The sequence below is a fragment of the Kitasatospora sp. NBC_01300 genome (genome assembly GCF_041435235.1).
Classification (GTDB): domain Bacteria; phylum Actinomycetota; class Actinomycetes; order Streptomycetales; family Streptomycetaceae; genus Kitasatospora.
Genome location: NZ_CP108408.1, coordinates 4,158,301 through 4,273,643, shown reverse-complemented (window position 1 = coordinate 4,273,643; position 115,343 = coordinate 4,158,301). Strand labels below are relative to the sequence as shown.

Annotated in this window: 96 protein-coding genes, 4 tRNA genes, 1 other RNA gene and 1 pseudogene (1 of these 102 running past the window's edge); 50 read left to right on the top strand and 52 right to left on the bottom strand. The window is 73.3% G+C overall.

The window, feature by feature from the left end; all coding sequences use genetic code 11:
• The 5 genes from OG556_RS19110 to OG556_RS19090 all read left to right on the top strand — a co-directional run.
• Positions 1-11 carry the 3' portion of an ABC transporter permease gene (locus tag OG556_RS19110; protein ID WP_371518118.1) on the top strand. The gene continues 1,612 nt to the left of window position 1, outside the view, so the window shows 11 of its 1,623 coding nt (coding positions 1,613-1,623); its start codon lies beyond the left edge, outside the window; the stop codon is at positions 9-11.
• Positions 12-229: 218 nt separating this feature from the next.
• A complete protein-coding gene (locus OG556_RS19105; protein ID WP_371518117.1) occupies positions 230-1,492 on the top strand; it encodes a sensor histidine kinase in 1,263 nt (420 codons plus the stop codon).
• Positions 1,489-2,166, top strand: a complete 678-nt coding sequence (locus OG556_RS19100; protein WP_371518116.1) for a response regulator — start codon at positions 1,489-1,491, stop codon at positions 2,164-2,166. The genes OG556_RS19105 and OG556_RS19100 overlap by 4 nt, the downstream gene beginning before the upstream one ends.
• 467 nt (positions 2,167-2,633) lie before the next feature.
• Positions 2,634-3,404, top strand: a complete 771-nt coding sequence (locus OG556_RS19095; RefSeq protein ID WP_371518115.1) for an ArsR/SmtB family transcription factor — start codon at positions 2,634-2,636, stop codon at positions 3,402-3,404.
• A gap of 191 nt (positions 3,405-3,595) precedes the next feature.
• The gene (locus OG556_RS19090; protein ID WP_371518114.1) at positions 3,596-4,561 is read left to right on the top strand and encodes a TauD/TfdA family dioxygenase; all 966 of its coding nucleotides are present in this window, start codon (positions 3,596-3,598) and stop codon (positions 4,559-4,561) included.
• A gap of 66 nt (positions 4,562-4,627) precedes the next feature.
• Here OG556_RS19090 and OG556_RS19085 read toward each other — a convergent pair.
• From OG556_RS19085 to bldG, 12 genes are all read right to left on the bottom strand, one after another.
• Positions 4,628-4,701, bottom strand: a tRNA-Thr gene (locus OG556_RS19085).
• Positions 4,702-4,784: 83 nt separating this feature from the next.
• On the bottom strand, positions 4,785-5,450 hold the full coding sequence (leuE, locus tag OG556_RS19080; protein ID WP_371518113.1) for a leucine efflux protein LeuE: 666 nt from the start codon (positions 5,448-5,450) through the stop codon (positions 4,785-4,787).
• Positions 5,451-5,539: 89 nt separating this feature from the next.
• Positions 5,540-7,192 (bottom strand): alpha/beta hydrolase, encoded by a 1,653-nt coding sequence (locus OG556_RS19075; RefSeq protein ID WP_371518111.1) that lies wholly within the window; start codon positions 7,190-7,192, stop codon positions 5,540-5,542.
• A gap of 140 nt (positions 7,193-7,332) precedes the next feature.
• On the bottom strand, positions 7,333-8,466 hold the full coding sequence (locus tag OG556_RS19070) for a hypothetical protein (RefSeq protein WP_371518109.1): 1,134 nt from the start codon (positions 8,464-8,466) through the stop codon (positions 7,333-7,335).
• Positions 8,467-8,763: 297 nt separating this feature from the next.
• The gene (locus OG556_RS19065) at positions 8,764-9,975 is read right to left on the bottom strand and encodes a DNA polymerase III subunit delta' (RefSeq protein WP_371522754.1); all 1,212 of its coding nucleotides are present in this window, start codon (positions 9,973-9,975) and stop codon (positions 8,764-8,766) included.
• A 239-nt stretch (positions 9,976-10,214) separates the two neighbouring features.
• Complete coding sequence (tmk, locus tag OG556_RS19060; RefSeq protein WP_371518108.1) at positions 10,215-13,721, bottom strand: dTMP kinase; 3,507 nt, start codon at positions 13,719-13,721, stop codon at positions 10,215-10,217.
• A 238-nt stretch (positions 13,722-13,959) separates the two neighbouring features.
• A complete protein-coding gene (topA, locus tag OG556_RS19055; protein ID WP_371518107.1) occupies positions 13,960-16,842 on the bottom strand; it encodes a type I DNA topoisomerase in 2,883 nt (960 codons plus the stop codon).
• 390 nt (positions 16,843-17,232) lie between these two features.
• Positions 17,233-17,691 (bottom strand): DUF3592 domain-containing protein, encoded by a 459-nt coding sequence (locus OG556_RS19050; protein ID WP_371518106.1) that lies wholly within the window; start codon positions 17,689-17,691, stop codon positions 17,233-17,235.
• A gap of 194 nt (positions 17,692-17,885) precedes the next feature.
• The gene (locus tag OG556_RS19045; RefSeq protein ID WP_371518104.1) at positions 17,886-19,418 is read right to left on the bottom strand and encodes a methyltransferase; all 1,533 of its coding nucleotides are present in this window, start codon (positions 19,416-19,418) and stop codon (positions 17,886-17,888) included.
• Positions 19,419-19,565: 147 nt separating this feature from the next.
• Positions 19,566-20,291 carry a hypothetical protein gene (locus tag OG556_RS19040; protein ID WP_371518102.1) on the bottom strand — a complete coding sequence of 242 codons (726 nt, stop codon included), beginning with the start codon at positions 20,289-20,291 and terminating at the stop codon, positions 19,566-19,568.
• 450 nt (positions 20,292-20,741) lie between these two features.
• The gene (locus tag OG556_RS19035; protein ID WP_371518100.1) at positions 20,742-21,161 is read right to left on the bottom strand and encodes an ATP-binding protein; all 420 of its coding nucleotides are present in this window, start codon (positions 21,159-21,161) and stop codon (positions 20,742-20,744) included.
• Between the two features lie 165 nt (positions 21,162-21,326).
• Positions 21,327-21,668 (bottom strand): anti-sigma factor antagonist BldG, encoded by a 342-nt coding sequence (gene bldG / locus OG556_RS19030; protein ID WP_049659132.1) that lies wholly within the window; start codon positions 21,666-21,668, stop codon positions 21,327-21,329.
• 221 nt (positions 21,669-21,889) lie between these two features.
• Here bldG and OG556_RS19025 point away from each other — a divergent pair, with 221 nt between their 5' ends.
• The gene (locus OG556_RS19025) at positions 21,890-24,358 is read left to right on the top strand and encodes a DEAD/DEAH box helicase (RefSeq protein ID WP_371518098.1); all 2,469 of its coding nucleotides are present in this window, start codon (positions 21,890-21,892) and stop codon (positions 24,356-24,358) included.
• Here OG556_RS19025 and OG556_RS19020 read toward each other — a convergent pair.
• The 7 genes from OG556_RS19020 to ssd all read right to left on the bottom strand — a co-directional run bounded on the left by OG556_RS19020 (position 24,353) and on the right by ssd (position 30,259).
• Positions 24,353-24,853: an Rv3654c family TadE-like protein gene (locus OG556_RS19020; protein WP_371518096.1), complete on the bottom strand. Its 501-nt coding sequence runs from the start codon at positions 24,851-24,853 to the stop codon at positions 24,353-24,355. The genes OG556_RS19025 and OG556_RS19020 overlap by 6 nt on opposite strands.
• Positions 24,841-25,218 (bottom strand): TadE family type IV pilus minor pilin, encoded by a 378-nt coding sequence (locus tag OG556_RS19015; protein ID WP_371518095.1) that lies wholly within the window; start codon positions 25,216-25,218, stop codon positions 24,841-24,843. The genes OG556_RS19020 and OG556_RS19015 overlap by 13 nt, the downstream gene beginning before the upstream one ends.
• 217 nt (positions 25,219-25,435) lie before the next feature.
• Positions 25,436-25,708 (bottom strand): DUF4244 domain-containing protein, encoded by a 273-nt coding sequence (locus tag OG556_RS19010; RefSeq protein WP_371518094.1) that lies wholly within the window; start codon positions 25,706-25,708, stop codon positions 25,436-25,438.
• Between the two features lie 92 nt (positions 25,709-25,800).
• On the bottom strand, positions 25,801-26,400 hold the full coding sequence (locus OG556_RS19005; RefSeq protein WP_371518093.1) for a type II secretion system F family protein: 600 nt from the start codon (positions 26,398-26,400) through the stop codon (positions 25,801-25,803).
• A gap of 191 nt (positions 26,401-26,591) precedes the next feature.
• Positions 26,592-27,383 (bottom strand): type II secretion system F family protein, encoded by a 792-nt coding sequence (locus tag OG556_RS19000; RefSeq protein ID WP_371518092.1) that lies wholly within the window; start codon positions 27,381-27,383, stop codon positions 26,592-26,594.
• Positions 27,384-27,785: 402 nt separating this feature from the next.
• The gene (locus OG556_RS18995) at positions 27,786-29,135 is read right to left on the bottom strand and encodes a TadA family conjugal transfer-associated ATPase (RefSeq protein WP_371518091.1); all 1,350 of its coding nucleotides are present in this window, start codon (positions 29,133-29,135) and stop codon (positions 27,786-27,788) included.
• The gene (gene ssd / locus OG556_RS18990) at positions 29,135-30,259 is read right to left on the bottom strand and encodes a septum site-determining protein Ssd (RefSeq protein WP_371518090.1); all 1,125 of its coding nucleotides are present in this window, start codon (positions 30,257-30,259) and stop codon (positions 29,135-29,137) included. The genes OG556_RS18995 and ssd overlap by 1 nt, the downstream gene beginning before the upstream one ends.
• A gap of 727 nt (positions 30,260-30,986) precedes the next feature.
• On the opposite strand from ssd, the gene OG556_RS18985 reads away from it, so the two are divergent.
• Positions 30,987-31,886: an HAD family hydrolase gene (locus OG556_RS18985; RefSeq protein ID WP_371518089.1), complete on the top strand. Its 900-nt coding sequence runs from the start codon at positions 30,987-30,989 to the stop codon at positions 31,884-31,886.
• A 448-nt stretch (positions 31,887-32,334) separates the two neighbouring features.
• On the opposite strand, the gene OG556_RS18980 is transcribed toward OG556_RS18985, so the two are convergent.
• Positions 32,335-33,225, bottom strand: coding sequence for an oxidoreductase (locus OG556_RS18980; RefSeq protein WP_371518088.1), 891 nt, complete (start codon positions 33,223-33,225; stop codon positions 32,335-32,337).
• A 218-nt stretch (positions 33,226-33,443) separates the two neighbouring features.
• Between OG556_RS18980 and OG556_RS18975 the strand changes: the two genes are divergently transcribed.
• The 7 genes from OG556_RS18975 (at position 33,444) to OG556_RS18945 (ending at position 43,517) form a co-directional block, all read left to right on the top strand.
• Positions 33,444-34,445, top strand: coding sequence for an ATP-binding protein (locus tag OG556_RS18975; RefSeq protein WP_371518087.1), 1,002 nt, complete (start codon positions 33,444-33,446; stop codon positions 34,443-34,445).
• 478 nt (positions 34,446-34,923) lie between these two features.
• Positions 34,924-37,365 (top strand): SulP family inorganic anion transporter, encoded by a 2,442-nt coding sequence (locus tag OG556_RS18970; protein ID WP_371518085.1) that lies wholly within the window; start codon positions 34,924-34,926, stop codon positions 37,363-37,365.
• Between the two features lie 242 nt (positions 37,366-37,607).
• Positions 37,608-39,563 (top strand): acetate--CoA ligase, encoded by a 1,956-nt coding sequence (gene acs, locus OG556_RS18965; protein WP_371518084.1) that lies wholly within the window; start codon positions 37,608-37,610, stop codon positions 39,561-39,563.
• A gap of 454 nt (positions 39,564-40,017) precedes the next feature.
• A complete protein-coding gene (nhaA, locus tag OG556_RS18960; RefSeq protein WP_371518082.1) occupies positions 40,018-41,394 on the top strand; it encodes a Na+/H+ antiporter NhaA in 1,377 nt (458 codons plus the stop codon).
• Positions 41,395-41,581: 187 nt separating this feature from the next.
• The gene (locus tag OG556_RS18955; RefSeq protein ID WP_371518080.1) at positions 41,582-42,058 is read left to right on the top strand and encodes a phage holin family protein; all 477 of its coding nucleotides are present in this window, start codon (positions 41,582-41,584) and stop codon (positions 42,056-42,058) included.
• A gap of 85 nt (positions 42,059-42,143) precedes the next feature.
• Complete coding sequence (locus tag OG556_RS18950; protein ID WP_371518078.1) at positions 42,144-43,163, top strand: alpha/beta fold hydrolase; 1,020 nt, start codon at positions 42,144-42,146, stop codon at positions 43,161-43,163.
• A 144-nt stretch (positions 43,164-43,307) separates the two neighbouring features.
• Complete coding sequence (locus OG556_RS18945) at positions 43,308-43,517, top strand: hypothetical protein (protein ID WP_063348672.1); 210 nt, start codon at positions 43,308-43,310, stop codon at positions 43,515-43,517.
• Positions 43,518-43,578: 61 nt separating this feature from the next.
• Here OG556_RS18945 and OG556_RS18940 read toward each other — a convergent pair whose 3' ends face one another.
• The 4 genes from OG556_RS18940 to nth form a co-directional block, all read right to left on the bottom strand.
• A complete protein-coding gene (locus OG556_RS18940) occupies positions 43,579-44,280 on the bottom strand; it encodes a metal-dependent hydrolase (RefSeq protein ID WP_371518075.1) in 702 nt (233 codons plus the stop codon).
• A gap of 150 nt (positions 44,281-44,430) precedes the next feature.
• Positions 44,431-45,615 (bottom strand): MarP family serine protease, encoded by a 1,185-nt coding sequence (locus OG556_RS18935; protein WP_371518073.1) that lies wholly within the window; start codon positions 45,613-45,615, stop codon positions 44,431-44,433.
• Positions 45,616-45,661: 46 nt separating this feature from the next.
• Entirely contained in the window at positions 45,662-46,429 is a 768-nt protein-coding gene (locus OG556_RS18930; protein WP_371518071.1) for a CoA pyrophosphatase, read from the bottom strand.
• Positions 46,426-47,298, bottom strand: coding sequence for an endonuclease III (gene nth, locus OG556_RS18925; RefSeq protein WP_350881979.1), 873 nt, complete (start codon positions 47,296-47,298; stop codon positions 46,426-46,428). Before nth ends, OG556_RS18930 begins: the two co-directional genes overlap by 4 nt.
• 147 nt (positions 47,299-47,445) lie before the next feature.
• Here nth and OG556_RS18920 point away from each other — a divergent pair, with 147 nt between their 5' ends.
• From OG556_RS18920 to OG556_RS18910, 3 genes are all read left to right on the top strand, one after another.
• Complete coding sequence (locus tag OG556_RS18920; protein ID WP_371518069.1) at positions 47,446-48,984, top strand: flavin monoamine oxidase family protein; 1,539 nt, start codon at positions 47,446-47,448, stop codon at positions 48,982-48,984.
• Positions 48,981-50,384 carry a glutamate-cysteine ligase family protein gene (locus OG556_RS18915; protein ID WP_371518067.1) on the top strand — a complete coding sequence of 468 codons (1,404 nt, stop codon included), beginning with the start codon at positions 48,981-48,983 and terminating at the stop codon, positions 50,382-50,384. Before OG556_RS18920 ends, OG556_RS18915 begins: the two co-directional genes overlap by 4 nt.
• Before the next feature lie 146 nt (positions 50,385-50,530).
• The gene (locus OG556_RS18910; RefSeq protein ID WP_371518065.1) at positions 50,531-51,148 is read left to right on the top strand and encodes an RraA family protein; all 618 of its coding nucleotides are present in this window, start codon (positions 50,531-50,533) and stop codon (positions 51,146-51,148) included.
• A 59-nt stretch (positions 51,149-51,207) separates the two neighbouring features.
• On the opposite strand, the gene OG556_RS18905 is transcribed toward OG556_RS18910, so the two are convergent.
• Positions 51,208-52,047 (bottom strand): isocitrate lyase/phosphoenolpyruvate mutase family protein, encoded by an 840-nt coding sequence (locus OG556_RS18905; RefSeq protein ID WP_371518063.1) that lies wholly within the window; start codon positions 52,045-52,047, stop codon positions 51,208-51,210.
• Positions 52,048-52,167: 120 nt separating this feature from the next.
• Between OG556_RS18905 and OG556_RS18900 the strand changes: the two genes are divergently transcribed.
• Together OG556_RS18900 and OG556_RS18895 are read left to right on the top strand one after the other, a co-directional pair.
• Positions 52,168-53,199: an ArsR/SmtB family transcription factor gene (locus tag OG556_RS18900; RefSeq protein WP_371518062.1), complete on the top strand. Its 1,032-nt coding sequence runs from the start codon at positions 52,168-52,170 to the stop codon at positions 53,197-53,199.
• Positions 53,200-53,351: 152 nt separating this feature from the next.
• Positions 53,352-54,026, top strand: coding sequence for a Crp/Fnr family transcriptional regulator (locus OG556_RS18895; protein WP_030240972.1), 675 nt, complete (start codon positions 53,352-53,354; stop codon positions 54,024-54,026).
• A 108-nt stretch (positions 54,027-54,134) separates the two neighbouring features.
• Here the strand turns inward: OG556_RS18895 and OG556_RS18890 are convergent, their stop codons facing one another.
• From OG556_RS18890 to OG556_RS18870, 5 genes are all read right to left on the bottom strand, one after another.
• Complete coding sequence (locus tag OG556_RS18890) at positions 54,135-54,968, bottom strand: MBL fold metallo-hydrolase (RefSeq protein WP_350881968.1); 834 nt, start codon at positions 54,966-54,968, stop codon at positions 54,135-54,137.
• Positions 54,965-55,138: a hypothetical protein gene (locus OG556_RS18885; protein ID WP_371518061.1), complete on the bottom strand. Its 174-nt coding sequence runs from the start codon at positions 55,136-55,138 to the stop codon at positions 54,965-54,967. The genes OG556_RS18890 and OG556_RS18885 overlap by 4 nt, the downstream gene beginning before the upstream one ends.
• A gap of 77 nt (positions 55,139-55,215) precedes the next feature.
• A complete protein-coding gene (locus tag OG556_RS18880; RefSeq protein WP_350881965.1) occupies positions 55,216-56,082 on the bottom strand; it encodes an NUDIX hydrolase in 867 nt (288 codons plus the stop codon).
• 64 nt (positions 56,083-56,146) lie between these two features.
• Positions 56,147-56,614 carry a RidA family protein gene (locus OG556_RS18875; protein ID WP_063348662.1) on the bottom strand — a complete coding sequence of 156 codons (468 nt, stop codon included), beginning with the start codon at positions 56,612-56,614 and terminating at the stop codon, positions 56,147-56,149.
• On the bottom strand, positions 56,611-56,769 hold the full coding sequence (locus OG556_RS18870; protein ID WP_167745864.1) for a DUF4177 domain-containing protein: 159 nt from the start codon (positions 56,767-56,769) through the stop codon (positions 56,611-56,613). The genes OG556_RS18875 and OG556_RS18870 overlap by 4 nt, the downstream gene beginning before the upstream one ends.
• Positions 56,770-56,977: 208 nt before the next feature.
• Here OG556_RS18870 and OG556_RS18865 point away from each other — a divergent pair, with 208 nt between their 5' ends.
• Positions 56,978-58,060 (top strand): ArsA-related P-loop ATPase, encoded by a 1,083-nt coding sequence (locus tag OG556_RS18865; protein ID WP_371518060.1) that lies wholly within the window; start codon positions 56,978-56,980, stop codon positions 58,058-58,060.
• A 143-nt stretch (positions 58,061-58,203) separates the two neighbouring features.
• Positions 58,204-59,322 (top strand): ArsA family ATPase, encoded by a 1,119-nt coding sequence (locus tag OG556_RS18860; RefSeq protein WP_363579928.1) that lies wholly within the window; start codon positions 58,204-58,206, stop codon positions 59,320-59,322.
• A 217-nt stretch (positions 59,323-59,539) separates the two neighbouring features.
• Here OG556_RS18860 and OG556_RS18855 read toward each other — a convergent pair whose 3' ends face one another.
• The gene (locus tag OG556_RS18855) at positions 59,540-59,863 is read right to left on the bottom strand and encodes a WhiB family transcriptional regulator (RefSeq protein ID WP_030240986.1); all 324 of its coding nucleotides are present in this window, start codon (positions 59,861-59,863) and stop codon (positions 59,540-59,542) included.
• Positions 59,864-60,286: 423 nt separating this feature from the next.
• Here OG556_RS18855 and OG556_RS18850 point away from each other — a divergent pair, with 423 nt between their 5' ends.
• On the top strand, positions 60,287-62,716 hold the full coding sequence (locus OG556_RS18850; protein WP_371518059.1) for a transglycosylase domain-containing protein: 2,430 nt from the start codon (positions 60,287-60,289) through the stop codon (positions 62,714-62,716).
• A gap of 135 nt (positions 62,717-62,851) precedes the next feature.
• Here OG556_RS18850 and OG556_RS18845 read toward each other — a convergent pair whose 3' ends face one another.
• The gene (locus OG556_RS18845) at positions 62,852-63,307 is read right to left on the bottom strand and encodes a GatB/YqeY domain-containing protein (protein WP_371518058.1); all 456 of its coding nucleotides are present in this window, start codon (positions 63,305-63,307) and stop codon (positions 62,852-62,854) included.
• Between the two features lie 150 nt (positions 63,308-63,457).
• Here OG556_RS18845 and OG556_RS18840 point away from each other — a divergent pair, with 150 nt between their 5' ends.
• Positions 63,458-64,402, top strand: coding sequence for a metallophosphoesterase (locus tag OG556_RS18840; protein WP_363579697.1), 945 nt, complete (start codon positions 63,458-63,460; stop codon positions 64,400-64,402).
• A gap of 100 nt (positions 64,403-64,502) precedes the next feature.
• Positions 64,503-64,576, top strand: a tRNA-Pro gene (locus OG556_RS18835).
• A 77-nt stretch (positions 64,577-64,653) separates the two neighbouring features.
• On the opposite strand, the pseudogene xerC reads toward OG556_RS18835, so the two are convergent.
• Positions 64,654-65,532, bottom strand: a pseudogene (xerC, locus tag OG556_RS18830) (tyrosine recombinase XerC); the annotation flags it as partial.
• A 1,004-nt stretch (positions 65,533-66,536) separates the two neighbouring features.
• On the opposite strand from xerC, the gene OG556_RS18825 reads away from it, so the two are divergent.
• The 4 genes from OG556_RS18825 to OG556_RS18810 all read left to right on the top strand — a co-directional run bounded on the left by OG556_RS18825 (position 66,537) and on the right by OG556_RS18810 (position 71,806).
• Positions 66,537-67,727 (top strand): DUF262 domain-containing protein, encoded by a 1,191-nt coding sequence (locus tag OG556_RS18825; protein ID WP_371518057.1) that lies wholly within the window; start codon positions 66,537-66,539, stop codon positions 67,725-67,727.
• Positions 67,728-67,738: 11 nt separating this feature from the next.
• Positions 67,739-68,353: a HEPN domain-containing protein gene (locus OG556_RS18820; protein WP_371518056.1), complete on the top strand. Its 615-nt coding sequence runs from the start codon at positions 67,739-67,741 to the stop codon at positions 68,351-68,353.
• A gap of 591 nt (positions 68,354-68,944) precedes the next feature.
• Positions 68,945-70,312: an EVE domain-containing protein gene (locus OG556_RS18815; protein WP_371518055.1), complete on the top strand. Its 1,368-nt coding sequence runs from the start codon at positions 68,945-68,947 to the stop codon at positions 70,310-70,312.
• A gap of 111 nt (positions 70,313-70,423) precedes the next feature.
• Positions 70,424-71,806, top strand: coding sequence for a YDG/SRA domain-containing protein (locus OG556_RS18810; RefSeq protein ID WP_371518054.1), 1,383 nt, complete (start codon positions 70,424-70,426; stop codon positions 71,804-71,806).
• Between the two features lie 56 nt (positions 71,807-71,862).
• On the opposite strand, the gene OG556_RS18805 is transcribed toward OG556_RS18810, so the two are convergent.
• Complete coding sequence (locus OG556_RS18805) at positions 71,863-74,601, bottom strand: AAA family ATPase (RefSeq protein ID WP_371518053.1); 2,739 nt, start codon at positions 74,599-74,601, stop codon at positions 71,863-71,865.
• A gap of 191 nt (positions 74,602-74,792) precedes the next feature.
• On the opposite strand from OG556_RS18805, the gene OG556_RS18800 reads away from it, so the two are divergent.
• The 4 genes from OG556_RS18800 to OG556_RS18785 all read left to right on the top strand — a co-directional run bounded on the left by OG556_RS18800 (position 74,793) and on the right by OG556_RS18785 (position 79,469).
• Positions 74,793-75,170 carry a nuclear transport factor 2 family protein gene (locus tag OG556_RS18800; protein WP_371518052.1) on the top strand — a complete coding sequence of 126 codons (378 nt, stop codon included), beginning with the start codon at positions 74,793-74,795 and terminating at the stop codon, positions 75,168-75,170.
• A 77-nt stretch (positions 75,171-75,247) separates the two neighbouring features.
• Positions 75,248-76,786 (top strand): MFS transporter, encoded by a 1,539-nt coding sequence (locus OG556_RS18795; RefSeq protein ID WP_371518051.1) that lies wholly within the window; start codon positions 75,248-75,250, stop codon positions 76,784-76,786.
• 173 nt (positions 76,787-76,959) lie between these two features.
• Entirely contained in the window at positions 76,960-78,912 is a 1,953-nt protein-coding gene (locus OG556_RS18790) for a prolyl oligopeptidase family serine peptidase (RefSeq protein WP_371518050.1), read from the top strand.
• Positions 78,909-79,469 carry a hypothetical protein gene (locus OG556_RS18785; RefSeq protein ID WP_371518049.1) on the top strand — a complete coding sequence of 187 codons (561 nt, stop codon included), beginning with the start codon at positions 78,909-78,911 and terminating at the stop codon, positions 79,467-79,469. The genes OG556_RS18790 and OG556_RS18785 overlap by 4 nt, the downstream gene beginning before the upstream one ends.
• A gap of 82 nt (positions 79,470-79,551) precedes the next feature.
• On the opposite strand, the gene OG556_RS18780 is transcribed toward OG556_RS18785, so the two are convergent.
• The 10 genes from OG556_RS18780 to ffs form a co-directional block, all read right to left on the bottom strand.
• Positions 79,552-80,343 (bottom strand): SURF1 family protein, encoded by a 792-nt coding sequence (locus OG556_RS18780; protein WP_371518048.1) that lies wholly within the window; start codon positions 80,341-80,343, stop codon positions 79,552-79,554.
• Positions 80,344-80,508: 165 nt separating this feature from the next.
• Positions 80,509-81,696: a hypothetical protein gene (locus OG556_RS18775; protein ID WP_371518047.1), complete on the bottom strand. Its 1,188-nt coding sequence runs from the start codon at positions 81,694-81,696 to the stop codon at positions 80,509-80,511.
• The gene (locus tag OG556_RS18770; RefSeq protein WP_371518046.1) at positions 81,689-82,327 is read right to left on the bottom strand and encodes a SigE family RNA polymerase sigma factor; all 639 of its coding nucleotides are present in this window, start codon (positions 82,325-82,327) and stop codon (positions 81,689-81,691) included. The genes OG556_RS18775 and OG556_RS18770 overlap by 8 nt, the downstream gene beginning before the upstream one ends.
• A gap of 240 nt (positions 82,328-82,567) precedes the next feature.
• Complete coding sequence (locus tag OG556_RS18765; protein ID WP_371518045.1) at positions 82,568-83,647, bottom strand: aspartate-semialdehyde dehydrogenase; 1,080 nt, start codon at positions 83,645-83,647, stop codon at positions 82,568-82,570.
• Positions 83,644-84,924: an aspartate kinase gene (locus OG556_RS18760; RefSeq protein WP_063348651.1), complete on the bottom strand. Its 1,281-nt coding sequence runs from the start codon at positions 84,922-84,924 to the stop codon at positions 83,644-83,646. The genes OG556_RS18765 and OG556_RS18760 overlap by 4 nt, the downstream gene beginning before the upstream one ends.
• A 442-nt stretch (positions 84,925-85,366) precedes the next feature.
• Positions 85,367-86,116 (bottom strand): DUF5063 domain-containing protein, encoded by a 750-nt coding sequence (locus OG556_RS18755; protein WP_363623020.1) that lies wholly within the window; start codon positions 86,114-86,116, stop codon positions 85,367-85,369.
• Positions 86,109-86,708 (bottom strand): recombination mediator RecR, encoded by a 600-nt coding sequence (recR, locus tag OG556_RS18750; protein WP_350876365.1) that lies wholly within the window; start codon positions 86,706-86,708, stop codon positions 86,109-86,111. Before recR ends, OG556_RS18755 begins: the two co-directional genes overlap by 8 nt.
• A gap of 181 nt (positions 86,709-86,889) precedes the next feature.
• Positions 86,890-87,228 carry a YbaB/EbfC family nucleoid-associated protein gene (locus OG556_RS18745; protein ID WP_063348649.1) on the bottom strand — a complete coding sequence of 113 codons (339 nt, stop codon included), beginning with the start codon at positions 87,226-87,228 and terminating at the stop codon, positions 86,890-86,892.
• A gap of 121 nt (positions 87,229-87,349) precedes the next feature.
• Complete coding sequence (locus OG556_RS18740; RefSeq protein WP_371518044.1) at positions 87,350-89,539, bottom strand: DNA polymerase III subunit gamma and tau; 2,190 nt, start codon at positions 89,537-89,539, stop codon at positions 87,350-87,352.
• A gap of 92 nt (positions 89,540-89,631) precedes the next feature.
• Positions 89,632-89,722: signal recognition particle sRNA small type (gene ffs / locus OG556_RS18735), an RNA gene on the bottom strand.
• A gap of 110 nt (positions 89,723-89,832) precedes the next feature.
• On the opposite strand from ffs, the gene OG556_RS18730 reads away from it, so the two are divergent.
• The 4 genes from OG556_RS18730 to OG556_RS18715 all read left to right on the top strand — a co-directional run bounded on the left by OG556_RS18730 (position 89,833) and on the right by OG556_RS18715 (position 94,078).
• Positions 89,833-89,917 (top strand) — tRNA-Ser (locus OG556_RS18730).
• A 301-nt stretch (positions 89,918-90,218) separates the two neighbouring features.
• Positions 90,219-92,684, top strand: coding sequence for a helicase C-terminal domain-containing protein (locus OG556_RS18725; protein WP_371518043.1), 2,466 nt, complete (start codon positions 90,219-90,221; stop codon positions 92,682-92,684).
• 167 nt (positions 92,685-92,851) lie between these two features.
• Entirely contained in the window at positions 92,852-93,343 is a 492-nt protein-coding gene (locus tag OG556_RS18720; protein WP_371518042.1) for a hypothetical protein, read from the top strand.
• Between the two features lie 318 nt (positions 93,344-93,661).
• Positions 93,662-94,078 carry a VOC family protein gene (locus tag OG556_RS18715; RefSeq protein WP_371518041.1) on the top strand — a complete coding sequence of 139 codons (417 nt, stop codon included), beginning with the start codon at positions 93,662-93,664 and terminating at the stop codon, positions 94,076-94,078.
• A 1-nt stretch (position 94,079) separates the two neighbouring features.
• Here OG556_RS18715 and OG556_RS18710 read toward each other — a convergent pair whose 3' ends face one another.
• Positions 94,080-94,787 carry a helix-turn-helix domain-containing protein gene (locus tag OG556_RS18710; RefSeq protein WP_371518040.1) on the bottom strand — a complete coding sequence of 236 codons (708 nt, stop codon included), beginning with the start codon at positions 94,785-94,787 and terminating at the stop codon, positions 94,080-94,082.
• Between the two features lie 205 nt (positions 94,788-94,992).
• On the bottom strand, positions 94,993-96,519 hold the full coding sequence (locus tag OG556_RS18705) for an MFS transporter (RefSeq protein WP_371518039.1): 1,527 nt from the start codon (positions 96,517-96,519) through the stop codon (positions 94,993-94,995).
• A gap of 232 nt (positions 96,520-96,751) precedes the next feature.
• Here OG556_RS18705 and OG556_RS18700 point away from each other — a divergent pair, with 232 nt between their 5' ends.
• Entirely contained in the window at positions 96,752-97,504 is a 753-nt protein-coding gene (locus tag OG556_RS18700; RefSeq protein WP_371518038.1) for a TetR/AcrR family transcriptional regulator, read from the top strand.
• 155 nt (positions 97,505-97,659) lie between these two features.
• Complete coding sequence (locus tag OG556_RS18695; protein ID WP_371518037.1) at positions 97,660-98,346, top strand: ArsR/SmtB family transcription factor; 687 nt, start codon at positions 97,660-97,662, stop codon at positions 98,344-98,346.
• Positions 98,347-98,422: 76 nt separating this feature from the next.
• On the opposite strand, the gene OG556_RS18690 is transcribed toward OG556_RS18695, so the two are convergent.
• Entirely contained in the window at positions 98,423-100,843 is a 2,421-nt protein-coding gene (locus OG556_RS18690; RefSeq protein WP_371518036.1) for a germacradienol/geosmin synthase, read from the bottom strand.
• 345 nt (positions 100,844-101,188) lie between these two features.
• On the opposite strand from OG556_RS18690, the gene OG556_RS18685 reads away from it, so the two are divergent.
• On the top strand, positions 101,189-101,824 hold the full coding sequence (locus OG556_RS18685; RefSeq protein ID WP_371518035.1) for an HhH-GPD-type base excision DNA repair protein: 636 nt from the start codon (positions 101,189-101,191) through the stop codon (positions 101,822-101,824).
• Positions 101,825-101,963: 139 nt separating this feature from the next.
• Here the strand turns inward: OG556_RS18685 and OG556_RS18680 are convergent, their stop codons facing one another.
• Positions 101,964-103,484 (bottom strand): MFS transporter, encoded by a 1,521-nt coding sequence (locus OG556_RS18680; RefSeq protein ID WP_371518034.1) that lies wholly within the window; start codon positions 103,482-103,484, stop codon positions 101,964-101,966.
• A 141-nt stretch (positions 103,485-103,625) separates the two neighbouring features.
• On the opposite strand from OG556_RS18680, the gene OG556_RS18675 reads away from it, so the two are divergent.
• Positions 103,626-104,591, top strand: a complete 966-nt coding sequence (locus OG556_RS18675) for a helix-turn-helix transcriptional regulator (protein ID WP_371518033.1) — start codon at positions 103,626-103,628, stop codon at positions 104,589-104,591.
• 31 nt (positions 104,592-104,622) lie between these two features.
• On the opposite strand, the gene OG556_RS18670 is transcribed toward OG556_RS18675, so the two are convergent.
• Together OG556_RS18670 and OG556_RS18665 are read right to left on the bottom strand one after the other, a co-directional pair.
• Positions 104,623-105,504 (bottom strand): hypothetical protein, encoded by an 882-nt coding sequence (locus OG556_RS18670; protein WP_371518031.1) that lies wholly within the window; start codon positions 105,502-105,504, stop codon positions 104,623-104,625.
• Positions 105,505-105,509: 5 nt separating this feature from the next.
• Entirely contained in the window at positions 105,510-106,028 is a 519-nt protein-coding gene (locus OG556_RS18665; protein ID WP_371518030.1) for a YbhB/YbcL family Raf kinase inhibitor-like protein, read from the bottom strand.
• Positions 106,029-106,228: 200 nt separating this feature from the next.
• Here OG556_RS18665 and OG556_RS18660 point away from each other — a divergent pair, with 200 nt between their 5' ends.
• Positions 106,229-107,395 carry a hypothetical protein gene (locus OG556_RS18660; RefSeq protein WP_371518029.1) on the top strand — a complete coding sequence of 389 codons (1,167 nt, stop codon included), beginning with the start codon at positions 106,229-106,231 and terminating at the stop codon, positions 107,393-107,395.
• Positions 107,396-107,464: 69 nt separating this feature from the next.
• Here OG556_RS18660 and OG556_RS18655 read toward each other — a convergent pair whose 3' ends face one another.
• Positions 107,465-109,030 carry a helicase HerA-like domain-containing protein gene (locus OG556_RS18655; protein WP_371518028.1) on the bottom strand — a complete coding sequence of 522 codons (1,566 nt, stop codon included), beginning with the start codon at positions 109,028-109,030 and terminating at the stop codon, positions 107,465-107,467.
• 202 nt (positions 109,031-109,232) lie between these two features.
• On the opposite strand from OG556_RS18655, the gene OG556_RS18650 reads away from it, so the two are divergent.
• Together OG556_RS18650 and OG556_RS18645 are read left to right on the top strand one after the other, a co-directional pair.
• On the top strand, positions 109,233-109,529 hold the full coding sequence (locus OG556_RS18650) for a type II toxin-antitoxin system VapB family antitoxin (RefSeq protein ID WP_063348635.1): 297 nt from the start codon (positions 109,233-109,235) through the stop codon (positions 109,527-109,529).
• Positions 109,530-109,782: 253 nt separating this feature from the next.
• Positions 109,783-110,463 carry a LytR C-terminal domain-containing protein gene (locus OG556_RS18645; protein ID WP_371522753.1) on the top strand — a complete coding sequence of 227 codons (681 nt, stop codon included), beginning with the start codon at positions 109,783-109,785 and terminating at the stop codon, positions 110,461-110,463.
• Positions 110,464-110,537: 74 nt separating this feature from the next.
• Here OG556_RS18645 and upp read toward each other — a convergent pair whose 3' ends face one another.
• Positions 110,538-111,173, bottom strand: coding sequence for a uracil phosphoribosyltransferase (upp, locus tag OG556_RS18640; RefSeq protein ID WP_371518027.1), 636 nt, complete (start codon positions 111,171-111,173; stop codon positions 110,538-110,540).
• A 165-nt stretch (positions 111,174-111,338) separates the two neighbouring features.
• Here upp and OG556_RS18635 point away from each other — a divergent pair, with 165 nt between their 5' ends.
• From OG556_RS18635 to OG556_RS18605, 7 genes are all read left to right on the top strand, one after another.
• A complete protein-coding gene (locus OG556_RS18635) occupies positions 111,339-111,575 on the top strand; it encodes a hypothetical protein (protein ID WP_063348632.1) in 237 nt (78 codons plus the stop codon).
• Between the two features lie 303 nt (positions 111,576-111,878).
• The gene (locus OG556_RS18630; protein WP_363579757.1) at positions 111,879-112,415 is read left to right on the top strand and encodes a tRNA adenosine deaminase-associated protein; all 537 of its coding nucleotides are present in this window, start codon (positions 111,879-111,881) and stop codon (positions 112,413-112,415) included.
• Positions 112,416-112,478: 63 nt separating this feature from the next.
• Positions 112,479-113,006: a tRNA adenosine(34) deaminase TadA gene (gene tadA / locus OG556_RS18625; protein WP_063348631.1), complete on the top strand. Its 528-nt coding sequence runs from the start codon at positions 112,479-112,481 to the stop codon at positions 113,004-113,006.
• A 93-nt stretch (positions 113,007-113,099) separates the two neighbouring features.
• Positions 113,100-113,186 (top strand) — tRNA-Ser (locus OG556_RS18620).
• Between the two features lie 452 nt (positions 113,187-113,638).
• Entirely contained in the window at positions 113,639-113,803 is a 165-nt protein-coding gene (locus OG556_RS18615) for a hypothetical protein (protein ID WP_167745863.1), read from the top strand.
• A gap of 92 nt (positions 113,804-113,895) precedes the next feature.
• Complete coding sequence (locus OG556_RS18610) at positions 113,896-114,189, top strand: Dabb family protein (RefSeq protein ID WP_063348630.1); 294 nt, start codon at positions 113,896-113,898, stop codon at positions 114,187-114,189.
• A gap of 338 nt (positions 114,190-114,527) precedes the next feature.
• Positions 114,528-115,310, top strand: a complete 783-nt coding sequence (locus OG556_RS18605; protein WP_371522751.1) for an RNA polymerase sigma factor SigF — start codon at positions 114,528-114,530, stop codon at positions 115,308-115,310.
• The last annotated feature ends 33 nt before the right edge of the window (positions 115,311-115,343 follow it).

Genomic DNA, 115,343 nt, shown 5'->3' with positions numbered 1-115,343 from the left:
CCAACCGCTGAACCACCGCCCTCCGGGGCAGGCCCGGCCGGGACCGGCGCCAGGCCCGAGCGGCGCCCGGCACCCCCGTCCGGGCGCCGCTCCGACCGTCCCCGTCCGGCCGACGGCACCGACCGCCCGACCTGCCCGCTCCCCCGCGGCCGCCCGGCCGCCCGCTCCCCGATCGACCCCGATCGACCCCGATCGACCGTCCGACTCCACCGACCCGAAAGGCCGGCCCGTGCGGCTCCCCAGCCTCCGAGACCTCCTCGCCCAACCGGCCCCGGACCAGGCGTCCCCGGCGACACCGGCGACGCCGGTGTCCACCCTGCCGCGCGCCGCCCGGGCCGCCCTGGCGGTCGGGTTCGGCGTGCTGTGGCTGCTGGACCTGGCCATGAGCCTGGACACCGCCGGACCGCTGCTGCCGCTCGCCGGGCTGGTCCCGGCCGCCCTGGTGCTGTTCGGCCCGCGCGGCCGGCCCGGGCTGCGCGCCGGGGCGGCCGCGCTCTGGTCGCTGGCCTGGTCCGCCGTGGGCTTCGTCCGCGGCGGCGGGCAGGACTCCCCCGGGCTGATGGAACTGCTCGCGCTCAGCCTCCTGCTGATCACCACCGCCCGGCACATCCGCGCCCGCGCCGCCGTCCTCGGCACCTGCACCGCCCTGGTGGCCGCCCTGCTGGGGCTGGCCGCACGGGTCTCCCGCAGCACCTCCGGGACGGTGCTGACCGTCGCGCTGCTGGCCGTCGTCGCCGGCGTCGCGATCGCCCTCGGCTGCTACCTGCGCGCGGCCGACACCCGCCGACTCCGGGCCGTGGAACAGGTCCGCCGCGACGAACTGATCGACCTCGCCAACGACCTCAACGACTTCGTCGCCCACCACGTCACCGGCATCATCGTGCTGGCCCAGGCCGGCCGGGCGATCTGGCAGACCGCGCCGCAGGAAGTCGTCCCGATCTTCGACGACATCGAGCAGGCCGGCAGCGAATCCCTGGAGTCGATGCGGCAGTTGGTCGCCATGCTGCGCGAGGGCACCGACCTGGCCGCCGCCTCGCCGCTCTCGGGGCAGGGCATCGCGCACATACCCGTCATGGTGGAGTCCTTCCGCCAGGGCGGCGCCTCGGTGGACCTGCAACTGGACGAGGCCGCGCTCACCGCCCGGCTCGCCCCCGAGATCGTCACCACCGCGCACCGGGTGATCACCGAGGGCCTGAGCAACGTGCGCCGGAACGCCCCGGACGCCACCGGGATCACCGTGCGGATAGGCCTCGGCCCGTCCACCCTGGAGGCCACCGTGCGCAACGGACCGCCACGCGGGGGAACGGTCCGCAAGGGTCTGCGTGTCCCCCACCTCGGACAGCAGGACCTCGGCCTCCTCGGGCTCCAGGAGCGCGTCCGGGCGGTCGGAGGAACGCTCACCGAGCGCCCGGACGATGCGGGAGGATGGGAACTGACGGCCCTGCTCCCCGTGAGGAACACGGACCCCAGCGCTCGGAGGATGCCGGCATGACCATCAAGGTGCTCATCGCGGACGACCAGGACATGGTCCGCACCGGCTTCCGGCTGATCCTCGACAGCCAGCCCGACATCGAGGTGCTCGGCGAGGCCGCCGACGGCGCCACCTGCGTCGAACTCGCCCGCCGGCTGAGGCCCGACGTCTGTCTGGTCGACATCAGCATGCCCCGGCTGAACGGCCTTCAGGTCACCCGGCTGCTGGCCGGCCCCGGGGTGAGCGACCCGCTGCGGGTGGTCGTGGTCACCACCTTCGACCTGGACGAGTACGTCTACGGCGCGCTGCGCGGCGGCGCCCAGGGCTTCCTGCTCAAGGACAGCGGATCGACCCTGCTGATCGAGGCGGTCCGCGCGGTCGCCGCCGGCGACGCGATGGTCTCCCCCGCCGTCACCGTGCGGCTGCTCAAGCGGCTCTCCGCCGCCGGGCCCGGGGCGGCCCAGGCCGCCGCGACGACGTTCTCCCCGACCGTCCTGACCGACCGGGAACTGGACGTGGCACGGCTGGTCGCCCGCGGCCGCACCAACCAGGAGATCGGCGAGGCCCTGGCCATCTCCCTCTCCACCGTCAAGTCCCATCTGGCCAGCGTCCAGACGAAGTTGAAGGTGCGCAACCGGGTCGAGATCGCCGCCTGGGCCTGGGAGGGCGGCACCATGCAGCGGAGTGAGGGATAGGGCCGACACCCAGGGGGAACACCCCCTGTTCGCCGCACCTCCACGGACCCCACCCTTCCTGTCACCGAGTGCGACCCCCCGGCCCGATACCGCGGATCTCCCGAACGGGGGATACCCCGGCGCGCCGGCGAACGGCGATGATAGCCCCCAGTCGAATGAGGGGGAACTTCGGCCGAACGTCCGCATGGCCAAGTTCTCTTCGGGGGAAGGGGAACACATTCGTGAGCCGCATCGTCTTTTCCATGGAGGATCTCGTCCGCGTCCGGGTCGCCGGACCACCGACAGCCGAGGCCGAGGCGGCGTTCGCCTTGGACAACTGGTCGAGGAACTCGGGCGGTTACTTCCGAAGATGGCATCAGGCCGTCACCAACAGCGTCCGGAGCCGAGAAGAGCTCCAGCGTCTGATACACCGCTTCGACCTTTCCGGACGGACGATCTGGGATCTGCTCCGCACTCCGCCGCCACAGGTGGACGATCCGTCCGACCCGTTACCGCGGCTTCCGACACGAACCACCGGTGAGGACCTCTCCTCCGGACCGGACGGCCTGGTCCAGGAGTTCGGCACGATCGCCGTCCTCCCGTACTGGCAGGCCATCCACGCCCGGCTGGTCCGCGACACCGACGCCTACCGGCAGATCATGAGCGCCTCCGGAGTGGAGACGCTGCTCCAGGCCCTGCACCCGCGCGTCCACTGGCGGGCACCGGTCCTGGAGGTTGAGGACGACCGGGACGAGACCATCGAGCTCAACGGCCGCGGCCTGCTCATCACGCCGTCGCTGTTCCTGACCGCGCCCGCCCTGGTCCCGCCGCACGCCACCGTGGTCAAGGCCGAACCGGCCCCGGCCCTGGTCTTCCCGATCCGCCCGGACTCCCGCGGGGACGCCGTGCTCGGCGCCCGCGAGGCCGAGCGGCCGCTCGACTCCGCCCAGGGCGAGGCCCTCGCCAGCCTCGTCGGCAAGACCCGGGCCGCCCTGCTGGAGGCCCTGCTCAACGGCAGCACCAACGGCGAACTCGCCGACCGCGTCGGCGTGTCCAACGCCGCCGTCAGCCAGCACACCTCGGTCCTGCGGGCGGCCGGCCTGATCGCCACCCGTCGCACCCGCAACCTCGTCCTGCACACCGTGACGCCCCTGGGCCGTTCCCTGCTGAACGGCGGCACCCGTCTCCTGGCCCACCCCCCGGGCACGGCGCCGCACCGGAGCGCGCCCCACGGCCGGTCCGTCCTGGCCGGCCGGTAGCCCTCGGCCCACCGCCGGGGCCGCGGCCCCACCGCGGCCCCGGCCCCGCCCTCGCCAGACGTTTTCGGGCCTCTCTTAATCGCCTGTCCCCGGCGGCGGCCACGCGGCGAAGATGACAGCGTTCCCGATCCCCGCCACCACCGCACAGACGAGGTGAAGCCGCCGTGACGAGATCGCGTACGGACCTTGAAGTGTCCTTCCTCGAAGAGAGCGGGACGGTGCAGCCCGTCGCCACCGTTCCCGACCGGGCGGAGCGCGCCGAGTGGCTGCTCGCCCACCGCCCCGAACTACGCCGACTGACCCTGCGCCACGGCTCGCTGAGGCTCGTCGGCGCCGCGGTCGCCACCACCGACGAGCTGGCCGGGGTGGCCGCCGTCCTCGGCGGCGGCGCCCTGGAGTACACCGAGCGCTCCACCCCGCGCTCGCGGGTCGCCGGCAGCGTCTACACCTCCACCGAGTACCCGGCCGACCAGCGCATCCCCCAGCACAACGAGAGCTCCTACTCCTCGCGCTGGCCGGACCACCTCTTCTTCCTCGCCACCCGCACCCCGCACACCGGCGGCCAGACCCCGGTCGCGGACAGCCGCGCCGTCCTCGCCCGACTCCCGGCCGAGCTGGTCGAGAAGTTCTCCGCCCTCGGCGTCCGCTACACCCGCTCCTACCACGACGGCATCGGCCTCTCCTGGCAGGAGGCCTTCCAGACCGAGGACCGCGGGCACATCGAGTCCTACTGCCGCGACAACGGCATCGCCTGGGAGTGGGAGGGCGACCTGCTGCGCACCAGCCAGGTCCGCCCGGCGCTCACCCGGCACCCGGTGACCGGCGAGACCGTCTGGTTCAACCAGGCCCACCTCTTCCACATCGGCTCGCTGCCCGCGCGGACCACCGAGGCCCTCCTCGCCGTCTTCCCCGAGCAGAACCTGCCGCGCAACGCCTACTTCGGCGACGGCAGCCCCATCGACGCCGACACCCTGGCCGAGATCCACGCCGCCTTCGACCGCACCACCCTCGCCCCCGACTGGACACAGGGCGACGTCATGGTCGTCGACAACATCCTCGCCAGCCACGGCCGAGCCCCCTACCAGGGCGACCGCACCGTCCTGGTCACCATGACCTCCGCCACCTGGCCCGACTGGCCCGCCCCCTCCCCCGCCTGACCCCCACCCCACCCCACGCACGCAAAAGCCCCAGGTCACGGCGAGTGAGTCCTGGGGCTTCTACAGAGCCGCCTGCGGGATTCGAACCCGCGACCTACGCATTACGAGTGCGTTGCTCTGGCCAGCTGAGCTAAGGCGGCGCCGTTGTCACGCGTGGTGGCAACGCGGGCCAGTCTACACAGGTTTCGCGGGTGATCCACACCCGGTTGGCGGGGGGTGGGGGTCAGGCGGAGGAGACGGCGAGTTTGGCGGCGAAGCCGGCGAAGAGGACGGCGACGCCGCTGGTGAGGGTGGCGGAGAGGCGACGGCGGCGGCGGAAGGCGGTGGCGAGGGTGGTGCCGGCGAAGATCAGCAGGGAGAGGTAGAGCACGCTGAAGGTCTGCAGGATGCCGCCGAGCAGGCCGAAGGAGAGGGCCGGCTGGCCGTAGGCCGGGTCGACGAACTGGGTGAAGAAGGAGAGCAGGAAGAGGATCGCCTTCGGGTTCAGCAGGCTGATCACCAGGGCGCGGCGGAACGGACGCTCGACGGGTTCGGCGGCCGGTTCGGCGGTGGCGGCGGGGTTGTCGGAGTTGTCGGCGGTCCGGCGTTCGCGCCAGAGCTGGCGGGCGGCGCGGAGCATGCCGTAGCCGATCCAGAGCAGGTAGGCGGCGCCACCGAGCTTGACCACGGCGAAGACGGCCGGGTTGGCCTTGAGGAGGGAGGCGGCGCCCAGCGAGGTGAGGCTGATCAGGGTGAGGTCGCCGACGAAGACGCCGGCGGCGGCCTGGTAGCCGGTCCGGATGCCCTTGCGGGCGGCGACGGACAGCACGTACAGGGAGTTGGGGCCGGGCAGTAGGACGATGACGAGGGCGCCGAGGACGTACGTCGCCAGGTCGTTGACTCCGAGCACGGTGCGCTCCGGGGAGGGGAGAGGATGGGGTCGGGGAGCGCTCATCGTAACGTCGCACCGGCGGTCGGTTGAAGCGGAAACCATCCCGCCTACCGGGTGCAGCGCGCGCCCGGCTCCGGTGCCTCGCCCGCCAGCAGGTAGCGGTTGACCACGCCGTCCACGCAGGCGTCGTGGTGCCCGTACGCGGTGTGGCCGTCCCCGTCGTAGGTGAGCAGGCGTCCGGACTCCAGCTGCCCGGCCAGCGCCTGGGCCCACGCGTACGGGGTGGCCGGGTCGCGGGTGGTACCGACGACGACGATGGGGGCGGCGCCGGCGGCCCGGATGGTGTGCGCCGTGCCGGTGGCCCGGACCGGCCAGTAGGTGCAGGCCAGCGCCATCCACGCCATGTCGCGGCCGAAGTGCGGCGAGGCCTGTTCGAAGTCCGGCACGGCGCGCTGGACGTCCTCCGGCCCGGCGAACGGGGCGGGCAGGTCGAGGCAGTTCACCGCCGTGTTGGCGAACATCAGGTTGGGGTACGAGCCGTCCGCCTCGCGCCCGTAGTAGGAGTCGGAGAGCCTCAGCAGGCTGGTGCCGTCGCCGGCCTTGGCATCGGTGAGCGCGGTGCGCAGCTTGGGCCAGAGGAAGTCGGCGTACATGGCCTGGATGACGCCGGTGGTCGCCTGGGCCCCGGTGAGTCGCCGGCCGTGGTCGGTGCTGGGCAGCGGGTCGGCCTGGACGGTGGCGAGCAGGGCGGTGAGCTGCTCGCCGATCTGCTGTTCGGTGCGGCCGAGCGGGCAGTCCTCGTGCTTGGCGCAGTCCTTGGCGAAGGCGGCCCAGGCGGTCTCGAAGCCGCCGGCCTGGGTGCGGTTGCCGGTGACCGAGTCGAGCGACGGATCCACCGCGCCGTCCAGCACCAGCCGCCCGACCCGGCCGGGGAAGAGCCCGGCGTAGGTGGCGCCGAGGAAGGTGCCGTAGGACTTGCCGACGTAGTTCAGCCGCTCGTCGCCGAGCAGGGCGCGCAGCACGTCCATGTCACGGGCGGCCTCGACGGTGCCGAGGTGGCCGAGCGCCGCCCCGGCGCGCTGGCGGCAGCCCTCGGCGAACTCCTTGTCGGCGGCGATCAACGCGTCGATTCCGTGCTGGTCGCCGGGGGTGAGGTCGACGGCGGTGTAGGCGTCCATCCGGTCGCCGCTCAGGCAGGTGACCGGGTTGCTGCGGCCGACCCCGCGTGGGTCGAGGCCGACCAGGTCGTACCGGGCGCGCACGCCGCTGTCGTACGTCCGCGCGGTGGCCTCCAGGTACTCGACCGCCGAGCCGCCGGGCCCGCCGGGGTTGAGCAGCAGCGAGCCGAGCCGGCCGACCCCGGCCCCCTCCTCGGAGCCCGAACCCGAACCCGGGCCCGCCGGGACGGCGGTGGCGCGGGCCGCCACCAGGGTGAGGTCGCCGTCGCCGGGGCGGTCGTAGTCCAGCGGCACCCGGAAGGCGGTGCACTCGAACCCGCCGTCGCACGGCTGCCAGTCGAGCCGCTGCGCGTAGTACGGGGCCAGCCCGGCCGGGACGGCGGCGGGCAGCGGCTCCAGCGGCGTGACCCCGGGCGCGGCCGGGGTGGACGAATCCGTTGAGCCCTCTGAGCCCGCTGAACCCGAACCCGAGGAACCCGACGAGCTCGTCGCACCAGACGAACCCGACGAACCCGCACCGCACCCGCCCGCCAGCAGCCCGACGGCGAGCGCCGCCGCCAGCACCCGCCCGGTGGCCCTCATCCGACCCCTCGTGATCATCCGAGCCCTCTCGATCGTCACCCGGGGTCGTCGCCCGGCGACCCGAATCGCATTGCACCACAGCACGCCGCCCGGCACCCGCCAAGGGCACCGGGCGACGACGCCCCCTCCGGGGCGGCGGCTCAGGACGCCTTGGCCAGCGCGTCGGCCAGGTACTGCGCCGCCTGCCGGACGAGCCGCATCCGCTCCCGCTCGGGGGTGTAGTCCTGCACGTTGTCGGAGATCTTCACCTCGGCCTTGGCCGCCGGCCCGGCCCCGGCCTGGAGCGCGGCCTGGAGCTTGCGGGCCGCGTCCAGCCCGGCCGTGTCGCCCTTCGCGGCGGCCAGCAGGAGCTTCGCCGCGCTGCCGGCCGGGGCCTCGGCGCCGGCCTGGGTGAGCGCGGCGGCGTCGTAGCGGCCGGACACCGCGGCGGCGGCGCCGTACAGGTCGGGGCGGGACAGCCCGGCGGCGGCCGCGCACGGCGCGCCGCCCTCGACGCCGAGGGTGCCCCAGGAGGCCGGGCCGGGCGCCAGGATGCGGAACGAGGCGGCGATGGCGGCGCGCAGCGTCTCGTCGTCGGCGACGGCGGCCGGCGCGGCGGCGACCAGGTCGCAGGGGTGCGCGGTGCCGTTCGGCGCCTCGGGGGCGACCAGGATGAAGGGGCGGGCGCGGCCGGTCTGCAGGGCCGCGGTGAGGCCCTCGAAGACGTCCGGGACCTCGGCGTCGGCGGTCTTGCGCGGGGTGGCCGCCTGCATCACGACGACCGGGAAGCGCGCGTTCGGCTCCTTGGCGTACTGCGGCGGCAGCCAGACCCGGACGGTGCGCGGCTGCCCGTCCGGGCCGGGCACGGCGGACTGCAGCAGCTCGCCGCCGCCCGGCTGGCCGACACCGTCGAAGTGGCTCACGGCGGCCGCCGGGGCGGCGGAGGCCCCGGCCGGCTCCGCCACGACGGGCGGCACCGGCTGCTGCCGGCCCGCCGGTCCCCCGCCCTGGCCCGTACCCGCCGCGTCGACCACCGGCTCGGCCCGGTCCGATTCCTGGCCCCGGGGGGTCAGGCCGCCGAACGCCCCGAGCGCCGTGAGCAGTGTCAACGCGGTGACGCAGACCCCGCAGATCATCGCTCCGGCCGCCCGCACCAGCATCGGCCAGCGTTCACCGGCCAGTTCGTAGGTCGCGGCGGCGCGCAGGTCGCGCCAGCGCTGGAGCGCGCCGCGGGCCAGCCAGATCCCGCCCAGCGCGGCCATCAGCAGAGGGATGACGAGGAGCGAACGAACCATGGGACGCACCGCCTCGGGAGGAGGGCCGGCGCCGGACGGGACCCGGTGCCGTACGGGGGGCGACGGCCCCGGCACCGGGGCACAGTCGGCCCCCAGCGTGCACAACGGGCGGACGGTCACACGCGGGTGTGCCCGGCGCGTATCGATCATTCACTCGAAGGTGGGACAACGGGACGGCTCCGGGAGGCCTACGCCGGGCCTCCACCGGGCCTCCGCCGCGCGTTCGGGCAGCGCGGCAGCCCGGCCGACAGCGCGGTTCAGCTCAGGCAGCCCGGCAGCGCGGCAGCGCGGTTCGACTCAGCCCGCGCGCAGCGCCACCGTCATCGCCTCGACGGCGAGCAGCGGGTCCACGTTGCGGTCCAGCGCCTTCCGGCAGGCGAGCACCGCCTCGATCCGGCGCAGCGTGCCCTCCGGCGGGCCGTCCTGCGCGACCCGGTTCAGGGCCTGCCGCTGGTCCTCGTTGGCGAGGGTGCCGCTGGAGCCGAGCTGCAGCGCGAGCACGTCCCGGTAGAAGCCGAGCAGGTCGAGCAGCGCGACGCCGAGGGTCTCCCGGCGCGTGCGGGTGGCCCGGCTCTTCTGCCGCTTCTCCAGTTCCTTGACCGCCCCGGCCATGCCGCGCGGCGCCTTGCTGCCCTCGGCGGCGCCGTAGGCGGCCTTCAGGTCGTCGGTCTCCTTGGCGTCCTGGGTCTCGGCGAGCGCCTCGGCGTCGGCCTTGGCGGTGTCGACGAGGCGCTGGGCGGCGGCCAGGCAGCCGCCGATGTCGCCGACCTCCAGCGGGATCCGCAGCACCTCGGCGCGGCGGGTGCGGGCCTGGTCGTCGACGGCGAGGCGGCGCGCGCGGTCGACGTCGCCCTGCCCGGCGAGTGCGGCCAGCCGGGCCGTCTCCGGGTCGACGCCGTCGCGGCGGACCAGCATGTCGGCGACGGCCTCGGCGGCGGGCGTGCGCAGGACGAGCAGGCGGCAGCGCGAACGGATGGTCGGCAGCACGTCCTGGACGGAGGGGGCGCAGAGCAGCCAGACGGTGCGCGGGGAGGGCTCCTCCACGCCCTTGAGCAGCGCGTTCGCGGCGGCCTCGGTGAGCCGGTGGGCGGCATCGACCAGGATCACCGACCAGCGGCCGCCGGTCGGGTAGCTGGAGGCGCGCAGCACGAGCTCGCGCATGTCGCCGACGCCGATGGACAGGCCGTCGGTCCGGACGTACTTGACGTCGGCGTGGCTGCCGGCCAGCACGGTGTGGCAGCCGTCGCAGAACCCGCAGCCGGGCGTACCGCCGAGCGCGAGGTCCGGGCTGGTGCACTGGAGGGCCGCGGCGAACGCGCGCGCGGCGGTGACCTGCCCGGCCCCGGGCGGGCCGGTGAACAGCCAGGCGTGCGTCATCAGGGAGGCGTTCCCGCCCGGCTGCGGGCCGGCTCCGCGGCCGGCCGCGATCGTCGCCCCGGCCGACCGGGCGGCGGCGGTCAGCTGCTCGACCACCCGCTCCTGGCCCACCAGGTCGTCCCAGACGGCCACTGCTGCTCCCAAGCTCAGTACGGCAGCGCTCCCGGCGCCTCTTCCCCGCCGTCGAGCATACGTGTCCGCTCCGACAGCCACGGCGCCCTCCGGGGCGCCCGCCGCCGAAGGGGGCGCCCCCGCCGCCGAAGGCGACGGGCGGCGCCGCCGGGGCTCTCCACCCCGACGACGCCGCCCGTCGTCCGTACCGCTGTCCTGGCCCGCTGTCCTGCCGTCGTCCGTACCGCCGCAGCCCGGGGTCAGCCCCGACGGCCCCAGCGACGGCCCTTGCCCTTGCCGCCGCCCTCGCCGCCCTGGTCGCCCCCGGGGGCGGGCCGGTCCTGGCCGGCACGCGGGTCCTGCGGGGCCGGGCCGCCGTGGTTCCAGCGCGCCCACTCGTCACGCGAGCCGAGCAGGGTGTCGGTGAGGCTCGGCAGGTCGTCCATCGGCGTCTCCTCGGCCCACTCCGGCCGGGGTCGCTCGGCGGTGGCCTGCGACTCGTCGGCGGGCTGCGACTCGTCGCCGACCACCGGCAGCTCGCGGGTGCTGTCCACCGGCTCCTCGCGCCACAGCCCCGGCGGCACCCGGTCCTCGGTACGGCCTGCCCCCGCACGGCCTGCCCCCGCACGGCCCGGCTCCACCCGGCCCGGTGCCGGACGCTCCGGGGCAGGACGCCCCGACACAGGACGCTCCGGCGCCGGACGCCCCGGCTCGATCCGCGGCAGCACAGCGGTCCGGTCCGCCTCCTCCGTGATCTTCGGCAGCACGGCCGTCTCGTCCACGGCGGTCGGCGGCACGACCGGCAGCTGGGCGGTCTCGTCGGCGGCCTCCGCCGCCCGGACGGCCGCCCGGCTGTCCCGCAGCGACAGCTCCCGCGTCGCCTCGTCGGACCCACCGGGCCCGGGAGTGCCCACGGGCCCAGCCCCCGGGACGTCCCGGACGGCCCGCAGCTCGGTGGTCACGGCATCCCCGGGAACCGAACCAGCGGCCGGACCGGCAGCCGAGCCCGAGGCCGACCCGGCCGAACCCGCCAGGCCGGCCGCACCCGCCGCCGCCCGATCCGCCGCAGCCTGCGCAGCCGCAGCCGCGGCCGCGAGCGCGGCGGCCTGCGCCAGCCGGGCCTCCTCGGCCCGCTGCAGCGCCTCCTCCGCCCGGCGGCGCTGCTCCTCGCGCTGGAGTTCGCGCTGCCGCTGGAGCTCAGCCTGGGCGGCCGCCTCGTCGGCGAGACGCTTGCGCTCGGCGGCCTCCGCCGCCAGCCGGGCGTCCTCCTCGGCCTTCCGCTCGGCCTCCTCCTCGGCGCGGCGGCGGGCTTCCTCCTCCGCCCGGCGGCGGGCCTCCTCCTCGGCCTTGCGCCGGGCCTCGGCGGCGGCCCGCTCGGCCTCCTCCTTGGCCAGCCGCTCCTGCTCGGCCTGTTCGGCCCGCAGCTGCGCCAGCACTTCCTGCCGCTTGCGCTCGGCGGCCTCGGCCTCGGCCTTCTTGCGGGCCTCCTCGGCGGCGCGGCGCTCGGCCTCTTCGCGGGCGAGCCGCTCCTGCTCGGCGCGGGCGGCCTTCTCCTGCTCGGAGAGCGGCAGCTCGCGGTCGAGCCGGTGCCGGATCGCGGTGGTGACGAAGCCGGGGGCCTGGCTGCCGTCGACGACCAGGTAGCGCGCCGGGTCGGCGGCCGCGAGGGCGAGGAAGCCGGCCCGGACCCGCTGGTGGAACTCGGTGGGCTCGGACTCCAGCCGGTCGAGCGCCTCGGTGAAGCGCTCCCGGGCCCTGGTCGGGTCGACGTCCAGGACGACGGTCAGGTCGGGCAGCAGCCCGCCGGTCGCCCAGCGGGAGATCCTGGCGACCTCGGTGGCGGCCAGGTCGCGCCCGGCGCCCTGGTAGGCGATGGAGGAGTCCATGTACCGGTCGGTGATCACCACGGCGCCGCGGGCGAGGGCCGGCCGGATGACGTTCTCGACGTGCTCGGCCCGGTCGGCGGCGTAGATCAGCGCCTCGGCGCGGTGCGACAGGCCGGTGTTGCCGACGTCCAGGACGAGGCCGCGCAGCCGCTGGCCGACCGGGCTGCCGCCGGGCTCGCGGGTGAGCACGACCTCGTGCCCCTTGCCGCGGATCCACTCGGCGAGCGCCTGGGCCTGGGTGGACTTGCCGGCGCCGTCGCCGCCCTCCAGGGCGATGAAGAAGCCGGTGCCGGCGCCCTGGCGCGGGGCCGGGCCGACGGCGCCGCGCACCGCGTCGACCAGGTCCCGGCCGAAGGGCGCGGTGCCGCGCCGGTCGTCGGTCCGCAGCAGGACGACGGCGGCGAGGACGAGCGTGAGCAGCCCCGAGGTGGCGACGGCGAGGGCCGCGCCGCCGTGGATGAAGGTGAACGAGCCGGGCTCGACCGTGCCGTACTCGACGTCCCCGTACGCCGCGGCGATCAGCGGGACGACGACCAGCGCGGCGCCGACCACGACCCGCAGCACCGCGTACAGGTGCTCGGTGACCTTCGGCAGCCGGGCCTCCTCGACCTCCTGGCCGAGCAGGGTGCGCCCGGCGGAGACGACGATCCCGGCGGTGAGGCCGGCCAGCACGGTGAGGGCCAGGACGAGGACGAAGTCCAGCACCAGCCCGGCCAGGATCAGCGCCACGCCCTCGGTGAGCAGCGCCAGCGCGAGCAGGCGGCGGCGCGAGAGCGCGGGCAGCGTGGCCCGGGTGAGCCGGGAGCCGAGGGCGGGCGCCGCGGTGGCGGCGAGCACCAGCAGGCCGTAGCCGATCGGCCCGGCCCGGTGCTCGGCGGCGGTGAGCAGCGCGAGCGCGGCGACGCCGGCCATCGAGGCGTACCCGGCGGCGACGGCGAAGGTGAAGTACGGGGCGCTGCCGGTGCGGCCCTTGCTCAGCGCGGGGCCGGGGGTGGCGTCGGTGGGGGCACGCAGGCCCTGCAGCGGCGAGTGCGGGGCGACGGCCACCGGGCCGACGGGCAGCTGCTGGAGGTAGTCGCGGGCGGCCGAGGCGGCGAACAGTCCGGCCGCGCCGAGCGCGGCGAAGGTCAGCTGGTGGGCCCGGAGCCAGTCCGAGCCGAGCGCCGCGCCGATGTTGTTCAGCAGGGTGAGGGCGACCAGGCCGGCGGCCGCGAGCGGCAGGGTGGCCCAGCCGGTGAAGCGGTCGATGCTCCGGACGGTGTCCAGGTGGGCGGCGGCGGGCCGCTGCTCGGCGGCGGGGGCGTACGGATCGGCGGGCGGCAGCAGGCCCGGGACGGCGGCGTCCTTGGCGATCGCCCGGACCCGCTCGGCGGCACCGGTGACGAACACGGTGGCGAGCAGGACGTAGGCGGCGCCGCCCGAGGGCTTCGGGCCGGAGCCCAGCCAGACGGTCCACCAGGGGGCGAGGCCGATCAGCAGGGCGCACAGCGCGTCGGCGCCGAACAGCGTCCAGCGCCGGTCCAGCCGGCCGGCGACCAGCCGGTGCACCGGCCCGAGCAGCGCGACGCCGACCAGCCCGGTGGCCGCCAGCCGGACGGCGAGGACCGCCGTGACGGCGAAGGCGAGGCTGCGCGGCAGGTCGCCGAACCGGCCGCCGAGGGCGACGGCGATCACGGTGAGCGCGAGCAGCACCAGCAGGCCGAGCCGGTCGGCGGTGCCGCCGATCAGCTGGGTGGTCCACAGGCGCCGGTAGGGACGCGTCCGCAGCAGCGCGCGAGCCCGATCGACCGGGGTCCCGGCTGGCGCGACCTCGGGCAGCCCGGACGTGGCGTCGCGGGCGGCCGGGGCGGCGCTGGGGGTGGGCTGCTCCTCGCTCGTCATACGGTCAGCGTAGCGGGCTGGGGTTGACCGGAATGAGATGAACGGGGTTCCGGATCCCGCTCATCACCGGGTTGTGACGTTCCGCGCACACCGTCCGACCGGCCTCGGGCCCGCGTCCCCGGGGTGGGGTCGCGGGCCCGTGAGCACTGGCGGGGCGTTGGCGCAGACGCCGGCGAGGGCGCCGGCAGCGGCACCGACGGAGCCCCTGCCGGAGCATCCGGAGGAGATCCGGAGGAGATCAGCCCTCGTCGGTGGCCGTGGCCTTCCCGACGGCGGTCTTCTTGGCCGCCGTCTTCTTCGCCGCGGTCGCCTTCGTCGCCGTCGCCTTCGTCGCGGTCTTCTTGGCGGCGGTCTTCTTCGCGGCCGCGGTCTTGGTGGCCGTGGTCTTGGTCGCCGTCGCCTTCTTGGCGGTCGCCTTCTTGGCCGGGGCCTTCTTCGCCGTCTTCTTCACCGGCCCGCGCGCCCGCTTCTCGGCGAGCAGCTCGTAGCCGCGCTCCGGCGTGATGGTCTCGACCTCGTCGTCCTTGCGGAGCGTGGCGTTGGTCTCGCCGTCGGTCACGTACGGTCCGAAGCGGCCGTCCTTGACCACGACGGGACGCTCGCTGACCGGGTCGGTGCCCAGCTCCTTGAGCGGCGGGGCGGCGGCGGCCCGGCCGCGCTGCTTGGGCTGGGCGTAGATGGCCAGGGCCTCCTCCAGGGTGACCGTGAACATCTGCTCCTCGCTGGTGAGCGAGCGGGAGTCGGTGCCGCGCTTGAGGTACGGGCCGTAGCGGCCGTTCTGCGCGGTGATCTCCACGCCCTCGGCGTCGGCGCCGACCACGCGCGGCAGCGAGAGCAGCCGCAGCGCGTCCTCCAGGGTGACGGCGTCCAGCGACATCGTCTTCAGCAGCGAGGCGGTGCGCGGCTTGACCGCGTTCTTGCCGGTCTTGGGCGTGCCCTCGGGCAGGATCTCGGTCACGTAGGGGCCGTAGCGGCCGTCCTTGGCGACCAGCATGTTGCCGCTGACCGGGTCCGGGCCGAGTTCGAAGTCGCCGCTGGGCTTGGCCAGCAGTTCCTCGGCCAACTCGACGGTGAGCTCGTCCGGCGGCAGGTCGTCGGGGATGTCGGCGCGCTGGCCGGGCTCGCCCTCGACCTCGGAGGCGCGCTCGACGTACGGGCCGTAGCGGCCGACCCGCAGGGTGATGCCGTCGCTGATCCGGAACGAGCTGATCTCCCGGGCGTCGATCGCGCCGAGGTCGGTGACCAGTTCCTTCAGGCCGCCCAGGTGGTCGCCGTCGCCGTTGCCGGCCTCGGCGGCGCCGCCGGTCGCGTGGCCGTCGCCCTCGCCGAAGTAGAAGCGCTTCAGCCACGGCACGGACTTGGCCTCGCCGGCCGCGATCCGGTCGAGGTCGTCCTCCATCTTGGCGGTGAAGTCGTAGTCGACCAGCCGGCCGAAGTGCTTCTCCAGGAGGTTGACCACGGCGAAGGAGAGGAAGGACGGGACGAGCGCCGTCCCCTTCTTGAACACGTACCGGCGCTGGATGATCGTGTCGATGATCGACGCGTAGGTGGAGGGGCGACCGATCTCCCGGTCCTCCAGCTCCTTGACCAGCGAGGCCTCGGTGTAGCGGGCCGGCGGCTTGGTGGCGTGGCCCTCGGGGGTGAGCTGCTCGGCGGCCAGCGGGTCGCCCTCGACGACCTGCGGCAGCCGGCGCTCGCGGTCGTCCAGCTCGGCGTTCGGGTCGTCCGCGCCCTCGACGTAGGCCTTGAGGAAGCCGTGGAAGGTGATGATCTTGCCGGAGGCGGAGAACTCGACGTCACGGCCGTCCGCGGACGCGCCGCCGACCTTGACGGTCACCGACTGGCCGACCGCGTCCTTCATCTGGGAGGCGACGGTGCGCATCCAGATCAGCTCGTAGAGCCGGAAGTCGTCGCCGGTCAGACCGGTCTCGGCGGGGGTGCGGAAGCGGTCGCCGGAGGGGCGGACGGCCTCGTGCGCCTCCTGCGCGTTCTTGACCTTGCTGGCGTAGGTGCGCGGGGCGTCCGGCAGGTAGTCGGCGCCGTACAGCTGGGTGACCTGCGCGCGGGCGGCGGAGATCGCGGTCTCCGACAGCGTGGTGGAGTCGGTACGCATATAGGTGATGAAGCCGTTCTCGTACAGCTTCTGGGCCACCTGCATGGTCCGCTTGGCGCCGAAGCCCAGCTTGCGGCTGGCCTCCTGCTGGAGCGTGGTGGTGCGGAACGGCGCGTACGGCGAGCGGCGGTAGGGCTTGGACTCGACGCTGCGGACGCTGAACGCGGTCTGCTCCAGGGCGGCGGCCAGCTGCCGGGCGGCCTGCTCGTCCAGGTGCAGCGTGTTGGCGCTGCCGGCCTTCAGCCGGCCGTCCGAGCCGAAGTCGCGGCCGGTGGCGATCCGCTTGCCGTCCACCGAGGAGAGGCGGGCGCCGAGGGTCTCCGGGTTGGCCGCGTCGGCCGGGGTGCGGCCGGTGCCGAAGGTGCCGACCAGGTCCCAGTACGAGGCGGTGCGGAAGGCGATCCGCTCGCGCTCGCGCTCGACCACCAGCCGGGTCGCGACGGACTGCACCCGGCCCGCCGAGAGCTTCGGCATGACCTTCTTCCACAGCACCGGCGAGACCTCGAAGCCGTAGAGGCGGTCGAGGATGCGGCGGGTCTCCTGGGCGTCGACCAGGCGCTGGTTGAGCTCGCGCGGGTTGGCCACCGCCTCCTGGATCGCCGTCTTGGTGATCTCGTGGAAGACCATCCGGTGCACCGGCACCTTGGGCTTGAGCACCTGCTGGAGGTGCCACGCGATGGCCTCGCCCTCGCGGTCCTCATCGGTGGCGAGGAAGAGCTCGTCGGACTCCGCGAGCAGCGACTTCAACTTGCTGACCTGGGACTTCTTGTCCGCGTTGACCACGTAGATGGGGGCGAAGTCGTGGTCGACGTCCACCCCGAGGCGGCGCACCTCGCCGGTGTACTTGTCCGGGACCTCCGCCGCGGTGCTGGGGAGGTCGCGGATGTGCCCGACGCTCGCCTCGACGATGTAGCCGGGGCCCAGGTAGCCCTTGATCGTCTTCGCCTTGGCCGGCGACTCGACAATGACGAGTCGCTGTCCGTGCGCGGTCTCGCTGCTCGGGGACACCTTCGCTCTTCTCTCCCGGTCGTTATGTGGGCTGGTCGGCGCCGGCAGCACGGGCTGCGCTCCGCCCGACCCCTCCACCGTCCCGGGGCTGCCGCTGTACGACGACCCCACCAGCGGAGTGTGACCGTACCCCGGCCACCCTTGTCAAACGGAAGGATCCCGCGTTTTCACTTTGCCGGGTTCACCGACGCCACTCGAACGGTAACCCGATGACGGAGGTTCGCGCCCCGTGGAGGGGGGCTTCGGCGGGTTCCGGAGGATGGAATGACGGATTTCAAAATCTGTCAACGGAATATCGACGGCCCCACGGAAGACCGCGGCGAGGCCTCCGCAGAGCGCCCGCCACCGGTTCCCGGCGAGCCCGACCGGGGTCGGGCGTACGCCCCGGATTCAGCCGTTGACCGCCGCGAGCAGCCCGGCGCCCGCCGCCAGACAACCCATGCCGAGCACGCTCCACAGCAGGTCGGCGACGGCGGCCCGGCGGACCTCCCCGGCCGCCAGCACCACCCGGCTCGGGCGGCGCGGGTCGTAGCAGATCCGCACCGGAGCGCCCGGAGTGAAGCGGTCCGGACGGCGCAGCGGGGTGTGTCCGCGCGGACGGGTGAGCACCAGTTCGGCGATCCGGCCCGCCCCGGCTCCTTCGACCGGGGGCAGGACGGAGAAGGAGAGCAGCGGGGCGCTGTCGAGCTGGCCGTGCGCCTCGTCCTCGGCCACGACCGTGGCCACCGCCGACGCCCCCGAGCGGCGGATCCGGTGGCGCAGGCGCACCTCGGCGGCGCACCAGAGCAGCAGCACGCCACCGAAGAGGGCGAGCACCAGCCCGCCCACCGTCGCCGTCGTCGTGTCCACCCCTGGCCCCCGGCTCCCCAGCTCTGTCCACAGCCTGTGGACAGAGCCTCACAGCAGGGGGCCAACACGCGGCGGCCGACCGGAGACCGCCGGACGAACCGGGGAGTACGGGAAGGTGAACCGGCGCCGACCGCCCCCGCCAGGGGCGCCGCGCCGGGTGTGCCGGGTCAGCCCACCGGGTCAGGTGTGCCGGGTCAGCCCGCCGGGCGGATGAACCCCTGCTCGGTCAGCAGCCGCAACGACTCGGGCACCCGGTCCCGCAGGACCACCCGGTCCTCGCCGAGCAACTGCGCGATGGCGTCCACGATCTCGCCTGCCGACAGCGAACCGTCACAGACCCCAACGAAACCGGCACCCACCGTGTCCACCTTGGTGGCCCGCCGCATGCCCCGGTTGTGACGCAGGATCACGTGCTCCGGGTCCTCCGCGCCCGGCTCGCCGACCTGCTCCTGGACCACCTCGTCGGCCAGCACGTAACGGGTCGCGAGCAGGCCCGCGTCGTCGTGCGAACGCAGGAAGTCCTGCCGGTCGAACCACTCCTCGATGTGCGGGCCCAGCGGCTGCTCCACCGGGTGCGGCCACTCCTCCACCCGGACGGTCGGGCGCTCCGCGCCGCTCGCCCGCAGGGTGATCCAGCCCATGCCGATGCCCTCGACCCGGCCCGCCTCGAAGGCGTCCAGCCACTCGCCGTACCGGGCCTGGTAGTCACCGCCAGGACCACGGTGATCGCCGCCGTCCCGCAGCCACAACTCGGCGTACTGGGCGACGTCCTGGACCTCCCGCTGGACGATCCAGGCGTCCAGCCCGGTGCCCGCCACCCAGCCGGCCAGCCGCTCGTGCCAGTCCTCGCCCTTGACGTGCTGCCAGTTGGCGAGCAACTGGCAGTAGCCGCCCGGCTCCAGATGGTCGGCGGCCGAGCGGACCAGGCTGCGGCACAGGTCGTCGCCGGCCATGCCGCCGTCGCGGTAGGTGAACCGGCCGGCCGGCGAGATCACGAACGGCGGGTTGGAGACGATCAGGTCGAACCGGCGCTCCCCGACCGGCTCGAAGAGGCTGCCGGTGAGCGCCTCCCGCCGCTCGAAACCGGACAGCGCCAGGGTCAGCTCGGAGAAGCGCAGCGCGCGCGGGTTCAGGTCGGTGGCGGTCACCTGCCCGGCGTGCCGGGCCGCGTGCAGCGCCTGCACGCCGGACCCCGAACCGAGGTCCAGCGCGGACCGGACCGGACGTCGCACGGTGATGTTGGCCAGCGTCGTCGACGCGCCGCCGACCCCGAGCACCAGGTCCTTGCGGGCCACCCCGTGCGCGGTCTCGCCGGATCCGATGCCGCCCGCGCCACCCACCGCGCAGCCCAGGTCGGACACCACCCAGGCGTCCGAACTGTCCATCCCGGCCACTTCGTTGGCGTACGGCCGGACGTCCACCGTCGCCCGCACCAGCTCGCCGTCGGAGCGCAGCCAGCCGTCGGCCAGGCAGTCCTCGACCGGCAGCGCGGCCGCGGCCGCCCGGTACGGCACCGGCTGCTGGAGCAGGAACAGCCGGACCAGCGTCTCCAGCGGGCTGCCGCCCCTGGTCGCCCGCAGCGCCGGCACGGCCTCGCTACGGGCCAACGCCGCATAGCCGGTGGGCCCGAGCAGGTCGAGGCAGCCATCGGCGGTGAACGAGGCGGCGAGCAGCGCCTCACGCAACTTGGCGAGGCGGGTCTGGTCGAGAACGGGGCTACTGATCACCCCGCCATTGTCCCCCGCCCCGGACCGGGCGGCCGCCGGGTCCGGGGCGGGTCGGGAGCGGATCGGAGGTGGGGCGGGGGTGGATCGAGGGCGGGGTCGGAACCCTCCGGACCGGCGCCGGAGCGGCCGGCCCGCCGGGCCCCTGGCTCAGCTCGCGCTGGGCACGGGGGTGGTCGGGGTGGTCGGCGGGGCGGCGGGCGGGCTCGCCGGGGTGGTGTCGGTGCCCGCGGAGGGGGTGGTCGACGGGCTCGCGCCGTCCGTCGCGCCGGGCGTGGGCGTCCCGCCGGGCGCCCCGGCGCTCGGGGTGGCGGACGCGCCGCCCGGGGCCGCGGCGGCGGGCTTGCAGCCGTCCTGCTTGGCCATGGCCGCACCGAGGTCGCCGCGCTGCAGCTTGCCCTGCGCCTGCGTGGACAGCGAGGCCAGCTGCTGGATCTGGTCCGAGATGCTGCGCAGGCCGTCCGCGAACTTCGACTGGTCGGTGTTGGTCACGGCGTCCAGCTTCTTCTGGATGTCCTGATAGCCGTCGGCCGCCTTGGTCAACTCGGCGACGGCGTCCTTCTGCAGGTTCTCGCCGTCCTTCACCTTGGGCACCCCGGCCGCGGTGATGGCCGCCGCGATGTCCTGGTTGGTCTTGGCCAGCCGCCCGATGTCCGCCGAGAGCCGCTTCTGCAGCTCGGTCGGGGTCTCGCCGGTCTTCACCTGGGCGGTGTCGGCGAGCGCGGCCTGTGCCTGGACGATCGGGTCCTTGGCCGAGCCGCAGACGTTCGACGCCCAGGACTCCAGCTGCTTGCCGTTGTCGTCGCCGCCGCAGCCGACGGCACCGAACGCGAGCAGCGCGCCGAGGACGGGTGCGGCCAGCAGTCGCTTGTTCACCGGGAGGAGCCTTTCGGTTTCGGTCGTCTTCGGTCGTCGAACCTACACGGCCGATGTCCGCCGCCCGGCGCCCGGTTCCCGGACCTCGCGTTGCCCCCACCGGGTGCCCGGCCCCGCTCGGGCGCGCTCGACGCGGACCTGGCGGTTCGGGCGGATCGGATCGCCGGGCCAGGCCGGGCCGGGCCGCACGACACGCGGCACGCCGACCGGCGTGCCGAAGCAGGCCTCGTCGCCCCAGGTGCTCACCGAGGAACTCATCGGCAGCTCGGCCCGGAGGCCCGGAACGCCTTCCTTGTCACGACGGGTCCGATCACCGGTCGGATCCGGCCGTGCCGGAAGCAACGAACCGCCAGGTTCACCAACGTGTCAACGGGTCCCGGAGGACTGGACCGGCGCTCGGACCACCCATGGACCACCCGGGACACACGAGGCACGCCGGAGGTCGGGCCCTCAGACCGCCACGGACTCGACCGAAACCGGCCAGCTCATCCGGATCAGGCCACCGTCCGTGCCGTTGGTGACCTCCAGGTCCTCGACCAGGCCGGTGATCACCGCGAGGCCGAGGGTGTCCTCGTCCGGGTCCGCCTCCTCGGCGGCGCCGGGGGCCGGGACGGCGGCGGGGCCGGCCTCGTCCTCGACCTCGATGAGGAAACGCTTCTCCTGGTCGGTCAACGCGACCCGGACCGTGCCGCCGATGCCGCCGCGCTGGTGCAGACCGACCGCGCGGGAGCAGGCCTCACCGACCGCGAGCCGTACCTCGTCGAGCACCGACTCGTCGACCCCGGCCCGTCTCGCGACGGCCGCGGCGACCAGCCGGGCCGTTCGCACGTGCTCCGGAAGCGCGCTGAATCGAAGTTCGACGGTTGCCATCTCTCCCCTTCGGGGTGCTCCGACCGGGGCCGACGATGCGGCCCCTGCGGGCCGGCGGAACCGGCCCCGGGACGGCCGGGAAGCACCGGGACCCGCAGGCCCCGGCACCCCGGACGCGTGGAATGAACGGGCCGGCCTCCACAAGCACGGGCCGGCCCGGCCGCGTCAGTCGGTCGCGTTGACCGCGTCGTCCACCGAGGTGTGGATCGGGAAGACCTTGGTCAGGCCGGTGATGCGGAAAATCTTCAGGATGCGCTCCTGGTTGCAGACCAGGCGCAGCGAGCCCTCGTGGGCACGCACCCGCTTCAGACCGCCCACCAGCACACCGAGGCCGGTCGAGTCGAGGAAGTCAACGCCTTCCATGTCGACGACGAGGTGGTACTTGCCGTCGTTGACGAGCTCGACCAGCTGCTCCCGCAGCTTCGGGGCGGTGTACACATCGATCTCGCCGCCAACCTCGACGACCGTACGATCGCCGACTGAACGGGTCGACAGGGACAGGTCCACGGAACCTCCAGCACCTTGCCTTGCTACGTCATGTGCGATCCTCGGCCGGCCGGCCGCCACCGCATGGTCGCGAGCCCGGGCGCACCCAGCCACACGTGGCAAGCCTCGGCGCTGCGACCCACGGCCATCCGGCCGTCACGGCCACATTCAACCACCTGCGACCATGCCCGCACGATGGCTTACGACGATTCTCCGTCACGCCGGTGACACACTGGGTCCTCATGCCGCCCCGACACAGCCTGCCCGAGGCACTGCTCACGACCCTGTCCACCAGCCGGGGGCGGTCCGACCGGCTCACCCATACGGAGCACCTTCCCGCCCGACCTGCGCGTTATGCGCCGTGGCCCGAGTCGATCCGGCCCGAGATCGTGGACGCCGCGCTCGCCGTCGGTGTGGAGCAGCCCTGGGCGCACCAGGCAGAAGCGATGAAACTGGCCAAAAGCGGTCAGACTGTGGTGATCGCCACAGGCACCGCCTCGGGCAAGTCGCTCGGCTACCTGGCCCCGGTCCTCAGCGACCTGCTGGACGGCACCGAGGCCCGCAACGGCCGCGGCGCCACCGCGCTCTACCTCGCCCCGACCAAGGCGCTCGCCGCCGACCAGCGCCGACGGGCCGCCGAACTCGCCCCGCCCCGGGTCCGGCCCGCCCTCTACGACGGCGACACCCCGCCCGAGGAACGCGAGTGGGTCCGCCAGTACGCCTCGTACGTGCTCACCAACCCGGACATGCTGCACCGCGGCATCCTGCCCGCCCACGCCCGCTGGGCCTCCTTCCTCAAGGTGCTGCGCTACGTCGTCGTCGACGAGTGCCACAGCTACCGGGGCGTGTTCGGCTCGCACGTCGCCCAGGTGCTCCGGCGGCTGCGCCGCGTCTGCGCCCGATACGGTTCGTCACCCACCTTCCTGCTCGCCTCCGCCACCACCGCCGACCCGGCCGCCACCGCCGAGCGCCTGACCGGCCTGCCCGCCCGGGCGGTCACCGAGGACGCCTCGCCGCGCGGACCGATGGTCTTCGGCCTCTGGGAGCCGCCGCTGACCGAGAACGTCGGCGAACACGGCGCGCCCGTCCGCCGCACGGCCACCGCCGAGGCCGCGCACCTGCTGACCGACCTGGTCGAGCGCCAGACCCGCACCGTCGTCTTCGTCCGCTCCCGCCGGGCCGCCGAACTCGTCGCCCTCCAGACCCAGGACCAGCTGGGCCGACCGCTCGCCGACCGGGTGGCCGCCTACCGCGGCGGCTACCTCGCCGACGAACGCCGGGCCCTGGAACGCGCGCTGCACACCGGCCGACTGCTCGGACTCGCCTCCACCTCCGCCCTCGAACTCGGCGTCGACGTCTCCGGCCTCGACGCCGTCCTGATGGCCGGCTACCCCGGCACCCGGGCCTCGCTCTGGCAGCAGGCCGGGCGGGCGGGCCGCGAGGCCCAGGGCGCGCTGGCCGTCCTGATCGCCCGGGACGACCCGCTGGACACCTACCTGGTGCACCACCCCGAGGCGCTGTTCGCGGCGCCCGTCGAAGCCACCGTGCTCGACCCGGACAACCCCCACGTACTCGCGCCGCACCTGTGCGCGGCAGCCGCCGAACTCCCGCTCACCGACGCCGACCTGGAGCTGTTCGGCCCCTCCACCGCACCGCTGCTGCCCGTCCTGGAACGGCGCGGCCTGCTGCGACGGCGCAGCGACGGCTCCTGGTACTGGACCCGCCGCGAACGCGCGGCCGACGCCGTCGACCTGCGCGGCAGCGGCGGCAGCCCGGTCCAGATCGTCGAGGCCGACACCGGCCGCCTGCTCGGCACGGTGGACGCCGCGGCCGCCCACACCACCGTCCACACCGGGGCCGTCCACCTGCACCAGGGCCGCACCTTCCTGGTCCGGGAACTCGACCTGGAGAACTCGGTCGCCCTGGTCGATCCGGCCGACCCGCCGTACACCACGGCCGCCCGCGACATCACCTCCATCTCCGTGCTCGACACCGACACCACCGTCGCCTGGGGCGAGGGCCGGCTCAGCTTCGGTTCGGTGGAGGTGGTCAACCAGGTGGTCGGCTACCTCCGGAAGCGGATCTCCACCGGGGAGATCATGGGCGAGAGCAAGCTCGACCTGCCGCCCCGCACGCTGCGCACCCGCGCGGTCTGGTGGTCCGTCACCGAGGACCAGCTGCTGGACGCGAACCTTCCGCTCGACCAGCTGCCCGGCGCCGCCCACGCCGCCGAACACGCCTCGATCGGCCTGCTGCCGCTGTTCGCCACCTGCGACCGCTGGGACATCGGCGGGGTCTCCGTCCCGCTGCACCCCGACACCGAACTGCCCACCGTGTTCGTCTACGACGGCCACCCGGGCGGGGCCGGCTTCGCCGAACGCGGCTTCCAGCGAGCCGTCGAGTGGCTGACGGCCACGCGCGAGGCGATCGCCTCCTGCGAGTGCGAGCGCGGCTGCCCGTCCTGCGTCCAGTCGCCCAAGTGCGGCAACGGGAACGAACCGCTGGACAAGGCCGCCGCCGTCCAACTGCTGGACGTCCTGCTGGCCGGCGCCCCCCGGACGGCGGGCTCCGGGGCGGCAGGCTCCGGGGCGGCAGGCCCCTCAGCAGGCCCCTCAGTGGACTCCTCAGCGAGCTCCGAAGCGGACCACGAGACGAACTCCGGGGCGAAGCCCGAGCCGAGCGCGGACGGTGGGCCGCCGACCGGCTCATGAGCCCGCCGCCGACCCGCCGGTCGGCCCGCCGGGGCCGTCCTCGGCGGCGGTGACCGCGGCCCGCACCGGCCCCGCCCGCGCCCTCGCCCGCGCCGGGCCGAGCGGCAGACGCGCCGGCAGCCCACCGACCGTCACCTCGGCCACCACCTCGACGGCGTCCCCCGCCCGGTCCACCGTGCAGGACACCAGGCCGGCGCCCTGCGCGACGGCGATCCCCTCGGCCCGCCCGCACCCGCCGTCCGGGTCCAGCAGCAGCCGGTCCGCGGCCGCGAGCGCCGCCAGGTCGGCGGCCGACTCGGCCCGGTGCCGCGCGGCGACCACCGCTCCGACCGCGATCGTCCCGGCGAAGACCGCCGTGCCGAGCATCGCCAGGGCGAGCAGCCAGACCGTCGCCGAACCGGCGTCCGGCCCGCGCCCGCCGACGGCGGCCGCCCGGGCGGTACGCGCCCTCGCCCACCGCCGCGCCCCCGGCCGCACCCCGGTCAGGCCGGCCATGAACCACCACCTCCCGCGGTTCCCGTACCTCCCGTGACCCCCACGAGGGTGTCCTCCCGCGCCGCCACCGCGGTCGCGCCCAGCCGCACCGCGAGCAACCCGCCGAGCCGGCCCGGCGCCCCGCACGACGCGTCCACCTCCACCCGCACCACCTCCGCCGCCATCGCCACCCGCACCTGAGCCCCCGGCGGCGCGGCCGCGCGGGCGAGTTCGGCGGCGTCCGCCTCCCCGCGTGCGGCCGCCCTGGCCCCGACCCGGGCCGCGTCCACACAGCGGATCTGCGCGGCCGCCGCCAGCACGCCCCAGATCAACATCGCCGCGAGCAGGACGAGTGCCGGCAGGGCCACCGCGGTCTCCGCCGTCACGAAGCCCGCATCGCCGCGCCGGCCCGGCCGCAGCGACCACGCCCGCCCGCCGCCACGCGCCGCCGCCGGGCGGGGGCGGTGCGCGGCGGCGCCGGGGTGCGTGCACCGAATAGCGGCGGAGGGGCAGGACGCGGTGGGGGCCGCCGGGCGGCCCCCGGCAACGCGACGAGACGCGTCCCCCAACGCCGCCGCACAGGCGGGAGTTCGCGGACGGTCGCTAGGTCGCATGAAGCGCCCGTTCCAGTGAATCGGTCAGCGCCCCCATGATGGTCGCGCTGGTCACCACCTTGTACAGCCCGGCCGCGAGGGCACACGCGGCCAAGGTCCCGACGGCGTATTCCGCCGTGGTCATCCCGGCGTCCGACCGGCCCCGGCTCCGGGCCATCCCGCGCATCCGGCGGGCCACCCAGCGGCTCCTGCGCCGCCACACCCCAGGCGCTTGCCGGGGCGCGAGCCCGCTACCGGGCCTCGTTGCGATCACTGCGGTCATGAACCTCTCCTGTCTCCGAGATACGAAATACCGATGCCGCCGACGCCGCTGCCCACGGCTCCGCCGCCGATCCGCTCGGCACGGCCCCTCGTTCACCCGCCCTGGGCGAAGCGGCTGGTGAGGCCGATGACGACCGGCACCACGCCGATCAGCACGAAGGCCGGGAGGAAGCAGAGCCCGAGCGGAGCGGTGGCGAGCACCCCCGCCCGGCGGACCCGGACGTGGGCCGCCCGGGCTGCCGCCGTCCGCCGCCCCTGCGCGAGCCCGATCAAGGGCCCGGCCGCCGGAGCCCCGCCGAGGCTCGTCCGGACCAGGCAGCGCGCCAGCGGGGCCAGCGACGGGTGCTGCTCGCCCAGACGGCTCCAGCACAGTTCCGGCGGTGCGCCCAGGGCCAGTTCGGCGCCGATGGCGACCAGCCGGGGCCCCATTGGTGCCCCCACACTCCGGCCGACCGCCGACACCGCTGCCGAGGGTGAGGCCGCCGAACCGAGGCAGGCCGCCAACAGCTCGGCACTCAGCGGGAGTTGCCTGGTCAGCAGCTCCTCCTCCAGGGCCGCCCGCCGCTCCGTCGGGGACCGCACCCGGGCCGACCACCGGTGCACACCCGCCGCCAGCAACGCCCCGACGACCACCCCGACGGCGCCGCCGAGCAGCATCGCCGCGCCGGCCCCGGCGCCCACCGCCAGGGCCACGGGCCGCCAACGCCCGCCGACACCACCGCCACCGCCACCAGAAGCCGACGCCTCTGCCCCCACCCCCGCCCCCGGCGACACCCGCGCCAACACCCGGCCGAACGCCTGCCGTTGTCGCACCCACCCGCGCACCAGCACCGCGCCAGCCACCACCACCGGACCCCCGACGATCACCCACCCGACTCCCCGGATCACCCCGACACCACCTCCGCCCGTGTCCGCACCCGCGCCCGTACCCGTGAGAGCCCGCAACTCCCGCCGCCACCAGTGCCCCGCACCCCGCCAGCCCGCCGGGGCGTCTCCAAGGCACCCTGAGCACCCTGAGCCGCCGCCCGGACGATGCGCGCCGTCCAGAGCACGCCCAGACCCTCCAGCGCCGCCCCCGCAGCGAGGCACCCCAGCCCGGCGGGCGTGTGCAGCAGGACGCCCACCGGCCGGGCCCCGAGCGCCGCCCCCAGCAGCAGCCCGGCGGCCGGCAGGGCGGCCAGGACGGCGATCGTGGTCCGCGGCCCCGCCAGTTCCCCGGCGATCTCCTCCGCCAGCGCCCGCTCGCCGCGCAGCGCCTCCGCCACCCGGTCCAGCGCGACGGCCAGCCCCGACCCGCCGTCGGACGCGACCTGCCAGCAGGCCGCGATCGCCGAAGCCCCGTTCCCGCCCGGCAGTTCGGCGAGCAGGTGCAGCGCGGCGGGCACATCCCCGCCGTACCGGCCCGCCGCGAGCCGCGCCACCGGCTCCTCGCCGAGCCTGCGCAGCCCGTCCGGGTCGGCCGCGAGGCGGGCCGTGACCAGGTGCAACGCCTGCTCCGGCGTCGCCCCGCTGCGCAACTCCCCTGCCAGCCCTGCGCAGAGCTCCACCACGGCTGCCGCCCGCCGCCCGGCCTCCACCGCCGCGCGCCGCCGCAGCCGCCACCGCCGCAGCGGCAGTACGGCCAGCCCGGCGGCGAGCACCGGCAGCGGCGAGGACGTCGCCTGCGCGGCGGCCAACCCCACAGGCAAGAGCAGCAGTTCGGGCACCCGCCAGTCGGACGGTCGCAGCCGAGCACGTCCCGCGGTCGCCGTCGGCGGGCCCGGCACGGGAACAGGCGGGGGCCCGCTGCCGGCCAGCACCAGCCTGTACCGCCGCCCGCCCGGCAGCTGCTCCTGCACCGCACGCCACGCGGCGACGGCCAGAAGGCACAGCACCAATACCCAACAGAAAGAACTCTGATCATCCATCACGTCAGGACTCTCCCGGTCGCCGGTCTTTCCTGTTCCACACCCCGAGCAGCGTCAGGGCGCCCGCCGCACACCCGCCCAGCAGCAGGACGAACGCGAGTTCCACCGCCCATGCACCCGCCCCCGCACCCGCCAACCCGGCCGCTCCCACCAACCCGGCCACCGCCGCCGTCACGTCGACCCCGCCGCGAGCGACACCCCGCGCACCGCCAGCAGCCCGACCAGTCGCTCCCAGCCCGCCCCGGGGACCAGACCGCCCGCCACCGGGAACTCCACCGCCGGGGTGGTGACGGCCAGCCCGTCAGGGCCGGCGGCCAGCGTGTGGATCTCCGCCACCCGGCGGCGCCCCGAGCCCGGCTCCCTCACCAGGTGCACCACCAGGTCGAGCGCGGCCCGGAGTTGACTGTGCAGCGCGGGCCGGTCGAGCCCGGCGAGCGAGCCCAGCGCCTCCAGCCGGACCGGCACGTCCGCCGCCGTGTTGGCGTGCACCGTGCCGCAGCCGCCTTCGTGCCCGGTGTTCAGCGCGGCCAGCAGGTCCGACACCTCGGCCCCGCGGACCTCTCCGATCACCAGCCGGTCCGGGCGCATCCGCAGCGCCTGCCGGACGAGGTCCCGCAGCGTGAGCTCACCCAGCCCCTCCTGGTTGGGCGGTCTGCTCTGCAACCGGACCACGTGCGGATGGGCCGGCCGCAGTTCGGCGGAGTCCTCCGCGATGACGATCCGCTCCTCCGGCCCGACCAGGCCGAGCAGGGCCGCGAGCAGCGTGGTCTTGCCCGTGCCCGTCCCGCCGGACACCAGCAGCGACAGCCTGGCCCGCAGGATGCCGGCCAGCAGGCCGGCGCCCTCCGGCGGCAGCGCCCCGCCCGCCACCAGTTCGTCGAGCGTGAACGGCTGGGGCCGGCAGACCCGCAGCGAGATGTGCGTGCAGCCGGCCGCGATCGGCGGCAGCACGGCGTGCAGGCGGGTGCCGTCCGGCAGCCGGGCGTCCACCCAGGGCCGCGCGTCGTCCAGCCGCCGCCCGGCCGCGGTGGCCAGCCGGTGGGCCAGCCGCCGTACCGCCTCGGCGTCGGCGAACCGGATTCCGGTGGCCCGGTGCAGACCGCCGCCACGGTCGACCCACACCTCGTCCGGACCGTTCACCAGGACGTCCGTGACATCGGGCGCCGCCAACAGCCGCTCCAGCGGGCCCGCACCCACCAGTTCGGCGCGCAACGAGCGCACGGTGTCCAGGACTTCGTCCCCGCCGAGCGGCGGCCGGGTGGCCCGCAGCACCGCCGCGACCGACCCCGCCGTCGGAGCGGCACCCGACTCGGCCAGCCGCAGCCGGACCGCGTCCACCAGCTCCGCCGTCCGCTCCTCCCGGGCGGTGCGCCCGTACGGGCAGGGGTGGCGCGGTGCTTCGGGCGGGCCGCCGGGCGGCGGCACGCTCCTGAGCGGCCGGTGCTCCCCCGCACTCTCGCCCCGGCTCTTCGGACCGCCCCCCGCCCGCACGGTGGGGCCTGTTCTGCGCAGACGGACCATCAGTACACACCTCCTCCGACCGCCGGCACCGGCGGCAGCGCCTCGTCCAGGAAGGTCTCGCAGAAGCGCGCGAGCGGGCCGCCGTCCCGGATTCCGGGCGGGACGCCCTTCTCGACGTCCTCCGCCAGGCCGGGTTCCGGCTCCAACTCCCCCGCGAGCTCCAGCCGCAGTCCGCGGGCGATCCGGTGGGCCGGGAGTCCGGAGGTGCGCGGCGACCGCACCACCGCCCGGACGTCCCCGAGCCGCATCCGGGCGGCCGCCGAGACCCGGTCCGCGGCGGCCACCGCGCGCAGTTCGGCCGGCACCACCAGCAGCGCCAGGTCGGACTGCTCCAGCGCCTGCCCGGCGGCCGCGTCGAGATGGCGCGGCACGTCGACGACGACCAGCCCGCCGCGCCGCCGCGAGGCGGCCAGCACGCTGCGCATGGCCTCCGGCGGCACGGTCAGGGTGTCGCCGCGGTCCCAGGACAGGCAGGAGAGCGCGGAGAGCCGTTTGAGCACCGGTAGTGCCCTGGCCAGTTCGGCCCCGCTGACCCGCCCGCGCGAGCCGGCCAGATCGGGCCAGCGCAGCCCGCGGGCCGCCTCGCCACCGAGCAGGATGTCGAGGCCGCCGCCCAGCGGATCTCCGTCGATGAGCATCGTCCGCCGCCCCGCTCGCGCGGCCGTGACCGCGAGGGCGCAGGCCAGGGTCGAGGCCCCGGCCCCGCCCCGGCCGCCGAGTACGGCGACGGTGAGCGCCGGGGAGCCGGCGCCCTCGGCCGCGTCGGCGATCCGGTCGAGCAGCCAGGCCTCGGCGTCGGGGAGGAACAGCACGTGCTCGGCGCCGAGTTGGACGGCTCTGACCCACACCCCGGCGTCGTCGAGATCCAGCCCGAGCAGCAGCACCCCGCCGCGCCGGCCGAGCCCGGCGCACCGAGCGGCCTGGTCGTCCCCGATGAGCACCAGTGAGGCGCCCTCCCAGAGCTCGCGCGGCGGTGGTGCGCCCCGGATCAGCCTCGGTTCGGTGCCGGCGGCCGCGCAGAGCCGCAGCAGGTGCTCGGCCAGGCCCTCGTCCTCGGTGACGACGAGCGGGCCGCTGGCCCCGGGCCCTTCGGTGGTGGCGTGGTCGGCGATCGGCGTCGACATGGCGGGCTCCCCTCTGCGCCGACGGCCGCCAGGGGCGGTCCGGGGCGCGCGTCGGACGGTTCCGGCGAACGGCCGCCCGGCAGACCTCGTGGGAGAGAGGGAGGTGAGATCCGCCCGGCGACCGCCGCCGACCATCACGGTGGGGGGAGATCGGGATTCCGTCATCCACGATGCGAATACCTGTGGATAACTCGTGGGCTGTGGAGGAAAACGTTCACCCGGGCGAGGGATTAATCGTCAAAGAATTGACGATCGGGGATCACGGAGGTGAACCGGAAGCCCCTCGCACCCTCGCCGGCCACCCGACGGACCCTCCCGGCCGCCCCCTCGGACACCCCGCCGCAGCAGCCCTGCCCACCGATCGGAACCAGCCGAGGGGCCACGGGCAGCCATGAGCAAACAGCGACACAGAGTGACGAAAGGTGGTCAGTGGACCAGGGGGTCGACACCCCCCGTACACCGTCGGCGGGGCGGTCGCGGCGCTCGCCGCGAGGGGCCTTCAGGGCCTAAAAATGGCCCCGGACGTGCGACGACCCCCGCCGGGGGGGAGAGCGGGGGTCGTCTATCCACAGCCCGACTCGGGGGGGAGGAGCCGGACCGGGTTAGCACGGTCGCGAACGATCCGTGACTTCCATGGTGTACCCGAGCGGCCAGAAACACAAACCCGCACGCCCACGGGTACACCGAATGGCGGCCTGTTTTGCGGCTCCCTCTATCCTCGGTTCCCGTGGACACCACCGAGAACGCCGACGACCACGCCGACGAGTCCCCGGGCGAGGCCACCGGGCCCGCGCAGACCCGCTCACCCGTTCGCCCCGGGCCGGGCGGGCCGCGCACGGCGGCCTTCTTCGACCTGGACAAGACCATCATCGCCAAGTCGAGCGCGCTGGCCTTCAGCCGCCCGTTCTACCAGGGCGGTCTGATCAACCGTCGGGCCGTACTGCGCAGCGCGTACGCCCAGTTCGTCTTCCTGGTCGGCGGCGCGGACCACGACCAGATGGAGAAGATGCGCGAGTACCTCTCCTCGCTCACCCGGGGCTGGAACGTCCAGCAGGTCCGCGAGATCGTCGCGGAGACGCTGCACAACCTGATCGACCCGATCATCTACGACGAGGCCGCCTCACTGATCGAGCAGCACCACGCGGCCGGTCGGGACGTGGTGATCGTCAGCAGTTCGGGCTCCGAGGTGGTCGAGCCGATCGGCACGCTACTCGGCGCGGACCACGTGATCGCCACCCGGCTCAAGGTCGAGGACGGCTGCTACACCGGCGAGATCGAGTACTACGCCTACGCCGAGAACAAGGCCGCCGCCATCCGGGAGTTGGCCGAGTCCGAGGGCTACGACCTGGCCGCGTCCTACGCCTACAGCGACTCCTCCACCGACCTTCCGCTGCTGGAGGCCGTCGGCCACCCGTCGGCGGTCAACCCCGACCGCGCGCTGCGGAAGGAGGCGCAGGCCCGGGAGTGGCCGGTGCTGGTATTCGACCGGCCGGTGGAACTGCGGCGGCGGCTCCCGGAGTTCTCCGCGCCGAGCGGCTCGGTGCTGACGGCCGTGGCGATCGGGACGGCGGCCGTGACCGCCGGGGTCATCTGGTACCTGGCCCACCGGCGCCGCCCGAAGGCCTGAACCGCCCGCCGCAGGCCCCACAACGCGGGCGACCCGAGGGCCACCCCCCGCGGGCCCCGCAACGCAGGCAAATCAGACAATCAGCACAGAGTTCACTTTTCGGGTTCCCCTTTCGCCCGAAACGCGATACAAATGAAGCACGGCCCGCGAGACCCGGTCAGGACCCGAAGAGGTCAAACCGACAACGCAGTTAAGGCCCCACGGACCGCGTGTACAGGTAACCGAGCACCCACATGCAGCCGACCCGCTGTCGGGCCGCTGGACCAGACGAACGGGCAGGATCCCCGTCTGATCAGCACTTCCGGTGCATGCATGGTCACCCGGTATCTGCACCAGCGGCGGCACCAGGCAGGATCAGGTGCCGCCGCATCTTCGTGTCGGAAGCGCCGGATGTGCCGGAAGCGCCGGAAGCGCCCGTGCCCCCGCCGCGCCCGCGACCCCCGCCCGCTCAGACCATCCCGCGCTGCATCGCCTCGCAGACCGCCGTGCTCTCCCGCACCCCGAGCCGCAGCGCCCGCCCGCAGTGCGCGATCCAGGCCGCCATCCCCTCGGACGTGCCCGCCAGGTAGCCGGCCAGGGCCCGCCGGTAGGCGTCGGTGCCGAGTTCCGCCAGCCCGACCTCGGCCGGGCAGATCGACTTCGGGTCGAGCCCCTCGGCGAGCAGCACGATCCGCTGGGCGGCCCGCGCGATCACGCCGTTGTGCGCAGCGAACGGCCGCAGCGCGAGCAGTTCGCCGTGTACCACGGAGGCGACCACCAGGGCCGGCGTCCCCACGCCCTGGCCCTCGGCGCGCGCCACCAGCAGCCGGGAGAGCTGGTCGAGCCGGGCCGCGACCTCCTCGGCCCCCGGGGCGGGCGGCAGCACGGGCAGCGGCTCGTCCACCTGGACGACCTCGACGCTCTCCACCGGCTCGAGCCGCAGCGGGAACAGCTCCTCGGCGCCTTCGCCCGCGCGGCGGGGCCGCCCGGCGGACGGCTCGCCGTCGCCGACGGCGAGCAGGTGCAGCCGGGCCAGCACCTGGAGCGGCGAGTGCCGCCAGATGCTGAGCAGCTGGCCGGCCTCGGCGGCGATCCGCAGGGCCGCGCCGACCGTCCGGGCCTCGGGGTCGGCGCTGAAGTCGCTGCGGCGCCGGACCTCCTCCAGCGGCCAGTCGGCCCCGGCCAGCGCCGCCGACGCGCGGGCTCCGCGCAGCGCGGACTCGGAGGTGACCTCGGCCGCGCGGCGGCGCATCACCCGGTGGCCGTAGAGCCGGTCGACGGCCTTGCGGACCTCGGCCACGGCGTCGGGCACCCCGGGGAGCTGGGCCAGCGGGGCGAGGGGATCTGTTCCAGTGCTCACCTACCCGAGAGTAATGAACAGCCGCCCCCTCCCGGAACAGCAACCCCGGATCACCCGTTAGAGGCAATCCTCACTTCCCTCCGCCGAGGAGGCCCAAACCCCGGCTAGCATGGCCACTATCGGAGACGATAACTATTTCCACTTAGGGCGCCTCGGCATGCGCGGCCCCTGAGCAGGTGGCCCCGAGCGCGGGCCCAGAGCGAGAGCCGGAGTCCCAGATGAAGATCGCCTTCGTCGGCAAGGGCGGCAGCGGGAAGACCACGCTGTCCGCACTGTTCATCCGCCATCTGGCCGCCGCGGGCCGGCCGGTCATCGCCGTCGACGCCGACATCAACCAACACCTGGGCCCGGCACTTGGCCTGACGGACACCCAGGCCGCGGATCTGCCCTCGCTCGGCGCGCACCTGCCGGAGATCAAGGAGTACCTGCGCGGCAGCAACCCGCTGATCCGCTCGGCCGACGAGATGATCAAGACCACGCCGCCCGGCCGGGGTTCGCGCCTGCTGCGGATCGTCGAGGAGAACCCGGTCTACGCCGCCTGCGCCCGCCCGATCGCCCTGGACGAGGGCTCGGTCCGGCTGCTGGCGACCGGCGCCTTCACCGAGGAGGACCTCGGGGTGGCCTGCTACCACTCCAAGGTCGGCGCGGTGGAACTGCTGCTCAACCACCTGCTGGACGGCCCCGACGAGTACCTGGTCACCGACATGACGGCGGGCTCGGACTCCTTCGCCTCCGGCCTGTTCACCCGCTTCGACCTGACCTTCCTGGTGGCCGAGCCGACCCGCAAGGGCGTCTCCGTCTACCGCCAGTACAAGGACTACGCCCGCGACTTCGGCGTCCGGCTGCGGGTGATCGGCAACAAGGTGCAGGGCCCGGACGACCTGGCGTTCCTGCGCCGGGAGGTCGGCGACGACCTGCTCACCACCTTCGGGCACTCGGACTGGGTGCGCCGTCTGGAGCAGGGCGCCGAGCCTCCGCTGAAGTCGCTGGAGCCGGCCAACCGGGCCGTCCTGGAGGAGCTGCGGGCCGAGGCCGAGGCCGCGTACGGGCAGCGGGACGTGCGCCGCTACACCGAGCAGGCCGTGCTCTTCCACGTGCGCAACGCGGAGAGTTGGGCCAACGCCAAGGTCGGCGTCGACCTCGCGACCCAGGTGGACGAGGCCTTCGTACTGGGCGGGGTCGGCGGCGAGCGGCCCGCCCCGGCGGGTGCGCGCGCCTGACGCCGCTCCGCCCGAACGGGCCGTGGCCCTCCCCCCTTCCCCGGGGAGGGCCACGGCCCGTTCCGCACGTCCGGACCACCCGGCGCCACCGAACGCCCGGCCGCCCCGCCCCCCGCTCCGTCCCCGTCCCCGTCCCCGGCAGCAGATTCCCAACGATTCGAACACCACCCAATGGGGTGAATCGGGGGGTTTTCCCCTTCCCTCCCGGAATGACGCTGTGCAAAGCTTTCATTACCCTCGGTTTACCGAGTCTTGATGGTCCGTCCCGACGGCCCTCGGCGAGACGTCCCGCACCTCGCCCAGGTCCCTGGCGGGCCCTGATGGTCGAGGTCCGGCCGGTGACACCCGCACTCCCCGCCGCGCCCACGCCATCCCGCCACACCGTCGCGACCCACGACAGCCGATCCGCCCCGGAGCCCCACCCCGGACTCACCGCCGGACCTGACTGCGTTCGTTCCCCCGGACAGACGGGAAGACAATGACCCTCGACATCTCCAGCGCCCCCATCGCCTCCGACACCACCGACCACGCGCCACCGGGCCCCGGCACCAAGGCCCGCTGGGCCCAGGACCTCTCGGCCTCCCTGGTGGTCTTCCTGATCGCCGTGCCGTTCTCCCTCGGCATCGCGCTCGCCACCGGCGCCCCGCTCACCGCCGGCCTCGCCGCCGCGGCCGTCGGGGGCATCGTCGTCGGACTGTTCGGCGGCACCCCGCTCCAGGTCAGCGGCCCCTCCGCCGCGCTGACCGTGATCACCGCCGGGCTGATCGTCCAGTACGGGTGGCGGGCCACCTGCGCCATCACCCTGGCCGCCGGGCTGCTCCAACTCCTGCTCGGCGTGCGCCGGGTGGCCCGGACCGCGCTCGCCGTCTCGCCCGCCATCGTGCACGGCATGCTGGCCGGGGTCGGGCTCACCATCGCCATCGCGCAGCTGCACGTCGTCCTCGGCGGCTCCCCGCAGAGCTCCGTGATCGCCAACCTCCTCGCGCTGCCGGGCCAGTTGGCCGGGCCGCACCCGCCCGCGCTGCTGGCCGGATCGGTGACCATCGCCGTCCTGCTGGGCTGGCCCCGACTCGGCCGGCTCCCCGGCCGCGCGGGCGAGTTCGGCGCCAGGCTGGCCAAGGTGCCGGGCCCGCTGGCCGCCGTCGCCACCGCGACCGCGCTCGCCCTGGCCCTGGACCTGCGGCTCGCCCACATCGGGCTGCCCGCCTGGCAACCGCACTCCCTCGTGCCCGCGCTGCCGCACGGCCCGCTGGCCGGAGTGCTGGCCGCCGTCCTGACCGTCACCGCCGTCGCCAGCGTGGAGTCGCTGCTGTCCGCCGTCGCGATCGACCGGATGTCCCGCCGCACCGGCGACCTCGACCGCGAACTGCGCGGCCAAGGCCTGGCCAACATCGTCAGCGGGCTGGTCGGCGGGCTGCCCGTCGCCGGCGGCGCCGTCCGCAGCACCGCCAACGTGCGGGCCGGCGGCCAGACCAGGTGGTCCTCGGTGCTGCACGGCGTCTGGGTGCTCGCCGCCGCACTGGCGCTGACCGGAGGGCTGCGCCGGATCCCGCTGGCCGCGCTGGCCGCGCTGGTGCTGGTGGTCGGGCTGCAGATGGTGAGCTTCGCGCACATCCGCAACGTGCACCGGCACCGCGAGTTCCCGGTCTACCTGACCACCGTGCTCGCCGTGGTGGCGCTCGGCGTGCTGTGGGGCGTCGCGCTGGGCGCCGGCACCGCCGTGCTGCTCGCGCTCTACCGGCTGACCCGCGCCCACGTGGACGTGCTGGCCGGCCCGGCCGGCGCGGTCACCGTCCAGACGCACGGGCCGCTCACCTTCACCGCCGTGCCCCGGCTGAGCCGGGCGCTGGCCGGGATCCCCTCCGGCGCCGAGGTCACCGTGGTCCACGACGGCTCCTTCCTGGACCACGCCGCGTACGAGACGCTGCACAGTTGGCGGACGGGCCACCAGGCCGCGGGCGGCCGGGTCTCGATGGTGACGCGCCGCAGGGACGACGAGGTGCTCGACCCCGACGGCACCGTCCGGGCGGGCAGTTCACCCGGTCCGCACCGCTGCCGGGCCTGGACGCCCTGGGTCGGCCACCACTGCATCGAGCAGCAGGAGGACCCGCACGGCCGACTGCTGGACGGCGTCCGGGTGTTCCAGCAGCACACCGCCCCGCTGATCCGGCCCGAACTCGCCCGGCTGGCCCGGGAGGGGCAGACGCCCTCCCAGCTCTTCCTGACCTGCGCGGACTCCCGGATGGTCACCAGCATGATCACCAACAGCGGCCCGGGGGACCTGTTCACCGTCCGCAACGTCGGCAATCTGGTGCCGGCCCCGTACGAGCCCGGCGCGGCCGACGACTCGGTGGCGGCCGCGGTGCAGTACGCGGTCGAGGTGCTGGAGGTCGGCTCGATCACGGTCTGCGGCCACTCCGGCTGCGGCGCGATGAAGGCCCTGCTGGACGGCGTGCACGAGCGCCCCGGGCCGCCCACCCCACTGGCCCGCTGGCTGCGCAACGGCCGCGGCTCGCTGGATCGGCTCCGCCGGGTCCCCGCAGGGTTCGACGCGCGGCCGGTGGTGGACCTGGTGGAGCAGCTCTGCATCACCAACGTGGTCCAGCAGTTGGACCAGCTGCTGGCCAACCCGGCCGTGGAGCGCCGGGTGGAGGCGGGCACCCTGCGACTGGTCGGGATGTACTTCGACTTCGCGACCGCCCAGGCGTACGTGCTCGACCGGGCCGCGGGGACGTTCAGTCCGATCGAGGCGCACACCGAGGCGCGCAGCGGGACGGCAGCGGCCGGAACCACGCCCGGCCGGGCCGCGCCGGAGGCGCCGCCGACCGGGCCTCCGGCGGGCGACACGCCCGAACGGGTGAATGAGGATGGCCGGGTTCCCGCCGACGGCACCGAGGACGGCCCCTGGCTAGCCGCCTGAGAGCCGGGCCCGTGTCCCCGCCGGGCGGGCCGGGGCGCGGGCCCTCCGGCCGTCGTACGGCACACCGCCCAAAAGCGGTGCGCCGTACGATGGTCCGTTCGACTGCCGGTCAAAGGTCTACACCAATTACCCGGAGGCTCTTGTCAAGTGCCCCATTCGCCTGGTGAGCTGTGCGCTGGGACACACGGGACAATCCCCACGCACGGGATCGTCTCCGATCATGACTCGATGAGGAGTGCGCGTTGAGCAACGAGAGCCTGGCCAACCTGCTCAAGGAGGAGCGTCGATTCGCCCCGCCGGCAGAGCTCGCCGCCGCCGCCAACGTCACCGCGGCCGCGTACGCGCAGGCCTCCGAGGACCGCCTGGGCTTCTGGGCCGAGCAGGCCCGCCGCCTCAGCTGGGCCGTCGAGCCGACCGAGACCCTGGACTGGTCCAACCCGCCCTTCGCCAAGTGGTTCGCCGACGGCAAGCTCAACGTGGCCTACAACTGCGTCGACCGCCACGTCGAGGCGGGCCTCGGCGACCGGGTCGCGATCCACTTCGAGGGCGAGCCCGGCGACAGCCGCTCGATCACCTACGCCCAGCTCAAGGACGAGGTCTCGCAGGCCGCCAACGCGCTGCTGGAGCTCGGAGTCCGCAAGGGCGACCGGGTCGCGGTCTACCTGCCGATGATCGCCGAGGCGGTCGTCGCGATGCTCGCCTGTGCCCGGATCGGCGCCACCCACTCGGTGGTCTTCGGCGGCTTCTCCGCCGACGCCGTCGCCTCCCGCATCGAGGACGCCCAGGCCAAGCTCGTCATCACCGCCGACGGCGGCTACCGCCGCGGCAAGCCGTCCGCGCTCAAGCCGGCCATCGACGAGGCGCTCACCAAGGTCGACGGCGTCGAGCACGTCCTGGTGATCCGCCGCACCGGGCAGGACATCTCCTGGACCGAGGGCCGTGACGTCTGGTGGCACGAGATCACCGCGCGCCAGTCCACCGAGCACGCCCCCGAGGCGCACGACGCCGAGCACCCGCTGTTCATCCTCTACACCTCGGGCACCACCGGTAAGCCCAAGGGCATCCTGCACACCTCGGGCGGCTACCTCACCCAGGCCAGCTACACCCACCACGCGGTCTTCGACCTCAAGCCGGAGACCGACGTCTACTGGTGCACCGCCGACATCGGCTGGGTCACCGGACACTCGTACATCGTCTACGGCCCGCTCTCCAACGGCGCCACCCAGGTCATCTACGAGGGCACCCCGGACACCCCGCACCAGGGCCGGTTCTGGGAGATCGTCCAGAAGTATGGCGTGACGATCCTCTACACCGCGCCGACCGCGATCCGCACCTTCATGAAGTGGGGCGACGACATCCCCGCGAAGTTCGACCTGTCCTCGCTGCGGGTGCTGGGCAGCGTCGGCGAGCCGATCAACCCCGAGGCCTGGATCTGGTACCGCGAGCACATCGGCGCCGGCAAGACCCCGATCGTGGACACCTGGTGGCAGACCGAGACCGGCGCCATGATGATCAGCCCGCTGCCGGGTGTCACCGAGACCAAGCCGGGTTCGGCCCAGCGCGCCCTGCCGGGCATCGCGGCCACCGTGGTCGACGACGAGGCCAACGAGGTCCCGAACGGCTCCGGCGGCTACCTGGTGCTCACCGAGCCGTGGCCGTCCATGCTGCGCACCATCTGGGGCGACGACCAGCGCTACATCGACACCTACTGGTCGCGCTTCGCGGGCCGCTACTTCGCCGGTGACGGCGCCAAGAAGGACGAGGACGGCGACATCTGGCTGCTCGGCCGGGTCGACGACGTCATGCTCGTCTCGGGCCACAACATCTCCACCACCGAGGTCGAGTCGGCCCTGGTCGGCCACCCGTCGGTGGCCGAGTCCGCCGTGGTCGGCGCCGCGGACGCCACCACCGGCCAGGCCATCGTCGCCTTCGTGATCCTGCGCGGCGGCGCCACCGAGAGCCCGGAGCTGGTCGAGGAGCTGCGCGCGCACGTCGGCCGCACGCTCGGCCCGATCGCCAAGCCGAAGCAGGTCAAGGTGGTCGGCGAGCTGCCGAAGACCCGCTCCGGCAAGATCATGCGCCGTCTGCTGCGCGACATCGCCGAGGGCCGCGAGGTCGGTGACACCACCACCCTCGCCGACAGCACGGTGATGAGCCAGATCCAGGCCCAGCTGCCGCCGGCGGGTGGCAACGGCTGAGCCGACCGACACGGTGAAACGTGCCCCGGGCGGTGGTCACCGCCCGGGGCACAGCCATGCCGCGAGTCCGAAGCCCGCTTCCGGTCGGCCGCCGGGGTGTGTCGGCGGGCCGCCCCGCCTGGGTGCGCCGCCTGGGTGCGCCGGCGGGGCGGCCGGGGCCGGGCGGCGCCTGCGACCGACGCCAAGGACGACAGGGCCGCGTTCACCCGTCTGCGAGCGGCCTAGGCCATTCGGGTACCGTGCCACTGCTCCTCCGGAGTGCAGAACCAACCCGCAGGGCTTAAGTCCTTGAATAGGACAATCCGGATGTCACCCGAACGATCCCCTAGACTGTTAACGACGCATCAAGATCCCTGAACGGGAATCCGAGCGTCACAGGGCGCGCCGGGAAGTCTGGTCGGCAACTGCACCACACGTGCATCCGTTGCCGCTCCCAGCCCCTCAGGAGGTCCACGTGACCGACCAGCCGCCCGTCCAAGAGCCGACGACCCGCCGCCGGCAGCTGCTCGGCCGGCTGTCCCTGCCCGAGCGTACGTTCATCACCGACGCCCTGCGCACCGAGACGGTCGGCGGCGTGCTGCTGCTGCTCGCCGCCGTGGTCGCACTGGTCTGGGCCAACGTCTGGCCGCACGCGTACGAGAGCGTCCTCGACTACACCGTCGGGCCGTCCGCCCCGCTGCACCTCGACCTCACCCTCGGCAACTGGGCCAAGGACGGCCTGCTGACGATCTTCTTCTTCGTGGCCGGGATCGAGCTCAAGCGCGAGTTCGTCGCGGGCGAGCTGCGCACCCCGAGCGCCGCGGTGCTCCCGGTGGTGGCCGCCGTCTGCGGGGTCGCGCTGCCGGCGATCCTGTTCGCCCTCGTCAACTCGGGCAGCGGCGGTCACCCCAGTGGTTGGGCCATCCCGACCGCCACCGACATCGCCTTCGCGCTCGGCGTGCTGGCCGTGGTCGGCAGCCACCTGCCGTCCGCCCTGCGCGCCTTCCTGCTCACCCTCGCCGTGGTGGACGACCTGATCGCGATCCTGATCATCGCGGTCTTCTACAGCTCCGGCATCAAGTTCTGGGCGCTCGGCCTGGCCTTCGCCGGCCTGGTGCTGTTCTGGTTCCTGCACCGGCGCGGGGTGCACGGCTGGTACCTGTTCGTACCGCTGGCCGTCGTGAACTGGGCGCTGATGCACGAGAGCGGCATCCACGCCACGGTCGCGGGCGTCGCGATGGGCCTGATGCTGCGCTGCCACCGGGAGGGCGACGAGCAGCACTCCCCCGGCGAGCACATCGAGCACCTGGTCCGTCCGATCTCGGCCGGTCTGGCCGTCCCGGTGTTCGCGCTGTTCGCCGCCGGGGTGACGATCTCCGGCCCGACGCTGCGCGAGGTGTTCACCCAGGCCACGCCGCTCGGCATCGTGATCGGCCTGCTGGTCGGCAAGACGGTGGGCATATTCGGCGGCACCTGGCTGGCCGCCCGGTTCACCCGGGCCGAGCTGAACCCGAAGCTCAAGTGGGCCGACATGTTCGCGGTCTCGGTGCTCGCGGGCATCGGCTTCACCGTCTCGCTGCTGATCAGCGAACTGGCGTTCCGCGACGACCTGGCCCTCGCCGACCTCTCCAAGACGGCCGTCCTGGTCGGCTCGCTGCTCTGCGCGACGGTGGCCACCGTGCTGCTCAAGCTCCGCAACCGGCACTACCGCGCGCTGTGCGAGGAGGAGGACCGGGACGTGGACGGCGACGGCGTCCCGGACGTCTACCAGGAGGACGACCCGGCCTGGCGGGCCCGGGCCGCCGAGCTCGCCCCGCGACCCGACGGCGAGGGGCCGCAGACGCCCCGCTGAGGCCCGCCGGCGGCCCGGCAGCGCCCGGACACGTCCCCCCGGCGGGGCCCCGGAGTGGTGTGCGACTGACCGGTAGGGGCATGATTCTGAGCTGTCGACAGTCCACTGACGCCTCCGGGCCCCTCCGGCCCCCCGAACCGCACCACGCGGCGGCGTCACGCCGCACAGCCGCAGAGGAGAACCGCTGATGCCCGCAGGAACCGCAGACCCGTCCAGCAACGGCCGGGCGCCCTACGAGGGCGAGCGTTCGGTGGGGCAGCTGTTCGCGGCGGCCACCGCCGACCTGTCCGCACTGGTCCACGACGAGATCGCGCTCGCCAAGGCCGAGATCCGGGCGGACGTCAAGCGCGGCGTCTCCGGGGGCGTCTCGCTGGGCGTCGCCGCCGTGGTGGCGCTGGCCGCCGTCCCGATGCTGAGCGCCGCGGCGGCCTTCGGCATCCACGCGCTGGGCCTGTCGCTCGGCTGGTCGTTCCTCATCGTGGCCGGCGCCTACCTGCTGCTCGCGGTGCTGCTCGGGCTGATGGCCTGGCGCTCGTTCAAGCGGATCGAGAAGCCGCACCGCACCATCGAGGGCGCCCAGAAGACCGCCGACGTGCTGAAGAACGCCCGGCCGCGCCCGGCCACCAAGGAGGAGATCGACCGGGCCCTGGGCCGCATCCCGTAACGGTCCTTCCGGGGGCGGTGCACAGCCGCCCGCCCGGAGCGAGTACCGGGCGCCGTCCGGCGCACGGATGTGACACGCTCTCGGTATGCCGCTTGACCAGAAGCCCGTGCCCGCGCAGCCGTCCGCCGACTCCGGACCCGACCTGGCACCCGGGGGGGAGCCCGCCGAGGAGACCCCCGGCACCGCCCCCGACGGCGGCGCCGAGGCCTGGAGCGTCCGGCAGAGCGGCCCGTGGACGCACCGCGACCTCGCGGCCAACGGCGCCCGGTTCCACATCGCCGAGCTGGGCTCGGGCCCGCTGGTGCTGCTGGTGCACGGCTGGCCCGAGTACTGGTGGGCCTGGCGCCACCAGCTGACCGCGCTCGCCGAGGCCGGCTACCGGGCGGTGGCGCTCGACCTGCGGGGCATCGGCGGCAGCGACCGCACCCCGCGCGGGTACGACCCGGGCAACCTCGCCCTGGACATCACCGGGGTGATCCGCTCGCTCGGCGAACGCCGGGCGCACCTGGTCGGGCACGCCGCCGGCGGCACGCTGGCCTGGGTGGCGGCGGTGATGCGCCCGTCGGTGATCCAGAGCCTCACCGTGGTCTCCGCCGCGCACCCCCGGGACCTGCGCCGGGCCCTGCTGACCGACCGCCGCCAGGCGGCCGCCTTCGAGCACGTGCTGGGCTTCCAGCGACCGTGGATACCGGAACGCCGTCTGGTGGCCGACGACGCCGCGCTGGTCGGCCGCTACCTGGACGCCTGGGCCGGTCCGAACCGGCTGGACGAGGAGGCGGTGCACGCGTACCGGCAGGCCATCCAGATCCCCAGCACGGCGCACTGCTCGATCGAGCCGTACCGCTGGCTGCTGCGCTCGATGGCGCGCCCGGACGGCATCCAGTTCGCCCGGCGGATGAAGAAGCCGATCACGGCGCCGACCCTGCACGTCCAGGGCGCGGCGGACCCGGTGCTGCTGTCGCACACCGCGCTGGGCGGCGGCGAGTACGTGGCGGCGCCGTACCGCTGGCGGCTGATGCCGGGGGTCGGGCACTTCCCGCACGAGGAGGCCCCGGAGCAGTTCACCGCGGAGCTGCTGGACTGGGTCGGCCGTCACAAGGAGTGACGGCGCAGGAGCGGCGAAGGGGCCGGGCGGGAAGGGCCCTTGGTCCCAACTCCCTTGATCTGACGCACATATGACAACCGCATAGGCCAATTTCGACGTGTGCCCGGCGGTTACCCCCACCGGCCCAGGGGCATCCATTCCGGTATGACCTGGATGCCCGATCGCGGCGGCGCCCCGCGCGCCCGACGCCACAACAGCTCCCAACGCTCCGCCCACCGCCCCGACTGGGCGGACGACCTCGGCTACGACGGCCCCGACCGCCGTCCACGCCCGGCGCAGCGGCAGCTCGGCATCCCCCGCATCCTCGGCCGGCGCGCCCGCTGGGTCGGCGCACGGCTGCGGCGCGAGACCTGAGGCCTCGCGCCGCGTCATCGGGCCGGTCCGGCGGGCCGGCCCCGGCCGCCGGTTCGGCCGGTCAGTTCACGAGTGTCGGCGACACCGCGGTGAACCAGAGCAGGACGAAGGTCGCCACCGACATGATCGGCACCAGCACCTTGGTCTCGACGTTGTTGCCGCTGCGCTTGATCAGCACCACCTCGTAGCGCTCCTTGTGCGGCCAGAGCAGCGGCGCGCCCTTCTTGGTCAGGCAGTCGCCCAGCAGGTGCGCCAGGGTGCCCAGCGCCACCGCGTACGGCAGCCAGCCCGGCGAGTTAGGCATCCAGGTGTTCATCCCGAAGGTGCCGAGCGCGGACAGCCCGATGATGGTGATCCAGCTCTCCGGGCCGTCCCCCGGCGGGCAGAGCCGCAGCGCCCGGATCGCGAGCGCGATCAGGAAGAACGTCAGCACCAGGGTGAAGTTGCGGCCCAGGTAGGTGACGCCCGCCCAGGTGCCGGCGCCCATCAGCGCGACGAACAGCAGCGAGTGGGTGGCGTGCCGGTGCCCGCCGGAGGCCCAGGCCACGAAACGGCAGAGCGCCTTGGAGATCGGCCCCAGGAAGTTGGCGATCGAGCCGTCGTGGTGGTCGAGGTCCGGCAGCAGGGCCGCCCCCGCGCACAGCACCGTGCCCATCAGTATGTCCGCCGGCTGCAGCGTGGTGTGCAGCAGCAGCGGGGGCAGGAACGGTGCGGAGGCGGCGTACAGCATCGCCCCACTGACCGCGTGCGAGTGACCCATCATCGGACTACCACGACCTCCCGTAAGACTCACTCCGGGACGGCGCCCGGTTGAGCCGAACGGGTGAGCGCGGCAGAGGCTACCAGGGCGGACTGACGGTGCGACGGATATCGGATCGTCGGATCCGGCGCGTCGGACCGCCCCGGGGCCCGGTCAGAGCGCGCAGCCCTGGGTGTCCACCCGGGCGCTCGCGCTGCCGCCCTTCTCCGCGTCCTCCCGCACCTCGGCCGCGGTCAGCACGTACCCGGTGTCGGCGCTGTCCAGCGACTTGGCGAACACCACGCCGTAGACCTGGCCGTCCGGGGTGAGCAGCGGGCCGCCGCTGTTGCCCTGGCGGACCAGCGAGCGGACCGAGTAGACGTCGCGGACCACCTGGCCGCGGTGGTAGATGTCCGGGCCGTTGGCCTGGATCCGGCCGCGGATACGGGCCGGCTGGACGTTGAAGGCGCCGTTCTCCGGGAAGCCCGCCACGATCGCGCTGTCGTTGGTCCTCGCCTCGCCCGCGAACGACAACGGGGGCGCGTTCAGCTTGGGGACGTCCAGGACGGCGATGTCGCGCTGCCAGTCGTAGCGGACCACCGTCGCGTCGTACAGCTGACCGACCCCGCCGATCTGCACGGTCGGCTCGTCGACCCCGCCGACCACGTGGGCGTTGGTCATCACCCGGTGCGGGGCGAAGACGAAACCGCTGCCCTCCAGGGTCTTGCTGCAGGAGGTGGCGGTGCCGACCACCTTGACCAGGCTCTGCTTGGCCCGCGCCACCGCCGGGCTGCCGGCCAGCGCCGGGTCGGGGGTGTCGACCTGGGTGATCGGCTCGTGCTCGAAGGGGTTGAAGACCTGCGGGAAGCCATTGCGGGCCAGCACCTTGGAGAAGTCCGAGAACCAGTTCGGCGCGTCGTCGGGCAGCGCGTTCTGCACGCCGCCGAGGATCGCCGAGGAACGGACCTGCTTGGACACCGTCGGCAGCGACGCCCCGGCCAGCGCCGAGCCGATCAGCCAGGCCACCAGCAGCATCGAGACCACGTTCACGGCCGCGCCGCCGGTCGCGTCCAGCACCCGCGCCGGACGGCGGCCGATGTGGCCCCGGAGCTTCCAGCCGAAGTGCGCGGTGACCGCCTGGCCGATCGCGGCGCACACGATCACCACCACCACGGCCACCACCGAGGCCGTGGTGCCCGGGCTGAGGTGGTCGAGCAGCAGCGGCAGCAGTTGGACGGCCAGCAGGCCGCCGCCCAGGAAGCCGACCAGGGACAGGACACCCACGACGAAGCCCTGCCGGTAGCCCGACACGGCGAATGCCACGGCAGCGGCGATCAGCAGCACATCCAGGACGTTCACCCGGACACCCTCCCACGGCCCGCGGCCCGGCCGTGCAGACGGCCCCTCACGTGGGACCGGCGTCGCCGCCGGGCAGCGCCCGGGAGTGGTCGAGATCGCCCTGCACCAGGGCCAGCGCCTCGTCCGAGAGGTCGACGATCCGGGACGGGTCCCAGGGCAGCTCCAGCCCGCCGTGGTGCAGCACCCGGTCGATCACCCCGGCCGTGAACCCCCAGACCAGCCGCCCGGCCACCGCGAAGGCCGGCCCCACGTGCCCGGACGGGTGGCGCAGCCGCACCCGGTTCGCCGGGTCGGCCAGATCGGCGACCGGCACCCGGAACACCGCACCGGTCTCGCCCTGGTCCACCGGCCGCACCGGCGACTCCTCGCGCCACCAGCCCAGCACCGGCGTCACCACGAACCGGCTGACCGGGATGTACAGCGCCGGCAGCACCGCGAACACCTGCACCCCGGCCGGGTCCAGCCCGGTCTCCTCCCAGGCCTCGCGCAGCGCCGCCGCGACCGGGCCCGGGCCGTCCGGATCACCGTCCTCCGGATCCAGCGCGCCGCCCGGGAAGGACGGCTGCCCGGCGTGCGAGCGCAGCGAACGGGCCCGCTCGATCAGCAGCAGGTCCGGCCCGTCCGGGCCCTCGCCGAACAGCATCAGCACCGCCGCCGCCCGGCCGCCCTCCACCGGCGGCAGGAAGCGGCTCAGCTGCTCCGGCAGCACCCGCTCGGCCGCCTCCCGCACCGGCTCCAGCCAGGCCGGCAGGCCGTCCGCCTCGACCACCCGCACCGCCGACGGCTCCGGCGCCCGCCGTGCCTCGCGGGTCACTCGCCCACCGCCAGGTCCGCGATCCGCCCCTGGTGCTCGGCGGCGTCGGCCCGGGCGGCGGCCTCCCCCGGGAAGTCCCCCGGCGGCCTCAGCCGCTGCCCGGGCTGCCCGCCCAGCTCGTACTTGAGCAGCTTGCGCGCCTTCTCCGGGTCGGTCTCGCCCTCCCCGTACGACGGGCAGAGCGGCGCGACCGGGCAGGCGCCGCAGGCGGGCTTGCGGGAGTGGCAGATCCGGCGGCCGTGGAAGACCACCCGGTGCGACAGCATCGTCCACTCCGACTTCGGGAAGATCTCGGCGACGGCCGCCTCGACCTTCACCGGGTCCTCCTCGGCCGTCCAGCCGAACCGCCGGGCCAGCCGCCCGAAATGCGTGTCCACGGTGATCCCGGGCACCCCGAAGGCGTTGCCGAGGACCACGTTGGCGGTCTTGCGGCCCACGCCCGGCAGCGTCACCAGGTCGTCCAGGCGGCCCGGGACCTCGCCGCCGAAGTCGTCGCGCAGGGCGATCGAGAGGCCGATCAGCGACTTCGCCTTGTTCCGGAAGAACCCGGTCGGGCGGATGACCTCCTCCAGCTCCTCCGGGTTCGCGGCCGCCATGTCCTCCGGCGTCGGGTACTTCGCGAACAGCGCCGGCGTCGTCTGGTTCACCCGCAGGTCCGTCGTCTGCGCCGACAGCACGGTCGCCACCAGCAGCTGGAACGGGTTCTCGAAGTCCAACTCCGGATGCGCGTACGGGTACAGCTCCGTCAACTCGCGGTTGATCCGCCGCGCCCGCCGCACCATCGCCAGGTGCGACTCCGGCTTCCCCGGCTTCACCCCCGGCACGGCCTTCGCCTTCGGTGCCGCCGCCCGGACCTTGCTCTCTGCCATGCACGAAGGCTACGCCGAACGGCCGACGGCGGGCAGCGGATCACCGGAGCCCGCGGGAGCCGCGGACCCGCCTTCGGATGGGCGCGGTCTGGTGGCTCGCGACGGCGGGCTGCCCCAGGCTGAGTGCTACGACGACGCGAGGTGCCCATGTTCGACGAGAGCTTCGCCTTTCCCAGCAGCCTGCTGCGCCCGGTGACCGGCGCCACCGGACGCGTCGCGGTGATCGGGGCCGGGGTGGCGGGCCTCGTCGCCGCCTACGAGCTCCAGCGCCGGGGCTTCGGCATCGTCCTGTACGAGCGGTCCAACCAACCCGGCGGACGGGTGCGCACGCACCGCTTCTGGGACGGCACGCACGCCGACCTGGGCGCCATGCGCATCCCCGGGAACCACCACTGCGTCCTCCACTACGTGTCCCAGTTCGGCCTGCGGACCAGGCCGTTCGTCAACTTCAACCCGGACGCCTACTACCACCTGCGCGGCCGTCGCGCCCGCGTCCAGGCGGTGCACGCGCTGCACCCGGCGTACGCGCTGCGCGCCGCCGAGAAGCAGGACCCGGTACGGATCCTGGACCGGCTGCTGACGGCCGCCTGGGAGACGCTCACCCCCGACCAGCGCCGGCGGGTGCTGGACGGCCACTGGGACGACCCGGCGCTCGACCGGCTCGTCTCGGTATCGCTGTGGCAGTACGTCCACGAGCACCTGTCGCAGGACGCCTGGGACCTCCTCGGCCACGCCAGCGGCCTGGTCCACTACGAGCAGTCCTCCCTGCTGGAGGTCCTCGTCGACTACTTCGGCCTGTTCCACGCGGGCCAGGTGGAACTGGTCGACGGCACCGACCGCCTGGTGCACGCGTTCGTGCGCCGGCTGCGGCCGAGGACCCTCCAGCTCTCCACCCAGATCGACGAACTCTCGCTGACCCGCCGGGGCGTCCGGGTGCACGGGCGGCGCCTCGGCGGCACGATCACCGAGGACGTCGACTTCGTCGTCTGCTGCGTCCCCGTCCCCGCCCTCGACCAGATCAGCTTCCGGCCCGGCCTGCCCCACCACCAGCGCCACGCGATCCGCGGCATCAGCTACGCCAGCAGCACGAAGACGCTCGTCCACACCAAGCGGCGCGGCTGGGAACTGGACGACCGGATCTTCGGCGGCGGCAGCTTCACCGACATGCCGATCCAGCAGTGCTGGTACCCGTCGGACAACGCCCGGCCCGTCGACGGCCGGACCAACGGGAGCACCGTCGACAGACGGCGCTGGGCCGCCCGGGACCCGCAGCGCTCCCACGAGCCCGCGGTGCTCGTCGGCGCCTACCTGTGGGGGGCCAACGCCCGCCGCCTCACCACCCTGCCGCCGGCCGACCGCGACCTGCTGGTCCTGAAGTGCCTGGAACGGCTGCACCCCGGCATCCTCCGCGACGCGGACGACATCGTGCACTGGAACTGGGACGACCAGGTCGGCATGGGCGGCGGCGCCTTCGCCCACCTCGCGCCCGGCGAGCACACCCGGTACCTGACCGGGCTCGGCGCCCCGCACCCGACCGACGACCCCAGGATCTTCTTCGCCGGGGAGCACCTGTCCGGAGCGCACGCCTGGATGCAGGGCTCCGCCCAGTCGGCCCTGGCCGTGGTCGGCCGACTGATCGACCGGGGACGGCACGCCGACGACACCGCCCGGCTGCGGGCCGGGTGAACGCGGCACCGGCGCCCCGGCGCCGAACCGGCGAGGAGAGCGGCGGCCCGGCGACGGGAGCGGCGCTGCACCGCGACGACCTCGGACCGCTGCTCGCCCCGGCGGCGGCCGCGACCGAGCGGATCGGGCTGGAGATCGAGAACGGCATCGTCGACCCGGAGACCGGGCGGGCCGCCCCCTACGAGGGGAAGAACGGCGTCCGGGCCGTCCTGGAGGCCGTCCTCGCCGAATGGGGCGGCACGGACCTGCGCGACAACGGCCGACTGACCGGCGTGGGCCTGGCGGACACCGCCCAGATCACGCTCGAACACGGCGGCCAGGTCGAGTACTCCTCCGCCCCGGCCGCCGACCTGGCCACGGCCGTGGACGACATGCGGGCCACGATGGAGCGCCTCGCGGAACTCGTCGGACGCTTCGGCCTGGCCCTCCTGCCCGGCGGCAACCTCCCCTTCGACCGGCTCGACACCGTCTCCTGGGTGCCGATGCTCCGCGGCGCCGTCATGCGCGACTTCTTCGACCGGATCGGCGAGGCCGGCAGCGGGGCCCCGAAGATCATGTCGATGTCGCTGTCCACCCAGGTGCACCTGGACTACCTGTCCGACGAGGACTTCACCCAGAAGCTGCGGATGCTGACCGCCGCGTCCCCGGTGGTCGCCGCACTCCTCGTCAACTCGCCGCTGCAGGGCGGCCGGTCGAACGGGCTGCTCTCGCACAGGTCGCAGAACTGGCTGCGGATGGACCCGCGCCGCTGTGGCGTCCTGCCGCCCGCGCTGCGGCCCGACGTGAACGCCGACGACGTCATCGACTGGGCGCTGGGGATCCCGATGATCTACTACCGCGGCCCGGACGGACGGTACCGGCTCGCCCCCGACCGGCCGTTCGCCGAGATCCTGCGGCAGGGCTTCGACGACGGCAGCATGCCGACCTTCGACCACTGGGTCTCCCACATGTCGCAGATCTGGACGGACGTCAGGGTCCGCCGGACCCTGGAACTTCGGGCCGGGGACGGCCCGCCGTACCCGCACATCCCGGCCGTACCGGCGCTGTGGGCGGGGCTCGCCTACCACCCCCCGTCGCGGACGGCGGCCTGGGAACTGCTGCGCCACCACGGCGTGGCGGAGCACCGCGCGGCGAAGGCCAGGCTCCCCGCCGACGGCCTGGACACCCTGCTCGGCGGCGAGCGGGTCCGCGAACTCGCGGCGGAACTCGTCCGGCTCGCCCGGGCGGGCCTGCGGGCCCGGGTCCGCGCCGGCCTGGAACAGCCGAAGGTGCTGGACTACCTCGACCCGCTCGACGAGGTGCTGCGCACCGGGCAGACCTTCGCGGAGCAGTGCACGGCCCGCTGGGACACCGACCTCCGCCGCGACCCCCGCCGCTACGTCGCGGCCTTCCGCGTCTGACGCCCCGCGCCCGACACGGCCGCCCGGCACGGCCACTCGGGCGCGGTGGAGTCCTTCGGCCGAAGGGCCTTCCTCGCCCGAACCGTCGCGGGTTAGCGTGACCGGCGGCGGCCGGCCGCCGCCCGCCCACCGAAGGACGAGGAAGCATGGACCAGGACTTCAAGGACATCCCCACCACCACCCTGGCCGACGTGCTCGGGCGCGCCCAGGTCATGGACATCGGCATCCGTCCGCTGTGGGCGGGGGCGCCGCGGGTGGCCGGCCCGGCGTTCACCGTGCAGTGCCCGCCCGGCGACAACCTGATGCTGCACGCGGCGATCCACCGGGCCGAGCCGGGCACCGTGATCGTCGTCGAGTCGGGCGACCTGGACTACGCGCTGGCCGGCGGCAACGTGTGCGCCGTCGCGCAGCGCCGGGGCATCGTGGCCTTCGTGGCCGACGGCCTGATCCGGGATCTGGGCGAGGTGCGGGAGCTGGGCTTCCCGGTCTTCGCCCGCGGCGTGATCCCGGTCCCGGGGGCCAAGCGGGAGCTCGGCACGCACGGCGCCCGGGTGCGCTGCGGCGGCGTGCTGGTGGCGGCCGGTGACATCGTGGTGGCCGACGAGGAGGGGGTCGTGGTGGTGCCCGCCGACCGACGTGCCGAGGCCCTGGAGGCGGCCCGCGCCAAGCTGGCCAAGGAGGCCGCCGAGACGCTGGACGACTGGGAGGCGGCGCACCGCGCCCGGATCGAGAAGACGCTCGGCGAGCTGGGCTTCACCGGCTGAACCCCTGCCCGGCGGACCCGACGGACCCGGCGAGCCCGGCGAGCCCGGCGAGCCCGCGGTCAGCCCCGGTACAGCCCGTTCAGCTCGCCGTAGCCGAGCGCGCCGTCCAGCTCCGCCAGCGTCCCGGCGCCGAGCAGTTCGGCGGCCGCACGGCGCGCCGCGGTGTACGCGAGCTGGGCGAGCCCGGTGCCGACGCTGACCCGGCGCACCCCCGTGGCGGCGAGTTCAGGGACGGTCGGCCCGCCCGCGACGGCCATGGCGTTCACCGGCAGCGGGGAGCGCTCGCACAGCCCGGCGAGGGCGTCGAGGTCCAGCAGCCCGGGGACGAACAGGCCGTCGGCGCCCGCCTCGGCGTAGGCCTCGGCCCGGGCCAAGACGTCGTCGAGGCCGCCCAGCCCGAACAGGAGGACGTCGGTGCGGGCGTTGACCACCAGCTCGGGCAGCCCGGCCGCGGCCGCCGCCGTCCGGGCCGCCCGCAGCCGGTCGGCCTGCTCGGCCACCGGGAACAGCGGGCCGCCGACGGCCGTCGAGTCCTCCAGGTTGACGCCGACGGCACCGGCCCCGACCAGCGCCGCCACGGTCGCGGCCACGTCGGCGGGCGTCGGCCCGTAGCCGCCCTCGGCGTCGACGGTGACGGGCACGTCCACGGCCGCGACGATCCGGCGGGCCGCCTCGACGGCCTGCGCCCGGTCCAGTCGGTGGCCGTCGCCGTGGCCGAGCGACCAGGAGACGCCGCCGCTGGTGGTGGCGATCGCCGGGGCGCCGGCCGAGGCGATGACGGCGGCGCTGCCCGCGTCCCAGGCGTTGGGCAGGACGAGCGGGCCGTCCACGACGAGCTCCCGCAGCCGCAGCGCCCGCTCGCGCTGCGTGGGGGTGGGGGCCTGAGGGGGAGTGGACATGCGGGGTCACCGTTCTTCCGTGCCATCGGGTGCTGCCTCGGTTCCCCCGCATCGTGCGGCCCGGCCCGGGCGGGCCACCACTGATTAAGCTGGGGCCGAATCTTCTGGGAGGGGCCCGGCATGCGGACGGCACTGCACTTCTCCGCGAACGACCTGGCGCTGACCCGTTTCGCCCTCTCCCCCATGCAGGAGGTGGTGACCAGCCTCCGCGCCCTCGCCCACTCCCCCGTCCCCGCGCTGCACCGCCGCTGGGCCGACCAGGTCCGCGACCGGCTGGCCGCCACCGGACTCGACCGCGGCCGGCTGGCCGTCATGGTCCCGGCCGTCGGCCACCTGCCCGACTTCCTCAACCCCGCACCGGCGGGCTTCTCCCCCGCCCTCGCCGACGAACTGGCCGCGATCGCCGCCACCGGCACCGGGCAGGTCCGCGCCGACCTCGACGTCCTCGCCGCCGAGGCCGGCGGCCGCCTGCCGCCCGTCCTGGAGCCGCTGTACCGCGACCCGGCGGCGCAGCTGCCCCGGCTCACCGCCGAGATCGAGGCGTACTGGCAGCTCGCGCTCGCCCCGTACTGGGCCCGGATCCGCGCCCTGCTGGAGGCGGACGTGTTCCACCGCTCCCGGCAGGCCGCCGAGCACGGCACCGCGCGGATGCTGGACGACCTGCACGAGACGGTCCGCTGGGACGGCGCGGCGCTGCGCCTGGAGCGGCGGCACTGCGCGGTCGCCCGGCTGAGCGCCGGGGCCGGGCTGCTGCTCCTGCCGTCCGCCTTCGCCTGGCCGCGGGTGCTGACCCGGGTGCTGCCGCCGGACCCGCCGCAGCTGAGCTACCCGGCGCGCGGCGCGGCCACCCTGTGGGAGCCGCGCCCGAACCGGCGCCCGGACGCGCTGGCCGCCGTCCTGGGCCGGTCCCGGGCCCGGTTGCTGGCCGAGTTGGACTCCCCGGCCTCGACCACCGAGCTGGCCCGCCGCACCGGGCTGTCCGCCGCCGGCGTATCGCAGCACCTGACCGCCCTGCGCGCGGCGGGTCTGACCAGCGCCCACCGGGCCGGTCACAGCGTCCTCTACGCCCGTACGGCGGTGGGCGATTCACTGTTCGAACCGTCCGATGAAGCGTTCGACCCGGTGCCGCCCCCGCGACGCCCCGCCCGGTGACCCGCCGGTACGAATGGCCCCGCACCGCACACCTCGGCACACCCCCTCCTCATATGATCGGAGCGACATGCGCCATGCTTGGTGATGCAGAGCACGGTACGGAACTTGCGCCGGACGGCCCACCCGCCGAACGGCCGAGAAGGAGGAAGCACGTGGACGACGTTCTGCGGCGCGCCGCACTCTTCGCGGCACTCGACGACGAACAGGCCGGCGAGCTGCGCGCTTCCATGACCGAGGTGACCCTCGCCCGTGGTGAGTCGCTGTTCCACGAGGGCGACCCGGGCGACCGGCTGTACGTCGTCGCCGAGGGCAAGGTCAAGCTGCACCGCGCCTCGCCGGACGGACGCGAGAACATGCTCGCCGTCCTCGGCCCCAGCGAGATGATCGGCGAGCTGTCGCTGTTCGACCCGGGCCCGCGCACCGCGACCGCCAGCGCGCTGACCGAGGTCAAGCTGCTCGGCCTGGGCCACGGCGACCTGCAGCCCTGGCTGCACGCCCGCCCCGAGGTCTCCATCGCGCTGCTGCGGGCCATCGCCCGCCGCCTGCGCCGGACCAACGACGTGATGTCCGACCTGGTCTTCTCCGACGTGCCCGGCCGCGTCGCCAAGGCCCTGCTGGACCTCTCCCGCCGCTTCGGCGTGCAGTCCGAGGAGGGCATCCACGTCGCCCACGACCTCACCCAGGAGGAGCTGGCCCAGCTGGTCGGCGCCTCCCGCGAAACGGTCAACAAGGCGCTCGCCGACTTCGCCGGCCGCGGCTGGCTGAAGCTGGAGGCGCGCGCGGTGGTGCTGATGGACGTCGAGCGGCTGTCGCGCCGCTCGCGCTGACCTCGGCGCGCACGTCTTCACGCCTTCGCGTCTTCACGACGTAACCGCCGAAGGGCCCGTCCGAGCGGACGGGCCCTTCGGCATTCCGCTGCCCGCCGCGCGACGGGATCAGTCGAGGCCCGGGATCAGCCCGTGCTCCTCCAGGTACTCCAGCTGCGCCCGGACCGAGAGCTCGGCGGCCGGCCACAGCGCCCGGTCGACGTCGGCGTAGACCCGGGCCACCACCTCGTCCGCGGTCCGGCAGCCGGCCTCGACCGCGGTCTCCACCTGGGCGAGCCGGTTGGCCCGGTGGGCGAGGTAGTAGTCGACGGCGCCGAGCGCGTCCGCGAGCGCCGGACCGTGGCCGGGCAGCACCGTCCGCACGCCGTGCGCGGAGGCCATCGTGTGCAGGTGGCGCAGCGAGTCCAGGTAGTCGCCGAGCCGGCCGTCGGGGTGGGCGACCATCGTGGTGCCGCGGCCGAGGACGGTGTCACCGGTGAGGATCGCGCCGTCGGCGGGCAGGTGGAAGGTCAGCGAGTCCGAGGTGTGGCCGGGGGTGGCGACCACCCGCAGGTCGAGGCCGCCGACGTCCAGCCGCTGGCCGTTGACCAGGCCCTCGGAGCCCAGCCGGTGCGCCGGGTCCAGCGCGCGCACCTCGGTGCCGGTGAGTTCGGCGAAGCGGGCCGCACCCTCGGAGTGGTCGGCGTGGCCGTGGGTGAGCAGGGTCAGCGCGACGCGTTTGCCCTGCTGTTCCGCGAGGTCGACCACCCGGCGCAGGTGGCCCTCGTGCAGCGGGCCGGGGTCGACCACCACCGCGAGGTCCGAGCCGGGCTCGGAGAGCAGCCAGGTGTTGGTGCCGTCCAGCGTCATCGGCGACGGGTTGGGCGCCAGCACGCACAGCGCCCGGGCCGTGGCCTCGCCGTCGATGGTGGCGGCCGGGTCGCCCGGCAGGAGCCCGCTCACCGGTTGTCCCCGCGGGGCCGGTGCAGGGCCCTGAGCGGCAGGGCCCGGACGAGCGGCCGCTGGGCCGTCTCGACGAACGGGACCAGGCTCTCGCAGGCCGGGGTACGGGGGATCAGGCGGCGGGCGGGCAGCTCGGGTGCCGTCCGGCGAGCCACGGCGTTGTGGGTCATCGGGCGTCGGTCCTCTCTGGTTTCGAGTCTGTTCGGCATCGTCGGCGACAGCGCCGACGAGGGCGGCGCCGGCACGGTCAGGCGTCCTCGGGGAAGTCCCCGTCGATGGTCAGTTCGTCGTACCCGGGCCAGCGGACCGTCATCCGGTCGCCCCGGACCTCGGCCCGGCCCAGCACCGGCTCCAGCGACCGCCCGGCGGCCGCGTCCAGCGCCTCCGCGGCGGTGCGCACCGGCGCCAGCTCGCGCAGCACCGTCACGGTCGGCGGCAGCATCCCGAACCGGCCCTCCTGGTAGCCGAGAACGGCCTCGGCGGGCGTCAGCCAGGCCACCCGGTCGGCCTCGCCGACCTCCAGGGCCGCGCTCTGCCCGGCCGGCAGCGCCGCGACGAAGAACCAGGTGTCGTAGCGGCGCTCCTCGAACTCCGGGGTGACCCAGCGGGCCCAGCCGCCCAGCAGGTCGCTGCGCAGCACCAGAGCGTGGTCGCGGAGGAACTCGGCGAAGGACAGCTCGTGCGCCTCCAGCGCCGCCCGCTCGGCGCTCCAGTCGCGCGGCGCGGCGACGCTGTCCGCGTCCGGGCCGGCCAGCAGCACGCCGGCTTCCTCGAAGGTCTCGCGGACGGCCGCGCAGACCACCGCCCGCGCCGTCCGGGCGTCCACCCCGAGCCGCCGCGCCCACTCCTCGGGCGCCGGTCCGGCCCAGCCCGTCTCCACCTCGGCGTCGCGCGGATCCACCCCGCCGCCCGGGTAGGCGTACATGCCGGCCGCGAAGGCCATCGAGGTGCGCCGGCGCAGCAGGTACGCCTGCGGCCCGGCGGCCGCGTCGCGCAGCAGCACGACCGTCGCGGCGAGCCTGGGCACCGGCGGGGTCAGCACGCCGGAGTCGACCGCCCGGATCCGGGCGGGCCAACCGGGCGGCATCGGGAGCGTCGTCGCTCGATGGTCCATGCCCGGATGCTAAGCGTACGAAGGCGGGGTTGGACAGGCCCAACCCCGCCTTTCGCGATCACGCTCAGCTGTTCTTGACGCGCACCTGGAGCTCGACCTCGACCGGGGCGTCCAGCGGCAGCACCGCGACGCCGACCGCACTGCGGGCGTGCACCCCGGCCTCGCCCAGCACCTTGCCGAGCAGTTCGCTGGCACCGTTGATCACGCCCGGCTGACCGGTGAAGTCGGGGGCGGAGGCGACGAAGCCGACCACCTTCACGACCCGCTCGATCTGGTCCAGGTCACCGATCACCGACTTGATCGCGGCCAGCGCGTTCAGCGCACAGGTCTGCGCGAGCTCCTTGGCCTCCTCCGGGGAGACCTCGGCGCCGACCTTGCCGGTGCTCGGCAGCTTGCCGCCGACGACCGGCAGCTGGCCGGAGGTGAACACGAACTCGCCCGAGCGCAGGGCCGGCACGTACGCGGCGACCGGAGCGGCCACCGGCGGCAGGGTCAGCCCCAGGTCGGCGAGCTTGGCCTCGACCTTGCTCATGCGTTCTTCTCCCGCTTGAAGTAGGCCACCAGCTGCTCCGGGTTCGGGCCCGGCACGACCTGGACGAGCTCCCAGCCGTCCGAGCCGAAGTTGTCCAGGATCTGCTTGGTGGCGTGCACGAGCAGAGGCGCCGTCATGTATTCCCACTTGGTCATGGCCAGACTCTAGACGAGCGGCCACCGCGATCGGCGCCGCCCACGGACCGGCGTGTGAGGTGGCCCACAAAGGGGGCATGATTCAGGCCCGGCCCCCCTGGTGCTCCGGGCATCCGGCGCGCTCCCTGGTTACCCTCGCGAGAGGGCACCGGTAGTTCGGGCCGGCCGACGGAGCGGCCCCGGCCCACGAGACGGACGGAGACGGAGCGTGGCACGCACCCCCGGCCAGGCGGCCCGGCGCGACCCCGACTGGGAGGGCGTCCGGCTGCACGTGGTCAGCGGCAAGGGCGGCACCGGGAAGACCACGCTGGCCGCCGCGCTGGCGCTGGCGCTCGCCGCCGACGGCAGCCGGGTGCTGCTGATCGAGGTCGAGGGGCGCCAGGGCATCGCCGAACTGTTCGGCATCGCCGCCCTCCCGTACGAGGAGCGCCGGATCGCCGCGGTCTCCCGCGCCCAGCTGGGCCTGCCCCCCGACGACGGGGGCGGGGGCGGCGGCGGCGAGGTGCTCGCGCTGGCCATCGACCCCGAACAGGCGCTGCTCGAGTACCTGGAGATGTTCTACAAGCTCGGCCGGGCCGGCAAGGCGCTGCAGAAGGTCGGCTTCGTCGACTTCGCGACCACCATCGCGCCCGGCGTCCGGGACGTCCTGCTCACCGGCAAGGCCTGCGAGGCGGCCCGGCGCAAGGGCCCGGACGGTCGCCGCCGCTACGACGCGGTCGTGATGGACGCGCCGCCGACCGGGCGGCTCACCCGGTTCCTGAACGTGAACGCCGAGGTCGCCGGGCTGGCCCGGATCGGGCCGATACACACCCAGGCGCAGGCCGTGATGCGGGTGCTGAAGTCGCCGGAGACCGCGGTGCACCTGGTCACCCTGCTGGAGGAGATGCCGGTGCAGGAGACGGTCGACGGCTTCGCCGAGCTGCGCGAGGCCAGGCTCCCGGTGGGCGGGGTGATGGTCAACATGGTCCGGCCGCCGGTGCTGGACGCCGCGGCGGTGGCCGCGGTCGACGGGGACCACCGCGAGGAGGTCGCCCTGGCCCTCGGCGAGGCCGGGCTCGGCGGGCGCTCGCGCAAGCCGGAGACGGTCCGGGCGGCGGTGGAGCCGCTGCTCGACCCGCTGCTGGAGCAGGCCAGGGAGCACGCCGAGCGGGTCGAGCTGGAGCGCGAGCAGCGCGCCGACCTGCAGCAGCTGCGGCTCCCCACGTACGAACTGCCACTGCTGGGCGAGGGCGTGGACCTCGGCGGGCTGTACCGGCTGGCGGGCGAACTGAAGCGGCAGGGGGCGGCGTGACCACCAACGGAACCAGCGGAACCAGCGGGAACGGCGGGGCCGGCCGGGCCCACGGCGGCGGCAGCAGCGGCGTCGGCAACGGCGGGGTCGGCAACGGCGGCAGCGGTGTCCGGGCCGCCGGCAGCCGGCTCGCCGTCGACGGGCTGATCGACGACCCGAGGACCAGGATCATCGTCTGCTGCGGCTCCGGCGGCGTCGGCAAGACCACCACCGCCGCGGCGATCGGCCTGCGGGCCGCCGAACGCGGCCGCAAGGTCGTCGTTCTGACCATCGACCCGGCCCGCCGGCTCGCCCAGTCGATGGGCCTCACCGAGCTGGACAACACCCCCCGGGTCGTCAAGGGGGTCACCGGCAACGGCGAGCTGCAGGCCATGATGCTCGACATGAAGCGGACCTTCGACGAGGTCGTGCTCGCCCACGCCGAGCCCGAACGGGCCAAGGCGATCATGGAGAACCCGTTCTACCAGTCCCTGTCGGCCGGCTTCGCGGGCACGCAGGAGTACATGGCGATGGAGAAGCTCGGGCAGCTGCGCGACGCCGAGGAATGGGACCTGATCGTCGTCGACACCCCGCCGTCCCGCTCCGCGCTGGACTTCCTGGACGCGCCCAACCGGCTCGGCTCCTTCCTCGACGGCCGGGTGATCCGGATCCTGACCGCCCCGGCCAAGGTCGGCGGCCGCAGTGCGATGAGGTTCCTCAACGCCGGCATGGGCCTGATCACCGGCACCCTGGGCAAGATCTTCGGCGCCCAGCTGCTCACCGACGTGCAGACCTTCGTCAGCGCGATGGACTCGATGTTCGGCGGCTTCCGCGAGCGCGCCGACCGCACGTACCAGCTGCTCAAGGCGCCGGGCACGGCGTTCCTGGTGGTGGCCGCGCCGGAGCGGGACGCGCTGCGCGAGGCGGCGTACTTCGTCGACCGGCTCGCCGCGGACCGGATGCCGCTGGCCGGTCTGGTGCTCAACCGGGTGCACGGCTCGGGCGCGCCGCAGCTCACCGCGGAACGGGCGCTGGCGGCCGCCGAGGCACTGGAGGAGAACGGCTCGGAGCACGCCTCGCCCGAGGCCGAACTGCTCGCGGCCGGGCTGCTGAGGCTGCACGCCGAACGGATGCAGATCATGGGGCGGGAGCGCCGCACCCGCGACCGCTTCGTCTCCGTGTACCCGGACGTGCCGATCGTGGAGGTCGCCGCGCTGCCGGGCGACGTGCACGACCTGGACGGGCTGCGCGCCATCGGGGACCGGCTCAGCGGCACCGCGTAGGCACCGGCCCGGCCCGGGCGCCCGGCACCGGTGCGCCCGGCGCGAACGTCGTCGGCACTGATGTCCTCGGCGTGAACGTCCTCAGCCCGAACGTCCTCGGCGCGAACGCCCTCGACGCGGGTGCGCCGGACACGGGTGCGCTGGGCACCGATGTCCTCAGCCCGATGGCCCCCCGGCACCGGTCTGCCACGGCGCGGGTCCGCCCGCGCCGGTGTGCTCAGCCCGCCTGGGCGTAGTCCGTCAGTATCACGCCGGTCGCGAGGGACTCCTCGTACTCGGTGCGGGCCGTCTCCAGCAGTCTCCGCCACGAGATGACCGTCGGGCGGCGGCGCAGCAGCGCCCGGCGCTCGCGCTCCGTCATCCCGCCCCAGACCCCGAACTCGACCCGGTTGTCCAGTGCGTCCGCCAGGCACTCCGTGCGGACGGGGCAACCGCTGCACACCGCCTTGGCGCGATTCTGCGCCGCCCCCTGGACGAACAACTCGTCCGGATCACTCGTGCGGCAGGCGGCCTGCGCACTCCAGTCGTCAACCCAGCCCATCCCGGCGCCGTCCTCTCCCGTATCGAGGCTCCCCCACGGCGGCAACGGCATATTCACCGTTGCCAGTTGAGGACGTTACGGAAGAACGACAGCGAGCAACAGCCCCTCCGGGCTCAATCTCGCATGACCCGATTGGACTATGGGTACCGGTCAGCTCACTCGTTGGAGTGATCGCAGGTCGCAAGCCTTGTCAATCGCGGCGCGGCAACTCTCGCCACGCGTGTCATCACGGAGCGCTACCGTTCACACGGGTACAGCAGGCCACAGCTGCCTCAAAAACCCTCTAATATCGGGCAATTCGGGCAAGTCTCTGCACTCACAAGAGTGAATGGTGTTGACGCACCGAAGCTGTCGCAAGCTTGTGACAAGCGTAGGGGAACACCTGCCCCTATGGGCGGGATTCCGGGACGTAGGGTTCTCCTCATGGCACCGAAGCGCCCCCAGGCATCCCAGCCCCCAGGCAACACCGGAGCTCCGCGCGACAAGCGCCGCGAGTCGCCGCTCGACATCGCGGGACACGGAGTGAAGTTCCTGGGCGTCAGCGTGCTCTCCGGAGTCCTGCTGGCAGGCCTCGCCCTGCCCGCCGTCGGCGCCATCGGGCTGACCGCCAAGGACACGGCGGAGAGCTTCTCCAACATCTCCGACGACTTCAAGACCCCGCCGCTCACCCAGGCGACGCAGATCTTCGACGCCAAGGGCGGCCTGATCGCCAAGGTGTACGAGCGCGACCGCACCGTCCTCACCGCCGACCAGATGTCACCGTTCATGCGGCACGCCCAGGTCGACATCGAGGACGCCCGCTTCTACGAGCACGGCGCCGTCGACCTCAAGGGCGTGCTCCGCGCCATCGGCAAGAACGCCGAGAGCGGCACCACCTCGCAGGGCGCCTCGACGCTGACCCAGCAGTACGTGAAGAACGTCAACGTCGAGAAGGCCGGCGACGACCAGGCCGCGGTGCTGGAGGCTCAGCGCAAGACCCTGGGTCGCAAGATCCAGGAGCTCAAGGTCGCGATCAAGCTGGAGGAGGACCTGTCGAAGGACCAGATCCTCACCAACTACCTCAACATCACCTTCTACGGCCACCAGGCCTACGGCATCGAAGCCGCCTCCCAGCGCTACTTCAGCAAGAGCAACAAGGACCTGACCGTCGCCGAGGCCGCCACCCTGGCCGGCATGGTGCAGAACCCGTCGTCCTACGACCCGGTGCGCTACCCGGACAACACGGTCAAGCGCCGCAACGTCGTGATCGACAAGATGCTCGAGAACAAGCACATCACCGCGGACCAGGCCAAGGAGGCCAAGGCCGCCCCGCTGGGCCTGAAGTTCAAGGACCCGCAGAACGGCTGCATCACCGCCCAGGCCGGCATGGGCTTCTTCTGCGACTACGTGCGCCACGTGGTCAAGCAGGACCCGGCGTTCGGCAAGAGCGCCGCCGACCGCAAGAAGCTGTGGGACACCGGCGGCCTGAACATCTACACCACGCTGGACCCGGACAAGCAGGCCGCCGCCCAGAACGCCGTCACCAAGAAGGTCAACGTGACGGACACGGTCTCGGCCGCCGCGACCATGATGGAGCCCGGCACCGGCAAGATCCTGGCCATGGCCCAGACCCGCCCGTACGGCCTGGACCCGAACAAGAACCAGACCGTCGTCAACCTCAACGTCGACTCCGCGATGGGCGGCGGCAACGGCTTCCAGACCGGTTCGACGTTCAAGCCGATCCTCGCCGCGGCGGCCCTGGAGTCGGGCCTGTCGCCCACCCAGCCGTTCCCCTCCGAGAACAAGATCGACTACCCGCAGATGACCACCTGCACGGGCACCTGGAGGAACACCGACAAGCCCAAGGCCACGGTGAAGAACGAGTCGGCCGGCGAGGTCGGCCCGTACGAGCTCAAGCAGGCCATGGCCCTCTCGGTCAACACCTACTTCGTGCAGATGGAGCAGCAGGTCGGCCTCTGCGCGATGAAGCAGATGGCCAACAAGCTGGGCATCACCCAGTCCGCCAAGGGCGACGCCTTCCAGGAGGTCCCCTCGATGGTCCTCGGCACCCTGGAGCTCAGCCCGCTGACCATGTCGAACGTCTACGCGACCTTCGCGGCCCGCGGCAAGTACTGCACCCCGATCGCGATCAACAAGATCAGCACGGTCGACGGCAAGGACGTCAAGGTCCCGCAGACCACCTGCAGCCAGGCCTTCTCCGAGCAGACCGCGGACGCCCTCAACACCGTCCTGCTCAACGTGACCGAGAAGGGCACCGCGGCCGCGCTCAAGCTCGACGACGGCCGGCAGATCGCCGGTAAGACCGGTACCACCGACGAGAAGAAGGCCGCCTGGTTCAGCGGCTACACCCCGTCGCTGGCCACCTCCGTCTGGCTCGGCGGCCCCGCCGGCGGCGTCAAGATGAAGAACATCAACATCGGCGGCAAGCACTTCGACGAGGTGTTCGGCGCCGACGGCCCCGGTCCGATCTGGCAGCTCGCGATGAACCAGGCCCTCAAGGGCTCGTCCCCCGAGCAGATCCAGACCATCAACATCCCGGACCCGGCACCCAAGACCGACCCCAACGCCAACCAGACCGGTGGGGCCACCCCGCCGGCCGACCCCAACGCCAACCAGCAGCCCGGCGGCAACCCGCCGCCCCAGGGCGGGAACCCCGGTGGCAACCCGGGCGGGAACCCCGGCGGCGGCAACCCGGGCGGGGGAAACCCCGGCGGTAACCCGGGCGGCGGCAGCAACAACGCCGGCGGGATGATCGGCGGCGGGTTCACCTTCCCGCCGGGCGTCATCGGCGGGAACAACGGTGGCAACGGCGGAAACGGCAACGGCGGCAAGCACGGCGGCAACAACGGCTGACCGGCCCCCGGCCCGGGCACGACACGATGAAGGGGCGCCCTCCGAGATCACTCTCGGAGGGCGCCCCTTCGGGCTTGGCGGACGGTGCCGTGCGGGCCGCGGCCGGCCGGCGCCCTTCGGGCCTGGCGGCGGGGCTTAGCCCGTCAGCGCCGCCTTCACCGCGGCGGCCACCCGGCCGCCCTCCGCCAGGCCGTCCACCTTCGGCTTCACCAGCTTCATCACGGCGCCCATCGCCTGCGGACCGGCCGCCCCGCTCTCGGCGACGGCGGCCGCCACGATCGCGGTCAGCTCCTCGTCGGAGAGCTGCTTGGGCAGGTACCCCGCCAGCACCTCGCCCTCCTCGCGCTCCCGGGCCGCCTGCTCCACCCGGCCGGCGGTGTCGAACGCCTCCGCCGCCTCCCGGCGCTTCTTCGCCTCGCGGCCGATCACCTTCAGCACCTCGTCATCGGACAGCTCGCGCTTCGCCTTGCCCGCCACCTCCTCGCTGGTGACAGCGGCCAGCGTGAGCCGGATGGTGGACGAGCGCAGCTCGTCCCGGTCCCTGATCGCAGCCGTGAGGTCCTCGTGCAGCTTCGCCTTGAGCGTCGTCATGGCCCCGAGTCTCCCACCTGCGACGTTCGGTCGCTTGCCATTAACCGGCCCGGCCGTGCCGAAGACCGCCCCGGAGCGGAGCAGTCCCCCGTATCCGCGCACGGCCACCGGACGTTCACCGGCTGATCCACCGTCTGAGAGCATGGAGCGATGCGACCGCTGTACTCCGTTCCCCTCGGCTTCGCCGCCGCCGGCGCCGCCTGCCTCGCCTACTCCGTCGGGTACGAGGTCCGTTCCTTCCGGCTCCGCCGGGTCGAGGTCCCCGTCCTGCCCCACGGCGCCCGGCCCATCCGGGTACTGCAGGTCTCCGACATCCACATGGTGAGCGGGCAGGGCAAGAAGCAGCGCTGGCTGCAGAGCCTCGCCGGCCTGCGCCCCGACCTCGTGGTCAACACCGGCGACAACCTCTCCGACCCCCTCGGGGTCCCCGCCGCCCTGGACGCGCTCGGGCCCCTCATGGACTTCCCCGGCGTCTACGTCTTCGGCTCCAACGACTACTACGGCCCGGCCCGCAAGAACCCGGCCCGCTACCTCCAGGCGATGCGCAGCGGCGCCCACGGCCTCAACAACGCCGACGGCACCGGCCGCCGCGGCATCACCGGCGCCGTCCACAACCCGTGGGAGAAGCTCCGCGACGGCTTCGACGCGGCCGGCTGGCTCGACCTCACCAACACCCGCGGCCGGCTCACCATCGGCGGCCTCGACCTCGAATTCACCGGCCTCGACGACCCGCACATCCGCCGCGACCGCTACAGCGAGGTCGCCGGCGGCCCCTCCCCCGACGCCGACCTCTCCCTCGCCGTCGTCCACGCCCCCTACCTGCGCGTCCTCGACGCCTTCACCGCCGACCGCTACCCGCTGATCCTGGCCGGCCACACCCACGGCGGCCAGCTCTGCATCCCCTTCTACGGCGCCCTGGTCACCAACTGCGACCTCGACGCCCGACGGGTCAAGGGCCTCTCCACCCACCAGGCCGGCGGCCGCCGCTCCTACCTCCACGTCTCCGCCGGCTGCGGCACCAACCGCTACACCCCCGTCCGCTTCGCCTGCCCCCCCGAGGCCACCCTCCTCACCCTCACCCCGGCCCCCCGCTGACCTGCACCGGACGCCCGCCAAGAACCGGATTTCGTGTCTCGGCGAGCGTCCGGTAGAGTTCTACTCGTTGCGAAGGAGACGGAGCAACAAACCGCAGGACCGGGGTGTGGCGCAGCTTGGTAGCGCGCTTCGTTCGGGACGAAGAGGCCGTGGGTTCAAATCCCGCCACCCCGACCCAGTAGTTGCAGGTAAGGGCCCTGCCGGAGAAATCCGGTAGGGCCCTTCCTCGTTCTGCGCTACTAACTGAGTGACTAAGCCTCAGCGCCTTGCTTGAAGATGTCGTCCATGACCGTCGCACCGGTCTGGATCACCGGGCGGATCTGCTTCCGGTAGACCTCCTCCGTGACCGACGTACTGGAGCGCCCGACCAATCGGGAGATCTCCTCCAGGGGCACCCCACTGTCCGAGAGCAGGGACACGAAGCTGTGGCGTAGCTCACGCGGCGTCCACTCGGCGGCGTTCACTCCCTCGGCCTTGGTGATGGCGGCGCGGAAGGCTCGGCGGACGTGGGAGGGGTCCAGCTCTGTGCCCACCGCGGAGTGGAAGACGAGGTCGTTCTCCTCCCACTTGTCACCGGCGGCGAGGCGATCCCAGCCCTGATCGACCCAGTGGTCCCAGAGCGCTTCAACGCACCGAGCAGGGAGCGCGAGCGTCCTCCGAGACTTGCGGGTCTTGGTGTCGCCGCCGGCCCGAACCGACCGCCATACGGCGATGTGCGGCGGGACCGGTGGGGCCGCCTCCGGCTGGCCCTTCAGGAACACGTGGTCCCAGGTCAGCGCCCGCAGTTCCTCTGTCCGAGCACCTGTGAGCAGGGAGACCACGACGTAGGCGTACATGGAGGTCTTCTCGGCCGCCTTCAGGACCGCCTCGGCCTGGGCGAAGGTCAGCGCCTTCGATGGCCGGCCTGGCTGACCGGTGGGGACTGAGCACAGCTCGACCACGTTGCACTTCACCTTGTCCCGGGCCATGGCGCGCTTGACGGCCCGGTTCAGGCAGGAGTGGAGGCCCTGCAGCGTGCGCGTGCTCAGGGTCTTGGCCTTGCCGGCCAACCACCGGTCGACGTCCTCTGCGCTCAGGTCACGCAGCTTGCGGGCGCCGAGTGCCGGGACCACGTGCGTCCGGCTGAAAATGGTCGGGTCTTCACGGTCTCTTCCTCTCGACCCGCCGGCGCCGCGGTGATTCCTTTGAGTGGTTGGTGCTCGCAGACTCGGCCGTCGGGCTCAGCCTGCCCGACGGAATTGACGCGATCTCGGATCACCGAGTGTCGGCGGTCACTGACCGGCAACGAACCGACATTGCACGAGAGTTGGAGCACCTTCCCGAAACCGAGAAGCGGACGGCTCTGGCCTACACCCGGAGACAGCTCATGAACACCGCGGCTGGCTACTGGGTCGCTGCCACCGACGCTGGTGCTGCCGAACAGAGCCTGACCGGGGAGGTCCCGTTGCCCAGCGTCCGAGCCGCCGCAGTTCTGACAGATGGTGCATCCCGGGCCGTTGACGACTTTGGGGTCATGGGCTGGCCCGACCTCATGAGCCGGCTGGAGACGAGTGGCCCACGCGGGGTCATCGACCACACGCGGGAGCTCGAACGCTCAGATCCACAAAGGCGACGCTGGCCCCGCTCGAAGTGCCACGACGATGCCACGGTGGTACTCATGCAGCGCGAGCCGGAAGGCTTGCTGGGCGAGCAATAAGTGATCCTCAAAGCGTGAGCGCCAGTTCTGTGCAAGCCCATGCGGGTGGCGTGTGGGATGGGGGTAGGTAGCTGGAGGGAGGGTGTGAGGGGGTGGGGTCAGAAGATGACTGTTACGAGTTTCGCTACTGGCTCAAGGGCGCGCACAGCGCGCCAGCGCGCGACCCTGCCGCACGCCGCCGCTCCTGTCTTGCGCCCCGCTTCGACGGCGGCCCGCCGCGCACGTCGAGCGTGCGGCCGGGAGGGGTGCCGAGATTAGAGCCCGTCGTGGCTGGGGTCGGGCGGCTCCACGGTTTTACCCACCTGCCAAAACCGCTCCACCGCCCGCGTGTTGTGAGCACCCCGGAGCAAACCGATGCCCACCTTGATCAACCCGCGTCTCCCGGACAAGTCGACCTGTGATCCCCTACCCTGGTCATCCACGATCTTGGAGGCGGACGTGACCAGCCAGTACGCAGAGGGAATGCTCCCCGTCGATCCGGAATCAGGCGAGAGCGAAGAAGACGTAATAGAACGCCTGACTGCCGCGCGAGCCAGCGTGTCGGCCACTGACTGGACGATCGAAACAATCGTGGCACAGATGCGAAAGGGCAGGATTGACCTAAACCCTGCATTCCAGCGCCGCGCAGCATGGACCAACCCGACAAAGAGTCGATTTGTCGAATCGGCAATTCTGTCATACCCGATCCCGCAGATCGTCCTCGCGGAAAAAACCGATCGCGCCGGCCACTACTTCGTAATTGATGGAAAGCAGAGGCTCCTCGCCCTTCGCCAGTTCTACTCCGGCCAGGGGCAAGAAATTGATGCCGATTTTGAGCCATTCAAGATCACTGGCACATCAATCCTTGGCAGTGTTCGGGGATTCGACATCAAGAGACTTGAAGATGAACGATCCGACCTGTTTGACGCCTTCGAGAATCACACCATCCGCACGGTAACAATCAAGGGATGGGAGTCCGAAGACTTCCTCTATACGCTATTCTTGCGGCTAAACACGGGAAGCGTTCCACTCTCACCCCAGGAATTGCGCCAAGCTTTGGTTCCGGGAGCCTTCGTCAATTTCGTCGACGAGCAGTCTGGCATCAGTCCCGGCCTTCAGCACCTTCTTGGGAATAAGGGCCCAGACAGGAGGATGATCGATGCCGAAATGCTCGTTCGCTACTTCGGATTCCAGAATGAGTTCGTCCCCTATAAGGGAAACCTGAAGGATTTTCTGGACAAGACCTGCATCTATCTCAACAAGAACTGGTCATCGAAGTCTGAGCTGATCAGGGGGCAACTGTCCGAGATGGAGCGCGCTATCGACGCGGCCCGACAAATCTTCAGCGACTCAGGGGCTTGTCACAAGTGGTCTGGGGTCCGCTGGGAGCGCTCGCTGAACCGCGCGGTGTTCGACGTGCAGATCCACGCCCTCGCAGACGAGCGCGTCAGGGACGCTGCACTGGGCCGAAAGCACGAGGTCTTGAAGGCGTTCAAGGATGTCTGCGTCGAAAATGACAAGTTCATTGCGGCCATCACAAGCACGACGAAGAGCATTGACGCCACCAGTAGTCGCTTTGAAATCTGGGCAAATGCGCTCGGAGGAGTGCTAGGGGTGCCAATTCCTCGGCCTACCTGCCTCAACAGCTAGGGGGCTCGGCTGTGGACCTCCTCGACGAACTGAAGAACGATATAGCCGAGCTGAAGTCTTCATTACTGCCCGATGATGTCCTTCAGGTCAAGGCTCCCGACGACCTAACTCGCCGCCAAGAGCTACTGATCTCCTCCTTCGTAATTCTCTCACATGCGCACATTGAAGAGTTTATCGAGAACCTCTTCCTTGAATATGTCGAGAATCGAGAAAAAGAGATCACGGACGCGACCGTGCCTCACTGCTTCGTCAAACTGGCACTACACTTCTCTCCGGACTTGATCGGTCAAGGCGCTGGAAATAAGTTCCCGACACGCCAAATCTGCGCGACCGCCAAGAATCTATACATCTCAAAGGTGATTAATACAAATCACGGACTCAAGGAATCCAATGTAGGCGCCCTCGCCAAGCCGCTCGGAGTCCACGGAGAAAAGCTTTCAAATACGTGCGAGCAGCTCTTTGTCACATTGAATACACTTGGCGGCAAACGGGGCCGCATGGCTCACACTTCATCTCGAAATCAATCTGCTAGCGAAACCGCCTATGCTAGTCAAGCTATCGTTTGGGTCGACGATGTCATCAACCTAGCGCATCAACTCAACAACTATCTGCGCTCTGGAAATTAAGCTCCGGCAGTAGCACATCGAGCTGCGCTGCGCCCTGACGCCCCTGCCAGCGGCCGAACCGAGTGTCTTACTGCGCTACAACGGGTGCGCACCTTGGCGGACGGCCACGGACGGTAGGGAACCGTTCTGGCAGGTCAGCGGCGCTACCCGCCGAGGTCAGGCGGGTGCCCAGGTTGCTTCGGGGCGAAGAGGCCGTGGGTTCAAATCCCACCACCCCGACCCAGTACAGAGGGCCCATCGGAGAAATTCGGTGGGCCCTCTGGCGTTGTGCGTGACTAACTGAGTGACCGAGCCTCACGATCTTCCGCGAACAGATCACCCCTGGCCGTCGCACCGGTCTGGACCACCGGGTGGATCTCCTTCCGACGGGCCTACCTCGTGACGGTCGCGCTGATCGGGCAGTACGTGGCGGCGAGTTTCGAGCTGCGGCGGGACGCCGGCTTTGGAACGGGCACGGGGTCCGTCGCAGGTCACGCAGGGGGCGGACAGCAGCTCTTGTAGAGCAAGGATCCTCCCGGACCCATCCGTAGGATCATCTGCCCCGCGTGACTACGCTGTGGCTCTACGACAGTGGGGGGAAGGGCGAGTGCCATGACAGCGTGGATTCTGGTGTGCAACCCAGCGAGGTTCCGTATCGACGACCTGCGGGCAGACAACGGCGAGTTGGACTCCTGGACAGTCCGGCGCTACCTCAACGAGATGCAAGAGGGCGATCCGTTTGCACTGTGGGTGAGCGGTCCAGGCGGCGGTGTCGTGGCGCTTGGCGAGCTCACAGGTGAGCCGCGCTGGAGTGGCGACGAGAGGGCGGACCATCAGTACTGGGTAGAGCCGCCCGGCGCCCGGGATGCCGTGCCGTTGAAGGTTGAGAAGTGGCTGGAATCCCCAATCCCGCGAGCTTGGTTCATCGACAATGAAGTCTTCGCTGGTGCCGGAATCCTGTCCCAGCCGTTCGCCGGAAATCCCCACCGTCTCACGAACGAGCAGTGGAACGCGCTGACCACCAGGGCCGAGCAAGCCGTAGCCTCTGGGCTGGACAGCGAGATTCCGACAGGCGATGGCTGGCACCTCCAGCCGGGCGATCAGATCCGCCGAGTCGAACTCCACGACCGCTACGGGGGCAGCCGTCAAGGAGGAATTAGTCCGTCATCGCAGTCCAAGAACGTTCTGTTCTTCACGGACGCCAGCACGGGCGAACAGCACGGCTATGACGACGTCTGGGAGTCTGACGACCATTTCCGCTACACCGGCGAGGGGCAGAACGGCGATCAGGTCTTCGCCAAAGGCAACAAGGCCATCCGGGACCACCTCCGGGACGGTCGGCACCTTCGCCTCTTCATCGGCAGCCGGGGCATCGTCCGCTACGCGGGTGAGTGGATCCTCGATCCCAACGAGCCCTACTCATGGGGCAGCGCCAAGTCCACGAACGGCGGACCGAAGCGGAAAGTGATCCATTTCCACCTGATTCGACTGGGGGCCGCGGTAACCGCCCCAGGCGTACCAGTGGGCAGTGCTTACCGCGTTGAAGACGAGACCACCGTTCCAGCGCCGGCTGCCCCGAGCGCCCCGGACCCGGCGCTGGTGGGGCGAAATCTCAACATGCATCGGCAACTTCAGAACGCGCTCGCCAAAGAGGTGCAGGCCCGTGGCATGAAGCCACTGTCGCCGACTCCGGCCGACCCCGCCTTTGATATCGCTTGGCACGACGGGGACACCCTGACGGTGATCGAGGTGAAGTCCTTGCGACCCGAGAACGAGTCTCATCAACTGCGCACCGGAATAGGGCAGTTGCTTGACTATGTGGACCAGCTCAGTGCGCGAGCCCCGCGGGTTCGTGGAGTCCTGTGGTTGGAGCGGACGCCGCTGGAAGAACGCTGGTTGGGCATCTGTGAACGCGCCGGGGTGGTGCTTGCGTGGCCGGGGGCAGACGCCAAGGTCTGGGAGCAACCGCAGGCCCTCTGACCGTGGCCAGCCGTGCTCCAAGTTGCGGAACCGTCCTGGGTCCGCGTGCGTTTCGCGATACGAAGTTCGCCTGGTGGACCAGTTGGGGGCTCAATGTCGAAGACTAGTCAGGTGGATGCTCTCTGCGCGGCCGCGGCTGCCTTGCGCGTCGATCGGTCGTCTGGGGTGCCTACCAGACACCAGCCGATCACCTTGCTGTGGGCCATCGGGCGAGCGGCAGCGAACCAGCCGCGAATGGTGCGCTGGACGAAGGCGCGGGCTGAGCTGAAGCCGTTGCTTGAGGAGTTCGGGCGCACTGGGGCGGACCCCTCGCCGGAGTATCCGTTCGTGGCCTTGAGCCGGTCCGGTCTGTGGGAGCTCCGCGGGTACGAAGGCGAGGTTCCGGCAGCCCACGGGTCGGGACTCCAGCGATGGCTCGATGACCACGAGCCACTGGGCGGGCTGGAGCACGACTTCTACGAGCTGATGGCGACTGCCCCTACGGCTCGCAAACGCGTGGTCGACACCCTGATGAGTCAATTCTTCGATACAGAGAAGAGCGCAGACTTGTTGAAAAATGTCCGACTCGGCATCCCCGATTTTGACGGATACGGGGCCGTACCGGGGATCGAGGTGGGCCGCGTCTTCGCGAACCGGCAGGCACTGCATGACGTCGCCGTGCACCGGCCGCTCCAGGCAGGCATCTGCGGCACCGCGGACGGCGGAGCAGAGTCCATCGTATTGTCCGGCGGCTACGAGGATGACGAAGACCACGATGACGTCATCATCTACACCGGACAGGGTGGGCGTGACAACAACACCGGTCGGCAGGTACGCGACCAGACTCTTACTCGCGGAAATGCCGCTCTTGTGACCAGCCAAACAACTGGCATTCCGGTACGAGTGGTCAAAGGCGATACAGATACTGGTTACCGTTACGACGGGCTCTTCCGGGTTGAAGCCTTCTGGCATGCCGCTGGTCAATCCGAATTTCTGGTCTGGCGCTACCGGCTGGCAAGGATCTCCTCGGACGAAACGGTCACTCAGGATCCGGCAGGTATGGCACCGGAAGGTCGGAAGAGTACGACACGCGTGGAGACCACCTTTCAGCGGATCATCCGTAGTACCAAAGTGGCGAACTACGTTAAGCGCGTCCACGGCTTCACCTGCCAGGTGTGCGGCACGCGACTTGCCACGCCCACGGGCGCCTACGCAGAGGCTGCGCATATTCGGGCCCTGGGCAAGCCACACAACGGGCCTGACCTTGCCGGCAACATCCTGTGCTTGTGCCCCAACCACCACACGCTGTTCGACTTCGGCATGCTGTCCATCGCGGATGACCTGACAATTACCGACCGTGCCACGGGTGCCCGCCTAGGGAGGCTGCGTGAGGTTCGTGGTCATCGGATCGATCAAGGGCACCTGGCCTATCACCGAGAGCACCACTCCGAGAGGTGGAAACACGGGCAGGACGATGGAGCCGGCGACGAAGGTGCGGGCGACGTCGGGGAATAAGGCCCAGGGCCCTGCCGGAGGTGTTCGGGAGGGCCCTTTGGTGTGGGTGGGGGGTGTCAGAGGGCGGTGGGGAGGTCGGCGCGGGAGGTGATGTGGAGTTTGGGGTAGGCCTTGTAGAGGTGGTGGGCGATGGTGCGGGGGCTGAGGAAGAGTTGGGCGGCGATCTCGCGGTTGGTGAGGCCTTGGGCGGCCAGGCGGGCGATCTGGAGTTCCTGGGGGGTGAGGGGGGAGTCGGGGGTGCCGGTGGGGCTGGTGGTGGGGGCCGGGGTGCCGGTGGCGGTGAGTTCGGTGCGGGCGCGGGCGGCCCAGGGGTGGGCGGCGAGGCGTTCGAAGGTTTCGAGGGCGGCGCGCAGGTGGGGGCGGGCGTCGGTGCGGCGGCGGGAGCGGCGCAGCCATTCGCCGTAGAGGAGGGCGGTGCGGGCCTGCTCGAAGGGGCGGTGGGTGCCTTCGTGGAGGTCGAGGGCGGCGCGGTAGGCGGATTCGGCGAGCTCGTCGGGGCCGAGCAGGGCCTGGCAGCGGAGCCGGAGCGCTTCGGTCCAGGGGCGGTCGGCGGCGGCGCTCCAGCGGGCGAAGCGTTCGTAGGGTTCGGCGGAGCGTTCGGGGGTGCCGTACCGGACGGCGGCTTCGACCAGGTCGGGGACGGCCCGGGTGGCGCTGACGTGGTACCGGTGGGGGCCGGTGGTGAGGGTGAGCAGGCGGTCGGCGGCCTCGCCGGCGCGGCCGTGGCCGAGGTCGAGCAGGGCGAGTGCCCAGTGGGCCCAGGGGCGGCCGGCGGCGGGGGCGGCGGTCTGCGGGCCGGTGGTGGCGAGGGATTCGGCGGTGAGCCGGGTGCAGCGGTCGGTGTCACCGTCGAGGGCGGCCAGGTAGGCGAGGAGCGCGGTGAGTTGGCTGGTCCACTGGTGCTGGCCGGTGTCGCGGGCGAGGGCGAGGGCTTCGGTGGCGGTGACTTCGGCGTCGCGGTGGCGGCCGTGGAAGAGTTCGGCCTCGGCGAGGAAGAACTGGAGGGTGGGCATCACACCGATGGTGCCCTTGGCGCGGGCTTCGGCGACGAGTTCGCCGGCGAGTTCGGCGGTCTCGTCGTCGCGGCCGAGGATGAGGGTGGCGCCGCAGAGTTGGACGAGGTCGACGGGGGTTTCGGCGCCGGCCTTGCGGGCTGCCGCGGCGGTGTCGCGAGCGGTGGGCGGCTGTGGTGCGGGTCGGCCGAGGGCGGGGAGTACGGCGGCGGGCAGGTGGCGGGCGAGCGGGGCGAGCGGGTCGTCGTCGGCGAGCGGTAGCGCGGCCAGCCGGTCGAGGACGGCGATCACCGGTTCCTCGCCCGCGTACCAGGCGGTGTGGAAGGCCTGGAACAGCATCCGGGCGGCGTGCGGCGCCTCGATGGCGGTGCCGGCGGCGTCGAGCAGCAGCCGGTAGGCCGTCGGGTAGGAGCCGCGCCAGAAGTGCGCGGTGGCCCGGACCTGGTCGAGCAGGGCGTGTGCCAGGGGGTTGTCGGTGCGGGCCCCGGCCTCGTCGGCGAGCGTCTCGGCCTGCGCCAACTTCCCTTCTTCGGTGGCGGCTTCGGCGGCCAGGACGAGGCGGCGGGTGGCGGCGTCGCGGTCCGGGGTGAGCCGGGCGGCGCGCTCGTACGCGGCGGCGGCACCGCCGTGGGCGCCGCGGGCCTCGGCGCGGACGGCGGTGCGTTCCAGCGCGTCGGCAAGGGCGGCGTCGGGGGCGGTGGCGGCGTGGGCGCGGTGCCAGGTGCGGCGGTCGCCGTCCGGCAGTGCTCCGGCGATGGCCTGGTGAACCGCCAGTCGCTGGTGGTGCGGGGCGCGTTGCAGGATGGCGGCGCGCAGGAGCGGGTGGCGGAAGGCGATCCGGCGGTCGGGGGTGACGCTCGCCAGGCCCGATTCCTCGGCGGGGCCGAGGTGTTCGGCGGGGACGCCGAGGGCGGCCGCGGCGGGCAGGACGACGTCGAGTTCGCCGGTCTCCTCGGCGGCGGCGACCAGCAGGAGGGTCTGGGTGGCCGGGGGCAGGCCGGTGACCTGGCCGTGGAAGGCGATCAGCAGCCGGCTGGTGAGCGGCAGGCCGCCGGGTGCGGGCGGCGGCGAGCCCGGGGTGTTCGCCTGCGTTCCGGTGTCGATGGGGAGTTCGGTGAGGGCGAGCGGGTTGCCGGCCGCCTCGACGAGCAGCCGCTCGCGGACGGCGGCGGGCAGGCCGGGGCCGGCCCGGTGGTCCAGGAGCCGGGCGGCGTCGGGCTCGGGCAGGCCGGTCAGCCGGAGCTCGGGGAAGCCCGTGGTCGGGAGTTCCGGTGCGCCGCCGCCGGTGCGCGCGGCGAACAGCAGGGCGACTCCTTCGGCCTGGAGCCGGCGGGCGGCCAGCAGCAGGGCGTCGAGGGAGGCGTCGTCCAGCCACTGCGCGTCGTCGAGGACGCACAACAGGGGCCGTTCGGTGGCGAGTTCGGCGAGCAGTCCGAGGGTGGCGAGCCCGACCAGCAGCCGTTCGACCGGGGCGCTCTCCTCGGCGAGTCCGAACGCCGCTTCCAGGGCGCGCCGTTGCGGCCCGGGCAGGGTGTGCAGCCGGTCGAGGCCGGGTGTGAGCAACAGGCTCAGTCCGGCGAAGGGCAGTTCGGCCTCGTACTCGACGCCCGCCGCCCGGATCACCCGGAACGCCTCGCCCGCCCGCCCGACGGCGTGGTCCAGCAGCGCGGTCTTGCCGATCCCGGGCTCGCCCCGAAGCAGCAGCACCCCGCTGCGGCCCTCGCGTGCCGCGTCCAACAGCCCCGCCACGACGGACTGTTCGTCTTCCCTCCCGTACAGCATGGCCCCGACCCTACCGAGGCCCTCCGGGTCGCAGGTACGGGCGGGCCCGCCGAGCACACCTACGTACCCCCGCCGGGAGCTACGTACCCCCATGCCGATACGTGACTGATTCGCCCGCGCCGGCCCGTCCCTACCTTTGTGAGCAGCGGGAACGAGCCGCTCAACCACCCACCGGGACACGGGAGAAGACCATGACCGAGATCACCGCCACCGCCCTCCAGCAGCTCGCCGAGCGCTACCTCGCGGTCTGGAACGAGACCGACCCGGGCGCCCGCCGCAAGCTGATCGACGAGGTGTGGGCCGTGGACGGCCGGTACACCGACCCGCTGGCCGCCGTCGCCGGCCGGGACGCGATCGACGCGCTGATCGGCGCGGCCCAGGCCCAGTTCCCCGGGCTGGAGTTCACCCTCGGCCCGGTGGACGCGCACCACGACATCGCCCGGTTCACCTGGAACCTCGGGCCGGCCGGCGCCGAGCCGGTGGTGATCGGCTTCGACGTCCTGGTGGCCTCGCCGGACGGGCGGATCGGCTCGGTGTACGGCTTCCTGGACCGCGTCCCGGGCGCCTGACGGCAGGCCGGACGGGTCGGGGGCGACCCCCACCGCCCCCGACCCACGCCCCCCAACCCCACTGAGGAGAAGCCGAGATGAGCTCCGCCCTGACCGCCCGCCCATCGACCGCGACCGGCGATGCGTCCGACAACACGCCCGGCAAGGCGACCGGCACCGCGCCCGGCAATGTGCCCGGCACCGCGAGCACCGCCGCGAGCACCACGGCGTCCGGGGCCGAGGCGGCGACCGGCGCCCCGCGCGGCCTGCTGGCGGTCGTCCTGACCGCCACCTTCATGACCGCCCTCGACTTCTTCGTCGTCAACGTCGCCGTCCCCTCCGTCCAGGCCGACCTGGGCGCCGGACCGGCCGCCGTCCAGTGGGTGATCGCCGGATTCAGCCTGGCCCTCGCGGCCGGCCTGGTCACCGCCGGCCGGCTCGGCGACCGGTACGGCCGGCGCCGGGTGTTCGGGCTCGGCCTGGCCCTGTTCACCCTCGCCTCCGCGGGCTGCGGCCTCGCCCCCACCGCCGCCGCGCTGGTCGGTGCCCGGGTGGTGCAGGGCCTGGCGGCGGCGCTGATGGGCCCGCAGGTGCTGGCGATCCTGCGGACGGCGTTCAGCGGCGCGGCGCAGGCGCGGGCCTTCGCCCGGTACGGGCTGACCATGGGCGTCGGCGCGGTGTTCGGCCAGTTGATCGGTGGGCTGCTGATCCGGGCGGACCTCTTCGGCCTCGGCTGGCGCAGCTGTTTCCTGATCAACCTGCCGATCGGCCTGGCCGCCCTGGCCCTGGTCCGCCGCTGCCTGCCGGAGTCGCGCGCCCCGCAACGGCCGGGCCTGGACCCGGTGGGCGTGCTGCTGGTCACCACCGCGCTGACCGCCCTGGTGCTGCCGCTGATCCAGGGCCCCGCGCAGGGCTGGCCGCTGTGGACCTGGCTCTGCCTGGGCGGCGCGGTCGCCCTGCTGGCCGGCTTCGTGGCGCATCAGCACCGCACCCGGACCCGCGCCACCGCCCATGACTCCGGCTCCGCCGCCCCGCTGGTCGACACCCGGCTGTTCCGGACCAGGGCCTTCGGCGCCGGTCTGCTCGCCCAGCTCGCCTTCTGGCTCGGCCAGGCGTCCTTCTTCCTGGTGCTCGCCCTGTACCTCCAGCTGGGCCGCGGCCTGGACGCGCTCGGCGCCGGGCTGGTGTTCACGGCGATCGGCCTCGGCTACCTGCTCACCTCCAACGCCACCCACCGCGTCGCCGCCCGGCTCGGCGGGGCCCGGACGATCGCCGTCGGCGGGCTGCTGATGGCCGTCGGGCTGGGCCTGCTCGCCCTCGCGGTGTACGGCGCGCCGGGCGGGAGCGTGTGGTGGCTGACGCCGGGGCTGTTCGTGGACGGCCTGGGGATGGGCCTGGTGATCGCCCCGGTGACCTCCGTGGTGCTGGCCGGGGTCGAGCCCCAGCTGGTCGGGTCGGCCGCCGGGGTGCTGGCCACCGTGCAGCAGGTCGGCGGGGCGCTGGGCATCGCGCTGATCGGCCTGCTCTACTACGGCGGGGGCGACCCGGCGGCCGCGTTCGGCCGCAGCGTGACGGCGCTGGCGGCGCTGGAGCTGGTGCTGGTGGGCCTGGTCCGGCTGCTGCCGCGGAAGGGCTAGCGGGACCGACCGGGCGCGCACGGGCGGACGGCCCCGCCCGAGCGGACGGGATCCCAGGAACGGGTGGGAGGGACGGGGCGGGTGGGGCGGGCGGGTGAGCTGCGGCCACCCGCCCGCCCCGTTCCGTCCCCCGCCCGTTCCGTTCTGTCCCCCCGATCGGGTTGGATGGTCGGATGAGCGAGGAGAAGAGCGCCGTACCGGCGTGGGAGCAGCGGTTCAGGGCAGCACGGGTGTCACTCCCCGACTGGGCCGAGGACGCCCCCGACCGGGCGCTGTACGTGTCCAACGCGACCGGCACCTACGAGGTCTACGCCTGGGACCGGGTCACCGGCACCCACCGGCAGGTCACCGACCGGCCGAACGGCACCACCGACGCCGAGCTGTCCCCCGACGGCGCCTGGGTGTGGTGGTTCGACGACCACGACGGCGACGAGTTCGGCGTCTGGCGCCGCCAGCCCTTCGCCGGCGGGCCCGCGGACCGCAGCGCCGGCACCCCCGACGAGGAGGCCGTGCCCGGCCTCGCCCCCTCCTACTCGGCCGGCCTGGCGCTCGGCCGCGACGGCACGGTGGTCGTCGGACGTTCCACCGACGAGGACGGCACCACCCTGCACCTGCGCCGCCCCGGAGCGGCCGAGGCCGTCGAGATCTACCGGCACGCGGAGTACGGCGGCGTCGGCGACCTCAGCTACGACGGCACGCTGCTCGCCATCGACCACACCGAGCACGGCGACGCGATGCACTCCGCGATCCGGATCGTCCGCCTCTCGGACGGCGCGAGCGGCACGCCGAGCAAGCCCGCCGAAACCGCCGAAACCGTTGAAACCGTCGAAACCGTCGAAACCGTCGCCGAACTCGACGAGGTGACCGGCCGGGACGAGCCGCGCGGCGTCGCCTGCCTCGGCTTCGCCCCGGTCGACGGCGACACCCGGCTGCTGGTGGCCCACCAGCGCACCGGCCGCTGGGAGCCGATGATCTGGGACGTCGCCACCGGCGCCGAGACCGCGCTGCCGCTGCGCGACGAGCAGGGGCGCGAGCTGCCCGGCGACGTCTCCGCGCAGTGGTGCCCCGGCGCCGAGGCGCTGCTCGTCGAGCACGAGTACGAGGCGCGCAGCGAGCTGTTCTCGTACACGCTCGCCGACGGTCGGCTGACCCGGCTGGACACCCCGCGCGGCACCGTCGGCGGCGCCACCGCCCGCCCGGACGGCACCGTCGAGTACCTGTGGTCCTCCGCCGCCGAGCCCTCCGCCGTCCGCTCCACCGCCGGGACGGTCGTGCTGCGGGCGCCCGGCGCGGTGCCGCCCGGCTCCGTCCCGGTCGAGGACGTCTGGGTGGACGGGCCCGGCGGGCGGGTGCACGCCCTGGTGCAGCGTCCGGCCGGGGCGGGCGAGGGCCCCTTCCCGACCGTGTTCGAGATCCACGGCGGCCCCACCCACCACGACAGCGACTCCTTCGCCGCCGGCCCGGCCGCCTGGCTGGACCACGGCTTCGCGGTGGTCCGGGTCAACTACCGCGGCTCCACCGGCTACGGCCAGGCCTGGACGGACGCCCTGCACGAGCGGGTCGGCCTGATCGAGTTGGAGGACATCGCGGCCGTCCGGGAGTGGGCGGTCGCCAGCGGCCTCGCCGACCCGCGCCGGCTGGTGCTCACCGGCGGCAGCTGGGGCGGCTACCTGACCCTGCTGGGCATCGGCGTCCAGCCGGACAGCTGGACGCTGGGCGTCGCCGCCGTGCCCGTCGCGGACTACCACACCGCGTACGCCGACGAGATGGAGGCGCTCAAGTCGCTGGACCGCACCCTCTTCGGGGGCACCCCGGAGGAGGTCCCGGAGCGCTTCACCGCCTCCTCGCCGCTCAGCTACGTCGAGCAGGTGCGGGTGCCGGTCTACATCAGCGCCGGGGTCAACGACCCGCGCTGCCCGATCCGGCAGATCGAGAACTACGTCGGACGGCTGGAGCAGCTGGGCAAGCCGCACGAGGTCTACCGGTACGACGCCGGGCACGGGTCGCTGGTGGTGGAGGAGCGGATCAAGCAGCTGCGGCTGGAGATCGACTTCGTCCGGCGGCACCTCCCCGCGGCGTCGGAGGCCGAGGCCGGAACCGGGGCCGGCGACGGGGAGACGGTGTGAGGCGTCTGCTGACGCTCGCGGGAGTCGCGGTGGCCGGAGCCCTGGTGCTCACCGGCTGCTCGGGCGGGCACGGCGCCGAGGCCGCCTGCCCGCCCCCGGTCGGCCCCACGCCGACCACGGCCGCGCCAACCGCACCGGCCGCACCGGCCGCACCGGCCGCCACCGCGACCCGCGTGAACGCGCCGGGGCCGAACGCGGCAGGGCCGGGGCCCGCCGTCACCCGGGCGGCGTACGCGCCTGCGGCGGGCGAGGACGCGGTCCAGCTCGCCAAGGGATCCAGCGGGTCGAAGGGCTCGTCCGGTTCGAAGGGCTCGGGGTCGAAGGGCTCCGGTTCCAAGGGGACGAAGACCGGGCGCACCGTGCACCACCACATCGACCGCTACGACTCGAACGACGACGTGAGCGGCGGCCACGGCCGGTGCCACGACGAGCCGGCGTTCACCGGGTCGCCGACGCCGGTGCCGTCCTCCCCGGCGGCGCCCGGGAAGCCGACGACCGCACCGGTCGTCCCGGCCCTGCCGTCCGCTCCGCCCGCCCCCGGCAAGCCGACCCGCTGAGGCAGGCCGGCCGAGCAGGGGCCGGCCGAGCAGGCGCGGGCCGAGCAGGTGCGGGCCGAGCAGGTGCGCCGAACCGCGGAGGTCAGTCCAGGACCGGGTCCAGTCCGAGGGCCCGGTCCTGCTCCGCCTCCCCCTCGCGGCGCACCAGGCGGAACCACATGAAGATGACGAAGCCCCCGAAGACGAACCACTCCAGGGTGTAGCCGAGGTTCTGGAACGCCCGCAGGGTGAGCCCGTCGCCGCCCTGCGGCTGGACCGTCGGCACCGGGGTCAGCCCGGCCGGCACCGCGTCGGCGGCCACCCAGCCGTCGTACCAGCCGTCGTACGCGAGCGCGTTGAGCAGCGCCGCCCGGTTGACGGTGCCGAGCTGACCGGCCGGCAGACCGCCCGCCACGGCGCCGTTGCTGCCACTGGACTCACCGGCCTGCAGCCGCCCGGTGACGGTCACCTGGCCGGAAGGCGGCGGCGCGGCCGCGGACGCGCCCTCGGCGGGCGCGCCGGGCGCCCAGCCGCGGACCACGGCGGCGAACCGGCCGTCGGCGGTGCGCAGCGGGGTGAGCACGTAGTAGCCCTGCTTGCCGTCGACCACCCGGTTCGGGACGAGGAGCTGGTGCTCCGCGTCGTAGCTGCCGGTCACGGTGACGGGCTTGCCGACGGTCTCGGTGGTCACCTGCGGGGTGGCCTGGTTGAGCAGGTCGTCGATCGGCCGCACATCACTCGAAGCGGTGACGGTCTGCTTGGTCTCCTGGTGCGACGAGAACCGGTCCTCGAACCGGCCGAGCTGCCAGGAGCCCAGCCAGACGCACACCGCAACGGCCGCGACGGCCAGCGCGGTGCCGCCGAGCCAGCGCGGAGTCAGGAGGAACCGGTACACACCCCCACGGTAACCACTCCTCACACCCGTCCCGGCCGCAGGGGTCCGCCATCGGCCGTGCCGGACCGGCTGGTCGCCCGCCCGAACCGGCCCGTCCGACCCTGCCCGACCCCGACCGACCGCGAACCACCAACCCGCCGGACCGCCGCCGGACCGCGAGGCCCGTCAGCCCGCCGGGGGCGTGTCCGACGGCTGCGGCGCCGGTGCGCCCACCCCCTGGACGCCACCGCGGTAGAGGGTGCCGGAGCAGGCCACGGGGAAGGTGGCGGCGGCAACGGCAGGGCTGCCGGGGGCGGGGGTGTAGGCGATGGTGGCGGTGGCCGGCGCGGTGGTGGGCTTGCCGGTCGGGGTGGCGGTGGGGCTGGGGGCGTTGGTGGGCCCGGCGCTGGGGGACGAGCTGGCCTGGGGGTTGGCACTGGGGACCGCCGAGGCGTCCGAGGCCGCCGGGGCGGCATCGGTGGCGGCGGCGGGTGCCTGGGAGGCCCCGGCGGCCTGGTTGGCGCCGCCCTGGCTGGTGGGCCCGGTGGTGGCGGTGCTGCCGCCGGAGGTGGAGCAGGTCCGGTCGGGGATCCAGTCGAACGACACCCGGTAGCCGGCCTGCGGGGCGAGGACGGGGGGCTCCGCCTCCATCCCGGGCAGGTCGCCGGCCGGGTCGCCGACGGCGTGGTCGGCGGTGCGCACGCGGCTGCGGTCGGTCCCGCTCACCGCCGTGACGGCGACGGCGCCGGGGCCGCCCAGCCGGCAGCTGCGGCCGGAGACGTTGTACACGGTGAACGAGCCGTGGATCCGTCCGTCGGCGTCGGCCGGGCCGACCTGTGCGCCGCCCTGGCCGAGGTCGGCCCGGGTGCAGAGCGGGGTGATCGGGCTGTCGCCGGTGCTGGCGGCGGGGGCGGGCGGGGCGGTGGTGCCGTCGGCGCGGGTGGTGCTGGCGCCGGGGCTGGGTGAGGCGGTGGGGGTGCCGGAGGGTGACGCGGTGTCGCCGGTGCCGCTGGGGCCGGGCCGCGAGGGCGTGCCGGTGCCGGGGGTGCCGCCGGTCCTGGTGCCGGTCGGTGCGGCGGGGGCCTGGCTGCTGGCGTCGGCCGAGCCGGGGCCGCCGGACAGGCCGAGGTGCTCCCCGTCGTGCAGGGCGGGCAGGGCGACGGCGACGGCGAGGGCGAGGGCGGCGGCGCCGGTCCAGGCTCCGCGCCGGGCGGCCCGGCGGCGGGGTACGGCGTACCGGATCCGCGGCAGGCCGCCGGGTTCGGGCTGGATGCCGGCGACGGCGCTGCGCATCAGGTCGCGGACGCTTCGTTCCTCGGCGGAGAGCCCGTCGCCCTCACCGTCCGAGGGCCACCGCCCGGCGCCGTCAGCCATGCCCGGCCGCCATCTGGGTGCGCAGGGCGGCGAGTCCGCGCGAGCCGTAGGCCTTCACCGACCCGAGCGAGATGCCGAGGGTCTCGGCGACCTGCGCCTCCGTCATGTCCACGAAGTAACGCAGCACCAGAACCTCCCGCTGACGGCGTTGCAGACCACGCAGCGCGGCCTTCAACTGGTCGCGCTCCAGCGCATCGTAAGCGCCTTCTTCTGCACTGGCCATGTCAGGCATGGGCTTGGGCAGCAGGCGCAGGCCGAGGATCCGTCGGCGCAGCGTCGAGCGGGACAGGTTGACGACGGTCTGCCGCAGGTAGGCCAGGGTCTTCTCGGGCTCGCGGACCCGGCGCCGGGCGGCGTGCACCCGGATGAACGCCTCCTGGACGACGTCCTCGCAGGTCGAGAGGTCGTCCAGGAGCAGCGCGGCGAGCCGCAGCAGGGAGCCGTAGTGGGCCTGGTAGGTCTCGGTGAGCAGGTCCTCGCTGGTACCCGCGTCGGTACCGGCACCGGAGCCCGCCGCACCGGGTGCGACCGCGGTCATCTGGTCGTCTTCCGGCCTACTCGCCGGCCACGGGGCGCGCGAGGGGAAGGCCACCACGGCTCTCGCCGGGATGCCCGCCCCTGCTCCCACCATCACGTTCGCCACGCCCGTTGGACACTCGATCCCCTGTCATGGTTGCCCAGCCCGGGGGCCATTCTTCCGCATCGGCGGAAGAGGCCTCCAGGGGATTCCATCGGGATTCCGGACAGATTGTGTCGAGGAGCGGACACGTCCTCCCCGGATCGGCGGCCGGGCGGGCCCGGGAGCGGGCGGCCCCGGGCCTTCCCGGGTCTCTTCCCGGGCCTCCCGCCAGGCCTCTTCCTGCGCCTTCCCCTACGCCGCTCCCGGCGCGCCTTCCTGCGTCACCGTCAGCTCACCCGCCACCAGCTCCGCGATCTGCAGCAGGTTGAGCGCCGCGCCCTTGCGCAGGTTGTCGCCGCAGAGGAAGAGGTCGAGCGCGGCCGGCTCGTCGAGGGCCCGGCGCACCCGCCCGACCCAGACCGGGTCCGTCCCGACCACGTCGTTCGGCGTGGGGAACTCGCCGGCCGCCGGATCGTCGTAGAGCACGACCCCGGGGGCGTCGCGGAGGATCTGCTGCGCGTGCTCCTGGGTGACCTCGCGCTCGAAGACCGCGTGCACGGCCAGCGCGTGGGTGCGGACGACCGGGATGCGGACGCAGGTCGCGGAGACCTTGAGGGCGGGCAGGCCGAGGATCTTGCGGGCCTCGGCACGGATGCCGACCTCCTCGGAGGACCAGCCGCCGTCCACCAGGGAGCCGGTCCAGGGCACCGCGTTGAGCGCGAGCGGGGCGGCGAACGGCCCGTGGTCGGCGATCACCGCGCGCAGGTCGCCGGCCTGCCGGCCGACCTCGGTGCCGGCCACCAGGGCGGTCTGCTCGCGCAGCGCCGCCTCGCCGATCCGGCCCTCGCCGGAGGCGGCCTGGTAGGAGGCGACGACGAGTTGGGCGAGCCCGTACTCGGCGTGCAGGGCGCCGACGGCCGCGATCATCGCGAGGGTGGTGCTGGCGGGGCTGGCGACGATGCCGCGGGTGCGCAGCCGCAGCGCGGCCGCGTTGACCTCGGGGACGACCAGCGGAACGTCCTCGGCGGTGCGGAAGGCGGCGGAGTCGTCGACCACCACGACGCCCTTGGCGGCCGCGATCGGCGCCCACTGGGCGGAGACCTCGTCGGGGACGGCGAACACGGCGACGTCGATCCCCTCGAAGGCCTCCTCGGCCAGCGGGACGACCTCGACCGGCACCCCGCGCACGACCGGCTTGCGGCCGGCCGAACGCGGGGAGGCGACGAGTCGGATCTCGCCCCAGACGTCCTGGCGTAGGGAGAGCAGGCCGAGCAGCACCTCGCCGACCGCGCCGGTGGCGCCGACGACGGCGAGGTTCGGCCGCCGGGTCATCGCCCGGTGCCTCCGTAGACGACGGCCTCGTCCGTCTCGCTGTCCAGTCCGAAGGCGCTGTGCACGGCGCGGACGGCCTCCGGCACGTCCTCGGCGCGGGTGACGACCGAGATGCGGATCTCCGAGGTGGAGATCAGCTCGATGTTGACGCCCGCGGCGGACAGCGCCTCGAAGAAGGCCGCCGTGACGCCCGGGTTGGAGCGCATGCCCGCGCCGACCAGGGAGATCTTGCCGATCGCGTCGTCGTAGCGCAGCGACTCGTAGCCGATGCCCTCCTTGACCCGGCCGAGCGCGTCGATGGCCTTCTGGCCCTCCGCCTTGGGCAGGGTGAAGGAGATGTCGGTCAGCCCGGTCGACGCGGCGGAGACGTTCTGCACCACCATGTCGATGTTGACCTCGGCGTCCGCGATGGCGCGGAAGATGCGGGCCGCCTCGCCCGGCTTGTCGGGCACGCCGACGACCGTGACCTTGGCCTCGGACGTGTCGTGGGCGACTCCGGAGATGATGGCCTGCTCCATCTCGCCCCCTTCGGGCTTGTGCGGGTTCTCGTTGCTGACGATCGTCCCGGGAAGACCCGAGAAGGACGAGCGTACGTGAATCGGGATGTTGTAGCGCCGGGCGTACTCCACGCAGCGGTCGAGCAGCACCTTGGAACCGGACGACGCCAGCTCCAGCATGTCCTCGTACGCGATCCAGTCGATCTTGCGGGCCTTCGCCACCACGCGCGGGTCGGCGGTGAACACGCCGTCCACGTCGGTGTAGATCTCGCAGACCTCGGCCTTGAGCGCGGCGGCGAGGGCGACGGCGGTGGTGTCCGAGCCGCCGCGGCCCAGCGTGGTGATGTCCTTGCTGGTCTGCGACACGCCCTGGAAGCCGGCCACGATCGCGATGTTGCCCTCGTCCAGGGCGGTGCGGATGCGACCAGGCGTCACGTCGATGATGCGCGCCTTGTTGTGGACGGAGTCGGTGATGACGCCGGCCTGGCTGCCCGTGAAGGACTGCGCCTCGTGCCCCAGCGATTTGATCGCCATGGCCAGCAGCGCCATGGAGATGCGCTCTCCAGCGGTCAGCAGCATGTCGAACTCACGGCCGGCAGGAAGCGGTGACACCTGCTCCGCGAGTTCGATGAGCTCGTCCGTCGTGTCGCCCATTGCGGACACCACGACGACGACCTCATGGCCGGCCTTCTTGGCGTCAACGATTCGGCGGGCAACGCGCTTGATGCCTTCGGCATCCGCAACGGATGAGCCGCCGTACTTCTGCACGACAAGGCCCACGTGCGCTCCTCGACTTGTGTCGTCTTCCGGGGGCACCAGGCCCCCGCACCCCCGGGGAAAAGGGGCTGTGCGGTCGGCGCCAGTCTACCGAGCAGGGGTGACACAACCGGCGCTTTCCATATGATGAGACGCCCGTTTCAGCAGGTGGTCGGCGGAACGGTCGGTACCACCGGCAGGTCTGCGGGCAATTCGCCACCGCCCCGAAGAATCGGCGGATCAACGGACGGTGATCCGGCGGGATTTCTTTTCCGCGCGAAATGCTGAGGCATTCGTCACAATCAGCCGACGACCGGCCGATGCCGGGGCGATGCCCGGTCGACGACCACCGGGGGCGCACCGAAAAACGGCGCGCGCCGGGGCGGCGTTCGGGCGTGCCGGAATCGCGCGGACGTACCGGAATCGCACAGGCGTGCCGGAACGGCACGGGCGCCGGAGGGCGGTACTACCGCCCGAGACCCAGCTCCGCCGCCATCAGGTCACCGGCCTGCTGCTCCAGCTGCTCGTCGGTGAGCCCGTCGTCGTCGGTGTCGGCGCCGTCCGGCACCGCGCCGATCGGACTGTCCAGCCGGACGTGCGCGATCAGCGACTGCAGCGCCCGCAGCACCGCCGTGCAGGTCGTGCCCCAGTTGGAGAGGTACGAGAACTGCCACCACCACAGCGCCTCGCTGACCCGGCCCTCGCGGTAGTGGGTCAGCCCGTGCTGCAGCTCGCCGACCACGCCGGCCAGGTCGTCCGAGATCCGGAAGGCGTTCGGCTTCTCCGGCGGGCCGTACGGGTCGAAGACCTCGTGGTAGACGTCGATCGGCGCGAGCAGCTCGGCCAGCCGCTCGCGCAGCTGCTCGCCGTCCGGCTCCGGCCCGGCGTCGGGCTCGAAGCGGTCCTCCGGGACGACGTCCTCGATGGCGCCCAGCCGGCCACCGGCCAGCAGCAGCTGCGAGACCTCCAGGAGCAGCAGCGAGACCGCGCTGCCCGGCTCGTCGCCCTTGGCGACCTCGGTGACGGCGAGCACGAAGCTCTCCACCGAGTCGGCGATCTGCACGGCGAAGTCGTCCGGCTCCGAACCGTGCGCGTGGATGTGCGGGGTGTGGCTCTGCGGCTCCCCGTGCGGCTGTCCGGGGGCCGGCTGGTGGGCCTGCCCGTGGGACGGCTGGTGGGGCGTGTGGGGCTGCTGGTCGAGCGTCCGGTCAGACATCGAGAAGTCGTCTCCCTTCGAAGGCGCGACCGAGGGTGACCTCGTCCGCGTACTCCAGATCCCCGCCGACGGGCAGGCCGCTCGCCAGCCGGGTCACCTTCAGGCCCATCGGCTTGCAGAGCCGGGCCAGATAGGTGGCGGTCGCCTCCCCCTCCAGGTTGGGGTCGGTGGCCAGGATCAGCTCGGTGACCGTGCCGTCCGCGAGGCGCGCCAGCAGCTCGCGGATCCGCAGGTCGTCCGGGCCGACGCCCTCGATGGGGCTGATCGCGCCGCCCAGCACGTGGTAGCGGCCGCGGAACTCGCGGGTGCGCTCGATGGCGACGACGTCCTTGGACTCCTCGACCACGCAGATGACGCCGAGGTCGCGGCGCGGGTCCAGGCAGACCCGGCACTGCTCGGCTTCCGCGACGTTGCCGCAGACCGCGCAGAACCGGACCTTGTCCTTGACCTCCAGCAGCGCGTGCGCGAGGCGGCGCACGTCGGTCGGGTCGGACTGCAGGATGTGGAAGGCGATCCGCTGGGCGCTCTTGGGCCCGACGCCGGGCAGCCTGCCCAGTTCGTCGATCAGGTCCTGAACCACGCCCTCGTACAACGTCGCGCCTTCCCTCGGATGGTCGGTGGTGCTCCGGTGCCATCATCCAACGAATCGGGCGCCGGACACACCGCCCGACGCCCGACTCCCACATAAATCACATGGGTCCGTTGTCTGAACTTCAGAACTTCAGGACCTCAGACCTGTCTGGTCGGAGCCCCCGTCCGGAAGCTCCCCCAGGTCAGAACGGCAGACCGGGGATGCCCCCGCCCAGGCCCTGGGTCAGCGGGCCCATGCGCTCGGCCTGCATCTTCTGCGCCGACTGGTTGGCGTCCCGCACGGCCGCCAGGACCAGGTCGGCCAGGGTCTCGGTGTCCTCCGGGTCGACGGCCGCCGGGGCGATGGTCAGCGCCACCAGCTCGCCGGCACCGGTCACCGTGGCCTCGACCAGGCCACCGCCCGCCGAACCGCTCACCTTCGTCTCCGCCAGCTCCTGCTGCGCCTGCGCGAGATCCTGCTGCATCTTCTGCGCCTGCTTCAGCAGCTGCTGCATGTTGGGCTGGCCACCACCGGGGAACACGGCTCACTCCTCGCTTCGTGCTTGCTGTCCTGCGTCGCCGTCCTGCCTGCGGTCGCGTCCGCTTGCAGTCCCGCTCGCGTCGTCACGGCCGAGCCTACGTGCTGCCGGGGCGGGCCGTCGCTCAGTTGCCGCGGTGGTGGATCTCCTCCAGAACCGTCGCGCCCAGCTCCCGGATGATCAGCTCCTGACCGGAGAACGCCTCCTCGTTGAGGTCCGGGTCGTCCTCCTCCGGGATGTCGTCCTCCGGCGCCACCGCGCGCACCGGACGGGCCGGCGGCGCGGCCACCGGCGGCGGGGCCTGGACCGGCGCGGGCGCCGGGGCGGCCTGCACCTGCGGGGACGGCTGCGACCGGACCGGCGCGGGCACCGGAGCCGGAGCCGACACCGGCGGCGCGGCGGCCGCCGGACGGGCCGGGGCCCCCCAGCCGCCACCGCTCGGAGCGGCGCCGCCCAGGCCACCGCCGCCGATGGCCGTACCGCCGCCGAGGGAACCGCCCCCGGACGGGTCGACGATGCACTCGATCCGCCAGTCCACACCCAGCGCGTCGGTCAGCGCCTGGCGCAGCACGTCGTCGCTGTTGCTGCCGACGAAGCTGTCCCGGGCGCCCGCGTTGATGAAGGACACCTGGAGCACGCTGCCGTCGAACCCGGCCACCTGGCCGTTCTGGCTGAGCAGGATCCAGGTGAAGCGGCGGCGGTTCTTCACCGCCTCCAGGATCTGCGGCCACAGCTGCCGGACCTGCGCCGCGCCCTGCTGCGCGGCGGCCGACGCCGGCTCGGCGGGCTGCCCGGCCGGGGCGGGCGCGGGCGCCGCGGGGGCGGGGGCAGGGGCGGGGGCGGACACCGGGGCCGGGGCGGCCTCGACGGCCTCGGCGGCCTGGGCCTGCGGCTGCGGCTGCGGCGCGGGGGCCGCGGCCGGGGCTCCGCCCGCCGGCGGGAAGCTGCGCGGGATCGGCCAGGCACCCGGCGCGGGGGCTGCGGGTGCGGCGGGGGCTGCCGGTGCGGGGGCAGCCGCAGGAGCCGCCACGACCGGCGCGGCCTGCACCGGCGCGGCCTGCACCGGGGCGGCCTCCGCCACCGGCGCAGGCGCGGCCATGGGCGCCGCCACCGGCACCCCAGCCGCCATCGGCATCGGCGCGGCGAACCCGCCCGCCGCCGCCCGGCGCTCCAGCTTGTCCAGCCGCGCCTGCAACGACAGCTCGTCGCTGTACGCGCCCGGCAGCATCACCCGGGCGCAGATCAGCTCCAGCTGCAGCCTCGGCGCCGCGTTGCCGCGCATCTCGGTCAGCCCGGTGTTGACGATGTCCGCCGCCCGGCTCAGCTCCGCCGAGCCGAACGCGTCCGCCTGCGCCTGCATGATCGCGACCCGGTCCGCCGGGGCGTCGATCAGCCCCTTCTCCCCCGCCTCCGGCACGGTGGCCAGGATCACCAGGTCGCGCAGCCGCTCCAGCAGGTCGGCGACGAAGCGGCGCGGGTCGTGCCCGCCCTCGACCACCCGGTCGATCACCTGGAACACCGTCGCCCCGTCGTGCGCGCCGAAGGCGTCCACCACCTCGTCCAGCAGCGCCGAGTCGGTGTACCCGAGCAGCGAGGTCGCCATCTGGTACGTCACACCGCCCTCGGCGGCGCCGGCCAGCAGCTGGTCCATGACCGACATCGAGTCACGCACCGACCCGGCCCCGGCCCGGACCACCAGCGGGAACACCGAGTCCTCGACCTGGATGCCCTCCCGGCCGCAGACCTCCGCCAGGTAGTCGCGCAGCGTGCCCGGCGGGACCAGCCGGAACGGGTAGTGGTGCGTCCGGGACCGGATCGTCCCGATCACCTTCTCCGGCTCCGTGGTCGCGAAGATGAACTTGAGGTGCTCCGGAGGCTCCTCGACCACCTTGAGCAGCGCGTTGAACCCGGCCGAGGTCACCATGTGCGCCTCGTCCAGGATGAAGATCTTGTAGCGGCTGTGGACCGGCGCGAAGAACGCCCGCTCCCGCAGCTCGCGCGCGTCGTCCACACCACCGTGCGAGGCCGCGTCGATCTCGATCACGTCGATCGAGCCGGGCCCGCCGGTCGCGAGGTCGCGACAGGACTGGCACTCCCCGCAGGGCGTCGGCGTCGGCCCCTGTTCACAGTTCAGACAGCGGGCCAGGATGCGCGCACTCGTCGTCTTCCCGCAGCCGCGCGGCCCGCTGAACAGGTACGCGTGGTTGACCCTGTTGTTACGCAGGGCCTGCTGGAGCGGAGCGGTCACGTGCTCCTGCCCGATGACCTCCGCGAAGGTCTCGGGGCGGTAGCGGCGGTACAGGGCTAGGGACACACCCCCGACGATATCGGGACGCACCGACAAACGCGTCGCCCCTCGCCTCGCCGCCGTCCCCCACCGCCCCCCGGCGAACCGCCCGGGAACGCAAAGACCCCCCGTGCACCCGCCAGAGCCCTCTTACCCTTGCTGCCTTCCGGCCCTGGGGGGGTTCAGAGAGATGACGCCACACGAGGGGCTGACCCCCACACTACCGGATCCGAGCCCCGACGATCCACAGGCAACCCCACCCTCCGGCCTACGGGATCGCTGGTCGCGAGCACCCCCGAACATGTACTAAGCTCTCCCACGGAGGATTCGCCTAGAGGCCTAGGGCGCACGCTTGGAAAGCGTGTTGGGGGCAACCCCTCACGAGTTCGAATCTCGTATCCTCCGCCGGCAGAAGGCCCGGACCGTTTCAACGGTCCGGGCCTTCGTCGTTTCGCGATGCGGGACACTGCCGGGCGGACTCCGCGCGCTGGGCGGTTCGACCGCTACATGACTTCGAGTTATGAGACTTCACTCTTCGCGCACGAGGTGGCGGGGCGGCGTGGTCGCCGCCGCCGTGGTGGTGTCGACGACGCCACCGACTTCCTGGACGTCCTCCGCTGACCGCAACGGGCGGCGACGGCCGGAAGGGGCTTCCGCCTGTCCGTGATGCGCCATTCTTGAGTTCCCCGGCCTGCGCCGGGACTGGATGGTGTTTCTCCCAGTCGGTGAGGTGGTCTCCATCAGCAAGGCAATCGGGTCGACCCTGGCCGCGTGGTTGCACGGGCTCGACATCCCGGCGCTGGAGCGGGTCCTGGCGGCGCGCCCGGACGCGGCGTCGGCTCCGGAGCCGCGGTCGGTCGGTGAACTGGCGGACCGCCTTCAGCGGCCGGCATCGGTGGCGCTGGCGCTGCCCCGGCTCGTGCTGCCGCACCTCCAGGTGGCCGAGGCGCTGGCCGCGCTCACACCGACCTCGCGGGACGCCTTGGCCGGCCTCCTGGACGCGACGGACGGGGAGCGTGCTCGCGGCCTGGAGGCGGCTCTGGAGGCGCTGGCCGATCGCGCGCTGGTGTGGCCGGACGGCGCCGGGCTGCTGCGCGTGGCGGCGCCGCTGCGGCAGGCGTGGAACACGCCGCTGGGTTTGGGCCCGCGGCTGGCGCAGTTGCTGGCGGACACCACCTCGGACGAACTGGGCCGCATGTTGGCAGCACTCGGCATCAAGCCTGCCGGCAACAGCAAGCAGAAGCGGCTGGCGGCGCTGATCGACCATCACAGCGACCCGGCCCGGGTCGCCGCGCTGTTGGCCGGGGCACCCGCGGCCACCCGGAAACTCCTTGAACGGCAGGCGAGTCGGGCACCGGAGCAGCCTGGATTCCTCATGTTCGGGACTCCTCGGTCCGATTCCGCGCCGGGCGAACGATGGGCGCTGGAACGGGGGCTGCTGATCCGTGGCCGCCACTGGTACGGCCAGGCCCGGATGCCCGCCGAGGTGGCACTCACGCTGCGCGGCCCCGGCTGGCACGCCCCCTTCACACCCGCTCCGCCCGCCGTGCGGTCGGTCCCCGTGACCGCTGCGAGGATCGAACGGGAAGCGGCGGCGGCCGCACCGGCTTTCGCCGCCCACGCCGCCTCCGTCCTGCGGGTGTGCGCCGCCACTCCCCCGGCCCGGCTGAAGGCCGGCGGGATCGGTGCCCGCGAACTGTCCCGGATCGGCAAGGCGGCGAAGTGCGACGAGATCGTGGTGCGCCTCGCGTTGGAGACGGCGGCCGCAGCCGGGTTGTTGGCCCGGGACGGTGATCGGGTCGCGGCGACCGCGGCCTACGACGCCTGGTCCGAGGAGGAACCGGCCGACCAACTCGCCGTGCTCCTCCGGGCCTGGTGGACACTCCCGCTGACCCCCGGCGGGAGCCGCGACGAGGACGGGAAGGCGCTGCCGGCCCTCGCAGGGCCGCCGCCTTGCGAGGGCTGCGTCCAGGCCCGGCACGGACTGCTCACCGCCGCGTCCCGGCTCCCGGCGGGCGAGGGCGCGGCGGACCCGGCGGACCTGGGGCCGCTGATCGGGTGGCACCGCCCGCTCGTCGACGAACTCCCCCAGGACGCGGCCCCGTTCGCCACTCTGATCCGCGAATCGGAACTGCTCGGCGTGCTCGCCCTCGGGGCTCTGTCCCCGATCGGGGCCGCCCTGCTCGCCGATGACGTCCGGGCGCTGGAGGACACCTGTCGACACCTGCTGCCCGCCGCCACCGGGACCGCCCGCTTCGGCAGCGATCTCACGGCCGTGGTCGCCGGAACGCCGTCGGCGGCCCTCGTCACCCTGCTGGATTCCGTCGCGGACCGGGAGACGGCCGGTACGGCGTCCGTATGGCGGTTCGGCCCGGGCAGCGTGCGGCGCGCCCTCGACGCGGGCTCCACCCCGGACGCGATCACGGCCGAACTGGCCGCCTTCGCCGTCGGGCCGCTTCCGCAGCCGCTCTCCTACCTGATCCACGACACCGCACGCAGCCACGGCCGGGTGCGCGTCGTCTCCGCCGCCTGTGTGATCCACGGTGCAGAGCCCGCCCTCCTGGCCGAACTGGCCGCCCACCGCACGCTCAGCCGACTCGGCCTGCGGCAACTGGCGCCGACCGTGCTGATCAGCCGGACCCCGCCGGAGCAGACGCTCGCGGCGCTGCGGTCCGCGGGCTACGCCCCCGTTGCCGAGGCCCCCGACGGGTCCGTCCGCATCGAGCGGGCCCAGCGTCCCCGCGCGGCGAACCCGGTCCCGCCCCCGCGCCCGCCCGGCGGCCGGTCCCGGCCACTACGGACGCAGGACCGGGCAGCCGGGGCCGGGACGGCCGCCGACCTGGGCGCCCTCGCCGCCCGGCTGCGGGCCGTCGCGCAGGGCGCCCCGGAGCCCGGCCCAGGGGACGACGACCGCCCCTACGGCAGCGGCACCGAGGAGGTCATCGCCGGACACGCGCGCAAGCTGTCCTTCGCCGATGTCCGCCAGCTCGCCCACGCCGTCGACGACGGCCGGGCGGTCACCATCGAGTACGTCGCCACCTCGGGCAACGCGACCGTCCGCACCCTCAGCCGGCTCGCACTGGACGCCCCCTACCTCAACGCCTGGTGCCATCTGCGGGACGACGAGCGCGTCTTCACCCTCTCCCGCATCCACGGGGTGATGCCCGCGTAGCCCGGGGCGGGGGCGGCCCACGCGCGGCCCACGCGTGCGGGCCGCGAGAGAGACTAACCAGGCTTTAGTCTCGGAATTAGTCCAGGTTAATACCTGGACACCCGGACATGCGGCATGCAAGTATCTGTCCTGCCGCCAGACAGGCGACACGTCGGAGGGGAAGAAACATGACGCAGGACAACCAGCAGTTCATCTCGGTGCCGGTGCCGGCTCAGTACGTCACGCAGGTGTACGCGTTCCTCGCGGAGCTCTCGGGGGCCGCTGCGGGGGCCGCGGTGGCGGCGTCGGCCGAGGGGGGGCCGCAGGAGGACGGCGAGTGGCCGTTCGTCGAGTGGACCGTGCAGGATCTGCGGCGGCTGACGGCCGACCCGCTGGACTCGGTGCAGGCGGTGACCGGGGTGCTCGACATCCTGGCGAAGCAGCCCGGCGAGCGGGTGAGTTACACGTCCCTGGTCGAGGCGCTCGACGTGGACCGGAAGCGGCTGCGCGGCGTGCTGTCCGCGTTCACCCGGGTCGTACACAAGCACTACGGCCGGCGGAACTGGCCGATGAGCTGGGTGGAGGCACTCAGTGACGGGGCCGAGTTCAAGTCGGAGTTCTTCTACACGGTGAGCGAGACCACCGCCAACCGGTGGCGGGCGGTCCGCGCCGAGGGCTGACGGCGTCCAGGGCTGACGGCGCGCAGCCGGTTCGGGTTCGAGGCGGACACCGCGGTCAGGCCGCGGTGTCCAGCCGCCGGCGCCGGTCCTCGTCGAGCACCAGGTCCAGGGCGGCCAACTGGGCCTGCGCCACCGGCCGCTGGCACTTCTCGGCCAGCGGCCGGTCGGGCCGGCAGTACGCGCCGCCAAGCAGTGGGGAGTACGCCAGCAGCAGCTCCGGCCGCCGCGCGACGTACGACAGCGGACGCCCGGGGCGGGCCGCGCCGGGCGTCCGATTCGTTCAAGACGGGGCGTCCGGGCCCGCCTACCGTGACGGTCATGAACAGCACACCAGCACCGCAGTTCGCCGTCGTGGGCCTCGCCGTCTCGGACCTGGCCGCCTCGATCGCCTTCTACCGGCGGCTCGGACTCGTGTTCCCCGACGGGGCCGAGCAGGAGCCGCACGTCGAGGCCGTGCTGCCGGGCGGGCTGCGCCTGGCGCTCGACCCCGAGTCCACCATCCGCTCGTTCCACCCGGACTGGCGTCCGCCGACGGGCGGCGGCCGGACGGCACTGGCGTTCCGGTGCGCCGACCCCGCCCAGGTGGACGCGGTCTACGAGGACCTGGTCGGCGCCGGGCACCACGGCGAGCTGAAGCCGTGGGACGCCTTCTGGGGCCAGCGGTACGCCGTGGTGCACGACCCGGACGGCAACGGCGTCGACCTGTTCGCGCCACTGCCGGGCGCTGCGGACTGAGTCAACGCGGCAGCAGGGCGGTCGCCGACACTCCCGCCAACTCCCGTACGTCACGCGCCAGATGGGCCTGGTCGGCGTAGCCCGTCCGGGCCGCCGTCTCGGCGAGGGGCACGCCGGAGCGGGCCAGTGCGAGGGCGCGCTGCAGGCGGAGGATCCGGGCCAGGGTCTTGGGGCCGTAACCGAAGGCGGTCAGTGAGCGGCGGTGCAGTTGCCGCGCGCCGAGGCCGACCGAGTCGGCGGTCGCCGCGACCGAACGGCCGGCCGCCAGGGCATCGGCGACCGCCCGGACGAGCGGGTCCACCGGCCGCGCGTCGACCGCCAGGCGCAGCACCAACTCCTCCAGGGCCACGGCCGGGTCGGCCGCCGCGTCGATGCGCCCGGTACGGCGGCGCACCTCGGCGCCGGGCCGGAGGTCTGCCAGGTCGACCCGCCGGTCGCGCAGTTCGTACGCGGGCACGCCCAGCAGGGCGGGGGCGGCGCCGGGCGGGAGGCGGACGCCCGCCCACGGGCCGCGCAGCCCCGGTCCGAGCTGGAAGGCGCGGGTGTCCGGCCCGGCGACGAGGAGCCGGCCCTCGGTCCAGAGCAGGTCCATGCAGCCGTCGGGCAGGACGAGCCCGGCCGCGCCGCCGCCCGTGCTCCCGACGGCCCGGCGCCTCCACACGACCGCTCCCGGCAGCCTCGACGCCCGCTCCGCGTACTCGGGGGACATGGGGCCCAGGCTACGCGCCGCCGCCGGTGTGTCGCCGGGGGCCTGCGACACACCAGCGGCACGCCCACGGCACGCCCACGGCACGCCGCCGGCCCCGACCGCGCGAGGCGGGCGGGGCCGAGGCGGGGCCGGGCCAGGCAGGGCAAGCCGGGCCAGGCAAGCAGGGCAGGGCAGGGCAGGGCAGGGCAGAGCAGACCGAGCAGGCTCAGCCCACCCGCTGGACGACCCCCGCCTCCGCCGCGCCCTCGACCGGGCCCGCCGCCGCCGGGGCGGCCTTCCGGCCGTCCCGCATCAGCACCAGGGTCAGCCCCGCGGCCGCCAGGACGGAGATCCCGCCCGCCGTGAAGGTGACGGAGGCCGCGGTGTTGAACGCGTCCCGCGCAGCGGCGGCCAGTCCGCCGTCCCCGGTGCTCGCGGCGAGGGCGAGCGCGTCCGTGATCGCGTGCTTCCCGGCGGCGGGCGCGTCGGCGGGCATCGAACCGGTGAAGGTGCTGGACAGGACGGCGCCGAGGATGGCCACGCCCAGCGCGGAACCGGACTGCTGGATGGTGTCGTTGAGCGCGGAGCCGACGCCGGCGTGCTCGCCGGGGATCGCACCCATCAGCGCGTTGGACGCGGCCGGCATCGCGAGGCCGGAGCCGGCGCCCAGCACCAGCATGGCCAGGGCGACCTTGGCGAAGCCGTCGCCGACCGAGAGCGTGGCCAGCAGCCCGAACCCGGCCGCGATGACCAGCATTCCGACCGAGGTCGTCACCCGCGGGGCGGCCTTCTTGCTGAGCACGGCGCCGAGGGCATTGAACACCAGCGAGGCGACGGCCAGCGGGAGGAACGCCAGGCCGGTGTCGGTGGGCGAGAACTTCAGCACGAACTGCAGGTACTGGGTGAGGACCAGCATCAGGCCGCCGGTGGCGAAGGTCAGCAGGACGAGCGAGAAGCTGGCCCCGGTGAACACCCGGTTGCGGAACAGCTTGAGCGGGACCATCGGCGAGTCGGTCCGGATCTGGCGGACGACGAACCCGGTCAGCGCGAGCACCCCGACGACGAGCGGGCCGAGCGTGCCGGGGCTGGTGATGCCGTCCCGGGGCAGCACGGTGATCGACCAGACCAGCGCGGTCATCCCGGTCATCGAGAGCACCATGCCGGGCAGGTCGGGCCGGCGCCACGGCCCCTTCGACTCCGGCATCAGCACGACCGCCGCGATGACGGCGACCACCGTGACCGGCACGTTGAGCAGGAAGACCGCGCCCCACCAGAAGTGCGCGATCAGCGCGCCGCCGAGCACCGGCCCGCCGACCATGCCGGTCATGGCCACCGCGCTCCACACGGCGATCGCCTTGGGCCGTTCCTCGGCGTCGAAGACGGTGATCAGGATGGAGAGCGTGCTCGGCATGACCAGGGCTCCGCCCACGCCCATCAGCACGCGTCCGGCGATGAGCTGGCCGGGGCTGTCGGCGACGGCGGCGACCAGGGAGGCGGCGCCGAACACCACCAGCCCGATGATCATCACCTTCCGCCGGCCGAACCGGTCGGAGAGGCTGCCCGAGGTGAGCAGCAGCCCGGCGAAGACCAGGATGTACGAGTCGATGATCCACTGGATGTCCTGGGCCCCGGCCCCGAGGTCCGCCGCGATCTGCGGGATGGACACCGTGAGCACCATGTTGTCGACCACCAGCACCAGGCTGCTGAGACAGAGCACGACCAGGATGAGCCAGCGGCGCGGCTGACGGTCCACCGCGGTCCCCCTTCGAAGTGAGCGCGCCGGCCGCAGCCGGACGAAAGTCCTCGCGGGCGCACCGCGGTCCGTCCCCACGGCCGCGGCGCGCCACGCTCCGCACACCGTGCGGACACCGCACACTGTACGGAGGCCGCACGGTGTTCGCAACGCCGTACGGTGTGCGGCGCGGCTTATGCTGAACGGAGCAGCCGAGCCGAGCACAGGCGGGCGAGACCGAGAGGAGGGCCGGATGCCGGCCAGGTCGAAGGACGCGCCCGGGACACCGTGGAGCCGCCCCGAGCGCCCCCGGCGCGAGCAGCCGGCGCTCAGCCGGACCCAGATCGTCGCGGAGGCCCTGGCCATCCTGGACAGCGACGGCATCGAAGCCCTGAGCATGCGCAAGCTCGGCGCCCGCCTCAACGCCGGCGCCACCTCGATGTACACCCACGTCGCCAACAAGGACGAACTGCTCGCCCTGATCGTCGACGAGGTGTTCGGCAAGGTCCTGATCCCGTCGGTCGCCGACACGGACCCGACGGACTGGCGCATCGCCCTCGCCGAGTGCGCGGACAGCGTCCGCGAGACCGTCCTGCGCCACCCGTGGATGGTGTCGGTGCTCGGCGACCTCGGCCTCGTCTACTTCGGGCCCAACTGGATGCGCCTCTCCGAGGCCCTGCTCACCTTCCTGGAAGCAGCCGGCTTCACCGCGACGGAGGCCAACGACGCGATGGGGGTCCTGCTCGGCTACGTCATCGGGACGGCCAGCGTGGAGTCCGCCTGGCTGAGCACACTGGCCCGGCACGGCCGGAACGAGCAGGGCTGGATGGACGAATTCCTGCCCGCCGTCATCGAGGCCACCCGGGACTTCCCGCGCCTGCACCGCCTCTACACCACCGATGTCGACGAGGCGACCGAGGGATCCCGCGACAGCGGCTTCGCCAACGGCGTCCGACTGATCCTGGACGGTATCGAGGCCAACCAGCGGGCTCGACACGCCAGTTGACGGGGCATCACTTCCAGCTCGACGCCCGGACCCCGGCGCAACCCGACCCCGGACCAAGCGCGCCAACCGCGCCGCCGGCCGCCTCGCCGACCGCGCCACCGACCGCCGCCGACGGTTCGGCCCGCGCCGAACCGTGCCGGCGCGACCATGGAGGTATGTCGCTCGCCGCCTTCGCCGCCCTGCTCGCCGACCCGACCCGCGCCGCGTTCTGCACCGCACTGCTCGACGGCCGCGCCTGGACGGCCGGCGAGCTGGCCCGACACGCGGGCGTCGCGCCGTCCACGGCCAGCGAGCACCTGTCGCGGCTGATCGCGGGCGGGCTGCTGGCCGAGGAACGGCAAGGGCGACACCGGTACGTCCGGCTGGCCACCCCGGAGGTCGCCGCCCTGATCGAGGACCTCGCCGCCTTCGCCGGCCAGGGCGACCGGCCCGCCCCGCACGGCCTGCGCGAGGCCACCCGGCAGAGCGCCGAGGCCCGCGCCCGCACCTGCTACGACCACCTGGCCGGCCGGCTCGGCGTGGCCGTCGCGGACGCGCTGCTCGCCCGCGGCCTGCTCACCGACGACGCCGGGCTCGCCGTCACCGGGCGCGGCCGGGCCTGGCTGGCCGCGCAGGCGATCGAGCTGCCCGAGCGGGCGGGCCGCCGGGGCGGGCGGCCGGTGGTGCGCAGCTGCCTGGACTGGACGGAGCGCCGCAGCCACCTCGGCGGGGCGTTGGGCGCGGCGCTCTGCCGGACGGCGCTGGAGCGCTCCTGGGTGGAGCGGATCGGCTCCGGCCGGGCCCTGCGGATCACCCCGGACGGCGGCCGCGCACTGCGCGAGCTGCTCGGCGTCGAGCTCTGAGCACTCCGCCCACCGGCCGGCCCACCCGTCCACCGGTCCGCCCAGCAGTCCACCCGTCCACCGGCCGGCCCACCGGTCAGCCCAGGGCCGCCACCCCGCCGCCGGCCGGAGCCGCGCCGGCCAGCGGCGGGCGCAGCGAGGCCGTGCCCAGCCCGGTCGGGCCGACCGGCACGGCGGCAGGCCTGGAGGCGGGCACGGCGGCGGGACCGGGCAGGTCCCCGACCGCCGCCCCCGCCCTGAGCACCCGCTCCGCGCCGAAGTGCCGCACCAGGTCCTCCTCGCGGTACCGGCGGCAGCCCCGGTGCCAGACCAGGATGCCCGCGAGCCAGTTCTCCAGCTCCTCCACGTACCCGTCCAGCAGCTCCCGCGCCTCCGTCTCCAGCGCGAAGTCGTCGTACAGGACGGGGAGTTCCTTCGCCGCGACGTGCTGGAACTGGTCCAGCCGGGAGTGCATCAGGTCGTCGACGATCCGGACCGCCGACGGGTAGTCGCAGTTGAAGAAGTTCTGCACCACCAGGACGGCGTTGTGCACCTCGCCCTCGTACTCGACCTCCTTCTGGTACGAGAACAGGTCGTTCAGCATGCACGCGTAGTCCGCGGCCGAGTTCTCCAGCGAGCGCATCGAGCCGTGCTCGTGCACCCCGGGCGGCACGGCCTTCCCGTGGGCGAGCCGGCACAGGCTCATGGTGAGGTCGGAGCCGAAGGTGGCGCGGCGCATCTCCAGGTAGTCCACCGGGTCCGGAATCCGGTTCTGCACCTGGTTGTTGAGCTCCCAGATCCAGCTCGCGGTCATGTCCTCGACGGTCTGGCGGAACTTCCGCCGGGCGTCCGCCGCCATCGGGCCGGCGGTGCGCTCCCAGATGTCGGCGAGGCCGCGTTCCAGGGCGTTGGCGGGCTCGGGCGCGGGGCTGCCGTCCACCGGCATGAACAGCGGGAGCCGCTCGTTGGCGAGCCTGGCGCCCGCCAGGTCGCGGGTGCGTCCGAAGACCACCGGGTAGTAGTCGTCGGCCCAGGTTCCCCAGGCCAACCAGGCCGAGGAGATGTCGAGTTGGTCGGCGGTGGCGTTCGGGTGGATGCCGGCCGCGCAGAGCGGGAGGTCGTAGTCCCGCATGGACGCGGCGTCCCAGATGCCGGATCCGGGGATGCCGGGCTGCTCCGCCAGCAGGCCCATCCGCTCGGCCCACTCGATCACCCGCTCCCGCGCGCCGTCCAGGTGCGGGTTCAGCGTGGCCTCGAACGGCAGCTTGAACTCGGGCAGTCGGGACGGTCCGACGGGCTGGTACGGCACGTGGCCATGCGACCGGGCCCGTCGGACGGCCGGTCCGACGCCGCCCGGGCCGGCCTGGCCCGCCGCAGGTCCACCGCCGCCCATCGCCGTGCTGCGCAGGATGTCCAGCGCCGAGGTGCCCACCCCGGCGATCGCGAACGGGTCCCACCAGTTTCCGGTGCCGGGCAGCGCGCCGCCCGTTCCCGCCGCGACGCGGCCGCCCGAACCGGCCGCCGCACCACCGCCGTTCATGTACCGGCTGGAACGCATGTGCCACTCGTGGCCGCCGGACTGCCAGTCCTGGAGGCCCTTGACGTACGCCAGCACCCGGGCGCGGCCCTCGGGGGCGAGCCCGGTCTCGGCGAACAGCACGGGCAGTTCGGTGAACACGGTGTTCTCGAACTGCTGGAGCCGCGAGGTGAGCAGGTCGTTGACCGCCTCGGCGGCCTCCTGGGTGGAGCACTCCAGGAACTTCTCCAGCACCAGGATGCCGTTGCTCAGCTCACCCTCGTCCTCCACCTCGCGCTGGTAGGAGAAGATGTCGTTGCGCAGGTGCACGCCGTCCGAGAAGGCGTCCATCAGCACCCGGAGCGCACGCGAGCCGGAGACCTCCTTCGGGACCTCGGCGCCGGCCGCGTACTCGACCAGTTGGGCGGACCAGGGCGCACCGCCCACCTTGCGGCGCATCTCGATGTACTCGACCGGGTTGGAGATCCGGCCGGCGTTGATGTTGGCGAGCTCCCAGAGCGACTCGTTGAGCAGGTTGCGGGTGCTCTCGGCGAAGCGGATCCGCCAGTCCTCGCCCATCACCGGCACGGTGCGCCGCCACAGGTCGGCCAGGCCCGCCTCGACCGGGTTCTCCGGCTCCGGCATCGGGGTGGCCGGGTCGGCCGGCATGAACAGCGGCAGCCGGTCGAGGTGCGCCTTGCCGGCCTCGCGGTCGTTGGTGCGCTTGAACATGTCGAGGAAGTGGTCGTCGAAGAAGAAGACCCACACGTACCAGTCGGTGACCAGCGAGAGCGCCTCGGCGGAGGCGTCGGGGTGGGTGTAGGCGCAGAGCAGGCCGTAGTCATGGGCGTCCAGGTCGGCCTGGTCCCAGATGCCGGAGCCCTCCAGCATGCCCATCTCCCGTGCCCAGACGGAGGAATGGGCCCGGGCCTCGTCCAGGTGGGGGTTGAGGCGTGCCGGGTGCGGCACGTAGAAGGACGGCAGTTCGAACGGCTGGGTCACGGCGGGCGAGCCTTTCTGGACGCGTCGATTGCACCAAGAATGGCCCGTCGGCGGGTAGCAGCACCGGCGCAACAGAAACAGTCATACAAAATGACCTACCTCCCTCCAACCCGCCTACGCCGCCCGCCTCCTCGCCACCCGACATGGGCAAAAAGTATTCCGCGGGCTCTCCCGACCGCCGGATCGGGTGTCCCAGGCGGTCGCTCCGCCAACGAACAAGCCAGCCACGCCAAGGCCCTGGAACTCCAAGACTTCCCCTGCTACGGGCGTGTTGACCGCCTCCGCCCCCACCCCGTCCACCAGACTGGGCGCCGACCCGACGTCAACTCCGAGGAGGGCAAGCCCATGAACGTCACCGTCCGGCTCGCACAGCAGCCCGAGGCCGACGAACTGCTCGGACGGAGTGCGCTGGCCGCGCTCGTCGGCATGCTGCTCGACCAACAGGTGCCGATGGAATGGGCGTTCACCGGTCCGCTGACCATCGCCCAGCGGCTCGGACGCAACGACCTGGACGCCCGGGAGATCGCCGTGTACAACCCGGAGGAGTTCGTCGCCCTGCTGTCCGCGAAGCCCGCCGTGCACCGCTACCCGGCCGCGATGGCCAAACGGGTCCAGCAGCTCTGCCAGTTCCTGGTGGCGCAGTACGACGCCGACGCCGCCGCACTCTGGAAGGACACCCGCACCGGCAAGGAGCTGCTCAGCCGCCTCAACGCCCTGCCCGGCTTCGGCAAGCAGAAGTCGCAGATCTTCCTGGCCCTGCTCGGCAAGCAGTACGGCGTGCGCCCGGAGGGCTGGCGCGAGGCGGCCGGCGTGTACGGCGAGGAGGGCGCGCACCGCTCGGTCGCCGACATCACCGGGCCCGAATCCCTCGACCTGGTCCGGGAGTTCAAGCAGGAGATGAAGCGCGCCGCGAAGGAGGCCAAGTCCGCGGCGAAGACCACGACCCGGACGACGGCGGTGAGCACGGCCGGGGCGCGCTGAAATTCCGATCGCCCGGCCGGCCCCGCCGGGAGCCGCTGCCGAGCCGCCGAGGAGTCCACCTCCGTACGGTCCATGGCCCTCCCAGGATGCGCCGAGGGCCCCGGTCGCACCGCGCGACCGGGGCCCTCAGCAGTGCCCGTCAGGCCAGGACGGGCTCCCGCTCGTCCGTCGGATCCGCCTCACCCGCCGTCGCCGGCGCGTCCACCGCGCCCGCCGCAGCCGCGTCGGCCGGCGCGACCGCCTTGCGCCGCGGCAGCGCGAACATCAGCAGGAAGACCACCAGCAGCGCCCCCGCGACCCACCACATCGCGTGGACGAACGCCCCGCCGAACGCGGTGCCCATCGCCTCCGGCGCGACCACGTCGTCCATCGCCCCGAAGAAGGCCACCGACACCAGCGCGAGCCCCAGCGCGTTCCCCATCTGCTGGACGGTGTTGATCAGCCCCGACGCCGAACCGGCGTGCGCGCGCGGCACCTCCGCCAGGATCGCGTCGGTGATCGGCGCGACGATCAGGCCCATCCCCAGGCCCATCACCACCAGCGGCAGCGCCATCTGCCAGGGCGCGATCGCCGTCCCGTACCGGTCCGCCTCCCAGATGTACGTCAGCACGCCCGCCGCCATCACCAGCGCGCCGGTCTGGAGCACCCGGCGCCCGAAGCGGGGCACCAGCTTCTGCACGGACAGCCCGGCCGCCGCCGAGACGGCGAGCGAGAACGGGATGCCGGTGGAACCGGCCTTGAGCGGGCTCCAGCCGAGGCCCAGCTGCATGTACAGCGTCCAGACCAGGAAGAAGATCCCGCAGACCACGCCGAAGGCCAGCTGCACGCCGATGCCGGCCGCGAAGCTCTTCACCCGGAACAGCGACAGCTCGACCAGCGGCGAGCCGTCCCGCCGCGTCTTGGCCTTCTCGTACGCCACGAACAGCGCGAACACCACCAGGCTGCCGGCCATCGACAGGTAGCCCCAGAGCGGCCAGCCGGCCTCCCGCCCGTGCGTCAGCGGGTAGATCAGCATCAGCAGGCCGACGCTCGCCAGCGCCACCCCGACCAGGTCCAGCTTGAGCGCCCGCTCGGCCTTCGACTCGTCGATGAAGCGGCGCCCGAGCAGCAGCCCGGCGATGCCGACCGGCAGGTTGATCAGGAAGATCGGGCGCCAGGCCAGGCCGAACAGGTCCCACTCGGTGAGCAGCGCGCCGATCAGCGGCCCGGAGACGGCGCCCAGCCCGACCACCGCGCCGAACATGCCGAACACCTTGCCGCGCTCCTCCGCCGGGAAGGTCGCATGGATGATCGACAGCACCTGCGGCACCATCATGGCCGCCGTACCGCCCTGGAGCACCCGCATCCCGACCAGCATCTCGGGGCCGGAGGCCAGGCCGCACAGCGCCGACGCCACGGTGAACCCGCCGATGCCGATCAGGAACAGCCGCTTGCGGCCGTAGATGTCACCCAGCCGGCCGCCGGTGATCAGCCCGATCGCGAAGGCCAGCGCGTAGCCGCCGGTGACCCACTGGATGGCGCTGAAGGAGGCGCCGGTGTCCTCCTGGATGCTGGGGATGGCGATGTTGACGATGGTGACGTCCACCAGGTCCATGAAGGAGGCGACCATCACGATCGCCAGCGCGATCCACCTCCGTCGGTCCGCGTCCGCGGTCTTCATTCGGTACTCCTCATTCGTCCTGCTCGTCCTGCTCGCACTGCTCGTCCTGCTCGCACTGCTCGTCCTGCTCGTCGGCACGTCCGCGAGGGTACGGGGCATATAGGTCAGATCCTGTCCCAGTTGTCCGGCATCCTGGACGGCATGACGGACACCCCCGCACGGCTGCTGAACCTGCTGTCCCTGCTGCAGACACCGCGCGAGTGGCCCGGCAGCGAACTCGCCGAACGGCTCGGCGTCAGCCCCCGGACGATCCGGCGCGACATCGACCGGCTGCGCGACCTCGGCTACCCGGTGCAGGCCACCATGGGCGCGGTCGGCGGCTACCGGCTGGTCGCGGGGACGGCGATGCCTCCGCTGCTGCTGGACGACGAGGAGGCCGTCGCCATCGCGGTCGGGCTGCGGGCGGCCGCCGGGCACGCGGTGGTCGGCATAGAGGAGGCCTCGGTCCGTGCCCTCGCCAAACTGCTCCAGGTGCTGCCGGGCCGCCTGCGGCACCGGGTGGGCGCGCTCAACACCGCCACCATGCCGCTGCTCACCGGCGACGGCCCGACCGTCGACCCGGACGACCTCACCGTGCTCGCCGGCGCCGTCACCAACCGGGAACGGCTGCGCTTCGCCTACCGGGCCGGCGACGGCGCCGAGACCAGGCGCAACGTCGAACCCGAGCGGCTGGTCTCGGCCGGCCGCCGCTGGTACCTGGTCGGCTACGACCTGGACCGGGACGACTGGCGGCTCTTCCGCGTCGACCGGCTCAGCGAACCCCGCGCCACCGGCGCCCACTTCACCCCGCGCCCGCTCCCGGCCGAGGACGCCGCCGCGTACGTGGCGGGCAAGCTGCGCCGCCAGTCACCGGCCCGCGCCGTGGTCGCCACCGTGCACGCCCCGGCCGCGGACGTCCGGCGGCACTTCGCCCGGGGGGACTCCGAGATCGAGCCGATCGACGAGCACCGCTGCCGGCTGCGCTCCCGCACGGACTCCCTGGAGTGGACGGCGGTGCGGCTGCTGACGCTGGACTGCGAGTTCGAGGTGCACGAGCCGCCGGAGCTGATCACCCACCTGCGCACCCTGGCCGCCCGCGCCGACCGGGCCACCCGCGCGGGCGGCTAGGGACCGTCCGGCAGGATCCGCCGGGCAGTCCCTAGGCCTCGATCCGGTACCAGCAGTCCCCCGCCCGGAACCACAGCACGCCGTCCCGGCCGTGCGCCCGCACCCGGTCGAGCGCGCCGGGCACGCTCAGCTGCCGGCGCCGGGTCTGCTTCCACTCCTTGCCGATCAGCTGGTACCAGGTCAACTCGCCGCCGCTGGACAGGAAGACGCCCTGCCCGCCGCGGACCGCGAAGCCGACCGGCAGCCGGACCGGGCACGGCAGGGTGGTCGACCGCCGGTCGACCGCGTCGATCCGGGTGAGGTGGCTGACCGACGGGCTCGGGTACCAGGCCAGCCAGGCGCTCCGGCCGTCGGTCGCGCCGGCCAGGCCCTCCAGCGGGTAGGACGGCAGCTTGTCCGGGCTCCACACCACCCGGCCGTGGGTGTCGGCGGCCCGCAGCCCGGCGGCCGCCATCGGGTGGTCGCCGTAGATGCCCTCGTCCCCGTAGGCCATCCAGATCCGGCCGTCCCGGTCGGTCACCAGCACCCGGACGTCGTCACCGAGGGCGAGCTCCCGTTCGAGCGCCCCGTCCGCGCCGTACACGGCCGTGTTGGGCAGCCATTCCTCCCCGTCCTGATCGGCCCGGTACCCGGCCAGCAGCATCCGGCCGCCCGGCAGCAGCCCGAGGTGGTCGGGCGGGCAGGGGACGCCGGACAGCGGCACGCGCCACTCCCCCCGCGGGGAGACCACGACCACCTCGCCGTCGAACGGCAGCCGGACCGGCGGCCAGGATCCGGCCGGCGCCAGGCGCTGCTCCGGCACCACCAGGACGGCCAGTTCCCCGGCCGGCCCGACCGTCCAGGCCACGGCCCTGCGACCGGCCGACCGGTCCTCCCCGGGCAGCCGCCAGACCTCGACCGGATCGTGGCCCATCGTGCTCAGACCCCGTACTCGGCGGTGAGCAGCGCCCGCCCCAGCGTGTGGAAGGTCAGGTGGAAGCCGATCTGGGCCGCCGGGGTGTCGGCGGAGACGTCCAGCTTCTCGACGTCCAGGGCGTGCACCGCGAACACGTACCGGTGCGGGGCGCCGGGCGGCGGGGCGGCGCCGTCGTACTGGTGGCCGGGGAAGTCGTTGCGGCCGTGGAAGGAGGCCGCGCCGGGCAGGTCGTCGTCCGAGGAGCCGGCGCCGCGCGGCAGTTCGACCGTGTCGGCGGGCAGGCCGAGGGCGAGCCAGTGCCACCAGCCGGAGCCGGTGGGCGCGTCCGGGTCGTAGCAGGTGACGGCGATGCTCCGGGTGCCCTCGGGCAGGCCCGACCAGGCCAGCTGCGGCGACAGGTTGCCGCCGGCGTGGCTGAACTCCCCGGCCAGTGTGCCGCCGTCGGTGACGTCCTGGCTGGTCAGCGGGAAGGACGGCACCTGCGGCAGGAAGTCGTACGGCAGCGGCGGGCGAACGCTCATGGGGTGGTCACCTCTCAACGGGCCGTGGACGGCCTCGGGCTGAAGGACGCTGAAGGACACGGCTCACTGTAATAGGGGTGCCCGTCCGGTCCGGCGGAACCTCGTTCGGGCCCGGGCCGCTCGAATTGCCAGGTATAGACCAATCCGGCGCCTGCGACTAGCGTGGACAGCGCCCCTGCCCCCAGCTCCGGAGCCGCACCGTGGAGTCGTCCGTCCTCGCCTTCGCCACCGACCTGCTCGACGAGGGCGCCGACACCTTCTTCGGCAACCTCACCGACCGCGCCGGGGTCGGCGGCGTCACCCTCGCCTCCGTCTACCACGAGGCCCGAGACGTCTTCCCGCACAACCCCCACCGGGTGATCCGCTACCTGGAGCCCGGCGCGGCCTACTTCCGCCCCGATCCGGCCCGCTGGCAGGGCCGTCGGCTGGCGCCCGTCCCGTCCACCGCGATCGGCGACCGCGACCCCTTCGCCGAGGCCGCCGCCGAGACCCGCCGCCGGGGGCTGAAGCTGCACGCCTGGACGGTGTTCTGCCACAACGACCGGCTCGGCTTCGCCCACCCGGACTGCGCCCCGGCCAACGCCTTCGGCGACCGCCACCTCACCGAGCTCTGCCCGGCCCACCCGGAGGTCCGGGAGTACGCGCGGACCCTGGTCACCGAGCTGGCCCGGTACGGCGTGGACGCGATCCGGGCCGAGTCCCTGCACTTCCACGGGCTGCGCCACGGCTACCACCACGAGCGCTACTTCGAGGAGCTGGGCGCGGGCGCCGAGGCGCTGCTCGGCATCTGCTTCTGCCCGCACTGCCGCGCCGCCGCCACCCGCGCGGGCGTCCCGGCGGAGGAGGTCGCGGAGGCCGCCCGCACCGAGCTGCGCCGCCGGCTGGCCGACGAGGCGGCCGCCGCCGAACCCGCCGACCTGAGCGCGCTCGCGGACGGCGCCCTGGCCGCCTACCTGGACGCCGCCGCCACCACCGTCACCACGCTGGCCGCCGAACTGACCGAGGAGGCCCGGCGCCACGGCATGCGGCTGAGCTTCATGGACGGCGCCGGCCCGGGCAAGGGCTGGCTGTCCGGCATCGACCTGCCCGCCCTCGCCAAGGCGACCGACCAGATCGAGACGCTCGGCTACGCGAAGACCCCGGAGGCCGTCCGGGAGAAGATCGCCGCGTTCGCCCTGCACGGCGTCCGCCCCCAGGACATGGCGGTGATCCTGCGGCCGATGGCCTCGGACTGCGACGGTCCGGCGAACCTCGCCGCCAAGATCGCCACCCTGCGCGAACTGGGCGTCCCCGAGGTCGAGTTCTACAACTACGGCCTGATGCGGCTGTCCTCGCTCGACCGGATCGGCGCCGCCCTGGCCGGCTAGGTCCTGTCCGGTCGATCTTGGCCCGGCAAGATCGGCCGGACAGGACCTAGGCGCCACGGGGCCCGACCGCTACCGCCGCCGCTTGGACGTCCCGAACAGGCTGCGCGAGATCTCCTGCCCGAGCTGCTTCCCGGCCGAACGCGCCAGGGACTTCACCGTCGGGTTGCTGAGCAGCGAGTCGAGCAGCCCGCCCGCCCCCTTCGGCTCCTCCCGCCGCGGGGCGGGCTCCCGCTCCTTCGGCGCCCTGGCCGGTGCGGCGGCCTCCGGCGCGGGCGCCCGCGCCGCCCGCGCCGCCAGCTTCTCGTACGCCGACTCCCGGTCGATCGCGTCCCGGTAGCGCGCCGTCAGCGGCGAGGCGTCGACGACGGCCCGCAGCGCGCCCGCCTCGATCGGCCCCATCAGGGACTGCGGTGCCCGCAGCCGGGTGGCCGCGACCGGCGTCGGCGCGCCCTTCTCGGAGAGCACGGTCACCACGGCCTCGCCGGTGCCGAGCGAGGTGAGCACCGCGCCGAGGTCGTAGGAGGAGCGCGGGAAGGTCGAGACGGTGGCCTTGAGCGCCTTGGCGTCGTCCGGGGTGAAGGCACGCAGCGCGTGCTGCACCCGGTTGCCCAACTGCGCGAGCACGTCGGAGGGGACGTCGCGCGGGGACTGGGTGACGAAGAAGATGCCCACGGCCTTCGAGCGGATCAGCCGGACGGTCTGGGTGATGGCCTCCAGGAAGGCCTTGGAGGCGCCCTTGAACAGCAGGTGCGCCTCGTCGAAGAAGAACACCAGCTTGGGCTTGTCCAGGTCGCCGATCTCGGGCAGTTCCTGGTAGAGGTCGGCGAGCAGCCACATCAGGAAGGTGGAGAACAGCCGCGGCCGGTCCTGGACGGCGGGCAGTTCCAGCACCGAGACGACGCCCCGGCCGTCCGGGGCGGTCCGCAGCAGTTCGGCGGTGTCGAACTCGGGCTCGCCGAAGAACGCCCCGGCGCCCTCGTTCTCCAGCACGGTGAGCGCGCGCAGGATCACCCCGGCGGTGGCCGACGAGAGGCCGCCGATGGTCCTCAGCTCCTCCTTGCCCTCGGGCGAGGCGAGGAAGGCGATGACGGCGGTGAGGTCCTTGAGGTCGTACAGCTCCAGGCCCTTGGTGTCGGCGTAGTGGAACACCAGGCTGAGCGAGGACTCCTGGGTCTCGTTCAGGTCGAGCACCTTGGCGAGCAGCAGCGGCCCGAAGCTGGTGACGGTGGCGCGGATCGGGATCCCGGCGCCCTGGCCGCCGAGCGAGTAGAACTCGACCGGGCAGCCCTGCGGGGTCCACTGCTGCCCGACCTCGGCCGCGCGGGCGGCGGTGCGATCGCCCGGCGCGCCGGGCGCGGCGATGCCGGAGACGTCCCCCTTGACGTCGGCGAGGAACACCGGCACGCCCTGGGCGGAGAGCTGTTCGGCGATCAGCTGGAGGGTCTTGGTCTTGCCGGTGCCGGTGGCGCCGGCGACCAGCCCGTGCCGGTTGAGCACCCCGAGCGGGATGCGCACCTGGGCGTCCGGGTAGGCGGTGCCGTCCAGCAGCACCGCGCCGAGGTCGAGGGCGGGCCCGGTGAAGGCGTACCCGTCGGCGATCTCCCGGACGGCCGGCGGGGTGGGGGCGGAGGACATCGGGGCACTCTCCTGGGCGGTGCGGGGAGGCGGGGCGGGCCCGGAACCCGGTCCCGGGCGGGCCGTGTCCCGATCGGAACCGGGCGATGTTCGCGACATTTCCCATCAAACAGTCGCAATCGTCCTCCCGCAGCTCACACCCGAGCGCGTGGCGGCGTCGCGGCGGCTGCGCCATCCGCCGCCCAAACGGTAGGCTTTCCGTGTGATCTTCAAGCGCATCGGCAATGGGCGGCCGTACCCGGATCACGGCCGGACGAGCACCCGCCAGTGGGCTGACGTCGCCCCACGCCCGGTGCGGCTCGACCAGCTGGTGACCACCAAGGGGCAACTCGACCTCGAAACCCTGCTCGCCGAGGACTCGACCTTCTACGGGGACCTCTTCGCGCACGTGGTGAAGTGGCGCGGCGACCTGTACCTGGAGGACGGACTGCACCGGGCGGTGCGGGCCGCCCTGCAGCAGCGCCAGGTGCTGCACGCCCGGGTCCTCGAAATGGAATGACGAACCCTCTGCACGGGCTCCTGGACCGCCCCCTCGCCATCCGGCGGAGGGCGGTCCGCGCGTACCCGGGTACCTCCTTTCGGGTACCGGCGTACTCCAGATGATGATCATTTAGTACCTTCGCTGCCTGACGGCACTACGCTGCTGACTACGGCCGCGACCAGGGGATCCGCCCGCACCACGGGATCCACCCGCACCAGCCGATCCGTCATCCCGACCCCGCCCTGGCACGAGGGGGAGACAAACCGTGAGCATGTTGACTCCCCAAGGCCTCAAGGGGAAGCAGTACCGCGTCACCGGCAACGCCTATCCACGACTCGGCCGGCCCCCGAAAAAGAGCCGCAAGGTGATCTCCGGGCTCGCGAGCCTGCTCGCCCTGGCCCTGATCGGCCTCGGCGGCGTCCAGCTCTACGACATCTTCAGCGGGAAGAACAAGAACTCCTCCGCCCAGGCCTGCGTGACCCCGTCGGGCAAGCCGCTGGCCGCCCCCTCCGCGGGCGCCACGCCCGGTGCTCCCACCGACTCCGGCGCCCCCGCCGCCCCGGGCGACCCGCACGCGATCCCGCAGCCGGCCGCCATCACGGTGAACGTCTACAACGCCACCACCAAGGGCGGCCTGGCCGGCCGGACCGCCGAGGAGCTCAAGAAGCGCGGCTTCACCATCGGCAAGGTCGGCAACGCCCCGGCCGAACTGGACAAGAAGGTGCCCGGCACCGCCCAGGTGATCGCCGGCCCGGCCGGCGCCGGCGCCGCCACCCTGCTCGGCTCGCAGATCGCCGGGGCCACCACCACCGCCGACGCCCGCACCGACGGCACCGTGGACTTCGTGGTCGGCGACAGCTACAACGCCCTGCTGGACGAGACCCAGGCGGCCGCCGCCCTCGCCCTCGCGACCAAGCCGTCCCCCACCCCGACCGCCACCGGCAGCTGCTGAGGCCGGTCGCCCCGCGCAACAGGAGAGCCCCCCGGCACCGCGCCGGGGGGCTCTCGTCCGTTCGGGGGATTCGCTCAGCCGGCGGTGCCGTACAGGCGGTCGCCCGCGTCGCCGAGGCCGGGCACGATGTAGCCGTTCTCGTTGAGCCGCTCGTCCAGGGCGGCGGTGACGACGGTGACCGGCAGGCCGGTCAGCTCGCGCTTCATCACCTCGACGCCCTCGGGGGCGGCCAGCAGCACCACGGCGGTGACGTCGGTGGCGCCGCGCTCGATCAGCATCTTGATCGCCGCGACGAGGGTGCCGCCGGTGGCCAGCATGGGGTCGAGCACGTAGACCTGGCGGCCGGAGAGGTCGTCCGGCATCCGGGTGGCGTAGGTGGAGGCCTCCAGGGTCTCCTCGTTGCGCACCATGCCGAGGAAGCCCACCTCGGCGGTCGGCAGCAGTCGGGTCATCCCGTCCAGCATGCCGAGACCGGCGCGCAGGATCGGCACGACCAGGGGGCGGGGGTAGCTGAGGCGGGTACCGAGCGTGACCGCCACGGGGGTGGTGATCTCCACCTCGTCGGTGCGGACGTCCCGGGTGGCCTCGTAGGCGAGGAGGGTCACCAGCTCGTCGGTCAGGCGACGGAAGGTCGGCGAGTCGGTGCGCTCGTCGCGCAGGGTGGAGAGCTTGTGGGCCACCAGGGGGTGGTCGACGACGTGGAGACGCATGTATCGAGGTTAGCCCGGGTCTGGACGCCTGTACGACTCGCCGCGTGCCGACCGCCCCGTCGCCGGGGGTGCACCCGGCCGTGCCGCGCCGTGGCTCCCCGCGAATGTCCGGACGGAAGCGCCTCCTGTGGTATCAACCGGGCTGATCTGGGAATGTCACGTCTTATGACGAGCAACCCGAACGCCGGGGACGGCTCGGCGGACGAGCCCGCAGGCCGGTCGGGCAATCGCCCCGGCCCGCCACAGGACCCCCCGGAGACCGAGGCGGACCGCCGCAGGCGGCGGGCCGTCTTCCTGCGCGAGCTCACCGAGGCCCGCGAGCTCCGGGAGCGGGTCCAGCCCCGGCGGACCAAGGAACGGCGGATGCGCGAAGCCATGCGGATGCGAACCTTCCGGATCTGACGAGGATCCGAAGCGGTTCCGGCGCGGCTCCCCCCGCAGCTCCCCCCGCGGCTCCGCCGACCGGCTGGTCCTGATCCGGCAGGCCCCGGGCGGTGGCGCCGGCGCCACACCGGCCGCCGGCCGGCCCTTCCGACACGACCTGCAAAGACGCGCTGCCGAACACCCCCCGCAAGGGCGGGCTTTCTGTCACGATTCCGATGGGACGGTCCGAACGAGCGGACCGCCTCTGGCGCGGGGGCGGCCAGATTTTCGCGTTGCCCGAGCGCGCCGACAGCCGAGACCGAGATCTTGGGAGTGTCCCTGGTGGCGTACTTCGCTGCAGTGCTTGCTCGCACCGAGGACGGGTGGGATGTGAGCGAGACGGAGCTCGACGACGTCGAAACCCTCGCCGACCTGACCGAACTGGCCCGCGACTCCACGCAGGACGACGACAGCGTCCTGATCTTCATCGAACAGGAGGACGCCTGGTTCGCCATCGTCCGGGTGGACGGCGAGGAGGACCCACGGATCTTCGTGTCCGACGGCGCCGCCGCCGCCCGCAGCTCCTACGGCTCCGTCCTCACCGACGAGCTGGTCGACCAGGCCGGTGAGAGCGAGTTCGGCGACCTGGACCACCTGGTCGTCGAGCTGGAGGAGGACGAGGAGACGCAGGAGCAGGACGAGGACGCCCGCAGCGGCGTCCCGGTCGGCCCGCTCGGCGACGCCCACCTGCTCACCGAGTTCGGCCTGGCCGCCGAGGAGCTGCTCGCCCTCAGCGGCGAGGGCGCCGTCCCGGGCGACGCCCTGGAGGAGATCGCCGAGGCCCTCGGCTGCGGCGAGGTCCTGGAGGCGGTCCGGTAGCGGGCGGTGACCAGCCCGGTGACCAGGCCGGTGCCCACCGCCGGATACCCGACACTGGATGCCATGCAGTCCGCATCCGCCCCGCAGGCCGTTCCCCGCATCGCCCCCCTGCCCGCCCCCGTCCGCCCCGACCCGGTCCGTGACCGCTGGGCGGCGCCGATGCGCCTCGCCATCGCCGAGGCCGCCCTGGCGCCGGCCACCGGCGACGTCCCGGTCGGGGCGCTCGTCCTGGGCCCGGACGGCGAGGTGATCGGACGCGGCCACAACGAGCGCGAGGCGGTCGGCGACCCGACCGCGCACGCCGAGGTGGTCGCGATCCGGCAGGCGGCCGAACGGATCGGGGAGTGGCGGCTCAGCGGCTGCACCCTGGTCGTCACCCTGGAGCCCTGCACGATGTGCGCCGGCGCCATCGTGCTGTCCCGGATCGACCGGGTGGTCTACGGCGCCCTCGACGAGAAGGCCGGCGCGGCCGGCTCGCTCTTCGACGTGATGCGCGACCGCCGGCTCAACCACCGCCCCGAGGTGGTCTGGGGCGTCCTCGCCGACGAGTGCGGCGAGCAGCTGCGCGAGTTCTTCGAGTCCCACCGCTGACGTCCGGCGCCGACTTCCGCCGGCGGCTCCCCCGCCGGCCGCCCGGCCATACGGATTTCGTGACCGCGCCACCCGTCCGGTAGAGTTCCCCTCGGTAGCGTGTCCGAGCGGCCAAAGGAGCACGCCTCGAAAGCGTGTGTGGGGGCAACTCCACCGTGGGTTCGAATCCCACCGCTACCGCCGTAGAGCCCGAGGGCCCGTCCGATCCGGACGGGCCCTCGGCGTTTCCGCGCACCCTCGAACGCGAAAAGGGCTCCGTACTCCGGGCTGATGACCACCAACGCCCGGAGAGTACGGAGCCTGGAAAGGGGGAGCGGCTCGGGGGGACGACCGCTCCCCCGGCGGAGTCCCACAACCGGCGCCGCGTCGGGGGGAAGCCGCGGCGCCCGGTCCCACAGCGGGGGGCTCCGGATCCACGCACCGGGGATTCCTGCCAGATCCTCGGCACGTCTCCCATCCTGCCGCCCGGGCCGCTTCCGGGCATCCGGAGAAAGGCCCCACTCACGGGGACCTTCGTCCCGCCGGGCGAACGCGTCGCACACTTGATAGCCCGTCCGATGGATAAGCTGCTTCCGCAGGGCCGCTCGGGGACCCGGATGGCGGCGGCCCACAGCAGGAGAGGACGACACCCGATGGCGCAGGCGAAGAAGATCGGCATGGCCCTCCTGCTCATCTTCGTCCTCTACTCGATCATCAGCTCGCCGGCCCGCTCCGCCCAGCTCGTCCAGCTCGGCTTCGAGGGCATCTCGAACGCGGCCAAGGCGGTCGGCACCTTCATGACCGGACTGATCAAGTGAGCCGTCCGGCCGCGTAGGGCCCGTCGTCCCGCCCCGGCGCACCGGCTACGGTGTGCGGGACCCTCTGTCCCCGTCCGCGAGGAGCGGCAATCGTGATCCGGCACCTGGTCCTGTTCAAGCTCAACGAAGGCGTCCGCAAGGACGACGAGCGCGCCCTCGCCGGCGCCAAGGCGTTCGCCGAGCTGGGTTCGCTGATCCCCGAGCTGCGCGAGTGGGAGTGCGGCTGGAACACCACCGAGCGGGACATCGCCCACGACTACGCGATCAACAGCCTGGTCGAGGACCGCGACGCCCTGCACGCGTACCTGACCCACCCGGCCCATCAGGCCGCGGCCGGTCAGTGGCGCGAATTCGCCACCTGGGTGATCGCCGACATCGAGGTCTGACACCCGAGGCACCCGGGCCCGTCCCCCGGACGGCCCGCCGCGCCCCGTCCGGCCACCGGACGGGGCGCCTTGCTCCGCCCCGGAACGATCCGTGCGGCGCCTGGGCGGGAAGCCCGGTGGAGCCCCGACCCCGCACCAACACACCTCCGCCGGGTGCTTGCCCGACCTGCGCCCGCCTTGTGATGCTATGACCGGTTTTGCCGGACATGGCGAGGTGGTGAAGCAGCCGCGACACCCGATCCGCAGGGCCCTTCGTTATCGACTGAGGGAGGGGTGACGTGTCCGACGAGGTACTGGCGTCGATCATCAGCCCGGCCGGCGAGCTCCGCCCGGACGGTCTGCGCGGCCCCGGCGGCCGCCCCGCGGTGGACGTCCGGACGCTGACCCGGGTGCTGTTCGAGCGGCTCGCGGAGCTGCCCCCGGGCTCCCCCGAGCGGGAGCGGGTCCGGGCCGCCCTGATCGAGGTGAACATCCCCCTGGTCCGCTACGCGGCCACCCGCTTCCGCAGCCGCAGCGAGCCGATGGAGGACGTCGTCCAGGTCGGCACCATCGGCCTGATCAACGCGATCGACCGCTTCGACCCCACCCGCGGCGTCCAGTTCCCCACCTACGCACTGCCGACCATCCTCGGCGAGATCAAGCGCTACTTCCGGGACAACGTCCGCACCATGCACGTCCCGCGCCGGCTCCAGGAGCTGTGGGTCCAGGTCAGCGGCGCGATGGAGGAGCTGACGGTGCTGCACGGCCGGGCCCCCAAGGTGCCGGAGATCGCCGCCAGCCTGCGGATCCCCGAGGAGGACGTCCGGGCCTGCCTGGACGCCGGGCGGGCCTACAACGCGGCCTCGCTGGAGGCGGCGCAGGAGCACGAGGGCGGGCTCGCCCTGCTGGACCGGCTCGGCTACGAGGACTCGGCGCTGGCCGAGGTCGAGCACCGGGACATGGTCCGCCACCTGCTGGTCCAGCTGCCCGAGCGGGAGCGGCGGATCGTGATGCTGCGGTTCTTCGCCAACCTGACCCAGTCGCAGATCAGCACCGAGCTGGGGATGTCCCAGATGCACGTCTCGCGGCTGCTCTCCCGCATCCTGACGAGGCTTCGGACCGGCAACTCCTGGGAAGACTGAGATTGCAGCGCGTTACCCTCGCGTGACATCTTG

What these genes read in the sequence shown, in the direction of transcription:
- OG556_RS19100 (WP_371518116.1), top strand. Translation starts at nt 1,489, where the DNA reads ATGACCATCAAGGTGCTCATCGCGGACGACCAGGACATGGTCCGCACC.
- OG556_RS19075 (WP_371518111.1), bottom strand. Translation starts at nt 7,192, where the DNA reads ATGAGGGCCACCGGGCGGGTGCTGGCGGCGGCGCTCGCCGTCGGGCTG.
- OG556_RS19070 (WP_371518109.1), bottom strand. Translation starts at nt 8,466, where the DNA reads ATGGTTCGTTCGCTCCTCGTCATCCCTCTGCTGATGGCCGCGCTGGGC.
- tmk (WP_371518108.1), bottom strand. Translation starts at nt 13,721, where the DNA reads ATGACGAGCGAGGAGCAGCCCACCCCCAGCGCCGCCCCGGCCGCCCGC.
- OG556_RS19035 (WP_371518100.1), bottom strand. Translation starts at nt 21,161, where the DNA reads ATGGCAACCGTCGAACTTCGATTCAGCGCGCTTCCGGAGCACGTGCGA.
- OG556_RS19025 (WP_371518098.1), top strand. Translation starts at nt 21,890, where the DNA reads ATGCCGCCCCGACACAGCCTGCCCGAGGCACTGCTCACGACCCTGTCC.
- OG556_RS19020 (WP_371518096.1), bottom strand. Translation starts at nt 24,853, where the DNA reads ATGGCCGGCCTGACCGGGGTGCGGCCGGGGGCGCGGCGGTGGGCGAGG.
- OG556_RS19010 (WP_371518094.1), bottom strand. Translation starts at nt 25,708, where the DNA reads ATGACCGCAGTGATCGCAACGAGGCCCGGTAGCGGGCTCGCGCCCCGG.
- OG556_RS18995 (WP_371518091.1), bottom strand. Translation starts at nt 29,135, where the DNA reads ATGGTCCGTCTGCGCAGAACAGGCCCCACCGTGCGGGCGGGGGGCGGT.
- ssd (WP_371518090.1), bottom strand. Translation starts at nt 30,259, where the DNA reads ATGTCGACGCCGATCGCCGACCACGCCACCACCGAAGGGCCCGGGGCC.
- OG556_RS18975 (WP_371518087.1), top strand. Translation starts at nt 33,444, where the DNA reads ATGAAGATCGCCTTCGTCGGCAAGGGCGGCAGCGGGAAGACCACGCTG.
- OG556_RS18970 (WP_371518085.1), top strand. Translation starts at nt 34,924, where the DNA reads ATGACCCTCGACATCTCCAGCGCCCCCATCGCCTCCGACACCACCGAC.
- OG556_RS18955 (WP_371518080.1), top strand. Translation starts at nt 41,582, where the DNA reads ATGCCCGCAGGAACCGCAGACCCGTCCAGCAACGGCCGGGCGCCCTAC.
- OG556_RS18950 (WP_371518078.1), top strand. Translation starts at nt 42,144, where the DNA reads ATGCCGCTTGACCAGAAGCCCGTGCCCGCGCAGCCGTCCGCCGACTCC.
- OG556_RS18945 (WP_063348672.1), top strand. Translation starts at nt 43,308, where the DNA reads ATGACCTGGATGCCCGATCGCGGCGGCGCCCCGCGCGCCCGACGCCAC.
- OG556_RS18940 (WP_371518075.1), bottom strand. Translation starts at nt 44,280, where the DNA reads ATGATGGGTCACTCGCACGCGGTCAGTGGGGCGATGCTGTACGCCGCC.
- nth (WP_350881979.1), bottom strand. Translation starts at nt 47,298, where the DNA reads ATGGCAGAGAGCAAGGTCCGGGCGGCGGCACCGAAGGCGAAGGCCGTG.
- OG556_RS18920 (WP_371518069.1), top strand. Translation starts at nt 47,446, where the DNA reads ATGTTCGACGAGAGCTTCGCCTTTCCCAGCAGCCTGCTGCGCCCGGTG.
- OG556_RS18910 (WP_371518065.1), top strand. Translation starts at nt 50,531, where the DNA reads ATGGACCAGGACTTCAAGGACATCCCCACCACCACCCTGGCCGACGTG.
- OG556_RS18905 (WP_371518063.1), bottom strand. Translation starts at nt 52,047, where the DNA reads ATGTCCACTCCCCCTCAGGCCCCCACCCCCACGCAGCGCGAGCGGGCG.
- OG556_RS18900 (WP_371518062.1), top strand. Translation starts at nt 52,168, where the DNA reads ATGCGGACGGCACTGCACTTCTCCGCGAACGACCTGGCGCTGACCCGT.
- OG556_RS18885 (WP_371518061.1), bottom strand. Translation starts at nt 55,138, where the DNA reads ATGACCCACAACGCCGTGGCTCGCCGGACGGCACCCGAGCTGCCCGCC.
- OG556_RS18880 (WP_350881965.1), bottom strand. Translation starts at nt 56,082, where the DNA reads ATGGACCATCGAGCGACGACGCTCCCGATGCCGCCCGGTTGGCCCGCC.
- OG556_RS18875 (WP_063348662.1), bottom strand. Translation starts at nt 56,614, where the DNA reads ATGAGCAAGGTCGAGGCCAAGCTCGCCGACCTGGGGCTGACCCTGCCG.
- OG556_RS18870 (WP_167745864.1), bottom strand. Translation starts at nt 56,769, where the DNA reads ATGACCAAGTGGGAATACATGACGGCGCCTCTGCTCGTGCACGCCACC.
- OG556_RS18855 (WP_030240986.1), bottom strand. Translation starts at nt 59,863, where the DNA reads ATGGGCTGGGTTGACGACTGGAGTGCGCAGGCCGCCTGCCGCACGAGT.
- OG556_RS18850 (WP_371518059.1), top strand. Translation starts at nt 60,287, where the DNA reads ATGGCACCGAAGCGCCCCCAGGCATCCCAGCCCCCAGGCAACACCGGA.
- OG556_RS18845 (WP_371518058.1), bottom strand. Translation starts at nt 63,307, where the DNA reads ATGACGACGCTCAAGGCGAAGCTGCACGAGGACCTCACGGCTGCGATC.
- OG556_RS18840 (WP_363579697.1), top strand. Translation starts at nt 63,458, where the DNA reads ATGCGACCGCTGTACTCCGTTCCCCTCGGCTTCGCCGCCGCCGGCGCC.
- OG556_RS18815 (WP_371518055.1), top strand. Translation starts at nt 68,945, where the DNA reads ATGACAGCGTGGATTCTGGTGTGCAACCCAGCGAGGTTCCGTATCGAC.
- OG556_RS18805 (WP_371518053.1), bottom strand. Translation starts at nt 74,601, where the DNA reads ATGCTGTACGGGAGGGAAGACGAACAGTCCGTCGTGGCGGGGCTGTTG.
- OG556_RS18800 (WP_371518052.1), top strand. Translation starts at nt 74,793, where the DNA reads ATGACCGAGATCACCGCCACCGCCCTCCAGCAGCTCGCCGAGCGCTAC.
- OG556_RS18795 (WP_371518051.1), top strand. Translation starts at nt 75,248, where the DNA reads ATGAGCTCCGCCCTGACCGCCCGCCCATCGACCGCGACCGGCGATGCG.
- OG556_RS18790 (WP_371518050.1), top strand. Translation starts at nt 76,960, where the DNA reads ATGAGCGAGGAGAAGAGCGCCGTACCGGCGTGGGAGCAGCGGTTCAGG.
- OG556_RS18775 (WP_371518047.1), bottom strand. Translation starts at nt 81,696, where the DNA reads ATGGCTGACGGCGCCGGGCGGTGGCCCTCGGACGGTGAGGGCGACGGG.
- OG556_RS18770 (WP_371518046.1), bottom strand. Translation starts at nt 82,327, where the DNA reads ATGGTGGGAGCAGGGGCGGGCATCCCGGCGAGAGCCGTGGTGGCCTTC.
- OG556_RS18765 (WP_371518045.1), bottom strand. Translation starts at nt 83,647, where the DNA reads ATGACCCGGCGGCCGAACCTCGCCGTCGTCGGCGCCACCGGCGCGGTC.
- OG556_RS18755 (WP_363623020.1), bottom strand. Translation starts at nt 86,116, where the DNA reads ATGTCTGACCGGACGCTCGACCAGCAGCCCCACACGCCCCACCAGCCG.
- OG556_RS18725 (WP_371518043.1), top strand. Translation starts at nt 90,219, where the DNA reads ATGGTGTTTCTCCCAGTCGGTGAGGTGGTCTCCATCAGCAAGGCAATC.
- OG556_RS18720 (WP_371518042.1), top strand. Translation starts at nt 92,852, where the DNA reads ATGACGCAGGACAACCAGCAGTTCATCTCGGTGCCGGTGCCGGCTCAG.
- OG556_RS18715 (WP_371518041.1), top strand. Translation starts at nt 93,662, where the DNA reads ATGAACAGCACACCAGCACCGCAGTTCGCCGTCGTGGGCCTCGCCGTC.
- OG556_RS18710 (WP_371518040.1), bottom strand. Translation starts at nt 94,787, where the DNA reads ATGTCCCCCGAGTACGCGGAGCGGGCGTCGAGGCTGCCGGGAGCGGTC.
- OG556_RS18700 (WP_371518038.1), top strand. Translation starts at nt 96,752, where the DNA reads ATGCCGGCCAGGTCGAAGGACGCGCCCGGGACACCGTGGAGCCGCCCC.
- OG556_RS18695 (WP_371518037.1), top strand. Translation starts at nt 97,660, where the DNA reads ATGTCGCTCGCCGCCTTCGCCGCCCTGCTCGCCGACCCGACCCGCGCC.
- OG556_RS18685 (WP_371518035.1), top strand. Translation starts at nt 101,189, where the DNA reads ATGAACGTCACCGTCCGGCTCGCACAGCAGCCCGAGGCCGACGAACTG.
- OG556_RS18680 (WP_371518034.1), bottom strand. Translation starts at nt 103,484, where the DNA reads ATGAAGACCGCGGACGCGGACCGACGGAGGTGGATCGCGCTGGCGATC.
- OG556_RS18675 (WP_371518033.1), top strand. Translation starts at nt 103,626, where the DNA reads ATGACGGACACCCCCGCACGGCTGCTGAACCTGCTGTCCCTGCTGCAG.
- OG556_RS18670 (WP_371518031.1), bottom strand. Translation starts at nt 105,504, where the DNA reads ATGGGCCACGATCCGGTCGAGGTCTGGCGGCTGCCCGGGGAGGACCGG.
- OG556_RS18665 (WP_371518030.1), bottom strand. Translation starts at nt 106,028, where the DNA reads ATGAGCGTTCGCCCGCCGCTGCCGTACGACTTCCTGCCGCAGGTGCCG.
- OG556_RS18655 (WP_371518028.1), bottom strand. Translation starts at nt 109,030, where the DNA reads ATGTCCTCCGCCCCCACCCCGCCGGCCGTCCGGGAGATCGCCGACGGG.
- OG556_RS18645 (WP_371522753.1), top strand. Translation starts at nt 109,783, where the DNA reads ATGTTGACTCCCCAAGGCCTCAAGGGGAAGCAGTACCGCGTCACCGGC.
- upp (WP_371518027.1), bottom strand. Translation starts at nt 111,173, where the DNA reads ATGCGTCTCCACGTCGTCGACCACCCCCTGGTGGCCCACAAGCTCTCC.
- OG556_RS18635 (WP_063348632.1), top strand. Translation starts at nt 111,339, where the DNA reads ATGACGAGCAACCCGAACGCCGGGGACGGCTCGGCGGACGAGCCCGCA.
- tadA (WP_063348631.1), top strand. Translation starts at nt 112,479, where the DNA reads ATGCAGTCCGCATCCGCCCCGCAGGCCGTTCCCCGCATCGCCCCCCTG.
- OG556_RS18615 (WP_167745863.1), top strand. Translation starts at nt 113,639, where the DNA reads ATGGCGCAGGCGAAGAAGATCGGCATGGCCCTCCTGCTCATCTTCGTC.